Origin of the sequence: Cupriavidus necator, from assembly GCF_016127575.1 — a bacterium.
Taxonomy (GTDB): domain Bacteria; phylum Pseudomonadota; class Gammaproteobacteria; order Burkholderiales; family Burkholderiaceae; genus Cupriavidus; species Cupriavidus necator_D.
Genome location: NZ_CP066019.1, coordinates 2,609,815 through 2,723,886, shown reverse-complemented (window position 1 = coordinate 2,723,886; position 114,072 = coordinate 2,609,815). Strand labels below are relative to the sequence as shown.

The following is a 114,072-nucleotide window of genomic DNA, read 5'->3' as shown; positions in this document are numbered from 1 at the left end:
AGCGTCTTCTCCTGGTGCTCGGCATAGGCCGCGTCCAGGGTGAAGGCGCGGAATGCCTGCGGCAGGGTCATGGCCTCTTCCGGATGCCAGCCGCGGATCGGGCGGCCTTCATGGTCAGTGCGGGTGACCGCGGCGTGCAGGCCGTAGAACGGGTTGGCCGATTCCACCGGGAAGTCCGAGCCGCCCGCGATCACGGTGCCTTGCTTGAGCAGCGTCTGCCAGGCATAGGCGCCCTTGATGCGATCCTTGCCGACACGGTCTTCGGCCATGTTCATGTCGCTGGTGGCGTGCGTGGGCTGCATCGAGGCGATCAGGTCCAGCGTCTTGAAGCGCGGGATGTCCGACAGCGCGATCACCTGCGCGTGCTCGACGCGGTTACGCAACTGGCGCCCGCCCACGTCCTTGTAGGCCGTTTCCATGGCATCCAGCACCTGGTGGTTGGTGGCATCGCCGATGGCGTGGATGTTGACCTGGTAGCCGGCCTTGATCGCGGTCTTGATCGCGGTCTGCATGGCGGCATCGCTCATGAAGAGCAGGCCGCTGTGCACGTGGTCGTCCGAGTACGGTGCCATCAGCGCGGCGCCGCGGCTGCCCAGTGCGCCGTCGCCATACAGCTTGACCGCGCGCAGGTAGTAGCGGTCGTTGCCATAGCCCACCAGCGGCCCCTTGGCCGACAGCGCCTTGAAGTCGTCGCCGGTGTCGCGGATCATGCCGTAGATGCGCGTGGTCAGCTTGCCCTGGTCGGCGAACTCGCGGTAAATCTTGTCCTCGGCAACGGTCACGCCGGCGTCGCCCGCTGCGGTCAGGCCGAGCGCGTTCATGTGCGCCAGCGAGGCGGCCAGCGCGGCGCGGCGGTCATCGTCGCTGTACGGCGGGATCACGCTGTTGACCAGCGCCATGGCCTTGTCGACCAGCACGCCGGTGGGGTTGCCGTTGGCATCGCGCTCGATGCGTCCGCCGGCCGGGTCCTTGGTGTCGCGCGTGATGCCGGCGGCCTGCAGCGCCTTGGTGTTGAGCCACGCGGCGTGGCCGTCCACGCGCACCAGCCGCACCGGGCGGTCCGACACCGCCGCGTCCAGCTCGGCCGCGGTCGGGAAGCGGCCCAGCTTCCAGTTCACCTGGTTCCAGCCATAGCCCAGCAGCCACTTGCGCTGCGGGTTCTTGTCGCCATAGGCGCGGATCATGCCTTGCGCCTCGGCCAGCGTCCTGGTGCCGGACAGCGAGATCTCGGTGGTCTTGAAGCCCAGGCGGAACACGTGGCCGTGGGCGTCGATCAGGCCCGGCAGCAGGGTCTTGCCCTGGCCGTCGATGCGTTTGGCATCGGGGTACTGCGCGCGCAGTGCGGCGGCGTCGCCGGTGGCCAGCACCTTGCCCTGGTCGAACACCAGGCCGGTGAAGCTGGTGATCTTGTCCTGCTTCAGGGTGTAGCCCTGCACCGATTCCACCAGCGTCGGCGCGGCGTGCGCGGACAGGCTCAGTGCCATGCCGGCGCCAAGCGCCAGCATGCTCATGCGGATTGCTCTCTTCAAAGCGATGCTCCTTGTTGTTGTTGTGCTTGTGCTTTCTTGCTCTTGTGTACTGCTGGTTGTGAAGCGCGCGGGAATGGCGCTTATTCACCGATTGCCGGCACGGCGGCGCGCGCCGGGGCGGCATCGCGTCTGGCCGGCAGGGCGGGGAATTGCATCTCGGCATAGGACACGAAGCGCGTCTTGCGCGCAATGCGATAGCCCAGCCAGATCAGGAGGAAGATCGGGATGCCGATATAGGTGGCGGCCACGCTGACCCAGTCGATCTTGCCGCTGGTGAAAGCCTGGTAGTTCTGCCCAAGCGTCACGATCAGGCACAGCGCAAAGGCGAAGATCGGCCCGTAGGGGAAGAACGGCGAGCGGTAAGGCAGCCGGTCCAGGTCCAGCCCTTGCGCGACAAAGCCCTTGCGGAAGCGGTAATGGCTGACCGCAATGCCCAGCCACGCGATAAATCCGGTCATGCCGGACAGGTTCAGCAGCCACAGGTAGACCGACCTGCTTTCGAACAACGAGGTGAGAAAGCACAGCGCGCCCACCGCGGTAGTGGCCAGCAGCGCCATCAGCGGCACGCCGTTGCGCGTGAGCTGCGCAAAGATGCGCGGCGCGCGGCCTTCGGTGGCCAGGTTGTACAGCATGCGGGTGGAGGCATACATGCCAGAATTGCCGGCCGACAGCACCGCGGTCAGGATCACCGCGTTCATCACGCCTGCCGCAAAGGCCAGGCCCGCATGGCGGAACACCAGCGTGAACGGGCTGACGCCCACGGTCTGCACGTCGTTCTTGAGCAGGTTCGGGTCGGTGTAGGGGATCAGGATGCCGATGATCAGGATCGCCAGCACATAGAACAGCAGGATGCGCCAGAACACCTGGCGCACCGCGCGCGGGATGTTCTTGGCCGGATCGGCCGATTCGCCGGCGGCGACGCCGATCAGCTCGGTGCCCTGGAACGAGAAGCCGGCGATCATGGCCACGCCGATCAGCGCCGGCAGGCCGCCGACGAAGGGCGCGTCGCCGGTGGTCAGGTTGGCCAGTCCGTGGGAGGCCGACACGTCGCCGCGCAGGATGCCGAAGATCATCAGCGTGCCGATGCCGATAAAGGCGATCACCGTCACCACCTTGACCAGCGCGCACCAGTACTCGGCCTCGCCGAAGCCGCGCACCGAGATCGCGTTGAGCAGGAACATCAGGCCCAGGAACAGCGCGCTCCACAGCACGCCCGGCGTGTCGGGGAACCAGTACTGCATCACCAGCTGGGCCGCGGCCAGTTCCACCGCGATGGTCACCGCCCAGTTGTACCAATAGTTCCAGCCGAGCGCGAAGCCGAAGCCTTCATCGACATAGCGCGCGCCATAGGTGGCGAACGAGCCCGACACCGGCATATAGGCCGCCAGCTCGCCCAGGCTGGTCATCAGGAAATAGACCATCGCCCCGATCAGGATATAGGCGGCCAGCGCGCCGCCGGGGCCGGCCTGTGCGATGGTGGCACCCGAGGCCACGAACAGCCCCGTGCCGATCGAGCCGCCGATGGCGATCATGGTGAGATGGCGTGCCCGCAGGGTGCGGCGCAGCGTCGGCGCGGGGGCGCCGGAAGAGGTGGGCTGGGAAGGTTGGCTTGACATCAGGATCCGGTCTGGGCGCGCGCCAGGACAAAAGGTCGCGAAGGCGCGCAACTATGCCGGCATCGCCGAGAGGCGGCAAGCTGCGCCGAAGCGCCAGCCGCACGGGTCGCGGCGGCCCGCCGCCAGTGCCTCCTCCCGGTTCTACCGGCCGGTATATTGGGCGGCATCATAAGAGAAATCGTTGTGCAGGGAAAGCCGCTGCGCGAGCCGCGCGCCGCCCGGTGTGCCGCATTGGCCGCGTGACCGCATTGCCTGTGCATGCGATGTAGGACAAACACCCGACGCGGAACAGGAATGGCACCGCTGCCACGGCAGCGGCGCGCGGTATATCGTGCGAGGTAGCAGGCGCTGCATGCCGGCCGGCGCGCGGGGCCAGCCCCATCCCATCCCGCCGCAGGGAGACCTCACGGATGTTCCAGACGCTCTGTCATGTTCCGTTCGATACCCGGCCAAGCCGTGCCGCGAGGCACGCGGGCGCCAGCCGGGGCCTGCGCCGGCTGACGGCGGCGATGCTCGGGTCGGCGCTGGCGGCCGGGTTGCTGGCAGGGTGCGCCAGCCTGCCAGCCTCGGCGCAGCGCACCCCCTCGAGCGCCCCGGTCAGTACCGCCGACACCCCGCTGGGCAAGGTGCTGGCGCCGCGCCTGGCGCAGCACCCAGGCGAGTCGCTGTTCTATCCGCTGCAGTCCGGGCCCGACGCGCTCGCTGCGCGGCTGGCGATGGCGCGTGCGGCGCAACGCAGCCTGGACCTGCAGACCTATATCTTCGAGACCACCGGCACCGGCGCCGCCGTGCTGGGCGACATCATCGACGCGGCCGACCGCGGCGTGCGCGTGCGCATGCTGCTCGACGACCTGCATACCGGTGGCATGGACAAGATCCTGTCGGCCATCGATTCGCATCCCAATATCGAGGTGCGACTGTTCAATCCGTTTGCCAACCGCAGCGTGCGCTGGCTGGAAATGCTGGCCGGCTTCAAGCGGCTGGACCGGCGCATGCACAACAAGTCGATGACGGTGGACAACCAGATGACCCTGCTGGGCGGGCGCAATGTCGGCGATGCCTACTTCTCCGCGCGCGCCGACATGGACTTCAGCGACCTCGATGTGCTGATTGCCGGACCGGCGGTGCCGCAGGTATCGGCGGTGTTCGACGAATACTGGAACGACCAGTCCTCATACCCGGTGGTGGCGCTGATCCCCGCAGGCAAGGAAGCGCCGGTTGAGATGCGCAGCCTGCGCAAGGGCCTGGAAGCACGCGGCGACCAGGCCGTCGCCAGCCCCTACGTGAAGGAATTGCTGGAGTCCGGCCTGGCCAAGGGCATCGAGAGCGGCCGCATGCCTGCCTACAGCGGCAAGGCTGTCGTGGTCTCCGACAAGGCCGCCAAGATTACGCACCAGACCGACGACGACCCCGGGCACGCCACCGCCCGGCTCGAGAAAATGATCAACGGCGCGCAGAAGGAAGTGCTGCTGATCTCGCCGTACTTCGTGCCGGACGACGATGGCGAGGCCTGGCTGATCGCCCTGGCAAAGCGCGGCATCCGCGTGCGCATCCTGACCAACTCGTTTGCCGCCACCGATGTCAGCCCGGTGCATGCCGGCTACGCCCCGCACCGGCTGGCGCTGGTGGCCGCGGGCGTCGAGCTGTACGAGCTCAAGCCCAGCGCCTACGCCGAACTGGCAAGCAGCGGCAAGGCCGCGCGCGGTTCGCGCTCGCGCTCATGGCTGTCGTCCAGCCGCGCCAGCCTGCATGCCAAGAACTACATCGTCGACCGGCACCTGGTATTCATCGGCTCGCTCAACATGGACCCGCGCTCGGCCAAGCTCAATACCGAGATGGGCGTCGTGCTGGACAGCCCGGCGCTGGCCGAGCGCATGATCAAGTCCACCGAGCACGGGCTGCTCGACATGGCCTATCGCGTCGGCATGCAGACCGATGGCGACGGCGGCAACCGGCGCCTGACCTGGACCACGCGCGAGAAGGGGCAGCTCATGGTCTATGACAGCGAACCCGGCATGGGTCCGCTGCAGCATCTGGGCATCGGCGTGCTGCGCGTGCTCCCGATCAAGGAAGAGCTATAAGCCTGGCTGCGGTGCTGCACCGCGCCTTTCCTGAACCCGGGTTTGGGCGTATGGTTTTCCGCTTCGTTGCCTGCCGCAAAGGAGCTTCATGAAGGCCGCTGTCCTGTATCAACCCAAGACCCCGCTGATTATCGAAGACGTTGCCATCGGCAAGCCCGGCCCGCGCGAGGTGCTGGTGCGCACCGCCGCCGTGGGCGTGTGCCACTCGGACCTGCATTTCCTGGACGGTGCCTACCCGTACCCGATGCCGGCAATCCTGGGCCACGAGGCCGCGGGTGTGGTCGAGCAGGTCGGCGCCGAAGTGCGCACGGTCAAGCCCGGTGACCACGTGATCACCTGCCTGTCGGCCTACTGCGGCCATTGCGAACACTGCCTGACCGGCCGCCTGTCGCTGTGCATTGAGCCCGATACCCGCCGCCGCGAAGGCGAAGAGCCGCGCCTGATGGCCCGCCAGGGCGGGCCCATGAACCAGTTCCTGAACCTGTCGGCGTTCGCCGAGCAGATGCTGATCCATGAGCACGCGCTGGTGGCAATACGGCGCGACATGCCGCTGGACCGCGCCGCGCTGATCGGCTGCGCGGTCACCACCGGCATGGGCGCGGTGATCCATACCGCGAAGGTGCAGCCGGGCGAGACCGTTGCCGTGATCGGCTGCGGCGGCATCGGGCTGGCCACGGTCAACAGCGCCGCCATCGCCGGTGCCGGGCGCATCATCGCCATCGACCGCGTGCCGGCCAAGCTGGAGCTGGCGCGCAGGTTCGGCGCGACCGACGTGATCGACGCCGGCAATGCCGATGTGCTGGATGCCGTGCGCACCCTCACCGGCGGCGGCGTGCACCATGCCTTCGAGGCCATCGGCCTGAAGCAGACCACCGAGCAGGCCTTTGCCATGCTGCGCCGGGGCGGCACCGCCACGGTCATCGGCATGATCGCGCCGGGCGTCAAGATTGAACTGAAGGGCAGCGATTTCCTGGGCGAGAAGCGCATCCAGGGCTCGCTGATGGGCTCCAACCGCTTCCCGGTGGACATGCCGCGCATGGTGGACTTCTATATGGCCGGCCGCCTGCACCTGGACGAACTGATCGCGCAGCGCCTGCCGCTGGAGCGCATCAACGATGCCTTCGACCAACTGCGCCGCGGCGAGCTGGCGCGCTCGGTGATCCTGTTCGATTAAGGGCCGCCGCCCACAGCGCCATGGTTCGCGCTGTGGGACAATCGCGGCGCACCGCAATGACGAGGCGCCGCATGAAGACAATCGAATGGAAGGACTGGGAGATTTTTTGCCGCGTGGTGGAAGGCGGCGGCTTCACCCAGGGGGCCGAGCTGGCAGAGGTACCCAAATCTTCCGCCAGCGCCGCGGTGGCACGGCTGGAAGGCCAGCTAGGCATCCGCCTGTTCGAGCGCACCACGCGCCGCGTGCGCGTGACCGAACGCGGCCAGCGCCTGTATGAGCGCGTGGCGCCGCTGTTCGCCGAACTCCATGAAATCAGTGCCGAGGCCACCTCGGACAGCGCCGAAGTCAGCGGCCTGCTGCGCATCTCCACCCCCTATGAAGTCGGCTCCCAGCATCTGTCCGAAAGCCTGACGCGCGTGCTGCGCGCCCACCCCGGCCTGCGCGTGCAGGTCGATGTCAGCTGGGACCAGCCCGACCTGATCCGCCACGGCTACGACCTCGCGTTCGTGATGACCGACACCGCGCTGCACGACACCTCGTTCGCCAGCAAGCGCGTGGTGCTGGTTGAGCGCGCCTTCTATGCCGCGCCGGCACTGATCAAGACGCGCGGGCTGCCGCGCACGCCGCAGGACCTGCAGGGGTGGCCCACGCTGGGCAATGCCGACGACCGCCACTGGGAGTTCCTGCGCGACGGCGTGGAGATTGCACGCCAGGATGTCGAGCCGCGCATCTGCACCCATAACGCCGAGCTGCGGCTCAAGGCGGCGCTCGACGGGCTGGGCGTGACGCGGCTGTCGCCGCGCTTCGTGCAGGATGCGGTCGGTCAGGGGCAACTGGTGCGGGTGCTGCCGGGCTATGCCTCATCGCCGCTGAAGGTCTACGTGCTGATGCCGGCGCGCAAGCTGATGCCGGCCAGCGTGCGGGTGCTGCTGGACATGCTGGAGCAGACGCTGGGGGTGCCGGAGGCGCGGCGCCCGTACGGCAAGCGGAGGGAGAACGCTTAGCTGCCGCGGCCTCCGCTTGCGGGCATCGGTCAATAAGGCTGCTCGGCCGGCCGCACGTCAAAGTGCAGCACTTCGGCAAGATCCAGCATCTCCTCGTCGTCCTCGCTGCGCGTGATCCAGCCGCCGTAGGCGTCGCCGCCGGTATCCCAGTTCCACAGCGTATAGCCGGCCACGCGCAATTGGTTGTGCGCCAGCTCCATCAGTTCCGGCACGCTGGTGGTCTCCAGGAAGGCTTCTTCCTCGGGGTCGTCGCTGCCCCAGTCGATCTCCAGGTCGATCCGTTCGCACAACTGGTTCAGGCAGCCGATAAAGGACTGGGCATCCTTCCAGTCGACAAAGAACCCGGACTGCCAGTCGATGACCTCACGGATCACCCACAGCAGTTCCTGGCCATCGGTGTCATCGTCCTCGGCATCGAGCAGGGCATCTTCAAACATCGACAGCTGCGCCGAGGTCTGCGCGCTGTCGCCAAGGTTGATCAGGGCGAAGAAACGCGCAATCGCGTCCTGCGTGTCGTCGTCCAGGGGTGTGGCCATCTTGTTTTCTCCTGTTGCTTGCTGCGGTCTCCTAGGCCGCGATGCGAATGATCTCGCGTTGGCCCGCCGGTGTCACGCGCAACGCGCGCGAGGTGCGCGTAGGCTCGACCCAGCCGCGCGACAGCAGGCTGCCCAACAGCGCCGCGCCAAGCGCGCCGCCCAGGTGCGGCTTGCGCTCGCTCCAGTCCGGGCAGGTGCAGGCAAACTGGCGCCGCTTGCGCCGCGCCGCCTCCACGTCGACACCCAGCCCCGCCAGCGCCTGCGCGCCGTCGCCGCTCAGGTCTACGCGCTGTCCGTCCAGCATCAGCCAGCCCGAATGCGTCATCCGCTCGAACAGGCCCACGGCCAGCTCGCCCGCCAGGTGGTCATAGCAGGTGCGCGCCTGGCGCAGCGCCGGTGGCGCGGTGCGCGATGCCGGCACGTCGCGCAGCCGCGGCGGCTGGCTGGCCAGCGACGCCGACGCCAGCGCCTCGATCGCCACGCCGATCTCCGGCGCGGCCAGGCGGTAGTAGCGGTTGCGCCCGCGCGTCTCGGCCACCAGCAGCCCGCCTTCGGTCAAGCGGGCCAGGTGGCCGCTGGTGGAGGAGGCCGACAGCCCGGCGATCAGCGCCAGCTCGCCGGCGGGCCGGGCGCTGCCGTCCATCAGCGCCCACAGCATGGCCGCGCGGCCGGGATCGGCGAGCAGGGCGGCGAGGTGGCTGATGCCCGGGGTGTAATCCATGGTTTGGCTCCGGATGAAAGGTGGCATGCGGAGTATAGGCGGCACACGCCAGCGAGTTGGCAATCGGGCGCTGCCACTGCGGGAAAACCCTCTTTTGACAGTAGCTCAACCCCCCGACTATAGTGTCTCGACACTGGTCATACCAGTATGACCAGAACGGCAAAAAATCGTATGTTCAGGGGGATTACAGAGCATGAAACGAGTTCGCAGCAGCTTGGCAGGCCTCTCCATCCTATGGGGATGTTTCTCACCGATTGCCGCGGACGCCAAGCCCGCAGACGGCACGCTTGTCGCAGCGGTCGCGAGAGAAATATTGGTATTGGACAATTTCAACTCCACCTCTCGCGAGAACGAAATCCTCAGTCTCCTGATTGACGATTCTCTCTTCTACATCGACCCGGCGACGCAGCAGCCGACGCCCTTGCTGGCAAAGAGCTACCGATATCTCGAACCGACCGTTCTTGAAGTCACCCTGCGTGAGGACATCCAGTTCCATGACGGCAGCAAAGTGACAGCCGACGACGTCATCTATACATTCCAGTCCATCATCAATCCCAAAAGCACTGCCAAGAAGGGGGATCAGTTCAAGCGATGGCTGGCGAAAGTAGAGAAGGGGGAAGCGCCTGGTACCGTGGTGTTCAGAATGAAGGGCGCGAATCCTCTGGCGCTGCATTTTCTGGCAACGACAGGTCGGGTTGTCAAGAGCGGAACGTACGACAAAGCGGGGACGCCCAGCGGCCTGGATGTCGAGGCGCAGTCGCGAAAAATGGTGGGGACTGGCCCCTATAAAGTCACCTCGTTCCTGCCCGGACGAGAAGTCGTGCTGGAAAAGTTTGCCGGCTATCGCAAGGAATCCCCGAAAGGCACGCCAGAAATCCCGCGCATTCGCATCAAGGTGATTCCAGACTACGCAACTCAGGTAGCGGAGGTTCTTTCCGGCGGCGTTCATTGGACATACAACATTCCAACGGACATTGCCGATGAGGTTGGAAGTACCAAGCAAGCAGTCTTTGTGGCGTCGCCGTCCATGCGCATCGGCTTCATCGTGCTGGACGCGGCCGGGCGCACCGGCAAGGACAATCCTTTTACCAAGCTGAAGGTACGTCAGGCCCTCAACTACGCGGTGGACCGGGAGGCTCTGACAAGGCAGCTCATTCGCGGACGTTCGGCTCCTGCCTATACCCCCTGCTTGCCGATACAGTTCGGCTGCGCCCAGGACGTCACCAAGTACAACTACAACATCGCAAAGGCGAAGCAACTTCTTACTGAGGCGGGTTATCCGAACGGACTTCAGTTTGATCTGTGGGCATCGCGTGAAAAGGAAACGCTGGAAGCTGTCGTCGCGATGTGGCGAAAGGCCGGAATCAACGCCAATCTGCGCGTCGCCAAATCGCCCGCTGTGCTCAAGGCGCGCGATGAAAACCAGATCTCAGCATATTTCGAGAACAACGGCTCCCTGGGCGTCGCGGATGCTGGCGCGCTCTTGCCCAATCTGTTCGGCAAGGGCTCGCCCAGTGACTTCCATCACGACCAGCGACTGTATTTGAGTCTCGAACAGTTCCTGTCCACAACCGACATCCCAGCACGTAAGGAGCTCGGGCGGGAGGCGGTGAGTCGCATTCTTGACCAAGCCTACTGGGTACCTCTGTTTGAATTCACCCAGAACTTCGTCCTGGCGCCGGATCTGAATTTTCCGCAGGCTGCTGACGGCATGCCACGGCTGTATCTAGCCACGTGGAAGGCAAAGAAGTGAACGAACTAGGGAAACGACATCGTGCTTAGATTCGTTACGCAGAAGATCCTGTTGGCAATCGCCGTCGCCTTGACGGCGTCGATTGTCACCTTTGCGCTGCTCAACTTTGCCGTCGACCCGGCCGCGGCTATCGTTGGCGATACCGATGACCCGGCCGTAATCGCGCAAGTCCGCGCAGACCTCGGGTTGGACAGGCCCGCTTCAGAGCGGTACGTGACATGGGTGGGCGGGCTGTTAAAAGGTGACCTGGGCGTCAGCTATGTCATGAAGCAGCCAGTCATGGAAATTATCCTCGAGCATGCACCGGTCACCATCCGACTGGCGCTGAGCGGGATGCTGGTCACCATCCTGATCGGCCTGCCACTTGGTGTCGCTGCCGCACTGCGGCCAGGCAGCTGGATAGACCGCACCGCGCTCTCAGTCGCAGCCGCCATACAGGCCGCCCCGAATTTCTGGGTAGGACTGTTGTTCATCCTGTTTTTCGCCGTTCACCTCGGCTTGCTTCCGGTGTCCGGAGACGACTCGTGGCAGAGCTACATTATGCCGGCGGTGATTCTCGGCAAAGGTGCGGTCCCGAATGTCATGCGGCTGACCAGGTCGGGGCTGATGGAAGTACTTTCGGCGGACTTTATCCGGACCGCCCGGGCAAAAGGGTTCTTCGGCTGGAGCCTTCTGCGTCGCCACGCCTTGCGTAACGCGATTCTTCCGGTGGTGAGCGTGCTCGCCATCGAACTGGGGAACAAGCTGGGAGGATCGGTCGTTACCGAGGTCGTCTTTGCCATGAATGGATTGGGCCGGTTGGCACTGAATTCAGTGCTTACCGGTGACATCCCTACCTTACAGATGCTGGTGCTTGTCTTCGCGGTGATGTTTGTGCTGATGACTTTTGTGTCAGACGTCCTCAACGCCTGGCTTGACCCACGAATTAGGCTTGCATGAGATGACCGATATTGCTCTGACTACGGAAGTAAGCGCCTCATCGAATGCTGAAAGGCGCGACAGTCTGCCAAAACGAATCCTTCGCAACCGAAGCGTGCGCATTGGTGGTGGGGTGGTACTTGCCTACATCATGGTTGCGCTTTTCGGGCCGCTGATTTGGACGACAGACCCATACGCGCAGGATCTGATGATGCGACTGCGCCCGCCGGCTTGGGATGCCAGGGGCGCACTCCAGCATCCGCTCGGCACGGACCAGCTGGGTAGAGACGTTCTTGCGCGCCTGCTCGAGGGCGCGCGAGTATCGCTCACCATTGGCTTCTGCGCCGCGTCTATCGGCGCCGTCATCGGAATAACGTTGGGTTCGATCGCCGGATACTTCGGGCGCCTGGTTGACCACGCTGTCATGTTCGGCCTTACGTGCAAGCTTGCGCTTCCGAGCTTGCTCCTGGCGATGACTCTGATCTATTTCATTCAGCCGTCGCTCACGACCGTCGTCTGCGTTATCGGGCTGATGCACTGGACGCTCTATCTGGTCGTGACGCGCAGCGCAACGCAGCGGATTCGAGAACTGGACTATGTCAAGGCATCGAAATTGGCTGGCGCCAGTGCTCGCCAAATCATCGTCTGGGACATCCTGCCCAACCTGGCTGGGTCGCTATTGGTCGTATTCACTGCGGAAGTGGCGGTTTCTATCCTGGCAGAAGCGTCGCTGTCGTTCCTTGGCGTCGGAGTGCCTTCGCCCATCCCGTCCTGGGGGTTGATGATCTCGGAAGGCAAGGCGGTGATGTTCCTCAATCCATGGATTGTCTTGCTGCCCGGCGCATCTCTCTTTCTTCTCGTGATAGGCGTGAACCTGCTCGGCGATGGGTTGCGCGATGTCATCCAGCCACAGACTCGGGATTGAACGCCATGCTTCTTGAAGTAGAGAATCTCAGCATCAAGCTGCCGCTGGAGAACAGGCGCACATTGCATGCTGTCCGTAACGTCAGCCTCAAAATCGACAAGGGAGAGTGCCTCGGAGTAGTCGGTGAGTCAGGTTCCGGCAAGTCGCTAACTGCGCTTTCGATTCCACGATTGCTGCCACGGCGCGCACAGTGCTCGGCTGACACGCTGCGCGTAAATGGCCTGGACCTGACCAGCATGTCTGAGCGCGACCTGGCGAGCACCGTGCGAGGGACTCAGGTTGGATACATCTTCCAGGAGCCAATGACGGCCTTGAACCCCGTCTACAGCATCGGCAGGCAGTTGACGGAGACAATGCGGCGCCACCAGGCGGTGGCCGGCGACCATGCCCGCAGACGCGCGATTGAGCTGCTGGAGCGGGTGGGTATTGCCTCGCCGGCCAAGCGTATGACATCGTTCCCGCATGAGTTCTCCGGTGGGCAACGCCAGCGCATCATGATTGCCATGGCGCTCATGAATCGCCCGCAGCTGCTCATCGCCGACGAGCCCACTACGGCCCTGGATGTCACGGTCCAAAAGCAGATCCTGGACTTGTTGGATGACCTGCGTCGAGAGCTCGGCATGGGATTGCTGCTGATCTCCCACAATTTGGGGGCCGTAGCATCAGTCGCCGACAACGTTGCCGTCATGTACGCCGGAGAAATCGTAGAAGCCGCACCGACGAGCACACTCTTCGCCGCATCGCGGCATCCCTATACGCAGGGCCTGCTACGGTCGATCCCGGACCTTGGGAAGCATGAGGCCGGCACTCTGCTTCCTACACTACCGGGCACCGTCCAGTCTTTCTATTCCCAGCCAGCCAGCTGCGTCTTCGAGCGTCGGTGCAAGTACGCATTCGCCAGATGCGGTCTCGAAGCGCCGAAGCTTCGTGCCTACGACAAGAAGCACTCTGGTGCATGTCACCTTGCCAGCGCCCCGCAGCCGGAGGAAGTCGAGACACCTATGGCTATGTTGCGGAGGCCGGCGGGAGATGTACTGCTGGAAGCAAAGGACATCTCCATGACGTACCAGGTCCGCGGCGGCCTGTTCAAGCCACGGCTCTCGCTCAAGGCTGTGGTTGACGTGTCCTTGCGTCTTCAGAAGGGCCGGACACTGGCCATCGTGGGTGAGTCGGGATGCGGGAAGTCCACGCTTGCTCGGATGCTTCTCGGGTTGGAGCAGCCAGTTTCAGGAGAAGTGCTGCTCGATGAACGTCCCATTGGAGCGTATGAGCCCGCGCAGCGGGCAGCCCTTGTGCAGACCGTATTTCAGGATCCCTACTCATCGCTCAATCCGAGTCGCAGTGTGAGCGAGATTGTACGGCGGCCGCTTGACCTGTCTGCGGCCATGCCCGCGGCACAACGTGACGCGCACGTGACCAGCTTGCTCGGGAAGGTCGGTCTGCCAACCCGGCTTCACCACGCTTCACCCGGGCAGCTCTCCGGTGGGCAGCGCCAACGCGTTGCAATTGCACGTGCCCTTGCAACCAACCCGGCATTGATTGTCTGCGACGAGCCGACGTCGGCGCTGGATGTCTCGGTTCAAGCTCAGATCCTGAACCTTCTGCTGCAACTTCGGAAGGAGTTTCAGCTGACGCTGGTGTTTATCAGCCATGACCTCGCTGTGGTGGGTCATATGGCAGATGAGATTGCCGTGATGTATCTGGGTGAAGTCGTCGAATATGGACCTGCCGAGCAGGTTCTGGGAAATCCGGCCCATCCCTATACCAAAGCGCTGCTCGCAAGTACGCCGACCTTGGTGCGGCGGGAACAGGATGAAGCGAATCGAATCCTGGCGGGCGTTGCGAACCCAATGCAAAGGCCGGAAGGCTGCTGCTTCTCCCCGCGGTGCCCGTATCGGTCGGACGTGTGCAATGAACGGCCGGCGTTGAGCGAGTATGGGGACGGGCGTGCTGTCCGGTGCCATTACGCGAACTCGCTGGTCGAGGCCGATTCATCTTTGATGCAGGATACTTATTCTCGCAATGACATGGGTGTGGAGTCCATGACTTTGCGAGCATGAGAGTTCTTCGCCAGCCGCGGGTTGCTGCCTATTACCTGATTCATACCTCGGCCCAGATTGGGACATGGGTTCAGCAGGTGGTCGTGGGATGGTACGCATGGGAGCAAACTCATTCTGAACTGCTGCTCGGCATTCTGATCTTCGTCCAGTTTGCACCATCCTTCGTCGTATCCCCGCTCGCGGGGATACTGGTCGACCGAGGCAAGGTCAGGCAAGTCGTCCGCATCGCTGATGCGACCTGTGGTCTGACGTCCTTAGTCCTGGCGGCGCTTGCCGTCACCGGAAACCTGACGATTTTCGCGTTGCTTGCGTGTGCGCTACTCGTCGGGATATGCGGAAGCTTTTCGCAGCCGGCCCGCCAGGTATTGCTCACCAAGCTGGTCGAGAAGACCGAAATCGCCAGTGCTGTGTCGGTGAACTCTGTCTCGATGAATATCGCACGTTCTGTCGGCCCGCTTGGGGCGGCGTACTTGATAACGAACAATCTCTCGTTTTTTGCGTTCGCGTTGAGTGGCGTCACCGCACTGGCAGATGCCATGTTTGTGCGAGTTCTCTCCGGAAATGACGGTGAGACCAAGCCAGTACGGCCGCCCAGGCGGGAATCCTTCCTCGTAACGCTGAAGGGTGCATTCACCGCAGTCCTTGACGACCGATCCATGCGCCTGGTCTTCCTGGTCTACCTTGCGTATGCGATGCTGGGTCGCCCCGTTATCGACATGCTGCCGGCAATCGTCGACAGCATCCTGCGACAGGATGCAAGGGTGCTCGGCAATATCAATGCATTGTTTGGAGTCCTTGCTATTGCGGCTGGCCTCTTGCTTTCGCTTGTCAGTCACATTCGGACGCTGCTGAAGGTCCAGGTGATTTCGCTTGTCTTTCTCGCCTCAGGCACCGCAATGCTTTCGCTATCGTCCTCGGAACTAGGCGGTTATTTCGCCATCGGGATTTTTGCGCTCGGTCAGGCCGCTGTGAACATCTGCTCAAGTGCATTCGCTCAAATGCAAGCCGTTGAGACGCATAAGGGTAGGGTAGTCGCGCTCCACGTCATGACGTTTCGCGCCGGCGCTGCCGTGGGTGGCTTGCTCGTTGGATATGTGGCAGGGCTGATGGGCCTGGCGAACGCCATGATAGCCATCGCTGCGTGCCTATCCATCGTGTTCGCGTGTGCCATCGGAACCGCCATGCGTTTCCGCGGTTGATGTTGTTCAATGGCCTTGGCTTGGCCAGGCCCCTGCATTGCCTATATGCGAATCGGAGAAATTATGGATATCGAGATGAAGGCGGGTCCCTATTCCTTTCTGGCAAGACTTGAGCAAGACCTCTCGCCGGCAGCATGTGACTGGTTGATGGAGAGGTTGCCGGCTCAATGGGAGTTCCTGCAAGGGCGCTGGAGCGGCCATGCGGTTTTCGCTCGCCTGGGAGGAACCGCAAAGCATATCGGCAATGGAGGCATATCGCGGCCAGCCGTGGGCCAGATTCTGCTCTATGGAGGGAATGACGATGTAGGCGGAGAACTCTTGATTCCTTACGGGCCTACGCGCTTTGCCTGCCCCAGCGGCGAACTGTCTGGCCACCACGTGCTTACGGTGACGACAGGGCAAGAGCGGCTCGCCGATCTCGGCGCACTCATTCATGAGCGGGGAGGCCTTTCCATTTCATATCGGCGCTGTTCCAGGCCTTGGAGCTAACGCCGTCAGGTATCGCCGCATGTCAGCTCTGGCTGGGGTGCGGCGGATTCAATCAGTCTGCATTGCGGACAATTTAGGGAGGCAGATGATGGCAGGCGGAAGTAATGACAGGACCATGATTCGGCAGCGTTCGGAACCTTCGGAAGCGTTCCTTCGCAGTGAACGGGCGTACGTGGATCTGGCGGATGAGCGTCTGGGCGCGACAGTCGTAGCGGCGTCCGACGAGTGGTATGCGCCGGCATCGCGCATGCTCAACCCGAAAGCGGCGAACTACTACTATCACGATGACGAAGGGATGCGCTGGGTAGATGGATGGGAGACGTCTCGTCGACGCAAGGCTGGCAACGAATGGTGTGTTATCAAGCTTGGCCGGCCAGGCCAGATCACCGCGATAGGATTCGACACCAGCTTCTACACCGGCAACTATCCTTTGGCCGCGTCAGTGCAAGCCTGCGCCATTTCGGCGGATGACGATATCGCCGATGTCGAATGGACCGCGCTCGTGCCCGCGACCGAGCTTGCCGGGGACAGCCAACGACTGGTTTCAGTCGACGCAAGAGGGGTCTTCACACATGTCCGGCTGAACATTTTTCCGGACGGCGGGATGGCTCGCTTTCGTGTCTTTGGGCTGGTCCAACTGCCGGAGGCGCTCGGTCCGGCTGGCCAGTGCGATCTGGCGGCACTGGAAAACGGTGCCCGCATTGTAGGTTGCAGTGATACGCACTTCGGCGCGGTACGGGCCATGATTGCGCCAGGTCCCTCAGTGGAATGGGGCAAGGGCTGGGAAACCAGGCGTCTGAGGAAGCCGGGGCATGACTGGGCCGTGATTGCCTTGGCGGCACCGGGGACGCTGGAGCGCGTCCTGGTCGATACGACCTACTACACGGGCAACTTTCCTGCCGCCTTTTCGCTGCAAGGCGCATGCCTCGAAAGTGCCACCGACGAGGTGGTTCTGAACCAGGCGATGTACTGGCCGGAACTGGTAGGGCGCAGTAACCTGAAGGGCGGATGCCAGAATGCTGTCGAGCTGAGCGCGGCGCTTCGGGATACGCTCGTCACCCATGTCAGACTGAATATCTACCCCGACGGCGGAGTGACAAGACTCCGGCTCCTGGGAGCGCCTGGACTGATTGCGCGCTGACCGTAGCCATTTGGAAACCCGCTTCGCCAACCTGGCGAAGTGGGCACCGGTCGTCACGTTCGCCGTGGGGGAGGGTGTCCGGCCATCGTGCCATCCTTTACGAGGACTTCATCTTCCCACGGCAGACTGTACCGCCCAGCGACCAGGTCTTGCATGTACGTATACGGGCAGTCGTTCGCGCCGCCGCTGACGGCCACGAAGCCTCTGTGGCCCAGCTGGTAGATATTGTTTTCAGCACCCCAGGTTCGGCGTGCCTCGCGTACCAGGTCCGGTCGGATTTCGGCAGTAATCAATTCATTTTCCTTGTTGCTGCCGTGGCGGATTGGTACTCCATCGAAACCCACGACGATGGCCTCGCCCATTCCACCAAATGGGCCAGAGGCTGAGCATCCGCAAACGCTTGCTGTGTACATCAGGTTGCAAAAGGCATCGGCCTGTGCGGTCAGGTGCCATTGATGACGCAGTGACGAAGAGTAGCCGGCGATGCGAATCATCAACTCGGCGCCCTTGTAGGCGCACTCCCGAGCGACCTCGGGAAACATCCCGTCATGGCAGATGACGACGGCAATCTTGGAACCCTTGGGTCCTTCACACACCGGTATGCCAAGGTTCCCCGGCGCCCACGGCTCTGCAGGAACCCACGGGTGAAGTTTGCGGTAGTGCAAGCAGACTTGGCCTTCATTGTTGACCAGAATCGCTGAGTTGTACGGGTTGCCGCCCGGGTTGAGTTCCATGAAGGAGAAGCATGCCCATACGTTTGCCAGGCGACACGCGTCACGAAGCACGCCAACATGGGGTCCATCCACAGTGCACTGGAGATCAGCGCTCAACGCCTTCGAGGCGCCATTGAGCGAATACTCGGGAAAGACAATGATGTCGACATTTGGGCGCCCCGCCTTTACCTGGTGCACAAACGAGGCGAGCCTCTCGGCAGAGAGGCGCAGGTCCTCCGCCGTTGCGATATCCGCTTTCCGAAGCTGCAGCAGCCCCACGATGACCCCGTTTTCAGTCTGATTTAACCCACCCAAGCCGTTCATCAGCCTCTCCTCGAAAGTGTGCTTGACTCTGCCAACACGTGTGAGTATCGTATCATACTGGTATGACCAGTATGATAATAACAACGGGGAGAGAGATGTGAAACGTATACTGGTGGGCGGAGTCCTATCGGCACTCACGGCCGGCGCCGCAGCGCAGGGTAGCGTGACGCTCTATGGCGTGGCTGACGCTGCGATTGACTATGTAAGCGCCAAGGGCGCGACTGCGGGCCCGGCGGCTGACAAGCCGGGAACTACCCGACTGAGTTCGCAAGGGTCGTACTGGGGTATCCGGGGTTCAGAAGATTTAGGCGGCGGTCTGGACGCCTTCTTCCAGCTGGAAGGCAACTTTTCGATTGATTCTGGTGCGTCCAGCACGCCCTTCTTTAATCGAGATACGTTCGTAGGACTGCGCCATCGGCCGGTGGGGGCTCTCACGCTGGGTGTGAACACTACCAGCGTGCGCGCACTGGGCAACGCCCTTGATCTTACGCCAGGCGCAAATACGGGCATCGGGGCGTTGCAGTCGTTGGTTTCGAGCATGAACGGCATTTCGACCGACCACGATTCACGGTTGCAAAACTCGGTGCGCTACCGTTCGGCGTCCTTCTATGGGATCGAGGTAGGCGCGCAGTATGGATTTGGAGAGGTCCGCGCCGACGGGACCGGCCGCAACGACCACGTCATTGGTGCCGGGCTTGCCTATGCAAGAGGTCCCTTCTACGTCGCTTATGCGTACGAGGACAGACACGACAAGAACAAGGCCGGCCTGGCACAGACCAATGGCCACGACCAAAAACATCGCGTCGGCGTGAAGTACCAGGTGACAGAGCGGTGGCTCATCGGCGGTCTGTATGACCGTTCGGTCAGCGATGGCCAGTTCTCCAATGGTGACGGCCGCTTGCGCCGGGATGCGTGGGCTTTTGTTACCGAATATGACTGGGGAGCCCACGAAATCTACGCCATGTACGGGCGTGCGAATGATGTTCGTTGCCAAGGGGACACGGGAGGCAACGGAGTCAACTGTGGTTCGAGCAGCCAGACCGGCGCACAGTTGTGGACGCTCGGCTACAACTACAACCTGAGTAAGCGAACAATGATTCGCACAACGATATCGAAGATTCTCAATCAGGCGGCGGCCAAGTATGACTTTTCCAACGGCCGCACCGGAGCGGCCGCTGGCGCCGACCCATTCGGCGCTTCTGTCGGATTGCGCCATCGCTTCTAACCTCAAGCACCATGCCATGGTGCTTCCCTCACCTACCCAAGGAGTTCAAAAAAATGACGAAGCGGCAAATTCAGCCCCCCGGTGTGTTCGCTCATCATCGTGCGGCCGTAACGACTCACTATGCGGTGATGCCTCCTGAGGGCATTCTGGAAAGCCGTATTCCGGGGATTGAGAAGACCACCATCAGCGTTCAAGCTACGCCAGGTCTGGGCGCGAAGTTTGCCCAGCTGCTGCTGCAGATCCAGGGTGGCGGCGGAATGACGACCCTGCGAAACGACGGTATGCAGGCCTTCTTTTACGTTGTTTCAGGCAATGTGTCGCTCGAACTGGAGGGCAAGACACACGAGCTCAAGGCAGGGGGCTTCGCATACGCGCCCGCGGGAACTGGCGTACGTGTGTACAACCCGGGCGCCGACGAAGCGCGCGTCGTATGGATCAAGAAACCTTATGAACGCCTCGAAGGCGTGGAAGCCCCGGCAGCCCTGGTTTCACACGAGCAAAATGTCGAGAAGGTGAACAAGCACACCAAGGGCCGAACCTGGCAGCATCTGTTGCCCGATGAAAATCCGGCGTTCGACTTTGCCATCAACATCCTGAGCTTCGAGCCTGGCAATTACTTTCCCATGGTGGAAACGCATGTCATGGAACATGGGCTCTATATGCTGGAAGGGCAGGGGATGTACCTACTGCAAAATGACTGGCACGAGTGCTGGGCGGAGGACTTCATCTACATGGCACCGTTCTGTCCGCAGTTCTTCTATGCCACCGGTTGGTCCAAGGCGACATACCTGCTCTACAAGAACGTGAATCGCGATTTCACCTTCTGACGCATGCTGCGGCCGTTGGCAGGCGACGGTCCCGCCAACGGCATGCAGTTGTGGTGCATCAAGGCAGCTGATGTACGTGCTCAGGCAGCTCTACCTGGACACGCTTTGCGCTGCGCAGGACATGGTTACGCATGGCCATTTGAGCGAGGCCAGGGTTGCGCGTTGCCAAGGCTTCCACGATTTCCTTGTGCTCTTTGACGCGGCTGCTCAGGAATGCCGTGTCGGAAAGGCGCGGGGCGCTCATTTCTTCCTCCGAGAAAATCGGAGCAAGTAGTGCACGAATCAGGCGATTGCCGCAGCAAGAAGCTATCAGCGAGTGAAACTCGAAATCCAGCTGGTTCAGCCGTGTGACATCGTGGTCCTTTACCGTGATTTCCATCTCCCCCAGCAGTTTTCGTAGGGCGGCGATGTCGTCATCGGTGATATGGATGGATGCGAGGGCGGCGGCCCAACCTTCCATCAACAGGCGTGCCTCATAAAGTTCACTCGGTGTATGGTCGATCTGATGAACTTCAGAGTTTCTGCCGACGGCAGCCTGCTGCTCGAGCGATGCTACAAACACGCCTCTGCCGGGCTCTACCCGCACCAGCCCCATTCCCTCCAGCGAGGAAATTGCCTCGCGCAAGGAAGAGCGGCTTACGCCGAGCAGCTCAGCCAACTCACGCTGTGAGGGGATCTGGCTGTCCGCCGCCCATTCGCCGCTGTAGATGGATGTCTGCATGCGCTCCAAGGCGTGCTGCGTGACAGGCGTGCGCAATGCGATAGGTGGCCGACGCCCTGGTGGCGCGGGAGCAGTCAGCGGCGCCTTGGGTGCCAATGCAGCGGAAGTCGCTTTCATAGTCTGTGTAGGTGACACTTCATACTGGTCTGATAATTATCACATATAGCACTTGACCGAGCTTTCTGGCAAGTCTACAGTTATTACTGGTCAGACCAGTATGGCCGGAACCTGACAAAGTCATAAGCATAAAAGGAGACCTATGCGTATCACCCTGAAATTGGAGCCCTTGACCAAGGCGGCCTTTTCGCCGTTCGGCGAGGTCATTGAGGCTTCCCCGGGCGCCTTCCATCACATCAACGAAGGCATGGTTGAGCGCTACCATGACCTCGCCGTGGTTGATGCTCTGGCTCTTGGTGGTAAGGCTGGCATCAGCATCATGCGCGCAAAGCCGTACGTATTGCCGTTGGAGGTGGTGTTCCTCGAACGTCACCCATTGTCGAGCCAAGCCTTCATTCCCATGAAGCCGACCAGTTTTATCGTAGTGGTCGCTCCCCGGGGAGTTTCGGTGGATGCGGCCGAGGTCCGCGCCTTCATCGCCAAACCAGGGCAAGGCATCAATTACGCCCCAGGTGTTTGGCATCACGTGCTGTTGCCCACCGAAGCTTGTGACTTCGTTGTGGTTGACCGGATCGGCGCCGGTCCGAACTGCGACAAGTTTGTGCTTCCAGAGGAGGTGCGGCCGGTGATTCCCGCGTTCAGGCAGGAAATGGAACATGCAATTCTCGGTTGCGGCACCGCAGAGAAGTAAGTAACAGCGAAGAACCCGTCGGAATCAACGATGGCTTCGAAGGCGGATGGTGGAGAAAAATTGTGTTTAAGTATCTGAAGAAGTTACATATCCAGGTCCTCTTGGGCTTTGCAGTTGGCGCGCTTATTGGTTTCGTGTACCCGTCCTTTGGGGTGCAACTGCTGCCACTGGCGGAAGCATTTATCAAGCTCATCAAGATGATGCTTGCGCCCATTGTTTTCTGTTTCGTCGTGACTGGGATCCTGCATGCAGGGGATCTGAAGACGGCGGGGCGTGTAGCGCTCAAGACAATTATCTACTTTGAAATTGTCACGACAATTGCGCTACTGATTGGGGTCTTCGTCACGTACGTCTTGAAGCCTGGCGTAGGCATGAATATCGATGTATCCACGCTGGATCCGAAGTCGATACAAACCTTCGTCGAGAATGCCTCACACGTTTCGGACGTAAAGAGCTTCTTGCTGAACATCATTCCGTCCACTTTCCTTTCGGCTTTCGCGAAGGGCGACATTTTGCAGGTGCTTTTGATTGCAGTCCTGTTCGGCTGCGCGCTTCAAATCGCCGGTGAAAAAGGAAAGATGGTGGGTCAGCTGATGGACAGCCTTTCCGAAGTCCTTTTTCGTGTCATTGGCTTCATTGTTCGTCTGTCGCCGCTCGGCGTTGCAGGGGCGATGGCCTTCACCGTCGGAAAGTTTGGCTTTGCCACCATCCAGCAGCTTGGCCAACTGGTCCTGGCCTACTATGCCGCATGCGCAATCTTCCTGTTCCTTGTGCTGGGTGTGGTGATGCGGCTTTCCGGTCTTAGCCTGTTCAAGTTCATCGGCTACCTGAAGAGCGAGCTGCTCATCGCCCTGGGCTCGAGTTCATCGGATGCCGTGATGCCGCTGGTGATGGCAAAGTTGCGCCACCTTGGTGTGAAAGAGACTACGGTGGGGCTTGTTATTCCGACGGGATACTCGTTCAACCTCGACGGTTTCTCGATTTGGCTGACGTGCGCCGTCATCTTCATTGCACAGGCGACCAACACGCCGTTGGAAGGTGGAACCCTCGCCCTGATTCTCCTGGTCTCTCTCCTGACTTCCAAGGGCGCGCATGGCATCCCCGGGTCGGCGACTGTCGTGCTCGCAGCGACGTTGACTGCCATCCCCGCAATTCCCGTTTTGGGTGTGGCGCTTATCCTGTCGGTGGACAAGCTGATGGGCTTCTTCCGGGTGGCGCTCAACCTGATCGGAAACTGTGTAGGTGCGGTAGCAATCGCAGCGTGGGAAGGTCACCTCGACCTTACGCAAGCTCGCCGGGTACTGCAAGGTGATGACGAATTCGTAAGCGAGGAGAACAAGGAGATGCGAGTCGCGGGAAACATCTCCTGACCGTTGCAGCTGAAAGTCTGGCTCGCTAAATTTCAGGGTATTTCGTGACCGCTAGCGGGTCTTCTGCGCGTTCCGCGAACGAATAGGTTCGCGGGGCCGTGAGCAGTTCTTCCAAATACCCCGGATCACAACGTGGCCGGGGTTTCTCATCAGCGGCACCGGATATGCCTGAATCCTACTTGCCAAGCCAGTCCTTGGTGAACCATGAGCTAACCGTGGTGCGCCAGGATTGCTTTTGCGATTGAGTCGCCGCTTGCACAAGCTCCGGTCAGGAGCGCTTGGGACAGGTAATCCCCGCAGTAGTAGACGGATCGTCTCGCGGCAGACTGCCAGGTGAGAAAGTCGGCCACCTTCCGGCAATAGCCAGGGTAGAAGATCGGCAGCTTGTACGGAATCCACTGGTTGACAATAGTGTGCACTCGACTATCGAAGCGGGGAATGCGCTGCCTGACTTCCGACCGGATAAGGGTGTCGAGCGAATCGGCCAGGCCGAGGCGATCCGCTTCTTCGGCTGCCTCGGGTGTCAGCTGACAGTAGAGTTGCGCGTGCGAACGTCCTGCGATCGGTGCCGCCGGCAACTGTTGCCAGGTCGCAATGCGAGTCGTTGACTGACGGCCTGAGAACTCCAGCTCGGCAGGAATATCCCCTTCCAGCGCGTAGTGAACGACACCCAGCTTGTTATATCGCACTGCTTCGAGCATCGAGCGCTCCGCGTCGAGAGGATCGACGATAAGCTTGCCGGCTTGGGCGCCCTCCGTGGCGCAGACGACAACATTCGCGCGCAGCTCATGTTCTTGTCCGAGGCGCCGATAGCGTACGATGCATTGGCCCTCGGCGTGTCGTTCGATGGCATAGGCCCTTGCGTCGCAAAGAACTGGCACCCGACGGCCCAGTTCCTGAGTCACCTGCCCCATGCCTTCTGCCAGGGTGTAGACGGTGTCCTTGCCGAGCAGATGCGGCATGGTACTGACGTAGAATGCCGCCGAAATATCCTCCGGATTCCAGCTACGCGTTCCGCGGAAGATGGGTTCGATGAGTTGCTTCAGTACGGCGGGTGTGGTGGTTCGGCTGATGTAATCCGCCAGGGTTTCGGTGTCGCCTTCCAGGTATGAGGCCGCAGCGTCTGGATCGGTACGCGAGCGCAGGCGCGCGAGACCTACTCCCGCCGCGACCATGCGTATCCGGCTGCGCCAATCCAGCCCGGGCGTCATGAGGGTGCGCGGGCCAGGCATCAGCTCGACACGGTAACGATCGCCGCCGATTGCGGCGTTTGCGCCGAGCTTGCGTAGCGGTACAAGCGCACGCGTCAGATCCAGTTCGGCGAGCAAGGAGTGAAACGCCTGGCCAAACGGGTAAATCAGGCGCGCACCGGTGTTGTATGAAATGGGACCCTCGCGCCGTTGTGCCATTCGCCCGCCCACGGCCGATTGGCTTTCCAGAACCTGGACGGTGAAGCCGGCAGCCGTGAGCCGGTAAGCTGCGGTGAGTCCGGAAATACCGGCACCAACGACGACGATGGAGATAGGTTGGTTCATTCGGGCTTCGCTACGGTGTCGGGTACGGCAATCTCGATCAGCGCCGGCCCGGTTCCATTCAGTACTCGCTTCAGAGCCGGCAGGAATTCCGCGGTCGTCTGAACGCGTTCCGCGAGGGCGCCGAAGGCTCTTGCATAGGCTACGAAATCCGGGTTTCGCAAGGCGCTGCCGACAGCACGCCCGAACTGCCGGATCTGGGCACTTCGGATGGCGCCATATCCCTGGTTATTGATAACGATAATGATGATGCGCAGATTTTGCTGGACTGCCGTCGCCAGTTCTTCACCATGCATGAGCAGGCAGCCATCGCCGGCCACGGCCACAACCAGCCGATCCGGCCGCGCCATCGCTGCGCCAATGGCGGCCGGCAATCCGTATCCCATGGCACCGCTCTTGGCGCCAAGCATGGTGCCGGGCTGGCGGAATGCAAGATAGCGATGTAGCCAGATCGCGTAGGCACCCGCGCCAGCGGTAAAGACGGTGTTGTCAGGGAGGCGCTCTCGCAGCGTCATAAAGACTTTTCGCAGGTCGACAGCTCCTGGACAGTCACCCTTCCCGACGAACGCCGCGCGCGCGATGCGAAAGCCCTCTGGCCAGTCGGAATCAGGGGAAGACCAAGAAGTCGCAGAAAGGGCTGTTGAAAGCGCCTCAAGAAAGGGCGCTGGAGCAGCTTGGATCGCCACGTCGGCGCGATAAATGCGGTTGAGTTCGTCGGCGCTGGAATGCACATGAACCAGGCGCTGGGCCGGCCGCGGGGCATCGAGCAGACGGAATCCACCGAAGCCACCGGTCCCGAACGTATTGATCTCGCCGAGGCGAAGGTTGATGGCGAGTATCAGGTCGGCTTGCACTATCCGCTCTGCCAGCAGCGGATTGAGACCGATGCCGAGTTCGCCCGCATAGTGTGGGTCGTCGTTGTCGAACAGATCTGCTCGTCGATAGCCAGCGGCGACTGGCCAGTTGTGGGCTTGTGCCAAGGCATGCAGGCGTAGTCGCGCTGCGTCATTCCAGCCACTGCCGCCTACCAGCACTAGTGGGCGACGGGCTTCGCGGAGCAGGCCCGCAACCGCACCGGCTTGCCCTGGCGCCGGACCGGGCTCTGGTATGGAGGGCGCAGGCAGCGGAGCGCAGGTGGCATCCTCGCGCCACACATTTTCGGTGACAACCAGGACCACCGGCCCGGGCCGGCCGCTGCTGGCCTTGCACCATGCGCGCATCATCCCTTCCTGCAGTCTCGTGGCGGTGGTGACAGTGATGACGTCCTTGACGAGCGGGCGTAACGCCTGCTGCAAATCAAATCCTGACATCGGGTCGCGCTCAGCCTCTGCGGCTGCCGGCTGCCCGACGACAAGAATCATCGCCGCACTATCCGTATCGGCGGTATGCAGCGCCAGGGCTGTGTTCAGGGCGCCCGGAGCGCGACCCGCCATGCAGATGGAAGGCCGGTCGCCAAGCCGCGCGTAGGCCTGCGCGGCGTAGGTCATGCCTGCCTCGTGGCGGAAGGTGACGAGGCTGATTTCGGGATGGCGGGTAGCGAGGGCATCCAGTGGCTCGAGGATGCCCTCGCCAGGGATCTGGAAGACATGCCGGTGCCCATACTCTCGGATCAGGTCGGCAAGAACAGCGGCCCCTGAGCGGGCCGGCACGGATTCATGATTCATCACAAGTAGTGCAACAGGTTGGGCGAGGCTGCGGCAAGGCGGGGGCCATCTCCCCGCCGTGCCGCGATGCCTGGGGCCCGGTTAGAAGACGTGGAAAATACCCGCCAGCAACATGAGCTGCCCGCTTGTGCTGGACGCGCCGCTGCTGCCGAACAGCAAGTAGGCGTTCTGTGCGTCCCCCGCTGCGCGTTGGTACGCAACGGCGGCCTGGAGAATGGTTCGCTTGGAGAGGAAATAATTGCTTACCGCATTGACCTGGTGATATTTCGGCGTGAATCCGGTCGGTTGCACCTTCCCGGCTGTGTACGTGTACCCCAGGCCGAGCTGCCAGGCGGGCGCGACGCTGTAGGAGCCATTGACGTCGATATTGTTGAAACGCACATCACCGTTGGTAAGCCCGTCCGCGGCATCGCCCAAGTCCTTGTAGCGGCTCTGGGTAAATGACACGGCGAGCTTGAGTTTGTCGAGATCGTACTGGCCTGCAAGCGCGGCAACCGACATGCTCGACGGGGCGATGCGATTCGGCTGCAGTGGCGACGTGGCTGAAACGGCCGGGAAAAGGATGGTATTCCAGTTGCCCTCCGGAACTGCACTTGCAGGATTATCGATGTGCAAGTAAGCGGCGGCGGCGCGAAAACGGCCGCCGGCGTAGGTAACGCCAAAGCTCATGGTCGAATTGCGGTGGCTGTCGCCTGCAACTTCGCCAAAACCATACATGGCGCCGGCCTGGAAGCCGCCGAAGTTTGGCGTCACGTACTTGACCGCATTGTTGATGCGGAACTGCCAGTTCGTATTGTCATTGTCGCCGACGTGCGCCATATAGCCATTCCACTTGCCAGGTGGGGTGAACGGCGCGATCCACTCCGCTACCAGGTCGTACTGGCGCCCAAGTGTCACGGTACCCGCCGAACGGTCAGAGAGCCCGACATACGCCTGGCGGCCAAACAGCCTGCCACCCTGCCGTGAGTTTCCCGTGCTCATGTCGAAGCCGCTCTCAAGCGTAAACAGGCCGCGCAATCCGGACCCCAGGTCTTCGTGGCCTTTCAGGCCCCATCGCGATGGGCCGGTTGCCAATCCCGTCACGTGATGGCCACCGCTGTTGTTGACATATCGCACCCCGCTATAGAGGAAGCCATAAAGCGTGACGCTGCTCTGGGCGAGCGCGCTTTCCGCGCATCCGCTCAGGATGGTGGCCGCCAACGTGACTTGCCATACCTTACGCACTTTGCTAGTGCTTTTTCCCCGCTTTGACTGCATTGACTCTCCCCTTTTTTGTGCCAGGTCGCGGTCCGGTGCCGGCGCAATGGAGCCGGGCTTGACAACACGGGCAGCACGAGGCTAGCGCAGCCTAGGCCAGGGCAAGAGGGGGGACAAGCGGATCGGACGGCTCAGAGCGGAATTCCTAGCAATCGGTATTCGATTGCCACAATTGGGAGCATTGACAGCGTGCGTGGCCGAGGTTGAGGTCAGCATTTTCCCTTGCTCGGGCCAGTACCCCAGGCGTTCGGTCCAGGAAAATTGAGGCGAAACGACTGAAACATTAAGTTGATCGGAAGTTGTCCGCCGGGGCGGCGGAAACCAGGCGGAATCGGTGCTAAAAAGTTCCTGGTTGGCACGGCGTTGCACGCCTTGTTCATACAGCTCCGATGTCCTTTCCATGCCTTAGGATACCCATGCCCCGTCACAAGAGATTCCTGCTGCATACCTTATCCTGCGTCTCCGTTGTTGGTGCCGTGCTGGGTCTCGTGCCCGCTGTCCATGCGCAAACCGTGATCGGGATTGCCAACCTTGGCCCACACCCATCCATCTCGCAAACTATTGCCGGATTCAAGGAGGAAATGGCGCGCAGCGGCTACGTGGAAGGTAAGAACACCACTTATGTCTACGGGGACGCAAACTTCACGCAAGCCTTGATGCCCCAGATGCTTACGCAGATTGCGTCGAGGAAGCCCGCCGTTATTCTCACGCTGACTACATCGGTCTCGCAGACGGCGCTATCTGCCGTGGCCGACCGAAAACTTCCCATGGTATTCGCCATGGTGACCGACCCGGTTGCCGCAGGATTGGTTGAAGGATGGGACCATGGCAGCAGTCGCTTTGTAGGGGCTTCGGATATCCAGGATTTTGACGCGGTCCTGGTCTTCGCCAAGAAGCTGTTTCCGAACGCCAAGTCATTCGGCACCCTGTACAACCCTGGCGAAGCGAATGACGTGACCACTACCCGCAAGCTCGAGGAGGCATCCAGGCGGGCAGGGCTGACATTCAAGGCGATCAGTGTCGATACTACCGCTGATATCCCTCAGCGAGCAGAGATGCTGCGCGGCACCGATTTTATGTACGCGACTGGCTCAAATCTTGTGCAGTCAGCAATGCCGGCGGTGGCCTCTGTGACGAACCGGCTGAAAGTGCCGATCCTGAGCTCGGAAACAGAGTTTGTGAAGAGCGGCATCGCGGCAGCGAACTATGCCGTTTCGCTCCGCTCCATTGGCGTCAATGCCGCGACCCTGGCAACGCGCGTGCTCAAGGGTACGGCGCCGGCCGCGCTTCCCGTGCTGACGCCCTCGCCCAACGACTACGTTTCCACCATCAATACCACCAAGTTCAAGCAACTCGGGCTGACCATTCCGCCCGCGATGGAGTCATGCCAATGCTTTATCAACTAGCTGCCCGGCGAGCCCGCAACATGCCACAGTCAACTCCAAATTCTGCTTCCACCATGTTGCAAGTCGAATGTTTGCACAAGACCTTCCATGCCGGCACAGCTGACGAACGGGTTGCGATCGACGGCGTTTCCCTCGAACTGAACCAGGGCGATTTCGTGGTGGTGGTAGGAGGGAATGGGGCAGGAAAATCGACGCTGCTCAGCATGCTCGCCGGTGAAGTCCTGCCGGATTCGGGAAGCATCCGCGTCAACGGCGTGAATGTGACCCCGCTCGGCACGCACCTGCGCGCAAAGTACATCGCCAGAGTCTTTCAGGATCCGTCGATCGGTACTGCCGCGGCGCTCAATATCGAAGAGAACCTTGCTGTTGCCGCCTTGCGCGGGCAGCGCAGGACCTTCGGCCGTGGCCTGACCTCGGCGCAGGCTCGCGAGTTTCAGCAGAGGCTCGGCACCTTCGGCCTGGGCCTGGAAAATCGGATGAAGGCACAGGCAGGCCTGCTCTCAGGCGGACAGCGCCAGGCGCTTTCGCTGCTGATGGCGGTCCTCCGTGAGCCTCAGTTGCTGCTGCTGGATGAACATACCGCGGCGCTGGACCCGCGGACCGCCGAAGCCGTGATGCGAGTGACTTCGCAAGTGGTTGACCAGGCCGGGCTGACTACGCTGATGGTCACCCACAACATGCACCATGCATTGCAGTATGGAAACCGGCTAATCATGATGCGGCATGGCGCTGTTGTTGCCGACTTGTCCCTGGAGCAGAAACGGCGCATGACAGTTGAAAAGCTGATTGCCGCTTTCGACGACGAGAACCCCTCCCTTCGCATGGTGAGCGCATGAACCTGTTCGATACATTCCTCAACCTGGTGCCAATGGGCCTGATGCAAGGGCTCATCTACGCCCTGATTGCCATTGCGGTGATGATCCCGTTCCGGATCCTGAATTTCGCAGATATGACAGGTGAAGGGACCCTTGCCTTTGGTGCATGCGTGACGGCGAAATGCCTGAGCGTCGGACTGGAACCCGTGTCGTCGCTACTCATCGGTGCCGCGGCAGGCTTCCTGGGGGGAAGCGCCACTGCGTATATTCATGAGAAGGTGAAGGTGAATACGCTCTTGTGCGGCATCCTGGTGTTGTCCATGCTGTATTCGATTGACATCCGGGTCATGGGCCAGCCGAACACCGCTTTGTTCACGTTCCCAAATCTCTTCCAGTACCTGCCCGGTGACGACGGAACCCTGACAAGCCGAATTGCATTGCTTGCCGTAGTGGATATCGCATTGATCGCATTGATCTTCTGGTTCCTGGGGACACAGCACGGGATGGCCATGCGGTCGCTTGGCTCCAGTGTTGCGATGGCCAAGGCGCAGGGCATCAATATCAAGGTCTATGTGCTGGTAGGGCTCGGGTTGGCAAACCTTATCGCAGCGCTCGGAGGCGGTCTGCTGGCGCAGAACCAGGGTTTCGCCGACGTCAACATGGGCTTCGGCACGCTGATCAACGGGCTGGCATCGCTGCTGCTCGGTGAGGCGATCATCGGGAACCGGACGATCCTGCGGCAGGTGGCGGCGCCGGTGTTGGGCTCGGTTGTGTATTTTCAACTGATCTCGATCGTCTTGGCCTTCGGCTTCCAGCCGTCGGATCTGAAAATGGTAACTGCGGTTTTTGTGCTGATCACACTTCTTATCCTTGCCAAGCGCAAACCAGGAAAGTCACGCAAGGTGGCGCAGGAGCGCCTTGCACGGGCTGCCTGATTCAAAACGGTTTCTTCTTTGGTTCCTTATGCGGTGTCTCCATCCGCGACTTGAAAGCCGTCCCTCGGGACGGCTTCTTTTTATGTTGGATAGCGGAACAGAGCTTCCTTGGAGCGGCATGCCCGGCCGATCGGTCGGGTCATGCCAGAGTGGGTATTGGTGCGCAGGCAGGCGCGTTAGGTTTGGAGAGGTGCCATTTGCCCAGGTTTGCTCTGGTTGTCCTGGCCGGGGTTACGGCCCCATTGGGACAAGGAGAGTCAGGATTTGCCGCTAGACGTGCAGCACGCTGAGGTCATCAGATTGTGCGCGCACCGATCGCACATGTGTCCGCATACCTTCCCAACGTTGGTAGGCGGATTCCGAAGCGAGACCTAACTGGTCCAGTACCCGCCATACGGTATAGCGAATCAGCTCATCGAGCGTCTTGGGCAGGGCATAGAAGGCCGGCACCGGGGGCATGATGACGGCGCCCATCTCAGCTGCTGCAGTCATGTTTCGGAGATGAGCCAGAGTCAGTGGCGTTTCCCGTGCGAGGAGCACCAATGTCCGCCGCTCTTTCAGGGTTACGTCGGCAGCGCGGGTCAGCAGATTGTCGTTGAACCCGTGGGCGACCGCGGCCAATGTTCGCATGGAGCAAGGCGCCACGACCATGCCCTGGTGCCGAAAGGATCCGCTTGCCAGGGCGGCACCAATGTCTCGGATGTCGTAGGCTACATCGGCGAGCGATTGTGCTGCGTGCCTGTCTATGCTGCATTCCTGCCGCAAGGTCAGCCAGCCTGACGCCGACACCACCAGATGGGTTTCGACATCGAGCAGCCGCAAGGCTTCCAGCAGCCGGACACCGTAGATGGCACCGGTGGCACCGCTGATGCCAACGACTATGCGGGTGCGGTCCTTGCTCATGTCAGCGCACCTCCGACGCAAAAGCGGGCAGATACTTGCCAAGTTCAATTTCCACTTCGCCTGGAATGCGCTTTCGTTCAAACTCCGCTTCGCGTCCCCATGGTTTAGTCGCATCAATGGCAAGGCGGCCCCAGTGATCTTTGTGCGGATCGCGGTAGAAGCCCGGGACATTGTTCAGCACCATGGTTCGGGTGTCTGCACGCCCCCGCGTCACGAAAGCCCAGATCACTTCATCCAGGTTGTAGATGTCGACATCTTCGTCAACCACGATGCAAAGCTTGTTGTAGTCAAGATGCGCGCCCATTGCCGCGAGCAGCGCATGCTGTGCGTGCCCCTCGTACTGCTTCCGGAGCTTGATGACGGTGTTCATCACCGTGGGCTTGCAGGACACATCGATGATGCCCGGTACCTGTCCCTTGATGGCGCGATAGATGCGCGCGGCGGTGGCGGCCTCGAGCGGCCGCAGGTCTTCGTCAGAGCCGCAGATCAGGCCCTGGAAGATTGCTCCGGTGCGCCAGGCGACGTGCGTGACTTCGAATACGTGGTTGTCACCCACATCGACGTAATAGCCCATGAATTCGCCGAAAGGACCTTCCGGGCGGCGCACGTTTGGGAGGATCCGGCCTTCAATCACGATGTCGGTCGCGGCGGGAACGGAAAGATCGATGGTCTGGCACCGGCGTGTGCGCAAAGGGCCGCCTCGCATCGCGGAGGCCAGTGCCAGCTCGTTTGCCTGGGGCGGCAGCGAGACGCAGGCCGACATGAAGACTTCGGGAGGGGCGCCGATCAGAATGGCGGCTTCCAGCGCCTTTCCCTGGCGTTCGGCAGCTGCCTGATAGCGGGCGAGATCGTGTGAGCTTCCCAGCCGAATTCGTAGTTCATTATCGGAAATTACCATTGAGCGATGGAACGACAGGTTAGGCACGCCTGTGTCAGGGTCACGTGCGAGAAACACGCCGGACGTAATGTACGGGGCGCCGTCCCGCTCGTGGTAAGTCAGGATCGGCAGGTCGCTGAGCTTCCCGCTCCGGAGGCGCTCGGGCTGAGTATCCTCTTCCGCATAGGTTTGAAGCGTGGCAGCGACTTCAATTTCCTCGTCCAGCCGCTCGCAGAAGGTGCGCGTACCGCAACGAATCATCTCGCGCAGCCGCTCATGGTCGCTATACAGGTTCATGACAACCGGAAGTGCGGAGCCACGCACGTTCTTGAAGAGCACGGCCTGGTTCGAGACACGTTGCAGTTGCCGCGCGACCGCAGCCGCTTCGAAACGGGGATCGACTTCGCGCTCCACAATTGCCAGGTCGCCGCGTGCTTGCAGACGGCTCAAGTAGTGCCTCATGGTTTTCTCGGATAGTTCGGAAGGTAGGCTGACGTTACCTTAACGGGCACCTGTCCAGCCTGTGCGGTAGCGCTGGGAACATAGGAAATCCGAACTCAATTCCTTTTGGCGTGACCAGGGCGGCAGCGGCGGGCATTACGATGAGCCGCGATGCGGCGACATTGCGCCGTCTTGCCGGGGCCGCGGTGGCATCGTTGGCGTTCGCGGCGTTGCCGCGTCCCGGTCAATCGCGCCCGCGCAAGCGCTAGCGGCGCAATCCAGAAATTGCTTGGGGAAGACATGATGGCCAGTCTGAATCTTACGTCGCCGGAGCCGGGAAACGATGGCTTGTTCCGTACGCGCCTGGCTGGCCATCACGCTCGTACCAGCGAGGCATTCAGTGCGCTTCGCGATCAGCTGGGGTTTTTGTCTTCCGCTCCGCACGGAGAGGCCGGCCTGTATGGTGGATCCGTTCCGGTCTCTGACGACCCCGAAGAAGGGAAGTGGGAGCTGATCAGCATCCGGGATGAGATCCTCCTGGTGGTCTCGGATGGCTACCTTACCCGGCAGCATAGTGAGAGCGTGCTGCCCGAGGGCTATATCGAATTCCATTTCATGGTCGCCGGTCCGGTGAGCGTTGAGTTCTCCGAGGCCGGAAGGATCGAAGTCACTTCGCCGAACCTCACTGTGGTGCATCAGGGCGATGACATGCATTACCAGGTGTCGTGCGGCCCGGGCCTCTGGCGCTCCGTTGGCCTCTATATCAGCCGTGAATACTTCCACAGTTTTCTGCGGGCCTCCATGGGTGTTGATGGCCCCCTTTGGCACCAATTGCAGAAGCTGCGAAATGAGCAAGTGTTTTGCCACCAGATGCCGGTCAATCCCGAGGTGCTGACCGCTGTCAAGCAACTGCTGGAGAATCCGTACGAAGGCTATCGGCGGCTGCTCTTCGCTCAGGCCAAGGCATACGAGGTGATGTGCGCATCATTGGATCTGTGGCAGGCCTATCTCGAAAGCCACCATACCGCCGAGGTGTTCTCTTCGCGCGACCTGCGCCTGATTGAGAAGGCGCGAGATCTTCTTGTCGGCGACCTTCGGCACATGATGACGATCCCGGAGCTGGCGCGCGCCGTGGGGACCAACACATCCAAACTCAAGCGCGGCTTCAAGTTTCTCTACGGTATGACAGTGTTTGAATGCGGCCATCGGGCGCGCATGGACAGGGCACTGGAGATGCTGGGGAACCAACGCCTGAGTGTCAACGAGGTGGCGTTCGCAGTGGGCTATCAGCACCAGACGAGTTTCACGGCGTCTTTCCGCGATTACTTCGGCTTCGCTCCCAAGGATGCCAGGCGGATGGCCGACCTGCGCAACGTCCGGGCCCGTTCCTCATCCGCGCCGGGCGTTACCGCAGGAGAAGACCTGTAAGCCCTGCCGCGGCCGGAGATTGGCAATCTGCAGCATTTTCTAGTCGATCGGCATTCGTTGGTCGGGCCCGATACGACCCGCCGTGTTCCTCGCATAGGATCGTCCCCATACCCGACAGCGGGGTGCGATTGACGACGAGGAACGCATGGCAGTGATCAAAGTAAGGAACCCCCGTACCGGCGAACTGGATTACGAATTCATCCCTGCGGATGCAAGTACGGTAAGCCACGCGGTAGCGCGGGCAAGGGACGCGCAACGGGAGTGGTACGAAAAAGGGCTTGAACACCGTATTCAAGCGCTGTCGTCCTGGGCCAGGGCTTTGGAAAGCAAGGCGGACGCCATCACCGGTGCTCTGACAGTTGATACCGCTCGCGCCAGAATCTCCCGGGAAGAACTCGGTGCTGTTATCCATTTCATTCATGGGTATTCCGAAGCTGCACCGGAAGTCCTCGCTCAGCCATTCCGCAAGTTCCGCAATAACAGCGATGTCGTGTTCAAGACGACCCTGGTCCCATATCCGGTTGTCGGCGTCATCAGTCCGTGGAACTTCCCTTTGGTGCTTTCCTTCATCGATGCCATCCCCGCATTGCTCGCCGGTGCCGCGGTAGTCATCAAGCCAAGCGAGGTGACGCCCCGCTTCGTGGAGCCGTTGCGTGCGTCGATTGAAGGCGTGCCTGAGTTGCAGGGCGTGATCACGCTGCTCCAGGGCGCAGCGGAAACGGGTCGGGCCTTGCTTGCGGAAGTCGACGCCATTGTCTTTACCGGAAGCGTGGGGACCGGACGCAAGATCGCGGTTGCCGCCGCGGAGCGGTTCATCCCGGCATTCCTTGAGCTTGGCGGCAAGGACGCGGCAGTGGTGCTGGCCGGCTCAGATCTCGAACGTGCCGCCACCAGCATCCTCCGGAGTGCCATCTATAACACCGGGCAGGTTTGCTACGCAATCGAGCGGGTCTACGTGGACGAGTCCATCCATGAGGCTTTCGTGCAGGAACTGGTCCGACAGGTTCAGACGCTTCGCCGCAGTTCGGCAGCCACGGACGGGGGTCACTACGGGCCCTTCATTCATGCCGCCCAAGCGGAAATTGTCCGGGCACAGTTGCAAGACGCAGTCGTCAGGGGTGCCCGCATCGTTACCGGCGGTGCGGTGGAGAATGTCGGCGGTGCGGTGTGGCTCGACCCGACCATCGTGGTCGATGTGGACCACTCAATGGACCTGATGACGCAGGAAACGTTCGGCCCCGTGGTGCCGGTCATGCGCTTCTCCAGCGAAGATGAGGCAGTGCGCCTTGCGAATGATTCCATCTATGGCCTCAGCGGTGCAGTCTTTGGTCCGGATACGCATACCGCCGGCGATTTCGCGACGAAGATGGAAGCCGGTGGTGTCAGCATCAATGACACGGAACTGCAACGCGGCATGATGTTCGACGGGGAGAAGACGGCCTTCAAGTTCTCTGGCATGGGTGGCTCGCGCTACGGTGCGACGAGCATCCTGCGCTATGTCCGCAAACGTGCGCTCATCGCGAACGAAGGCGGTATCAAGCCACTGGACGAGCTCTCGGAATCCCTCTGAACCCAGGGCAACCTGTACCACGCCTTCCCCGGAGAGAACGATCATGTTGACAAGATTCAAGACGGCGGGCGTCGCCATGGCGGGCCTGGCGCTGGCGGCTGCCACGCTGGCCGCGCCCAGTGGCGCGGCCGAGACGGCCGCGAAAGGCGGCCCCCAAGGCAATACCGTTATCGGCATCGCCAACTTTGGTCCGCATCCCGCGCTGGATCAGAGCGTTTCCGGCTTCAAGGAGGAAATGCGCAAGCATGGCTACGTGGAAGGAAGGAACACAACGTACGTCTACAGCGACGCGAATTTCACGCCCGCGATGATCCCCCAGATCCTCGGGCAGATCGAGGCGAAGAGGCCGGCGGTGATCCTGACAGTCACAACCCCGGTTTCCCAGGCAGCGCTGTCGAGTATCACGGACAAGTCTCTGCCGATGGTGTTCTGTCTGATCAGCGATCCGGTGGCGGCTGGTCTCGTGCCCAACTGGCGCCAGGGTAGCGCGCGCTTCGTCGGATCGGCCAGTGCAATGGACTATGACGCCGTGCTGAGCTTCGCAAAGCGCATGTTCCCCGGCGCCAGGCGGTTCGGCGTGCTGTACTCCCCAGGGGAGGCAAACGATGTGGTGGCAATCAAGGCGATCGAAGCGGCGTCGGCGCGGCAAGGCTTGACCCTGCGTAGTATTAGTGTCGATGCCTCGATGGACGTGCCGCAGCGGACGCAGATGCTGTCGGACGTCGATTTCGTCTATGCCATCGGCTCTAATCTCGTGCAGTCGTCCATGCCGGCCGTGGCCTCCGTTACCGACCGCTACAAGATTCCTATCCTGAGCGCGGAGACAGAACTCATCAAGAAAAGCGGGGTGGTGGCAGTCGCTTACTCCGCCTCGTATGCAGCGCAGGGTGCGCAGGCAGCCCAACTGGCAGCAAAGATCCTGGATGGCAAGCGGCCCTCTGAGCTGGCGCCCGTCAAGCCGGGCCCCGAGGACTACACGACATTAATCAGCCGAAAGAAGCTCACGCAGCTGGGACGGCCGATTCCTGCGAGCATGGAGTCATGCAATTGCTTCGTTGATTGACCATGGATGCCTACGACGCCGGACGGCGGTCACGCACCGTACACGGTGTTTCGATTGGGATCCTGATGCTCGACACGGGGTTCGAGCGGCTGCCCGGCGACGTCGGGCATGCCGCAACCTGGCCATTTCCGGTCCAGTATGCGGTCATGCGCGGCGCCGATGCGGCGGCGGCAGCCCGCGGCGACACCGAGGGGATGCTGGCAGCTCTGGTGGCCGGTGCAAGGGAGCTGGTGGCTACCGGGGTTGATGCGATTGCCACCAGTTGCGGCTTTTTGGCGCCGCTGCAATCCCGACTGGCGGCAAGCTGTGCCGTTCCGGTCGCTACCTCCAGCCTTCTGCAGATCCCGATGGTGCAGCAACTCCTGCCGGCAGGACGCCGCGTCGGGATCCTGGCGGCAACACGAGCGGGGCTCACCGGTGAACTGTTTCGTGCGATCGGCGTGCCGCCCGACCTGCCAGTCGAAGCGCTCGATGAAAGCAGTACATTGCTTCGCGACCATCGCGAGAACCGGCTGCGGGTAGATGGACCGGCTCATCGCCAGGAAGTGGCTGCGGCAGCGCGGCGCCTGCTGCAGCGGCACCCCGATGTGGGCGCTATCGTCTGCGAGTGTGCCAATTTCCCGCGACATTCCAGGGCCCTCCGCGAGGCCACCGGATTGCCGATTTTCGATGCGGTAACACTGGTCCACTGGCTGCACGCGAGCGTGAGCCCTGCCTGCTACGATTGACGCCATGTCCTGACCCCGGCGATGCTGCGGCAGACTGATACTGACAGTCTGCCGCAGAGCCGTTACTGCGGCTGGTATCCGGCCGCTTTCACCAACTGGGCATTGGCCTTCCTGCTGCCTTCCGTAACGCGCGCCATGTCATCCGGAGTGCCAGTGCTGGCGATGATGCCGGATTCGGCAACCCGATCCTGGAAGGCCCTCGATCCGACGACCTTGTTGATGGCTGTGTTGTACTTTGTCACCAGCGCCGGCGCGATGCCGGCCGGCGCGACGATGCCGATTGTCATGGCATCGCTCAGGCCGTTGACCCCGCGCTCGGCGTAGGTGGGGACGTCAAAGCCAGGCAGCCGTTCCGGTCCATCGACAGCCAGAAGCTTGAGCTTGCCGGCGCGGACGTGAGGCAGCGCGGCGGCCATTGCGCAGATCCCCGCGGGAATCTGTCCTGCCAGCAGGTCCTGCACCATCGGCGCATCTCCCTTGTAGGCAACGGCCTTGAGGTCCGCGTCGAAGGCCTTGTTCAGCAGCGAGATGGAGAACTCCGGCGCGCTCGCCGGTGCGGGAACGCCGACGTTGCCCCGGCCGGCCTTTGCTCTTGCCCATTGAGAAAAGGCCTTCAGGCTGTCGACTTCGGGCCCTACCATTTCCGGATTCACGACGAAGAAGTTCGGCATCGTCCCTACCAGGCCAACTGGAACGAAGTCCTTCTGGGGGTCAAATCCCGGATGGAGATTCGTAAAGGGAATCATGGCAGTGGTATGACTGTTGGTCAGGAACAGTGTATTGCCGTCGGGGCGGGCGGATTTGAGGACTTGTGCCGCGATTTGACCGCCGGCTCCTGGACGATTTTCCACAATGACTGGTCTCGCGATTTCTGCCTGCATGCCTTTGGCCAGCAGGCGAGCAACGACGTCGGTCACGCCGCCCGGCGGGAAACCGACGAGGATCCTGACAGGACCCTCCTGCGCCATACCGGTCTGTGCAGCGAGCGCCATGGGTAACACCACAAGACAGCGTGCCAACGAAGCGATGAATGGTTTCATGGGAGTTGATGTGGTTAGGAATTAGTCTCAGGCTGCACTTTGCCTCCAATGGAGGCAAAGTTGATTTGGAACCCGTTTCATGAGGAAACGGGTTCAGATTGCGAAAAGGCGCTTGAAGGACGGGCTGGTCGGGCGCGGCGCTGTTGCCGGCGCAAGCCTTTGCCAGCCGCCTCGGGTGCTTATCACCGCGCCGCTTTTCATGCCACGTACCCCATTTCCGAGTCGCGGTGGCGCGCGTCGCTGTCGCGCGCTTCGGCGCAGCCAAAGCCCGCCCCGCCGGGAACGTCGATGCGCAACACTTCGCCGGAGGGAACCGTCTGCAAGCCTAACGACTTGAGGGTCTCGCCGGTGGTGAGGCCAACCCATCCCGGTGCCCCGTCCATGCCGCCATTGCGGCCTCTCGCGGGGTTGCGCACACGGTCAAAGAGACCGAAGAACTGGAATGAAGTGCCGTCACGGGTGGACACTTCCACGCGCTGACCCAGGCCGCCTCGCCATTTGCCGGCGCCTCCCGATCCGGGCAGCAATTCCTTTTTCCATATGACGATGGGAGCAACGCTTTCGCAGATTTCCACTGGGATGGAACGGATGCCGCTTGGGAAGCAAGTTGCGGAGAGCCCGTCGCTGTTCGGACGCGCACCTGATCCGCCGGAGTTGAAGAACAGGATTTCGAATCCCTGCGGTTGCTCGCTGGTACCCTGCCCACGCAACTGGAGGCCCCAGTTGCATGCCGCACCCTCTGCCGGCACGCGGTCAGGCATCGCAGCGGCAAGCGCGCCCAGAACGACTTCCGGCAGGAACTGCCCGATGATATGTCGTGCGCAGACCGGGGCCGGGCGCTCCACATTGAGAATCGAGCCCACCGGGGCATTGACCTCGACCAGCGCAAGCGAACCGGCATTGTTGGGAACGGAAGGCGCGACCGCCGCCCGGACCCCAAAGGAGGCATAGGCCCGCGTGTAATTCAGAACCAGATTGATGCCACGCTGACTGGCGCCGGAAGTGCCATCGAAGGTCACTGAAACGCCATCCTCGGCAATTGTGACCTGGCACTCGATATGCACTGGAGTATCGTAGCCATCGAGCTCCATGCTGTGGTGAAACGTACCACGCGGCAGTTTCTCTATCGCTGCGCGCATGCCGGCGGCGGAGCGCTCGCAAACAAAGGCGCTTATCCTTTCCAGTCCCGCTTCACCCAGCTCATCCAGCGTTGCCACCAATCGCCTGCCGCTGCTCTCGTTGGCGGTGACGTAGGAAAGGATGTCGCCAATCACTGCCTCGGGTTGACGCACATTGACTCGCACCATCTCCAGAAGGTCTTCATTCAGCTGGCCTTTTCGCGCCAGCTTGAGCATTGGAATCTGAAGGCCTTCTTCATATACCGATTTTGCATCCGGCCCCATGCCAAGGCCGCCGATGTCGACCTGATGGCAGGTGCAGGCAAAGAAGCCGATGGGCCGGCCAGCCTGAAATACCGGAGACAACACAGTAATGTCGTGCAGGTGCCCCGAGGCAAGCCACGGGTCATTGGTAATGAAATGGTCGCCTTCGCTCATCTCCGCGAGCGGGTACTTCTTCAGGAAGTGCACCGTGCATGCGGCAAGGGAGTTCACGTGGCCTGGTGTTCCGGTAACCGCCTGAACGACAAGGCGTCCCTGCAAATCGAAGAGTCCGGCTGCCAGGTCGCCGGCTTCTCGTACGGTCGGCGAGAATGCGGTCCGCATCATGGTGCGTGCCTGCTCTTCAACCAGGGCATTGAGTCGGTCCCACAGGACTTGCAGGCGGATACTGGCAGGCATTGCGGCCGAGGCGACAGTAGTGCCCTGGGCACCCAGATCCTGATTGCGCAGGAGCTGGAGTTCGCCAGTCGACCCCAATGCAAAGGTAAAGCCCAGCGGGACCACGACTGTTGTTTCGTTTGTCGCAAGCAGAGCCGGCGCCGGTAGGGGATCCGTCCGCTCGAGTTCCGCGATGCGATGAACCGCGTAGCTTTCCCAGGTTCTCGCGCCCTGGTCGAAGGCATCGCGGAATCCGGGAGACGCTGCTCCCATCGACCTGGCCGCGGGTGGGTGCCCAGGCATCGGAGCGGGGGTCGCCTGGACCTCCGAGGCTTCAACGCGGATGGTCCAGCCGAGGATCTCGACCTGCCCCGCTTCGACCGTGCGGCCGTAGGATGCGTGGTAGGCCGCCTCAAAGGCCTGCCTCAGGGATTCGCCGTCACCAGCCTGGAACCGCCGGGACGGCAACTGGACACGAATCTCGTGGCCCTGGCCATGGTAGCGCATCCAGGCCATGCGCTGTTCTGTCATGGGTTGCGTCGAGGCAGCTCGGCGAACCAGCTGGCGCAGGTCTGCGATGAGGGCATCGGCGATGGCATTGGCCGAATCGGGATCGAACTGCGCCGTGCAAAGAAGGACGCTGCGGGTGGCTTCGAAAGAGACAGGCGCCCGGAGAAAGCCCAAGGCCGAGCCCACACCTGCCCCGACAGGGACGATCACATGGTCCAGCCCGAGTTTGGCGGCGAGTCGAGCCCCATGGAGCGGGGCCATGCCGCCAATAGCGATCAGCGTTCGGCCATCCAGCCCTTTGCCGACTTCCACCGCGTGTTCGCGCACTGCGCTCGCCATGTTCTCATCGACAATTTCACAGACGCTCCAGGCGGCATCCTGGGCCGACATGCCGAGCGCGTCGCCCAGTCGTTCATACGCACGCTGGGCCGCGCCTCGATCGAGCTTCATCCTGCCGCCGCCGAATTCGTCGGGGTCGATTCTGCCCAGCAGCAGGTGCGCGTCCGTGACCGTGGGTGCTGTGCCGCCTCGGCCATAGCAAGCCGGCCCTGGCACCGAACTGGCACTTTCAGGTCCCACCTGCAGCCGACCGAGCGTGTCCCGGTGTGCAATGGAGCCGCCACCGGCGCCGATTTCAGCCAGTTCGATGACCGGGAAGCGCAGCGGAATGCCGCTTCCGGCCTTGAAACGGGCGATACGCGCGACTTCCATTGCGCGCGCAGTCTGGGGCACGCCATTATCGATAAAGCAGAGCTTCGCTGTCGTCCCGCCAATGTCGACGAGCAGCGCACGATCCAGCTTGAGCGTTCGCGCAACATGGGCGGCGAGAATGGCTCCGCCTGCCGGCCCTGATTCGAGCAAGCGCACCGGAAAGCGTCGCGCTACTTCGGCTTCACACAAGCCGCCATTGGAGAGCATCAGCATCAATGGCGCGGCGATGCCAAGAGTCTCCATTTCGCGCTCAAGGCGCTCCAGGTATCCCGCCATGACGGGCTGGACGTAGGCGTTCGCGCAAACCGTGGCAAAGCGTTCGTACTCGCGGATTTCAGGCGCGACTTCGCAGGAGAGGGAAACGCGTATCCCGGGACGCCATGCGCGCAGCAGTTCCGCGGCCCGACGTTCGTGTTCCGGATTGGCAAAGCTATGCATGAACCCAATCGCGACAGCTTCCACCTTTGCTGCATCAAGCGTCGGCAATAGTTCTCGCAAGCCCTCCTCATCCAGGGGAAGCAGGATCTTGCCATCTGACGCCAGGCGCTCCCGCACCGTCAGCCGCAGGCAACGTGGGACGAGCGGCTCTGGCTTTTCCACATAGAGGTCATAATGGTCGTACCGGCTTTCGTTGCCCATTTCCAGGGTATCGCGGAATCCCTCTGTGGTAAGGAACGCGATGCGTGCGCCACGACGCTCGATGACCGCATTGGTCGCCAATGTGGTGCCGTGCACGAGGGTCTTGACATCAGCCGGCTGAAGGCCCGCTGCAGCCAGTATCTGGCGGGTGCCTTCCACAACTGCAACTTCTGGTGCGTGGGGCGTTGTAAGTACCTTGAGGAAGTGGTGACGCACGGCACCATCGTGAAAAACCTCAAGTGCGAAATCGGTGAACGTACCGCCAATGTCTATACCCAGCCTGGCCATTTCTTGAAATACTCCTCGCAGTGACGTACGGAGGTATTTCTCGATTGAGACGGGAGATATAGCCTCGGCGTACCGTTACTTGATCAATACAATGCATTGCCGATCATTGTATGAACCGAGGTTTGCCGGAGGAGTATTGATTCGGCGGAACATTGAGGATTGCGGAACTAACGTACTGGGAGTGCCGTATCCAGCATGTCTGCCCGGTGGAGCCATATCATGGCTGCTCTGCTCAGGGCCGGGTACCGGCCAGCCATGCCAAAGGCGGAAGTGAGCCCTTGGACGGTCTTTCATCGCTCGCTGCAGAGGGCTGCGCGCAACCAGGTGCCCCTCAGCGCGGCTGGAGCGCGCGAGTTCTTTCGACCGTGCCGGTTTCCCGTGAAGATCTGCTATGGCATGCGTACGGCTTGGCCGATCCTGCTCATTCGACCGTGGCTCCGGACGCCTTTACGATGTCCTTCCACTTCAGATAGTCGCTTTGCACAAGCTGGGAGAATTCTGCTGCGGACATGGACTTCGCTTCCGCGCCCTGTTCGTTGATGTTATGGATGACGGCTGGCTTGGCCATTGCCTTGTTCACTTCCACGCCAATGCGTTCCACAACGTCCTTCGGTGTCTTCGCAGGGGCGAAGAGTCCATACCAGGAACTGACGTCAACCTGCTTGTACCCGCTCTCGGCGACGGTGGGTACTTCGGGCAAGGCGGAACTACGCGTCGCTGAGGTGACGGCCATGGCCCGCACCTTGCCCGACTTGATCTGCGCCAGGGCCGATGGGACTGACGAGATCATGATGTTCACATTCCCGGCCATGGTGTCGACCAGCGCAGCGTTGGAGCCTTTGTAGGGGACATGCAAGAGCTTGATGCCGGCGGCATGGCCAATGATCTCGGCGGCAAGATGGGCTGTGGTGCCGTTGCCCGGCGACGCGTATGTGACCGTGCCAGGTGATTTCCGAGCGGCCGTCACCAGATCCTGGAACGATTTGTAAGGCGAATTCTTAGGCGTGACGATAACCAGGGGGACGTAGGCGACATGAGCGATCGCCACGAGATCCTTGCGCGGGTCGTAGGTCACGGCTTTGTTCACCCATGGCGCGACCACGACATTGTCCTTCTGCCCCATCACGATGTCGTATCCAGTCGGGGCGGCCTTGACCACATCGGATATACCGATTGTCCCGCCGGCACCAGGCTTGTTGTCTGGGACGAACGTCCACTTGGTGGTCTGAGACACCTCGTTTGCGACGATGCGAGACAGGATGTCCGTGCCGCCACCAGGCGGAAAAGGGATAACCAACCGGATTGGCTTGGTTGGCCATGTTGTTTCTGCATGGGCCGCGGAAGTTCCCGCCATCACGCCACACATGAGCAGAAATGCTGCAGTCATTCCCTTCTTCATCCTTGTCTCCTGTTCTCGATATCTCTGAACCAGCCTGAACGTCGCCAGGCTTCTACGGTCACGAATGGATTGCGTCACCATGCTGGGTATCACGTGGCGGCAGGGTCAATCCATATGGGCAGCCGCCGGTTGGGCGAGCCCGGGCCCGCGGTGCTTGGCCACGATGGCATCCACGTCGCTTGCGGCACAACCGGCAGATTCCAGAACCTCACGGGTGTGCTCGCCAATGCGCGCGATTGGCATGCGAGGCTGTAGCCGTGCGCCATCCAGCGAGAACGGCAGCAGGGGAACTTCGGTGGTGCTGCCGTCATCGACCTGAAGCTTCGCCAGCCCGCCACTCTCTTTGAGATGCGGGTCGTCGAAGAGCTCTTCGGGACGGGTGATCTCAGCAAACGGTATGTTGCCTGCTTCAAAAGCAGCCGTCAGCATTTCGGCACGGAAGGCCTTCAGCGTTTCTCCAAGCGTCGGCAACAGCCAATCTCTTGCCAGTACCCTGTCGTTGTTGGAAAGCAGGCGCTGGTCCTCAAGGAGATCGTTCCTGCCGATGATGTGGCAAAGCGTCCGCCACTGGGCGTCTCCCGTGGCGGCAATAAACATCTGGTGACCGTCCGCCAGCTGGAACACATCGTAGACTGCCCAGGCACTGATCCGTGCCGGCATCGGGGCCGCAGGTTGTCCGGTCACGGCGTACTGCTGCATATGCTGCGCAGACAGGAGGACGCAGTTCTCGAACAGGCCGGACTGAACCTCCTTGCCTGCGCCGGTGGCGTTGCGTTCGTACAGGGCAGCCAGGACGCCGATTGCGCCGAACATGCCACCCATAATGTCATTGACTGAACTGCCAGCTCGTAAAGGGCGTCCGACCGGGCCCGTCATGTAGGCTAGCCCCGCCATCATCTGTACAACTTCGTCGAGAGCGAGACGTTTCTCGTATGGTCCGCTAAGAAAGCCTTTGTGCGAGACATAGATCAGCTTCGGGTTGCGCTTGCGAAGCGTTTCATAGTCCAGGCCGAGAGCCTTCATCCGCCCGGGCTTGAAGTTCTCAAGAAAGACGTCGGCGCCGTCAATCAGCTTCAGCAAGGCTTCCATGTCCTTGTTTTCGCTCACCTCGACTGCGATGCTCTTCTTGTTTCGGTTGAATGCCCGAAAGAACCCTGCGCCTGCCCCCAGTAACCGGCGAGTGCTGTCACCCTTGGGCGGTTCGACCTTGATTACCTCCGCCCCTAGATCAGCAAGGATCAGTCCGCATGCCGGACCCATGACCATGTGAGTCATTTCAATGACTCGAATTCCGCTCAGCGGTAGACGTTGCGCTGCCGAAGTGCTTGCGCTACTCATTTATGTGCTCCGAATGCGCCGAGCTTTTGGGGAACTGCTCCCTGCTGCCGCCCGGGGCAAGCTCAAATTCCCACAAACGCTCAGGGGTCAGAGCTTGCCTCCACGGGGGGCCTGCAGCAATCCCATTCCGACGATGGCAGCCATCGTCCTACGCGATGGTCGAACCGGCGGCCCCCGCTTGCCGTAACCTTGCCGGGATTTCCCTAGGGCAGTGTTCGCGTCAAATGCGCAAGAAATCGGTTCGCAGCGGAAGAGAGTTGGTCGGCGTGGCGAACACAAATGACGAATTTTCGTGTCGCCCACGCATCGATCAACTTGATTACGCAGAGATCGTAGAGCGGCTGGTACTTTTCTACGGCTTCTGCAGGCAGCACGGCAAGGCCTAGATTTAGGTGAATCAGCCGACACGCCGCGTCGAACGTAGTGACATTGGCCCGATACCTGATGGTCCGCCTGTTCTCATATGCAACTCTGCGGGTAAGCGCATGCAGGGCGACGTTGGGTGCGAAGCCAATATGCTCGTAGCCGAGCGTGTCCGCAAAAGATACCTCGCTCCGGCTCGCCAGAGGGTGGCTGCGATGCACGACGACACAGAAGTGATCCGCGCGGAATGGCAGCATTTCTACTTCCCGTTCCGCCACAAAGTCACGACAGATGCCAATGTCTGCGCTGCCCTCGGCAATGCCTCTGACGATCTCCGAACTTGCGCGTTCCTCAAGAACTACGTGAATGTTCTCGTGGGTCTGCAGAAAGGACGCGATCTCTTCAGGCAGAAACTCAACGATGGAGGAAATGTTCGCAAGAACCCGGACCAGGCCCCGGACTCCAGAGGAGAACTCGCTCAGGTCGGATTGCATTTGTTCAACACCCTGCATCAGGTGCCTGGCATGCCGAAGAAGGATGTCTCCCGCCGGCGTGGGGTTCACGCCACGTGAGCTGCGGATCAGTAGTTGCGTGCCGAGTGCGCGCTCAATATCGGCCACACGCTTGCTCACTGCTGCCGCAGCCATGCCCTCTCGCTCGCTGGCACGGGCGATGCTGCCTTCCTCACAGACCGCGATGAAGAGCCGAAGAGTGACGGGATCCGGTTGCCACATTATTGAAGAATCCTGAGCGTCAGGTGAATGAGAAAACGGAAGCCTCAGGGATGTGCTTGCCGCTGGCTGTCCAGCGAATCATTGCACATCTTGCGCGGCGGTAGCGTTGGCCCTCCGGTACAACGGACTATCAGAGCGTGTCGGCATGCAGGAAAGATCCTCGCGCAGCTGCGTTCAGGGAAGTGACGGCGTGCGAGGCCGGATGACGCGTCTAACGACGAAACACCCCGGGCCCGCCGCGGCGGCGTCGGACGCTTTCCGTCATCGCCGATGGTTTGGCCGGAGGATCGCCAACTGCTCCCGAATCGCGCGCTCATCAGTGGGGACGAGGCAGTACGCAAGCCCGATCCGACTGATCAGGGCGATGACGCTGTCCAGGGAAGCGACGGAGGGGCCGTGGCACTCGGCATAGCGCTGATACGGCTCTGCCAGCAAGTCGCGCCACATCGGCGCGATGTTCTCGAGGATGTAGGTGAAGACTTCCGACGTTGCGCCCTTCGCCAGATAGGTGTGGTGGAAGCCACCGTTGTGCCGGTCGAGGTAGCGCACGGAGAAGCATACGCATTCCTCGAGGTAGGTCTCGAAGTTATCCTCGAACGCGCCCAGGCTGCGTCGCATCTCTTCGAAGAACGCAGCGTTCTCGGCGCTGATAACCGCAACTGTCGGCTCATGTGCACCCTCGTGAGATTCGAGGCCGGATCTCTTGTCCTGTCCAGGGAAACGGCCCCGTGGTCATTTTCTCATGCCATGGCACAAATATCCAATTTGTGCCATTAGCTGGCGCACATTCAAGATTATGTGTCATAGCATGGCGCGATCGAACCAGATGCCGTTGGCACGAGCATGCGCAGCGAGGAACGGCGCTCCGCTTCGGCGCCGCCAACTCAGGGATGGGCTAGCGCCTCAGTTCAGCACGCCGTACGCACGCGCTTCAAAGATAGCCTGCGTGCGCGTCTTGACCGCCAGCTTCTTATAGATGTTCTTGACGTGCGACTCGATGGTCAGCCGCGACAGTGACAGTGCGTCGGCGATCTCGCGGTTGGTCGACCCCTTGTTGATGAAGACGAGGATCTCGGTCTCGCGTGCGCTGAGCAGCGGCTTTACGCTTCCCGTCGGTGAAAGCCTGGTCTCGGCGGGTGCGGCCTTGGGTACCAATGTCGTGAGTAGCCGCTTGGCAATGGACGGATCGATCGGCGTGCCACCGCGCAGCGCGCCCCGCAGGCACACCGTCAGCTCGATGTCGTCGCGCTCCTTGAGCAGGTAGCCGGTGGCGCCGGCGATCAGCGCGCCGACGATTTCCGTGTCCGTGCCCGGTGATGCAATCACGACGATGGGCAGATCCGGGGCACGCTCGCGCAGGCACCGGATCAGCTCGATGCCACTGCCATCGGGCAGGCTGGTGTCGACCAGCGCCATGTCGAACGGACCCTGATCCACCAGCGCGCAGGCCTGCGCGATGGTGCCCGCGAACGAGAGCGCGCCGGCCGCGTAGTCGAGCACGGTGAGGATCCCGCAAAGGCGCGTCAGCATCGGGCTCTCGTGCCCGACCAGCAGCAGTTGGCCACGCATGACGTTTCGGCGGCTATCGGAGAGCGTCGCGTTCGTTGGCATGGAGAAAGGCATGGGGGCTGGTGCGACCAGGGATGCGAGCTGCATGCCCGGTCGGGTGCAGTTCAGATGATCAGCGGCGCTGATTTCACCATCGGACCCGCAGTGATGCAATACGGCAACTGTCGTATGCGATTGACATGGCTGACCCCTTTCTCGTTCTGGTTTGACCCTTGGTAGCGGCGCATGCCACGGTATTACATGGCATGCAGCTGGGCCTTGGGTAGAAGTAAAGCCCAATCAGGCGGTTTTTCCTATACCTGAAATCAGGCAGAGGCTGCTGCCGCGTTGGGGCAAGCCATCTCCCCCGAATGAGGCTGGGGGCCAGCCAGGCAGGTTTGCGATACCGCGCGGCGCAACCTCGGGCGGTAGCCCTGCTGATCAAAATACCAATTCTCAGGGATTGTGCCCGACCTCACCGTCACCTTAAATTCCGCTTGAATTTGCGCGCCGCAACTAGAAACACAGCAAGGGTCAACGATGGAACGGCGCGCAAAGACAAGGTGCCTTCGTCGTGCCGCAGCACGCCATGCGCGAGCCGGCTGGCGCGGAGCCACCAGCGGGGTCGAGCGCGTGCAGCCTGCTGCCTGCGCACTGCGCCAGGTAGGAACGGGTAACAAAAAGTGGGTTTGCCAGCGAGGGCATCCGTCTTCCGCAGCCGCCATGCCGGCCCTGCGGCGCGATGCGCTTCGACCTTTTTCGGACCGGTTGCGCCGGCCCGGGGGACTGGTTTTGCCTTCAGCACGGGCTGCCGTGCGAAACCGATGATTTGACCGGACACATTCGAGTCCTTCCGGAGAGTTCCATGTCCAATAGTCTGCAGAAGTGGGTAGGGCGAAATCGCCCGCCTCGGGTCCAGATTTCATATGACGTAGAGGTCGGTGACGCGGTCGAGAAGCGCGAGCTGCCCATGGTGGTCGGCCTGCTGGCGGACCTGTCCGGGCAACCGGCAGTGCCGCCGCCCAAGCTCAAGGAACGGCGCTTCATCGAGATCGACCGCGACAACTTCGACGGGATCATGGGCAAGATCGCGCCGCGCCTGGAGTTGTCCGTGCCCGACACCATGAAGGGCGACACCAATCTCAAGGTCGAACTGCGCTTCGACAAGTTCAGCGACTTCCATCCCGAAAGCCTGGTGGCACAGGTGCCGCGCCTGGCCAAGCTGCTGGAAGCACGCCAGCAACTGCGCGACCTGCTCGGCAAGCTCGATGGCAACGACGAACTCGACGTGCTGCTCGAGCGCATCGTCAACAACGCCGATGAGCTCAAGCTGGTGCGCAGCGAAGCCGACTCCGGCGCCGCGGCGGCACAGCCGGAAACCGGAGACGCCACGCCGGCATGACGCGGCGGCGGGCGCGGGCATCGAGGCCCGCAGGACGCAACGAATTCACAAAGGGTGAACCAGATGGCAAAGAACTCCGCAGCGGACAACGCGAGCGCCGAATCAAAGGGGAGCACCACGGCCGCAGCCGAGCGTGAACTGACGCTGCTCGACCGTATCGTGCAGGAAGGCAATATGGCGGTGGAGCCGTCGCAGAGCGGCTATGCCAGGAAGCTGATCGGCCAGCTGGCCTCGCAGATCCTTGACGAGGGCATGCGCACCAGCCCGGACAAGAGCCTGGTGGCAACCATCAACGAGCGCGTGGCCGAGATCGACCGCCTGCTGAGCGACCAGCTCAACGCGATCATGCACGACCCCGCGTTCCAGGCGCTGGAAGGCGCGTGGACCGGCCTGCACGACATGGTCTACGGCACCGAGACCGGCACCAGCCTGAAGCTGCGCCTGCTCAACGTGACCAAGGCCGAGCTGCTGAAGGATCTTGAAACCGCAGTCGACCACGACATGAGCGTGCTGTTCAAGAAGATCTACGAAGAAGAGTACGGCACCTTCGGCGGCCATCCCTACACGCTGCTGATCGGCGACTACAGCTTCGGCCGCCATCCGCAGGACGTGGCGCTGCTTGAGCGGATATCGAAGGTGGCAGCCGCCGCCCATGCACCGTTCATCACCAGCGCGGCGCCGAGCCTGTTCGACCTGCGCGCTTTCACCGAGCTGGGCGTGACGCGCGACCTGGCCAAGATCTTCGAGAGCGCGGAGCTGGCGCAGTGGCGCGGCTTCCGCGAAACCGAGGATTCGCGCTATGTGTCGCTGGTGCTGCCGTCCTACGCGGCGCGCCTGCCTTACGGCGCCAGAACCAATCCGGTCGAGAGCTTCAATTTCGAAGAAGACGTCGACGGCACCGACCACAGCAAGTACCTGTGGGCCAACTCGGCCTACCAGCTGGGCCTGCGCATCACCGACGCGCATGCCAAGTACAACTGGTCGACCGCCATCCGCGGCGTTGAAGGCGGCGGCAAGGTCGACGGCCTGGTTGCGCATACCTACAAGACGGATGAAGGCGACGTCGCGCTCAAGTGCCCGACCGAGGTCACCATCACCGACCGCCGCGAGAAGGAGCTCAACGACCTGGGCTTCATCGCCATCGTCAATGCCAAGGGCTCGAACAGCGCCACCTTCTTTGGCAGCCAGACGGCAAACAAGCCCAAGGTCTACAACAAGGACCAGGCCAACGCCAACGCGCAGTTGTCTGCCCGGCTGCCGTATGTGCTGGCGGCTTCGCGCTTTGCGCACTACCTGAAGGTGATCATGCGCGACAAGGTGGGCAGCTTCCAGACGCGCGGGGACGTGGAGCGCTACCTGAACAACTGGATCGCCGACTACGTGCTGCTCAATCCCTCCGCGACGCCGGAGGCCAAGTCGCGCTTTCCGCTGAGCGCCGCGCGCGTCGACGTGACCGAGGTGCCGGGCAAGCCCGGCGCCTACCGTGCCACGTGTTTCCTGAAGCCGCACTTCCAGATGGAAGAACTGACCGCATCGATCCGCCTGGTTGCAGACCTGCCGGCAGCGGCAGCGTAGACCGGCAGACTCGCATCCCGGCATCCCCGGACATAACGGAACTGAGAGAGCACAGACACCATGGACACCATCATTCTCGACATCCCCGAGATCAAGGGCAGCAACAAGCAGCAGACTGGCCGTGCCGCCGAGCGCATCCAGATCTATTCGTTCTCGCACGGCGTGGCGATGGCCGTGACCAATGACCCGGCCAACTCGAAGCGCACCTCGGGCAAGGCGCAGTTCCAGAGCATGACGATGTCAAAGAAGACCGACCAGGCCACGCCCGGCCTGTACGCCGCGTGCGCCGCCGGCAAGTCGCTCGGCGATGTGAAACTCGAGATCGGACGAACCGAAGACGGTGCGTTCCGCTCGGAGATGACCTACACGCTGAGCGACGCGATCGTCGAGTCCATCCAGACCGCTGGCGGCATGGGCGATTCCTCCGACACGTTCACGCTCGACTTCACCCGCATCACCGCGTTCTTCACGCAACAGAAGGGCGACGCGCAGAAGGAAGGCACGGCGGCGTTCGGCTGGGACCTGGTGGAGAACATGGCCTGCGCAGTGTCCGCGCCGCCGGAGCCGCAGAAGAAGGCGGCGTAAGCGGGGCTGCACATGTCCGTCATCGTCACCGGGTCGCCGATGCCGCTGTTCGAGCGGCTGTCGGCGGGTGCGAACGCCCCCTCGGCGCAGTTGCTCCAGGGCGAGCCACTGCGCCAGTCGGTGGCGCGCGAGCTTGCCCGGCTGCTCAATACGCGCTCGCGGCTGACGGCGGCGCAGTTCCTGGAGTCGGACGGGACCGTGCTCGACTACGGTGTGCCGGACTTCTCCTTCCGCTCGTTCCAGTCGGTGCCGGACTGCGACGCGATTGCGGCGCTGGTTGCGCATGCGATCGCGATGTTCGAGCCGCGCCTGCGCCAGGCGCGCGTACGCTTTGCCGAGCGCGACACCCCGCGCCCGGTCCTGGTGATCGACGGCGAGTTGCCGCTGGGCGCCGCGCCGGTGCGCGTGGCGTTCGAGCTCGCCGCGGCAGGCCAGGCCGCTGACCCGCGCTGGGGCGATCATGGCTGAGGGCATCGCAGACGGTGCCGGCGACGGCGGCATCCTGCCGTACTACAAGCGCGAGCTTGCCTACCTGCGCACGGAAGGCGCCGCGTTTGCCGAGCGCTATCCCAACGTGGCCGCGCGCATTGCGCTGCATGGCACCGAATCGCTCGACCCGCATACCGAGCGCCTGATCGAAGCCACCGCCTATCTGGCGGCGCGCGTGCATCGCGACCTGGACCAGGTGTTCCCGCAAGTTGCCGCGGCGCTGCTGGAGAACGTGTGCCCGTCGCTGGTGCAGCCGGTGCCGTCGATGACGGTGGTGCAGTTCGATCTCGACGCGGCCCAGGGCAAGGTGACCGCCGGCTACGCCGTGCCGCGCCACACCGGCCTGCATGCATGCACCGAGGGCGGCGAGATGTGCCGCTTTCGCACGGCGTGGGACACGACGCTGTGGCCGCTGGCGGTCACGCACGCGCGCATGACCGATGACAACGGCCTGCGGCTGACGCTTGAATGCGCCGACGGCGTCGATTTCTCCGAGCTCGAACTGGGAACGCTGCGCATCCATCTGCACGGCGACTGGATGGTGACCGTGCCGTTGTATGAACTGCTGGTCACCAGCGTGGCCGGCGTCAGCGTCGAGCCGCCAGATGGCCCGCCGGCGTGGCTGCCCGCCAGCGCGTGGCGCGAGGCCGGCTACGGCCCCGGCGAGAACGTGCTGCCGCAGCCGCCGCATGCGCAGCCGGCCTACGGGCTGATGCAGGAGTATTTCGCCTTCGCGCGCAAGTTTCACTTCTTCGACCTGGACCTGCCCGCCGGCCGGCTCGGCAAGGGCCGCAGCTGCGACGTGGTGCTGCGCCTGCAGCGCAGCGCACCCGGGCTGGGCCGGCTGCATGCCGGCATGTTCCGGCTTGGCTGCGTGCCGGCGATCAACCTGTTCTCGCAGACCAGCGAGCCCATCATGATCGACCACCGGCACTATGAGTACCGGCTGGTGGCAGACCAGCGCCGCGAGGCGATGACCGAGATCCATTCGATCCGGTCGGTGGTGCTGTCGGATCCGGCCAGCGACCGCTCGCTGGCGGTGCCGCCGTTCGCGGCGGCCACCGACGACCCGGCCGAAGGCGAGCTGTTCTGGCACGCGCGCCGCGAGCCGACCTTGCGGGCCAACCTGTCCGGCACCGACATGTATCTCAGCTTCATCGATGCGGGCAACGTGCAGCGCCTGCCGGCGGCACCCGTGGCGTACGCCAACGTGCTGTGCACCAATCGCCGGCTCGCGGAGCAGGTGCCGGTGGGTGCGCGCATGGTGCTGGAGGATGTGTCGCAGTACGCGCAGGTGCGCTGCCTCTATGAGCCGACCGTGCAGCGCAATCCGCCCATGGGCAGCGAGACCTTGTGGCCGCTGATCTCGCTGCTGACGCTGCACCACGGCACCCTGGCCGGCGGTGGCACCGGGCGCCATGAGGTGCAGCAGATGCTGCGGCTGTTCGCGGGCGACGGCCACCGCCAGCAGGACCAGGTGCGGGGCATCCGCAGCGTGCGCGCGCGCGGCGCGGCCGCGCACGTGGGCACCGAGGCCTGGCGCGGCTACTGCCGTGGCACCGAGGTCTCGATCGAGTTCGATCCCGATGCCTTTGTCGGCGGCTCGCCGCTGCTGCTGGGAGCGGTGCTGGCGCGCTTCCTTGCGCTGTATGCCTCAGTCAATTCCTTCGTGCGGCTGGTCGTGCGCCGCGGAGACGAGATATGGAAGCAATGGCCCGCGATGACGGGCAGCCAGCAGCTGCTTTGATCGACCGCCTGGCGTCCAACCCGGCCGGCTTCGACCTGTTCCAGGCCATCAGCCTGATCGAACGCGCGGTGCCGGGGGCTCAGCCGGTCGGCCGCGGCAATGGCGCCGGGGAGGCGGTGCGCCTGCGCGGACTGGTCTCGCTGGCCTTCCAGCCGCGCGACATCGGCGCGGTGCACGCGTCCGCTGAAGGCGCTGGCCGGGGCGGGCGCCCGTTCACGCTGACGACGCCCGTGATGTCGCTGGCGGGGGCAGGCGGGCCGCTGCCGCTCGCATACACCGAGATGCTGCTCGAACGCCGCGCCGCGCGCGACCCCGCGATGGGCGACCTGCTCGACAGCTTCAATCACCGCTTCCTGTCCTTCCTGTATCGCGGCCGGCGCAAGCACTCGCCCGCACTGGGCGGCCAGCGCCCGACCGGCGGCACGCTGGCGGCGTGCCTGGATGCGCTCAGCAACCTCGGCTTGCAGCGTGGGCCCTCAACCGCCAATGCACCCGCCGGCGCGGCGCCGTGGCTGCGCCATGCCGGGCTGCTGGGCGCGGCGCCGCGTTCGATGGCGGGGTTGCTGGCCATGCTGGGGGACCGTCTCGGCCTGGGCGTGAGCGGGACGCAGTGTCTCGGCGGCTGGCTGCCGGTTGAAGCCAGCGATGCCGTGCGGCTCGGCGGACGCGGTGCAGCCGGGGGTATCACGCTCGGCGGCGGTGCGGTGCTGGGGCGGCGCACCTGGGACCAGGCCGCCGGCATCCGGCTTGATGTGCAGGTGCCCGGAGCCGAGCGCCTGCGGGCCTTGCTGCCCGGCGGGCGCGACCACGCGCTGGTCGCGGCGCTGGTGCGCGCCTATGTGCCGCAACCGCTCGATGTGCGGCTCGCGCTCCATCTCGGCACGCGCCAGCCCGCGGGGCTGGGGCTCGGTGCGCGCCTGGGCTGGACCGCCTGGCTGGCCGGCGGCGCCCAGGCACGGCCCGCGCCGGTGCAACTGGCGTTGCGAGCGCACGCATCCTGACCGGCACAAACATGGACATCGATATCCGCACGCTGCTCAGCCGCCTCAATCCCGAGTGCCGGCACGCGATGGAGCAGGCCGCCCAGCTTTGCGTCCGGCAGACGCACTACAGCGTCGACGTCGAGCACCTGCTGCTGCAATTGCTGGAAGGCGGCGCCACGGACCTGCAGGCGATCCTCGCGCACTTCGACCTGGCGCCCGCGCAGGTGGTGTCGCAGCTGCAGAAGGCGATCGACGGCTTCAAGCGCGGCAACGGCCGCACGCCGGCGCTGTCGCCTAACTTCTCGCCGCTGTTCCAGGAGGCCTGGCTGCTCAGTTCGATGCTGCTCGGCGAGCAGCAAGTGCGCGCCGGCACGCTGCTGCTGGCACTGCTGGAGGTGGAAAGCCTGCGCGGCATGCTGCTGGAATCGGCGCCGGCGCTGCTGCGGATTCCGCGTGCGGCGCTGCGCGAGGCCCTGCCCGCGCTGCTGGGGGCATCCGCCGTTGGCGGCGGGCCCGGAACCGATGCAATCCCGGCAGCGGCGGCCACGCCAGCGTTCGGCATGCCGCAGCGCGGACCCGGCAGCGGGCAGGCATCGGCGCTGGAGCAGTTCACTGTCGACCTGACGGCGCTGGCGCGAGCCGGAGCGATCGATCCGGTGCGCGGGCGCGACAGTGAAATCCGGCAACTGATCGATGTGCTGCTGCGCCGCCGCCAGAACAACCCGATCCTGACCGGCGAGGCCGGCGTGGGCAAGACCGCGGTGGTCGAAGGCTTTGCCCAGCGCATCGTCTCCGGCGACGTGCCGCCGGCGCTGCGCCAAGTGTCGGTGCGCTCGCTGGACCTGGCGTTGCTGCAGGCCGGCGCCGGCGTCAAGGGCGAGTTCGAGAACCGGCTCAAGTCCGTGATCGCCGAGGTGGCGGCCTCGCCGGTGCCGGTGATCCTGTTTATCGACGAAGCGCACCAGCTGATTGGCGCCGGCGGCAGCGAAGGGCAGGGCGATGCCGCCAACCTGCTCAAGCCCGCGCTGGCGCGCGGCGAGTTGCGCACCATTGCCGCGACCACCTGGGCCGAGTACAAGAAGTACATCGAGCGCGACCCAGCGCTCGCGCGCCGCTTCCAGATCGTCAAGGTGGACGAGCCGGCCGAGGCCGCGGCCGTGGACATGCTGCGCGGCATGGTGCGCAAGCTTGAAGCGCACCACGGCGTGGAGATCCTCGACGACGCCGTGCGCGACGCGGTCAAGCTTTCGCACCGCTATGTCTCGGGCCGGCAGTTGCCCGACAAGGCCATCAGCGTGCTCGACACCGCCTGCGCCCGCGTGGCGGCCGCGCAGAGCGGCGTGCCCGAGGCGATCGAAGCGCTTGGGCGCTCGATCGAAAGCGCCGAGAACCAGCTGCGCATCCTGCGCCATGAGGCGGCCACCGGCACCGGGCGCGCCGACGAAATCGCTGCCGTCACGCGCCAGCGCGACGAAGCCCGGGCGCAGCACGCGCGGCTCAGCGACAAGCTCGCCACCGAGAAGCTGGCCGTCGAGGAAATCCTGGCCTGGCGCCGCCGGATCGCGGCGTTCCTCGAGAAGGAGAGCCAGGCCGAGGCCGGTGCCGACGGTGTGGCGAGGCATGAGGACGACGACAACGCCGACAGCGCGGAGTCGCTTGGCGCCAGTCTCGCGCGCCTGGAAAAAGGCCTGGAGGCGGTGCAGAACGATGAGCCGATGGTGCCGGTATGCGTGGACTCGGCCGCAGTGGCCGAGGTCATTTCGGGATGGACCGGTGTCCCGGTCGGCCGCATGCTGGCCGACGAACTGCACACGGTGCTGTACCTCCAGGACAAGCTCGGCGAGCGCGTGGTGGGCCAGGACGAGGCCCTCGACGCGATCGCGCGCCGCATCCGCACGTTCCGCGCCGATCTCGATGACCCGGGCAAGCCGGTCGGCGTGTTCCTGCTGGTCGGCCCGAGCGGCGTCGGCAAGACCGAGACCGCGCATGCGCTGGCCGACCTGCTCTACGGCGGCGAACGCAACATGATCACGGTCAACATGTCGGAGTTCCAGGAGGCCCACAGCGTGTCGGGCCTGAAGGGCGCGCCGCCGGGCTATGTCGGTTACGGCCGGGGTGGCGTGCTGACCGAGGCGGTGCGCCGCCGCCCGTACAGCGTGGTGCTGCTCGACGAGATGGAGAAGGCGCATCCCGACGTGCTGGAGCTGTTCTTCCAGGTCTTCGACAAGGGCGTGATGGAAGACGGCGAAGGCGTGCCGATCGATTTCCGCAACACGGTGATCCTGCTGACCTCGAACGCGGCGCAGGACGTGATCACCGAGGCCTCGCGCGGCGGCCGGCGCCCGCCGCCGCAGGAACTGGTCGAGAAGCTGCGCCCGGCGCTGCTCAGGCAGTTCAGCCCGGCGTTCCTGGCGCGCCTGGTGCTGGTGCCGTACTACCACCTGGGCGATGCGCAGATCCGCAATATCGTCGACCTCAAGCTGGCGCGGCTGGCGCAGCGCTTTGCGCGCAACCACAACGCGCGCCTGAGCTGGGACGAGGCGCTGGCGCAGGCGATCACGCAGCGCTGCACCGAGGTCGACAGCGGCGCGCGCAATGTCGACCATATCCTGACCCAGTCGGTGCTGCCGGAACTGGCGCGGCGCGTGCTGGAGCAGCTGTCGATCTCGGAGCCGTTCGGCGGCGTGCATCTCTCGCTCGACACCGGCGGCGGGGTGGCGTTCCGCTTCCTGCCGCAAGCGGGGTGCTGACGCATGATCCCGACACAGGCCACCCAGGCCGGCAGCTTCGCGACCCTGGCCACGCCGTTTGGCGGCGACGTGCTGCTGCTCGACGGCTTTGCCGGGCGCGAGGCGCTGTCCGAGCTGTTCCGCTTCAGCCTGCGCATGCGCTCGGCGGACAAGGCGCTCGACGCGGGCCGCATCGTGGGCCAGCGCCTCACCGTCACGCTGCAGCACCCGGGCGGCGCGCCCCGCTACCTGAACGGCATCGTCACGCGCTTTGCCCACGCCGGCGCCGACCACAACCATGGCTTCTACACCGCGGAACTGGCGCCGCGGCTGTGGCTGCTGACCCTCGGGCGCGACCGCGCCATCTACCAGAACCTGTCCGCGCCGCAGATCATCCGCCGCGTGCTGCAGTCCTTCGACGTGGCGTTCGAGGCCCGCATCACGGAAACGCGCTACCCGATGCGCGAGTACTGTGTGCAGTACGACGAAAGCCCGTTCGACTTCATCTCGCGGCTGATGGAGGAGGAAGGCATCTTCTACTTCTTCACGTTCGCGGACGGCGCGCACACCATGGTGCTGGCCGACAGCCCGTCGGCCCACCCGCCCGGCGCGCACTGCGCCGACCTGGCGATGCACGACATGGAGCGCCCGCAGGCCGGCGCGGCACGGATGCTCGCCTTCGGCATGGCGCGCCAGCTTGGCGCCGCGACGCAGGTTCTGGCCGACTACGACTACCTGCAGGCCCGGACCTCGCAGGGCACCGCCCAGGCCGGCGCGGCGCCGGTGGCGCAGCAGTACGTGTTTCCCGGCCGGCACAAGGATGCCGCCGACGCCAGCCGCAAGGCCGCGATCCGGGCCGGCGCGCAGCAGGCCCAGGCGCAGACGGGCATGGGCGAGAGCGCGTGCCACCACCTGGCCGCGGGCATCCGCTTCACGCTGCACGGCCACGTCGATCCCGCGCTCGATATCGCCTACGTGGTGCGCGCGGTGGAGCATGCCTGGAGCGGTGATGCCTATGGCAATACCGTGTCGGTGTTGCCGCTGTCGGTGCCATTCCGCGCGCCGCTCAGCACGCCGCGGCCGCTGGTCGCCGGCACGCACACCGCGACCGTGGCCGGGTCCCAGGGCGAAGAGATCTGGACCGATGCGCATGGCCGTATCAAGCTGAAGTTCCACTGGGACCGTGCGCCCGGCGCCAACCAGGACAGCTCATGCTGGGTCCGCGTGGCGCAGGCCTGGGCCGGCGCCGGCTGGGGCCACCTGTTCCTGCCGCGCATGGGGCAGGAGGTGGTGGTCAGCTATGTCGATGGCGACCCGGACCGGCCGCTGGTGACCGGCAGCGTCTACAACGGCCAGTCCGGCGTACCGGTGCCGCTGCCCGCCATGCAGACGCAGAGCGTGATCCGTTCGCGCGCATCGAAGGGCGGGTCGGCCGGCAATGAGCTGCGCATGGAAGACAAGGCTGGTGCCGAGGAGCTGTTCCTGCGCGCCCAGCGCGCCATGACGGTTTCGGTGGCAGACACCTTGTCCACCATGGTGGAGGCGGGCGGCGAATCGCACCTGGTCAAGGCCGGCGACCTTGCGCTCGAAGTGCGGTCCGGCAATGAAACACACAAGGTGAGCGGCACGCGCCAGGTCAAGGCGGACGGCGACGAGACCCACACCAGCGGCGCGGCGTTTGCGCACGACGTTGGCGGCAACTACAAGCTCACGGTGGCCGGCAACCTGGTGATCGAGGTCGGTGGATCGATCGCGTTCAAGGCGGGAACCTCGCTGCAGTGCGAGGCCGGCACCACGTTGAGCAGCAAGGCCGGTACCACCCTGAGCAACGAAGCCATGATGGTCCGGCAGAAGGCGTCGGCCGCGCAGACGGTGGAAAGCGGCGGCATGCTCGAGCTCAAGGGCGCCCTGGTGAAACTGAACTGAGCCGCGGAACAGAGCCATGACTTTAGCTGCCCCGACGCCGCCCGATCCAGGACCCGCCATGGCCGAAGCTTATGACGGCGATGGCCGCCTGGTGTCGCGCGTGCCGCTGGCCGGCGGGCGCCCCCACGGCAGGTTCGAGTGCTTCCATCCGGATGGCTCGCTGCGCCTGGATGCCGAATACGAACATGGCGAACTGGCGGGGCTGCTGCGTGCCTATGCCGCCGATGGCAGCCTCGAATACGAAGCGCATTATGCCGGCGGCCGCCTGCACGGCACCAGCGCCACCTACCGCAACGGCCGGCTGGAGACGCGCCAGCTGTACGCCGACGGGCAGCTCGCGGGAGAGAGCGTGTGCTACGCGCCGTCCGGCGAGGTGACCGCGCGCTGCGTCTACCGGCAGGGCCGGCTCGAGGACGAGGCCGTCTATGCGCATGAGGGCGCGGTGGTGCGCCGCAGCCGCTACCGCGCCGGCAGGCTCGAGGGCGAGACCCGTGAGTACGGCGCCGGCGGCACGCTGGCGCAGTCGCTGCCGTACCGCAACGACCTGCTGCACGGCATGGCGCGCAGGTTCGACCCGGAAGGCGAGGTCATCGCCGTGCGCAGCTACGCCGACGGCAATCCCCGCGGCGACTGGCAGGCGATCGCACCCGCCGATGGCGAGGAGGGCGCGGCAGTGCCCGCCGGCTTTGCACAGCGTCTCGAACGCTGGCTGAGGGGTTAGCCATGGCCTTGCAGGTCACCATGGGCGCGACCATGCAGTGCAGCTTCGGGCTGGCGCCGTCCAGCCTGGTCGTGCTGCCGCTGGGCCGCGTGCTGGCCGGCACCGGTGCGGCCAGCGTGATGGACCACCTGCCGATGGTGAACATCCCGCCCTTCGGCATGTGCAACTGCCTGGGCAACCCGCAGGTGGCCGCGGCCACCGCCGCGGCGCAGGGCGTGCTGACACCGATGCCCTGCGTGCCGGCGACGTCGGCGCCGTGGCTGCCGGGCGCGCCGACCGTGCAGATCGGCGGCGCGCCGGCGCTGCAGGACAGCTCGAAACTGATGTGCGCATGGGGCGGCGTGATCCAGATCGTCGCGCCGGCGCAGGCCACCGTGATGACCCCCTGATGACCGCCGAGGCAAGCATGACCTACGTATTCTCGATGAGCTCGCGCATGGTGACAATCGCCGTGACCTGCGCGGTGCTGCTGTGTGCGCTGTTGTTCCTGATGGGCGTGGAGATCGGCGCCCGCCTGGGACGGCCTGGCGTACTCCAGCGTGCGGACACCGCACCCATGGCCGTGGCGCCCGCGGCCCCGGCCACTGCCACGCTGCCCGCCGCCACCCAGGCGCCCGCCATTGCCGTTGGCCTTGCCGCGGCTCCAGGCGCGCCCTCGACTCCCTGAAACATGAACCGTTTGACGCCATGTCGCTGACTCCCGTCCCTGATTCCCGCCGCGCGGCAACACGCGCGTGGCGCTGGCTGGCGCGCGCCCTCGCGGGCGCCGCGCTTGCCCTGCCGGCCGCTGGCCATGCGCAGGCCACCTACACGCCGGCACCGGCCCACCCGGCGGCATCGTTTGCCGCGCAGGGCGGGTTGCCGGAAGGCGCCCCTGCGCCAGTCTCCACACCGAACGGACTGGTGTTGATGCCTGACGGACGCCTGATGGCGCCGGAGTTCGCCCGCATCGCCAGCCGCGGCGAACTGGTGGTCGCGGTGCTGAAGGTGGACCAGCCCCCGTTCTTCCAGGAGCGCAACGGCGAGCTGAGCGGGCTCGATATCGACCTCGCGCGCGAGCTTGCGCGCAAGCTCAACGTGCGGGTGCGCTTCAACCGCGACGCCACCACCTTCGACGGGGTGGTCAAGCTGCTGGCGCAGGGACAGGCCGACGTGGCCATCAGCAAGCTGTCGCGCACGCTGCCGCGCATGCAGATCATCAGCTTCAGCACACCTTACCTGCGGCTGAACCGCGCGCTGCTGCTCAATCGCGTCAAGTTCGCTCAGATGGCACGCGGCCGGCCGGTGCCGGAGGTGATCCGCGCCTATGACAGCTCGATTGGCGTGGTCGGAAATTCGTCGTACTCGGAGTATGTGGTGAACAATTTTCCCAAGGCCTACGTCACGGCTTATCCAACCTGGGATGAAGCCCTGAAGGCGCTGAACGACGGCCGCGTCGCCGCGGTGTACCGCGACGAGTTCGAGGTCAAGCGCGTGCTCAAGGCGGATCCGACCGCTGCGCTGCGCCTGCGCGTGGTGACGCTGCAGGATCTTGAGGACACGCTGGGCATCGCCGTCAACGTGTCGGCGCCGGCGCTGCTGGGCTTTGTCAACCAGTTCCTCGCCGAGCGGCCCAAGCGGCTCGAGGTGGCGGACGTGCTGCAGGCGGCCACGCGATGAGCGCGCCCGCCATGAAGCCGGGCGCGGCCCAGGCACAGCGCGCCGCGTCCATGAAGCTGGATGCCGGCAAGCTCTACGCCATTGCCCTCAATCCGTGGGTGGTGATCGGCAGCCTGGCGCTGGGCGGCGCCACCGGGCTGCTCTGGCCCGCGCTGGCCCGGCACCTGGGCGTGGTGGGCGATGTCTACGTGGACCTGCTCAAGATGACCACGCTGCCGTTCATGGTGTCGGCGGTGATCTTCAGCCTGCAGCGGCTGTTCCGCGATGGTGGGGCCTCGCGGCTGATGATCCGCGTGGTGACGGTGTTTGTCGGCGCGTCGCTGTTGGTGGCGCTGGTGTCGGCACTGGTGCTGATCGTGATGCGCCCGGGCAGCAACCTGTCGAGCGCCACCATGGAGACCTTCGGCGCGATGGTGGGCAGCGATGCCACGTCCAGCGATACGGTGATGAACCTCTACGGCGAGGATATCCAGGAGAAGTCGCTGAGCCTGTCCGAAGTCCTGACCAGCCTGATCCCGACCAATATCTTTGCCGCGCTCGCCAACGGCGACGCCCTCAAGGCCCTGGTGTTCGCGCTGATGTTCGGCCTGGCCGTGGGGCGCGTGCCCGAGCGCATTTCCATCGGGCTGAGCCTGTCGCTGGAAACGGTCTACCACGCCTGCCAGAAGCTGATGCACTGGCTCAGCTATCCGCTGCCCGTGATCCTGTTCTGCATGAGCGCGGCGCAGCTGGGCAAGTCCGGACTGGAGCCGCTGCAGGCGATGATGCAGTTCGTGCTGGCGTTCTCTATCGCGTCGGTGCTGCTGCTGGCACTGGCCGTCGGGATCATCTGGAAGCGCTCCAGCCAGAGCCTGGGCGCCACGCTGGACGCGCTGCGCTCACCATTTGCGCTGGCGCTGGCCACGCGCAACAGCGCGGCCTGCATGCCCAGCATGATCGAGTGCCTGGTCGACCGGCTCGGCTTTGCCCGGGTGCGCGTGGAACTGCTGGTGCCGCTGGCGATCTCGCTGCTGCGCGTGGGGCCGATGGTCTATTACGTCTGCGCCACGCTGTTCATCGCGCAGCTGTACGGCCATCCGCTGGGCCTGGTCGATATCGCCACGGTGCTGCTGGCCTCGGTGCTGGCGGGCTTTGCTTCGGCCGGCATGACGGGCCTGGTGATCGTTTCGCTGGTCGGCATGACCTGTGCCTATCTTGGCCTGCCATTCGAGGCCGCATTCATTCTCTTCCTTGCCGTCGACCCGGTCTGCGACATGCTGCGCACGCTGATCCTGGTGGTCGGCAATACCGCGGCGGTGTCGGTGATCTGCCCGCGGCCGCTGAAGCTTTAGGGTCGGCTCATATGAACAACGGAAGTACTGGCATGACCATGATCGGGGTGCTGGGCGGCATGGGGCCGCTGGCGACAGTGGATTTTCTCGATCGCGTGGTTCGGCTTACCGATGCCGTGCGTGACCAGGACCACCTGCCGATGGTGGTGGCGCACCTGCCGCAGACTCCTGACCGCTCGCGCTCGATCCTGGCTGGCGATGCCTTGCCGCTGCCCTACCTGCTGCGCGGCATCGAGCTGCTCAACCGCAACCAGGTGGGGCTGGTGGTGATCCCGTGCAATACCTCGCACCACTGGTATGCGCAACTGAGCGCGCACAGCGCGGCGCCGATCCTGCATATCGCGCGGATCTGCGTGGCGGCCTTGCCTGCCGATACCGGCAGCGTGGCCATCCTGGCCACGCGCGGTGCGCTGGCCTCCGGCATCTACCAGGCAGCGCTCGACGCGCGCGGGATCGCGGCGGTGGTGCCGCCGGAGCCGGTGCAGCTGCAGGTCGATGCCTGCATCCGGGCGGTCAAGGCCGGCGCCCTGGACCAGGCCGGCGAGGCGCTTGGCAGCGCGCTGGCGCGGATCGCGGCGCTCGGCGTCGGCGCCGCGATCATGGGCTGCACGGAAATCCCGGTGGCGGCGCGCGGCCTGGCCGCGCCGCCGCTCATGCTGGTCGACAGCACCAACGAGCTGGCACGGGCGACGGTGGCGTTCGCGCTGGCGCGCGGCTGGAACAAGGCCGCATGAAAGCCCTGAACTGGCTCTCGCACAGCGTGCCCGGGCTGCTCTTGTGCCTGGTGGCGGGCGCGCTCGCCGGCACCGTGGCCGGGCCGCTGGGCCGCTTCGCCTGGCTGGTCGGACAGCTCTACCTGTCGGTGGTGAACATGGCCGCGGTGCCGCTGCTGGTGGTGGCCACCTTCTTCGGCCTGCGCCAGGTGCTGGCGCTGCCGCGCGCCGGGGCGCGTTTCGGCGCCATCTTCGGCACGGCTGCCGGGGTGGTGGGGGTGTGCGCGCTGGCCGGCGCGCTGGCGGGGCTGCTGACCGCGCCGGGCGCGGAACTCCCTGCACAGGCCAGCGAAAAGCTTGGCGCGCTGATCCTCAGCGGCGTGGCCGATGGCGGCGAGGTGCGCGTGGACCTGCATGGCAAGGCAGAGGCCAATACGGACAAGCTGCCGCACGCGCTCGGGAACATCATTCCCGACAACTTCTACCGCGCACTGGCGCATGGCCAGACGCTGGGCGTGCTCACCGGGGCGCTGCTGTTCGGGCTTGCCTTCGCAGCGCTGTCGCGCGAGCAGACCGGCATGCTGAGCAATGTGTTCGAAGGGATCTACCGCACCTTCGAGCAGATCATCGCCCACGCCAACTTGCTGATCCCGGTGCTGGCATTCGGGCTTGCGGCCCATCTGTCGATGCATGCCGACCGCGCCACCATGGGCGCGATGGCCGGGGTGCTGGTCACGTTCCTGATGCTCTGCCTGCTGCTCAGCGGCGTGGCCGCGGCCGCGATTGCCGCCTGCGCGCGGCTGCCGTTCTCGCAGGTGGTGACCGAGCTGAATGGCTCCATGCTGGTCGGCCTGGCCTCAGGCAGCGCCACCGCGCCGATCCCGCACACAATCGAGGCCATGAGCGCGCGGCTGGGTTTTCCGCGCGGGCTGGTGGAGCTGGTGGTGCCCCTGGGCGCGGTGTTCGTGCGCGGGGGCTCGGCGCTGTACTTCGCGCTGGCCACGGTGTTCGTCGCCAACCTGTACGGGCGCCCCGTGGGCGCCGGCGACGTGGCATGGATCGCGATGGCCGCCACCATCGCGGCCTGGCTCTCGGCGGGGCAGGGCGGCCTGGGAACGATCGCCTATGCGGGCGTTGCGCTGTCGGTGCTGCAGTTGCCGGCTGAGGCAGCCGCAGTGCTGCTGCTGGCGATCGACCCGATCTGCGATGGGCCGCGCAATGCCTTGAGCCTGGTCTGCACCTGCGCGGTGATTGCGCTGGTGTCGGTGGGCCTGCCGATGGAACGCGTCGCGGCGCAGCGGATGGAGGGCGCGGATGGGCGCGCGCACGTGCCGGGCCCACGGCTGCCCGCCGCACAGGCCGCGGCGGTGCGGCTGGTGCTGACGCGCGCGCAACTGGCGCTGGCCAGCGCCTGCGCGCTGCTGGCCGGTCTGCTGATCGTGCTGATGGGCATCGGGGTGGGTGCGAAATGATGCCGCATCCGCAACCACGAAGGAGTCTGATGATGACGACGCCCGTGCATCTCTTATCCCTGCGCCGCGCCGGCACGCTGCTGGCGGCGGCTGCGCTCGCTGGCCTGCTCGGGGGCTGCGCGGCCTCTTCATGGCTGGGCTTCAAGGGGGACAAGGTCAAATGGAAGCAAGTCACGCTGACGGCGGCGGCGGATGCCAACGGCAACAGCCCGGTGGCCGTCGACGTGGTGCTGGTCAGCGACGAGGCCCTGCAGGCCCGGCTGGCGGACCTGCCCGCGGCCAAGTGGTTTGCCGGGCGCAGCGACCTGGGCAGCACCTATCCGAGCGGGCTGCGTTATCGCAGCTGGGAACTGGTGCCCGGCCAGCGGCTGGACGTGCCGGCCGAAGACCTGGAGGGGCCGCGCGTCGCCGCGGCCTATGTGTTCGCCAACTACCAGGCGCCGGGCGCGCATCGCGCCCGCGTCGAGCAATTCAACGGCACGCTTGCCGTGCAGCTCGACAGCGCCGCCTTTACCGTGCTTGTGACCAAATGAACCTGGTTTTTCCTGCCACGGCCGCGTACGGCCCGGGAGCCCCCCATGTCTGAGCGCGCGCTGCCGGTCGATCGGGTTGAATGGCATGAGGGCATGCTGCTGGCGCCCCAGCATCTCCAGCTGCTGGCCGGGCGGCTCGATTCGCTGGTGGCGTGGCAGACACTCGCGGCCGCACCGTTTGGCTGGGGCGTGCGCCGGCTGGAGTTCGACGCCGGGCTGCTGCCGGCGGGCGTGGTGCGCGTGCTGCAGCTCGAAGCCATCATGCCGGACGGCACTGCCGTGTCCTACGCGCGCGACGATGCCCGCCAGCCGCCGCTGGAGCTGGCGCTCGAGCCGTTTGCCGACGCGCTTGCCGGCGGCATGCTGGCGCTTTACCTGACCCTGCCGGTGGCGGCCGCAAACCGCAAGGACGGGCAGGTGCGGCGGTTCCGCTCGGTGGCGGGCGCCCCGGTGGAGGATGAGGTGTCCGAAGCGCCGCCCGCCGACATTCCGCGCCTGCTGCCAAGCCTGGCACTCGATGCCGGCGCCAGGCCGTCGCCGCTCCATGTGTCGCTGTGCCTGGGCGCGGTCTACAAGGACAACGAGATCGTGCGGCTCGGCGACCGCCTGCCGCCGTTGCTGGAGGTGGCACGCGGCAGCGCGCTGTGGACGGCGGTGGCGTCGCTGGTGGCCCAGCTGCGCGGCAAGGCCGCGTTCGTGGCCAAGCAGACCGCGATCCCGTCATCCCGGGCGGACGACCGCCTGACCCAGCTGGAACTGAAGGACCGCTTGCGCAGCCTGGTGACCGCGCTGCCGCTGCTGGAGGCGGTGTTGCGCACGCCGCATCTGCACCCGCTTGCACTCTACCTGGCGCTGGCCTCGGTGCTGGGGTCGCTCAGCCTGCTCAAGCCGGGCGGCCTGCCGCCGGTGCCGGACGACTATGAACACGCCGACCCCATGGCCGTGTTCACGCCGCTGCTGCGCGCGCTGCGCGAGACCCTGGCCGAGGTCAGCGAAGAGTACCGCGAGCACAAGTTCGAGTTCCGCCACGGCGCGTTCGACATCGTGCTGCAGCCGGACTGGATCGGCGAGCGCCTGGTGGTGGGCCTGCGCGGGCAGTCAGAGCGCGACCTGCTGGCCTGGATGTCGGGCGCTGTGGTGGGCTCGCAGTCGGTCTACCCGTCGCTGCGCACGCGGCGCGTGCTGGGCGCGGTGCGCCGTGTGGTCGAGCATGCCGAGGACCTTGGGGTGCGTTCCGGCTCGGGTTACCTGTTGTTCGAGATCGAAGCCGATCCCGCGCTGGTCCATGCCAACGAGGCGATGGTGATCGGCAATCCCAATGAAGGCGCCAGCGTGCAGCGGCCGCAGGAAATGCTGCTGTTCGTCAAGGGCTGACGGCAGACTATCAAGGCAAACAGACTATGGCGCGCTACCGACCGGAAACCGAGGAAGACGATCTTGCCACCGGGCAGTTCCGGGCGTTCCTGGATGAACTCGTCAAGCTGCAGGAGCGGTTCTCCGAACAACCCGACCTCAGCGGCGAAGCTGCCGCGCAAGGCATGAACCGCCAGCTGCTGAACCTGCTGGAAGTGCAGACCCTGCAATCGCGGCGCGACAGCTCGCGCTTCGAGATGGAGGACGTGGCCGATGCCCGCTACCTGAAGGCGGTGCTCGCCGATGAAATCCTGCTGAACGCCGATTGGGCCGGCCGCGCCGCGTGGCATGGGCATCTGCTCGAATCGACGCTGTTCCGCACCAACGTGGCAGGCGACCAGGTGTTTCGCCGTATCGAGCAGCTGCTGCTGGACCGCGAGCCGTCGCGCCGCAACCTGGCACGGCTGTACCTGTTCACGCTCGGGCTTGGTTTCCAGGGGCGCTTTCGCGGCGCCGATGCCGAAGCGCGGCTGCGCAGTCTGCGCGAGGAACTGTATGAGTTCATCTACCAACGCCGGCCAGACCTGGGCGGACGCGAGCGCGTGCTCAGCGAATCCGCGTACGCCCACACGCTCTCGCATATCGCGCCGCGCAAGCTGCCCACGCTGACGCGCTGGACCGTGGTGTTCCTGCTGGGCCTGGCCACCCTGCTGGCGCTGTCCGAGGTGACGTGGCTGTGGCAATCCTGGCCGGTGCGCGAAGCGCTGCGGGCCGACACCGTGGCCGGAGGCACGCCATGACGCGCCGGCAGCCCATCCGCGCCCGGGGGGCAGGCGCATGCTGACCAGCAACCTGTTTCTGATTTCGATCGGCGTGCTGACGCTGGTGGCGCTGGCCGTGCTCGGCGCGGTGCTGTATTTCGCTGCGCAGCGGGCCCGCGCCAAGCCGGCGGCCGAGCGCAAGATCGTGCGCCTGCGCACCGATTCGCTGCGCACCGCGTTCCGCCAGGCGATCGAGCTGGTCGAGGGCAATATCGCCTCGCGCGCCGAGCGCTACAACATTCCGTGGATCCTGGTCCTGAATGAGGGCGAGGATGCGCGGCCGCTGCCGATCGCTCAGTCCGGCGTGGCCAGCGTGCTGGGCTCCGACGCTGCCAATGCGGCCGCCACGCAGGGTATTTCATGGCACTTCTTTGACCGCGGCGTGGTCATCGACATCAATGCGGCCTATCTGGGCTCGCCTGACGACGATACCGATGAAAAGCCCTGGGACGAGTTCCTCGGCCTGTGCCGCGGCTATCGCCCGCAACGGCCCTTCGACAGCGTGGTGGTGACGGTGCCGGCGGCGATGCTGCTGGCCGACGACACCGACGCACAGCTTGAGCTGGTGCGCCGGGCCAAGCTGGCCCACCGGCGGCTATGGCTGGCGCAGAACCGCTTTGCGGTGCGTTTCGCGGTCTATGTGGTGGTGACGGGCTGTGAGTCGCTGCCGGGCTTCGCGCACTTTGCGCGCGCGCTGCCAGAGCCGATGCGCGCCGGCATGCTGGGCTGGTCCTCGCCGTACGACCTGTCGGCCACCTACCAGTCGGGCTGGATCGATGCGGCCATGTCGGGCGTGGTGCGCGCGGTGTCGGACGGTGTGGCCGAGCTGCTGGCGATAGGGGCGCAGGAGGTGGATGCCTGCCAGTCGCTGCTGCTGCCGGCGCGCATCGAAGCCATGCGCGGGCAGCTCACGCGCTATGTCGACGAACTGCTGCGGCCCAGCGCCTATCACGAGCCCTTCTATCTGCGCGGCGTCTACCTGACCGGCGACAGCGGCGAGCTGGCGGCGCATGCACCCGCCTTCGCCGCGCCGCGCCTGCGTGCGGCGCAGCCTGACGCACTGGCGCCAGAGGATGCGCACGCGCCGGAGCTGGCGCCGGCAGCCAGCGCCAGCTCGTCCGCCGACCTGCTCAACGAGCTGATGCGGCAACCGGCGTTCCTGCGCGACCTGTTCGAGAAGAAGATCTTCCTGGAGTACGGGCTGACGCGGCCATCGCGCTCGCAGCAGCTGGCGCGGCCGCTGGTGCACCGAGCGCTGCGCTGGGGCGGCATGGCCGTGCTGTGCGCGTGGGCCGGGGGACTGCTGGTCGCGGCATGGCAGATGGGACATCGCCATGCCGAACTGCTGGCCGCGCTTGGCGAACTGCGTGCCGGCGCGCAGCAGCGCGCGCTGGCCGCGCAGCGCGGCCAGGACCTGCCGCCGGACTGGTACCGGCGCCAGGCGCTGGGGCTGATCGCGATGAACCAGCGCCTGAGCGCGCAGTCGGTCTCGTCCTGGTTCATGCCGGGCTCGTGGGCCTTTATCGACGACCTGGACGGGCGCGTGCACGATCGCTTCCAGCGCGCCTTCGGCGAGATCGCGCTCGACACCATCGATCGCGAACTGCTGGCACGCGTCGACACGCTGACAGGCGTGGGGCGCGACCCGAGCACCGGCCAGCTGATCATCGGCGACAGCTGCCTGGCGCCGCCGGGCGCACGGGGCGAGGCCCTGCCGCCACGCAGCCTGGCGCTGGAAGACATGCCGGAGATGCGCGCGCTGCAGCAGTACGTTGCCGCGGTCGACCAGTTCGACGCTGCGCTGCAAGCGCTGCACCGGCTGGAAACGCCGCAGCCTGCCAACGCCGATGCGCTGCGGCTGGTGGTGCGCTATGCGCTGGGGGCGGAGTTGCAGGGCGAGGTCTCGGGCAGCCTGCCGTATTTCCAGCGCGACCCTGGCAAGGGGCGTGGTGCCGCAAGCCTGGCAACCGGCGGCAGGGCACTGACCGCGCTGGTGCCGCCCTTGCGCTGCACCTTCGACAAGGGCGCGCGCCAGCTCGACGAGCGGCTTTTCAACAACAACCCGCTGCTGGTGGCCGAGCGCGCCGTCAGGTCCAGCCTCGATGAACTGGCCGGCGGGGCCAATGCCGGCAGTGGCGTCAACCGGGTCCTGGCCGACTACCGCGGCATTGTCGCGGCGATCGGCACGCAGCAGGAACTGCTGGCGTCCGGCAAGGGCGGCTGGATCAGGCAGCCCCAGTTCGCCGCGGGCACCGTCTACGCGCGCACGCTGGCGCAGGCCGCGCAGAACCGGCTGCTCGGCGAAGACCTGGTGGCAGCCGCGCGCGCACGCGCTGAAAGCGGCTTCCAGGCCTTCACCGGCGAGCTGGCGCAGCGCTTCAGCGGACCCGACAGCGGGATCGCGTGGCAGGACAAGGACGGCCGCTTCGTGGTCACGCCCGAGCGGCTGGCCTTGCGCGACCGGCTCGCCGCCCTGCTGAACCAGCCGTTCATGGCGCCGCCGCGCGACCTGGCGCTGCCGTCGGTGCCGGCCGGGTCGGCGGTGCTGTGGGATCGCCAGCAGCTTGACCAGGCCATCGCCCTGGGCGACATGCGCAAGCGCTTTCTTGACGAGGGGCTGACGGGCCTGCCAGGCCCCTGGCGCGATGCGATTGCGCAAAGCGTGGACCAGCAGTTTGCGCGGCTGGTGACCGACCAGGTCGCGACCGCGGCAATCATGGCGCCGCTGCAGGCCGATGGCGGCAGCGCCGGCTTCGAGGCTGCACTGGGCCGAATCGCGCGCATCAAGACCATGCTGGGCGAGATGCATGCCATGTCGCGCGTGGATGACCTCGATGCGCTGGTTTCGCGCGATGCGCTGGCACGGCTGCGCGCGGTGGACGAGCTGCTGCAGCAGTCCGAGCTGTACGCGATCCGGCAGGGCAGCGCCGGCGACGGGGCCCGTGCGCCGCGCTCGCCGCTGCTGACGGCGTTCGGGCTGAACGACGCGGCGGCGCTGGGGCCGTACCTGGACCAGCAGTCGGCGCGTGCGCAGGCCCTGGGCCGCGAGGCCGCGGTGTATCTTGCCGCGCTCTCGCCCGCCGACGCCGGCTCCGGCCTGGCATTGCGCTGGCAGGCGCTGAACCGCGATCTGGAACGCTATCGGCTCAAGAACCCGAACAGCCGGCTGCTGATGCTGGAGCAGTTCGTGCAGGCCGCGGCGGCCGAGTCCGGCCAGGGCGTGTGCCTGGCGCGCTTTGCGGCGCGGCCTGCCGGCGGGGATGACTACTTTGCCGCGCTGCACGTGCGCCTGTACGACGGCCTGCTCGCGCGCTGTGCGCAAGGCTATTTTGCCGACCTGCAGCGGCAGTGGGACGGGTTCTCGGCCACGTTCAATGAACGGCTGGCCGGGCGCGCGCCGTTTGGCGGCGCCGCCAACGCCGGCGAGGTGCGCACGGCGGACTATGCCGAGCTTGGCCGGGTGCTCAAGCGCTATGAACCGCTCTCGGCGACGTACCGGGCCGCGCGTGGCGACGGGCCGCTCAGGAATATCGCGTCCGGCGTGCCGGTGCACCAGTTCATCGACAGCTTCGACCAGGTCAGGACCCTGCTCGCGCCACTGTATCCGGTCGAGGAGGGCGCGCCCGCGGGCTATGACGTGAGCGCGGAGTTCCGCGTCAACCGCGGCGCGGAACTGGCCGGCAACCAGATCATCGACTGGACCCTGACGATCGGCGCGCAGAGCCTGTCGATGCGCGATGCGCCGCGCTCGCTGCACTGGGACTACGGCAGTCCGGTGACGCTGACGCTGCGCTTTGCCAAGGACTCACCGATGGTCGCGTTGCCTGACGCCGAACAGCGCGCGCTGGCCGCCGACGGCAAGACCATGACCTGGCGCTTTGCCGACCCGTGGTCGCTGCTGTCGTTCATTGCGCGCCATCGCATCGCGGATCCGGGCGGGCGCGCCGACAGCACGGCGCAACTGCTGCGCTTCGACTTTCCGCTGGGCAGCGCCGCGCCGGATTTCACGGCGGCGCCCAGGCCGGTGCGCGGCCGTGTGTTCCTGCGTCTGGTGCTGACGGCCGCGGGCAGGAAGATGCCGCTGCCGTGGCCGCAAAGCTTTCCCACCCGGGCTCCTGAATGGACCAACCTATGACGACGCCAACGCAAGACCGCATCCCGGACGCGCAGGCACTGCTTGCGCCGGTGCCGGGCGACGATCCCGCGGGCGCTTCGCTGCGCTACGACGCGGTCTATCGCGCCATCGCCGAAGCGCGCCAGCACGACGACGAGTCCTTGCCGATGCGGGAATGGGAGCGCCCGCTGGTCAAGGCTGACTGGAAACGCGTGGCCGCGCTCGCCAGCGAGGCGCTGGCCACGCGCAGCAAGGACTTCCAGCTGGCGGCATGGCTGTGCGAGGCGTGGATCCATCTGCACGGCGCGGCCGGCTTTTGCGCCGGGGTGCGCTTGCTGGGGGCGTTGGCGGACGCGTATTGGGAAAGCGCCTGGCCGCGCATGGAAGCCGGCGATGCGGAGGCACGCTGCGCCCCGATCGCATGGCTCAACGAGACCTTGCCAGCGGTGCTGGCGCTGCATGTCCCGCTGTTGTCGCTGGCCGACGAGAAACCCCTGCACATCACGCTGGACCTGTGGGAACGCAGCCTGGCGCCGGTCGATGACTACGACAGCCTGGGCCGCGAGGCGCTGCTGCAGCGCGCGCATCACGCGCCCGACCGGGCCCGATTGGATGCGTTGTGGCGCGACCTGCACGGCGCCAGCGCCGAATGGGCTGGGTTTGACCGGCGCATCGACGCGCTGCTGGGGGCGCAAGCGCCGAGCCTGGCGCGCGTAACCGACACGCTGGCGCGGCTGGTGCGGGCGGTGGCGGCGCTGCGCGGGGACGAAGCAGGCAGCGCTCACCGTGGCGAACCCGCCGCCACGGGGCCGGCCGGTAACAACGATCCCGTGGACGATCCCGAGCCGATGCCGGTCTTGCCCGCCGCGGGGCCGGGGCAGACCGCCATGCTGGCGCACGGCCGCATCGAGGACCGTGCGCATGCCTACCAGCTGATCCGGGATGTGGCCGACTACCTGGCGCGCCATGAGCCGCACAGCCCCACGCCATACCTGCTGCGGCGCGCGGTGCGCTGGGGGCAGATGCCACTGGCGGATCTGATGCAGGACATCCTGCGTGAGGACGGGGATATCGGGCGGTATCTGGCGCTGCTGGACAACTAGCTGGCACGGCATCCGAGCCCGGGCATTTTCTGACATCAAGTGGACAAGGGGAGCTGGAACATGCTGAGGACCCAATACCAGACGTTCATCGCCGCCACCGCCAGGGACTGGAAGTTCCTGGCACGTGGCAGCAATATCCGCGCGGTCGATTGCGCGCTGGAAGACTATTGGCGAGAGATGAACGGCGCACGGGACGCACGGCGGGAGATCGCCAGCCTGAACGCGATCGTGACGGCGTGCATCGGCTGGCTGAAGCTCAAGCGCGGCAAGCCGGAAAGCCGTCAGGGCTTGGTTGGCGGCGCTGAAAAGATCAATGCTCTGTTCGTCACGCGCCGTCGTGCAATCACGAATCTCGGCAGCGAAGCGTTGCAGGAACTCTATGCGCGCCTGACCCAGCTGGGTATTCTCACCCCGGACTTGCGCGGGCGGATGAAATTCGACCGGCGCAAGCTGCTGGTGCTCGGTTCCGGTGTCAACCACGGTGACCGCTCGCCCTACGTGCGCGAACTCAGGCCGATGGGCGCGGACTATCAGAACGAGCGTCTGTCCTATCTCCAGTCGGGCAAGGTCCAGGCGATCTCGGGCAGCGGTGTCCATCTGACGCACAAGAATCTCTCGCAGATGATGCCGGCCAACCCGCAACGGCGCGCAGAGGCCGAGGCGATTGCCAGCAAAGATGTGCACGCACTGACGCTGGAGGATTTTCAGCTGCTCGATGCCATCGGTCGGGAGAACCTTGTCACAGGCGATGTCAACTATCTGACAAAGAGCGAACGCATGCGGTATATGGCGATCGTCGGAGACGACGGACTTCTGTACGACGTAAATAACCAGCGCATCACGACACATGCGGTCAAGGTGACAGCCTATGCGATGGACAAGTACGGCTCCTTGTTCATTAAAGATGCAGATCCGCTGGATGACGCCATGTTCTTCAACCACTCGTCGTTCAACGCGGGCAATGATGTTATTTGCGCAGGTACGCTGACCATCAGGAATGGCTCGCTGCGCGTGATCGACAACAACAGCGGCCACTACAAGCCCACGCGGGAAAACCTGCACAACTGCCTCAGCGTGCTTGCCAGCGAAGGGCTCGCCTGCAGTTGGGCGAGCGTCAACCTGTATGTATTCGTCATGGGCGAAAAGCAGGAGCATCGCTATACCGCGAACGAATTCCTGAGAGACCCCAATGGCCGACCGATGCGTATCGCCGGCGGGCGCTGACGCGCGGTCGGCGGGCAATCCCACGGGATCGGGTAAGGCGCGGGTATCATGGGCCATCCGTCCAGGCAACCGCGCCCCGATCCCCGATGAGTCTCGACCCCGCCGAACTCCAGGCCATACGCCCCTACCTGCTGCGCTTTGCCCGCCTGCAGCTGCGCGACCAGGCACTGGCCGAGGATGCCGTCTCGGAAACACTGCTGGCGGCGCTGGAGCACCCTGAGCGCTTCGCCGGCCAGTCAACGCTGCGCACCTACCTGGTTGGTATCCTCAAGCACAAGATCATCGACACCCTGCGCAGCGGCAAGCGTGAGGTCAGGCTGGCGCTGGCCACCGATGCCGAAGGCCAGCGGCAATCCGACGACGATGCCTTCGACGCGCTGTTCACGCGCAACGGCCACTACCAGGACCCGCCATCCGACTGGGGCAACCCGGAACGCGCCTTTGAGCGCCGCGAGTTCTTCGAGATCCTGCAGCTGTGCGTTGACCGCCTGCCGGAGCGCACCGGCCGGATCTTCATGATGCGCGAGTGGCTGGAGCTGGACACCGAAGAAATCTGTCAGCATTTGCAGATCAGCGCGACCAATGCCTGGGCGATGCTGTACCGCGCCCGCATGCGCCTGCGCGAATGCCTGGAACTGCACTGGTTCGGCCAGCGCGGCCGGCCCGGCAAGGCCGGTTGATCCCGGCCCCCCGCCCATGCAACGGATAAGCCACTGAGCAACATGCCAGATTCCCGCCCTTCCCGCCGCCTGCTGCCGAACTGCGAAGAGATCCACCACCTCACCATGAAGGGCCTGGACCGGCCGCTGTCATGGGGCGAGCGGCTGCGCATGCGCTCCCACCTGGCGATCTGCGACGCCTGCACCAGCTTCAGCGCCCAGATGCGGACCCTGCGCGAGGCCATGCACAGGCTGGGGCGCGACGAATGACAAAAGGCCAGCGGATTCGCTGGCCTTCTTGCTGGCCGGGTGCCGGTATCGCTCAGGCGCGCGCGCCTTCCCCATAGGGATCGAACTTGCCGGCACGGCTACCTTCGGAATAGGTGTCGAAGCTGCGCGCTGGGGCGGCCGACACGCCGCTGCGGTCCAGCCCGGCCAGCGTGCGTGCGCCGTCGACAAACGGATCGGCCTTGCCGACGCGGGCGCCTTCCGTGAACACATCATGGCTGCGGAACTCATAACCATACTTGTCGCCGGGCACGGTGCTGCGGAAGCTGTAGCCGTACTTGTCGCCGGGCACTTGTTCGGCGGCGGTGGCGGCTTGCGCGGCGCCCAGGGCGGCCAGCGACAGGAGCAGGGCGGTAGCGAGGCGGGTGGTCTTGGTCATGATGGTTCTCCTTAAGCTCGTTGAATTTGTCAGAAGGCTTTGCGTTGTGTGCGTGCCGTTCATGTACAGAACTATAGGAGCGCCATCGATACGGAAGCAGGTCAGTTGCCGGACAAGTTATTCAAAAAAATTGAATTAATGGGCGAGGGCGGAAATGACCCGTGGCATGACGCAAATGTAATGACCCCGTCGCCGGAATGCCCGGTGCGGCTCGGTTAAACTTGCGGCTCGCTGCACTTCCCCGGCGCCTGATGCTCGGCGGCCAGGGCAGCTGCCACTTCCCCTATGCAACGGCTCATCCTCATCCTTCTTGCGCTCGTCCTGCCGCTCCAGTTCGCCTGGGCGGGAGCCGCTGCGTATTGCCGGCATGAGGTGGCGGCTTCGGCCAAGGCCCATTTCGGGCACCACGAGCACCAGCACAAGGCCGACAGCGGCAAGCAGGACCAGCCCGCGCAGAGGGCGCAGGACAAGGCCAAGCTCGGCCTGCCCGATCCCGACTGCGGCGTCTGCCATATCGCTTCGCTGCCGTTTGCACGGGCCGACGCGCCCGACGTGCACGCCATGCGCCGGGTGGAACTGGTGCCACCGGCGCCGCAGCCCAGCTTCTCTTCGCACAGTGCGCGGGCGCCCGACCGTCCGCAGTGGCCGCGTCTTGCCTAGCCGGCGAGACGACGCTTCCACGCTTTCCTGATCTCCCTGATTTCCTGACGTCAGGCGTCTCGCCGAATTCTCCCGGTTTCTTTCCTGGTGCAATTCGATGCGAAGACTTTTGCTGCCGCTTGGGCTGGCGGCCGTTCTCTCCAGCCCGATCCATGGCGTCGCGCAGACGCCGCCCCCTGCCATGGCGCAGCCATCGGCATCCTCGCCGGCGCCGGGGCAAGAGCCTGCCGGCACGCTGACGCTCGACGCCGCGCTGGCGCTGGCCGAAGCCGGCAGCTTCACGTTGTCCGCGGCGGGCAAGGAGCTTGACGCCACCGAGGGCGATGTCACGCAGGCGCGCGTGCTGCCCAATCCCGAACTGGCCGTGTCGATGGAAGACACGCGCAAGGCCACGCGCTCCACCACCGGCCAGATCAACCTGCCGATCGAACTCGGCGGCAAGCGCGCCGCGCGCATCGGCGTGGCCGAGCGCGGGCGCGAACTGGCACAGGCCGAGCTGGGCGGCGCTCGCGCCGAGCTGCGCGCCGCGGTGATCGCACGCTTCTTTGGCGTGCTGGTGGCGCAGGAGCGCGTCAAGCTCGCCGAAGGCTCGGTCGGCATCGCCAGCAAGGCGGCCGCGGCGGCCGGGCGGCGCGTGGCCGCCGGCAAGGTCGCGCCGCTGGAAGAAACGCGCGCGAGGGTCGAGCAGGCCAATGCCGAGCTGGAACTGGCCGAGGCCACCGGCGCGCTGCAATCCGCACGGCAGTCGCTGGCCGCGCTGTGGGGCAATGCCGTACCGCACTTTGCGCAGGCGCAGGGTGACCTTGACGCACTGCCCTCGCGCCCCGCGCCGGCAGCGCTGCAAGCGGCGCTGGAAGACTCGCCGCAGCTGGCGGCAAGCCGCCTCGTGGCCGAGCGCAGCCGCGCTGAAGTCGCCGTGGCGCGCAGCCGCCAGTACCCCGACGTGACCGTGAGCCTGGGCGCCAAGCGCGACAACGAGGCCAACCGCGGTATGGCCGTGCTGGGCGTGGCGATCCCGCTGCCGCTGTTTGACCGCAACCAGGGCAACCTCTACGCCGCATTGCGCCGGGCCGACAAGGCTCAGGACACGCACGCGGCCACGCGCATCCGCCTGGCGGGTGAGCTGCAGCAGGCGTCGACGCAGCTGTCGGTATCGCGCGCCGCGGCGCAGACGCTGCAGGCCTCGGTGCTGCCCGCGGCGGAGCAGGCCTATGCCGCCGCCTCGCGCGGGTTCGAGGCCGGCAAATTCAATTTCCTCGATGTGCTGGATGCCCAGCGCACGCTGTTCCGGGCGCGCATTCGCTACCTGGACGTGCTGGCCCGCACCTATGACGCGGCGGCCAGCATCGACCGCATCCTCGGACACTGATACGGAAGCTGCAGACATGGCAATGAGCAAGCAACAACGGGCCGCCGTGGTGGCCATCCTGGTCGCGGGGCTGCTGGGCGGCGCGGCGATCCTGTCCACCGGCAAGGGCGGCAGCGCCACCGGCGAGGCCGGGCACGGGCAAGCCGAGCATGGCGACGAGCACGAACATGGCAACGAAGGAGACAATGCGGCCGCGCACGCTGACGCCAGCGCTCCCGCGGCGAAGCCGGAAGCCGAAGGCAAGCCGCACCTGATCGCGCTGACGCCCGCGCAGATCCAGCAGGCCGGCATCGGCATCGCCACCGCCGCCGCGGCGCCGCTGCGCAGCAGCGTCGATTTCCCCGGCGAGATCCGCTTCAATGAAGACCGCACCGCGCACGTGGTGCCGCGCGTGGCGGGCGTGGCGCAGGCGGTGCCGGCTAACCTTGGCCAGCAGGTGCGCAAGGGCGAAGTGCTGGCGCTGCTCGCCAGCACGACGCTGGCCGAGCAGCGCAGCGAGCTGCTGGCGGCGCAGAAGCGCGAGGGGCTGGCGCGTGCCACCTATGCGCGCGAGAAGACGCTGTGGCAGGAGAAGATCTCCGCCGAGCAGGATTACCAGCAGGCCCGCACGGCGCTTGAGGAAGCGCAGATCGCGGTGCAGAACGCGCGCCAGAAGCTGACCGCGATTGGCGCCACGGAGAACAGCGCGGGCAAGGGCGGCAGCCTGAACCAGTTTGCGCTGCGTGCCCCGTTCGACGGCATCGTGGTCGAGAAGCACCTGGCGCTGGGCGAAGCGGTCCAGGAAGCCACCAGCGTCTTCACGGTCTCCGACCTGAGCTCGGTGTGGGCGGAGTTCGTGGTGTCCGCGCGCGACCTGCACCAGGTGCGTGTGGGCGAAGCGGTCACGGTGCGCTCGAGCGCCTCGGACACGCAGGCCGAGGGCAAGGTGTCCTACGTCGGCGCGCTGCTGGGCGAGCAGACGCGCACGGCCAAGGCGCGCGTGACGCTGGCCAATCCCGGCATGGCGTGGCGCCCGGGGTTGTTCGTCACGGTCAGTGTGCTGGGCGCGCCGGCGCAGGTGCCGGTGACGGTGACGGTGACGGCCGACGCGGTGCAGCAGGTCGACGGCCAGAGCGTGGTGTTCATCACCGTGCCGGGCGGGTTTGCGGTGCAGCCGGTCAAGACCGGGCGCGCTGGCGGCAAGCTGGTGGAGGTGACAGAGGGCCTGCAGGCCGGCGCGGGCTACGCCGCGGCCAACAGCTTCATCCTCAAGTCCGAGCTGGGCAAAGCCAGCGCCGGGCATGAGCACTGAGCGGGAGGCACGCATGTTTGAACGCCTGATCCGCTTTGCCATCGAGCAACGCTGGCTGGTCCTGCTGGCAGTGCTGGGCATGGCCGCGCTGGGCCTGTACAGCTACACCCGGCTGCCGATCGACGCGGTGCCCGATATCACCAACGTGCAGGTGCAGATCAACACCGCCGCGCCGGGCTATTCGCCGCTGGAGACCGAGCAGCGCATCACCTATCCGGTCGAGACCGCGATGGCGGGCCTGCCCGGGCTGGAGCAGACCCGCTCGCTGTCGCGCTACGGGCTGTCGCAGGTGACGGTGATCTTCCGCGACGGCACCGGTATCCACTTTGCGCGCCAGCTGGTCAACCAGCGCATCCAGGAAGCGCGCGACAAGCTGCCCGCCGGCATCACGCCTGCGATGGGGCCGATCTCGACCGGGCTGGGCGAGATCTACCTGTGGACGGTCGAGGCCGACCCCGGTGCGCGCAAGCCGGACGGCACGCCGTATACGCTGTCGGACCTGCGCGAGATCCAGGACTGGGTGATCCGCCCGCAGCTGCGCAACGTGCCCGGCGTGACCGAGGTCAATGCCATCGGCGGCCATGCACGCGCCTATGTGGTCGCGCCCAGCCTGGAGCGCATGGCGTCGTACGGGTTGTCGCTGGCCGACGTGGTGAGCGCGCTGGAGAAGAACAACGACAACGTCGGCGCCGGCTATATCGAGCGCCGCGGCGAGCAGTACCTGGTGCGCGTGCCGGGGCAGGTGCGCTCGCTTGAGGATATCCGCGACGTGATCGTCGGCACCGCGCAGGGCCTGCCGATCCGCGTGCGTGACGTGGCCACCGTGCAGACCGGCGGCGAGCTGCGCACCGGCGCGGCCACCGAGAACGGCCGCGAGGTGGTGCTGGGCACCGTGTTCATGCTGATCGGCGAGAACAGCCGCACGGTCTCGCAGGCGGTGGACCGCAAGATGGCCGAGATCAACCGCACGCTGTCCAAGGGCGTGCAGGCGGTCACGGTGTACGACCGCACCACGCTGGTCGACAAGGCCATTGCCACGGTCAAGAAGAACCTGCTGGAAGGCGCGGTGCTGGTGATCGCCATCCTGTTCCTGTTCCTGGGCAACCTGCGCGCGGCGCTGATCACCGCGCTGGTGATCCCGCTGTCGATGCTGTTCACCTTCACGGGCATGGTGCACTACCGCATCAGCGCCAACCTGATGAGCCTGGGCGCGCTGGACTTCGGCATCATCGTCGACGGCGCGGTGGTGATCGTCGAGAACTGCGTGCGCCGGCTGGCGCATGCGCAGGAGCGCCACGGCCATCCCCTCACGCGCAGCGAACGCCTGCATGAAGTCTTTGCCGCGGCGCGCGAGGCGCGCCGGCCGCTGCTGTACGGCCAGCTGATCATCATGGTGGTGTACCTGCCGATCTTTGCGCTGACCGGGGTTGAGGGCAAGATGTTCCACCCGATGGCCTTCACCGTGGTGCTGGCGTTGCTGGGCGCGATGGTGCTGTCGGTGACCTTCGTGCCGGCCGCGGTGGCGCAGTTTATCGGCAACCGCGTGGCTGAGCGCGAGAACCGGCTGATGGCCTGGGCACGCCGCCGCTACGCGGTGCTGCTGGAGCGCTCGCTGGCCGCGACGCCAGTGGTGCTGACGTTTGCCGGCGTGGCGGTGGCATTGTGCCTGGCCATTGCCACGCGGCTGGGCAGCGAGTTCGTGCCCAGCCTGAATGAAGGCGACCTGGCGATCCAGGCCTTGCGCATCCCCGGCACCAGCCTGACGCAATCCGTGGCGATGCAGCAGCAGGTGGAAACCGCGCTGAAGGCCAGGTTCCCGGAGATCGAGCGCATCTTTGCGCGCACCGGCACCGCGGAGATCGCCTCCGACCCGATGCCGCCGAATATCTCCGACGGCTACATCATGCTCAAGCCCATGTCGCAATGGCCCGAGCCGCGCCGCACGCGCGACCAGCTGATCGCCGCGATCCGCGATGAGGTGGGCAAGCTGCCGGGCAACAACTATGAATTCTCGCAACCGATCCAGCTGCGCTTTAACGAGCTGATCTCGGGCGTGCGCTCCGACGTGGCGGTCAAGGTGTTCGGCGACGACAACGCCGTGCTGGAGCAGACCGCCAATCGCATCGCGGCGGTGCTGCAGGGCATCCCCGGCGCGGCCGAGGTGAGGGTCGAACAGACCACCGGCCTGCCGATGCTGACAGTCCAGATCGACCGCAACAAGGCGGCGCGCTATGGCCTGAACCTGAGCGATATCCAGGATGCGGTGGCGATCGGCATCGGTGGCAAGGTGTCTGGCACCTTCTTCAGCGGCGACCGGCGCTTCGACATCGTGGTGCGCCTGCCCGATGCCGTGCGCGAGGACGTGGAAGCGCTGCGGCGCCTGCCGGTGCCGCTGCCGAAGGAAGCCGCAGCGCGCACCAGCTATATCCCTCTGAGCGAAGTCGCCAGCGTGGATATCGCACCGGGCCCCAACCAGGTCTCGCGCGAGAACGGCAAGCGCCGCATCGTGGTCAGCGCCAATGTGCGCGGGCGCGATATCGGCAGCTTCGTGCCCGAGGCCGAGGCCGCCATCCGCGCGCGCGTGCAGATCCCGGCGGGCTACTGGACCAGCTGGGGCGGCACCTTCGAGCAGCTGCAGTCCGCCACCGCGCGGCTGCGCGTGGTGGTGCCGTTGGCGCTGGGGCTGGTGTTCGTGCTGCTGTTCGCCATGTTCGGCAACGTCAAGGACGGCCTGCTGGTCTTCACCGGCATCCCGTTCGCGCTGACCGGCGGCATCCTGGCGCTATGGCTGCGCGGCATTCCGCTGTCGATCTCGGCGGCGGTGGGCTTTATCGCGCTGTGCGGCGTGGCGGTGCTCAACGGGCTGGTGATGCTGTCGTTTATCCGCTCGCTGCGCGAGGAAGGCCATGGGCTGGATGCGGCGATCCGCGATGGGGCGTTGACGCGGCTGAGGCCGGTGCTGATGACCGCGCTGGTTGCGTCGCTTGGTTTCGTGCCGATGGCCCTGGCCACGGGCACGGGTGCCGAGGTGCAGCGTCCGCTGGCGACGGTCGTCATCGGCGGCATCCTGTCGTCGACGGCGCTGACCTTGCTGGTGTTGCCGGTGCTGTACCGGCTGGCGCACCGGAACGACGAGCCGGCGACGGAAGCGGCGCAAGGGGAAGGGGAGCTGGCGCGAATGGATGCGTGAAGTCCCAGGGTGTGGCGGCGTTGCGTCACTTCATTCGATAGTTCATGTCACCATGAACCTTCGGCCTGCGCCGCGGCGGCATGATGTGACTGTCCGCCCGCCCCCGGGCGCTGGGTTCGCTGCAAGGACTCAGCACTTCCATCCACTGTGCCGCCATGCCCGATACCGATATCGATCCGCTCAGCGCCGTCACCCATCCCGACCCGTACCCGTACTACCGGGAGCTGGCCGCCAGCCAGCCATTCTTCCGCGATGACCGCCTTGGCCTGTGGGTTGCCGCCGGCCCGCAGGAAGTGGCCGACGTGCTTGCCCACTCCGACTGCCGCGTGCGGCCGCCCGCACAGCCGGTGCCGCCCGCGCTGGCCGGCACCGCCGCCGGCGAGCTGTTCGGCCGGTTGGTCCGGATGAACGACGGCGCCGCGCACGCGCCGCTCAAGGCCCTGCTGATGCCGATGCTGGCGGGTATCGACCCGGCCGCCGCGGCGCAGCGCGCAACGGTGCTGGCGGCGGTGCTCGATGCCGGCGAAGCGTCCTGGGCCGCCATGTCCGGCGAGTGCATCAATCGCTGGCTGTTCACGCTGCCGGTCGTCACGGTCGCCGACCTGCTTGGCCTGCCGGTTGCCAACGAAGGCAGCAGCGCGGCCGAAGCCGCACAACGGGTTGCGGCCTTCGCCGGCGCGCAGTCGCCATTGGCCGATGCACCGGCCGTGCGCGCAGGCGCCGAGGCCGCTCAATGGCTGGGGCACTGGCTTGCCGATGCGGCGGACGGCGCAGGGCCGCTGCCGGCGCTGCGGCAGGCAGCCCGTGCCGCCGGCATCGACGCGCAGGCGGTCGCCGCCAACATCATCGGCCTGCTGGTGCAAGCCTGCGAAGCCACCGCGGCGCTGGCCGGGAATACGCTGCTGCGGCTGGGTCGCGACACGACGCAGTCAGGGCTGCCGCTCGATGCCGTGGTGGCGCGGGTCGCCCGGGAGGATCCGCCGGTGCAGAATACGCGGCGCTTCCTGGCCGCCGATGCGCAACTGTGCGGCCACGCCGTCAAGGCCGGCGACGCGGTGCTGGTGCTGCTGGCCGCGGCGTCGTGCAGTGGTGCCGCGGCCAGCGAACGGCCATGGACCTTCGGCCACGGCCGCCATGCCTGTCCCGGCGACCGCCTGGCGCAGGCGCTGGCTGCCGCCACGGTGGCGGCGCTGCGTGCGCGTGGGGCCGACCCGGCCGCGCTGGCGCAGGCATTCCGCTATCGTCCGTCGCTGAACGCACGCATTCCGCATTTCCTTTGATTCCCGCCATTGCCCCCAGGAGACAACATGATCGCAGTCATCTTCGAAGTCGAGCCCGCGCCGGGCCGGCAGGACAACTACCTCGATATCGCCGCGCACCTGCGCCCGCAGCTGGAGGCCATCGACGGCTTTATCTCGGTGGAGCGCTTCCAGAGCCTGACCAACCCCAACAAGCTGCTGTCGCTGTCGTTCTTCCGCGACGAGGCCGCGGTGATCGCCTGGCGCAATACGCTGGCTCATCGCCAGGCGCAGGCGGCCGGTCGCGGCGGCGTGTTTGCCGGCTACCGGCTGCGCGTGGCGCAGGTGCTGCGCGACTACGGGCTGAACGAGCGCGACCAGGCGCCGGCGGACAGCCGCGCGGTGCATGACCACAAGGCGGGCTGAGGGGGAGCAGCGATGACGATGGAAGCAATCGCCACCCAAGCCGCCTTTATCGGCCTGACGTTCTTGCTGGCAGGCTTTGTCAAGGGGGTGGTGGGCCTGGGCTTGCCCACGGTTGCGGTGGGCATGCTGGGGCTGGTGATGCCGCCCGCGCAGGCCGCGGCGCTGCTGGTGGCGCCGTCGATGGTGACCAACGTGGTGCAGCTGTTCGGCGGGCCGCGCTTCGGGCAGCTGATGCTACGGCTGTGGCCGATGCTGGTGGCGATCTGCGCCGGCACCTGGCTGTGCGCGGCATGGGTGCCGGCCGGCATGACGACGCACGCGACCTCGGCCTTGGGTGTGGCGCTGGTGCTGTACGCGGTGGTCGGGCTGGCAGCGGTGAAGCTGGTGGTGCCGGCAGGGGCGGAGCGGTGGCTCGGGCCGTTGATCGGGCTGGTCACGGGTGGCATTACGGCGGTGACCGGTGTGTTCGTGATTCCCGCCGTGCCTTACCTGCAGGGACTCGGGCTGGACAAGGAAAGCCTGGTGCAGGCGCTCGGGCTGTCGTTCACGGTATCGACCATTGCGCTGGCGGTGAGCCTGGCCATGGGCGGGTCGCTGCTGCATATGCCGGTGCTGGGCGCCTCGGCGCTGGCGCTGGTGCCGGCGCTCGGCGGCATGTTCCTGGGCCAGTGGCTGCGCCACCGGATCAGCGCCGAGCGCTTCCGCAAGCTGTTCTTCTGCGGGCTGCTGGTGTTGGGCGGCGAGCTGGCGCTGCGCGGGCTGTCCTGACCCTGCCGCTGGCTTGCTCCCCTCTCCCGCAAGCGGGAGAGGGAGCGCACAGTCGGTCATTGCCGCCCGATTGGTACTTCTATCGGGCGCCGTCCTCTAGTGGCTGACCTGCACCGTGCGGCCGTTGAGCGGCTGCACCGGGCGGGCGTTCATCGGATAAAGCTGACGGAATGCGGCCAACTGCGCCGGCGACACTTCCACCGGGGTCTTCAGCACCTGCCAGCGCACGTCCTCGCTGCACGGCGGCGTGGTCAGCGAGCCGGTGAAGGCCCAGTACGACTGCCGGGCCGGCAGCAACGCCGCCACATCCAGCGGCGCCGTCAGTTCGCGCGACTCTCCGGCCTTGGCCGGCAGGCTCGCGAAGACCGGTTTCAGCGCCGCATTCTCCCGCCCGGACTTGAACAGCACCGCCACCACCGCCAGCTTGCCTTCTGCATTCTGGTGCACCAGGTGCGCGACCAGCGGATAGGCCTTGCCGTTGATCTTCTCTTCGCTGGGCGTATGGAAGTGGAACTGCAGCAGCTTGTAGGGCACGCCGTCGAGTTCGATCTGCCCCGCTGCGGGCAGGTTGACCTGTACGGTGTGGCCGTTGTTGACCACGGTGGCGGGCGCCGCGGCGTAGCCAAAGCCGATCGGCTTCAGGTCCGCAGGCCGGGCCTTGCTGGTGCGGATATCGATGGGCGACTGGTGCTTGCCCAGCGCACAGGTCTTGTAGTCCTGGTCGAGCTCGGCCCAGTGGCTGGTACCGGTCGGTCCGGTGTAGCTCCAGTGCGGGTCATTGCCGGCCCACGCGGCAGGTGCAAGCAAGGCGGTGCAAACCGTGATAATCGGCAGCCTGGTGTTCATTGTCGATGCGTCCTAGTGTTGGTAACCCCTTGGTTTCCGACGTGGTGTTGTCAAGCTGTCCCCGTCTTGAGTGCCGGGTCTTTTGCCCGGGCCGGAAATCATGCAGCAAAACTACCGTCCAGCGAATAAGGCATTGCTGAATTCCGGTCTGCACAGCGTTTAACAAGGGTACGGACTGCATGCACGCATGCGATTGGTGCGTGCCGCGCATGCCGGCATGGAACGGACACGGCGCCGACATCTCACGTGGCACGCTCCACAGGCATCCCCGCTCAGCCGGGGATGCCTGCCTGCCACCGTTTGTCTCGGGATTTCAGCCAGGCCGCGCGCCGGCCTGGTTCGACTCCAGTTGCGCGCGTACCGCGGAGATATGGTCGCCCGCGGCATCGACGGCGTTCTCCAGGTCGCTGGTGCTGCAGCCCAGCTCCCGGCACCAGTACTGCACTTCAAGCGGATCCATCAGGTTGATGCGGCCAGGATCCAAAGGCCTGAACTCGTTTGTCACATCGCTCATGCTTGCCTCCTGTCCATGTCTCGGGGCGACACGGCCCTTGCATTGTAGGCAGTGATCCGGCACGCGTTGCATGCAAGGCGGCCTGAGCTTGCGCATATGATGTACGGGTTACCCCAGCCGACAGGACGCCGCATGCCCCGCTCATCCGGTGCAAAACTCTGGTCCACGCTGAACAAGGCCGCGGCCCGCAATGCGCGCCGCCTGCAGCGCGCCGTCAACCAGAACCTGACCAGGCCGATGACCGAGGCCATCGTGCGCAACGCGGTGAAGCAATCGGCTGCAGTCACGGCCGCCACGCAGCGCGCACTGTCGGGCGTGGTATCGCCGGTGCAGGCGCCGCAGAACCGCGGCAGCGGGCGCTGGGAAGAAGGCGCATGGGGCGCACCAGTGGCGCCGCGCCGCTACCGCATCTTTGTGCCGGCCGGCGTCACGGCGTCGCGGCGCGCCCCGATGCTGGTGCTGCTGCATGGCTGCGGCCAGGATGCCGCCAGCTTTGCCGCGGTCACGCGCGCCGCCGCCGTGGCGCGCGAAGCCGGCTGGGTGGTGTTGCTGCCTGAACAGACCTCGCAGGCCAACGCACAGCGCTGCTGGAACTGGTTCCGGCCCGGCGCGCAGGGTGGTGTCGAGGCCGGTCTGCTGATGGCGCTGATCGACCAGGCTTGCCGCGGCCATCCGGTTGCCGCGGACCGCATCAGCGTGCTGGGGCTGTCCGCGGGCGGCGCGATGGCGCTGATGCTGGGGCTGCGCTATCCGGGACGCTTTGCCGCAGTGGGGTCGCACTCCGGCGCGGTGCCATGGAGCGCCAGCAATGCCGCCCAGGCAGCGCGCGCCATGCGCGGGGGGCACGGGCCCGATGCCAAGGCCATGCAGGCGCTGCGGTTCGGACTGGCAGGGCGCCGCCCGCCGCCGTTGCTATTGCTGCATGGCGATGCCGACCACGTGGTCGACTTCAGCAACGCCACCGCCGCGGCGGGCATGTGGATGCACCTGCAGCCGGAGGATGCGCACGCGTTGTCCGCGGCGCCGGCACGGCGCATCCAGCGCGGCATGCGCCGTGCCATGGATGTGTTCGACTGGGCGGAGGGAAAGTCGCCTTACGTGCGCCTGGTGCGGATCGAGGGCCTGGGTCACGCCTGGAGCGGCGGGGCAGGCGGGCAGGCGTTCTCCGATCCGGCGGGGCCGGATGGGTTGAAGCTGGCGTTGCGATTTTTTCTGGAGGTTGGGGGGTGAGGCAGGCTTGACGCCTCATGGATATCGCGCTGTCATCCGGTTACGAAGGTGATCGCGTTTTCTCCGAGCGAGCGAACGGCGAAGTCTCGTCTCGGCTTCCTGCAAGACCTGACACGGCTGCCCGACCTCGACAAAAGTGTCGAATAGTACCTTCGACTGACCCCTACCCCAAACTTACCGGCTCAATCACCACATCACTGGCCGGACAAGCCACACACGGCAAGATCAGCCCCTCTTCCCTCTCATCCAGACTCAACCCCGGCCATTCGATCCGATAGCGGATCGTCCCTGCATGCAGCCGGCTGGCGCAGGCGCGGCAGGTGCCGTTGCGACAGGAGTTGGGCAGCGACACGCCTTCGAGCAAGGCAGCTTCCAGCAGGCTCAGCTCCGCCGGCGCGGCGAAGCGGGTATTGCCTGGCAGCACGCTTGTGGTGAATTCGGCGCGGTCGTCGGGCGCCACCGGCTCGCGTTCAGCCATGGTCCTCACCCTCCGCTTCCGGGAATTGGGCGCGTCCGTGGGTCGCGTCGCGCAGGGCGTCGCGCGCGGCGTCGAGCTGGGTTGCGGGCATGCGCAGGACCAGCGTGGCCAGCGCGCCATAGGCGGTGTCGGCCAGCGTGCAGCCCGGCTGCGCGTCGTAGTCGAGCCAGCGGCGCACGCGCGGCTCGTCGGCATAGTCGACGGACACCGTCAGGGTGCCGTAGGCGATGCGTTCCACGCGCTCGGCCGTTTTCAGCGCGGCCGCGATGGCATCGGTGTAAGCGCGCACCAACCCGCCCGCCCCCAGTTTGACGCCACCGTAATAGCGCACCACCGCCGCCAGCACGCCGTCCAGGTCATGGTGGCGCAGCACTTCAAGGATGGGCCGGCCGGCAGTGCCGGAGGGCTCGCCATCGTCGGACATGCCCGAGGCGCCGCCAGCCAGCAAGGCCCAGCACACGTGGGTGGCGGTGGGGTGCTCGGCGCGCAGCGCCTGCAGCGCCGCCATGGCGGCGTCACGGTCGGCAACGGGCAGCGCCAGCGCCAGGAAGCGGCTCTTGCGGATTTCGATCTCGGCCCGGACGGGGTTGGCTAGCGTGTAAGTGGGCAAGCGGAAGGGCGGAAGTAGGCAGAAACGGCGGCTGCCGGCATTCAACGGATCCGCGCCTGTGGAGCCGCGGATGCAAAGGGCGAGTGTACCGCAGCGGCATCCTGGCTCAGCCGAAAGCGCCGCTTTTGTGTTGTATCGTCAACTTGGTGTCACAAACAGCGCCTACGATCCGCTCCGGCCATGCGCAATGCCGCCCGCCGCCCGCCTGTGCCAACAGGTGCCCGGCCCCGCCCGCGGGACCGGCGCAAATACGCAGTGAACAACATATCCCTTCCTCTTCCCCGGATCGAGAACATGCTTGAACAACCCAATGCAGGCCGCCGCAAGGCCCTGAAGCTCCTGGCCGGCGCGCCGATGCTGCCGCTTGGCCTTGCCTCCACCAGCCTGCTGGCAGGTTGCGGCGGTGGCGACGACGCTGTCGCCGCGCCGCTTCCGCCGGCCCAGGCGGCCACGTTCACCACGGCCGAATTCGTTGGCATGAGCGCGCCGACGCTGGCAACGCCCGACGCCATGGCGACCACCACGGTGGGCTCCAGCCTCAAGGTGTCGTTCAGCGACGGCAGCAGCCAGACCTACAAGCTGGCCTACCAGCCGTTCTTCATCACCGGCGACACCCTGCCCGACGGCAAGGGCGGCACCATCCTGGCCGGCGGCTACTACGACATCAACAACAAGCCGATCATGGACACCTCAGTGGCCGGCAAGGAGCGCCAGTTTTTCTCCGACGCGCCGGACGGCAGCTCGCTGCTGACCCTGGCCAACCCGACCGTGCCCGGTGTCAAGGGCAAGACGGTGTTTGCGGTGGTGCAGTTCGAGTACACCACGCGCAACCAGGGCAATGTCAGCATGTACGGCCTGCTGCCGTCGCCGATCGCCGTGGTGACGCTGGACCAGGACCCGGCCACCGGCAAGCTGACCCCGGTCAAGTACCACAATGTCGATACCTCGGGCGTCAACGGCCTGTGGATCACCTGCGGCGCCAGCCTGTCGCCGTGGAACACCCACCTGTCGAGCGAGGAGTACGAGACCGACCTGCTGAACGCCAGCGCGGTCACGCAGTTGCAGGGCTACAGCCAGAACCTGTACGGCGACCCGGCCCGCGCCAACGCCTACAACTACGGCCACCTGCCGGAAGTCACGGTCAACCCGGACGGCACCGGCACCATCAAGAAGCACTACTGCCTGGGCCGCATCTCGCATGAGCTGGTACAGGTCATGCCCGACGAACGCACCGTGCTGATGGGCGACGATGCCACCAACGGCGGCCTGTTCCTGTTTATCGCCGACCGCGCCCGCGACCTGTCGTCCGGCACGCTGTACGTGGCCAAGTGGCACCAGACCTCGGGCGTGGGCCCGGGCAGCGCCACGCTGTCGTGGATCAGGCTGGGCAGCGCCACCAGTGCCGAAATCCGCGCGCTGGTCGACGGCGGCATCAGGCTGGCCGACATCATGGATGTCAAGACCACCGATCCCGCTGACGTCAGCTACACCCGCATCATCTACAACGGCAAGCCGAACTGGGTGAAGCTGATGCCGGGCATGGAAAAGGCCGCGGCGTTCCTGGAAACGCACCGCTACGCCGCCCTGGTCGGCGGCAGCCTGGGCTTCACCAAGATGGAAGGCACCACGGTCAACATCAAGGACAAGAAGGCCTACTCGGCCATGTCCCGCATCGAGTCGAGCATGCTCACGGGCAATGCCGCCAACGCCGGTGATATCCAGGTGGAAGGCCCGTACTCCGGCGCGGTCTATGAGCTGAACCTGAAGGGCGGCCAGGCCGACAAGACCGGCACGGCCATCAACAGCGAATGGGTGCCGGTCGACATGGCGGCGGTGCCCGCGCTGGTCAGCGAAGACCTGGGGGGCGGCAAGATGAAGCAGCAGGATGCGCTGGGCAACTTTGCCAACCCGGACAAGGTGGCCACGCCCGACAACCTGAAGTTCTCGGAAAAGCTGCGCACGCTGTTTGTCGGCGAGGACAGCAACACCCACGTCAACAACTTCCTGTGGGCGTACAACGTCGATACCAAGGTGCTCAGCCGCGTGCTGTCGTGCCCGGTCGGCGCCGAATCCACCGGCCTGCACGCGGTGGACGAGATCAACGGCTGGACTTATGTGATGAGCAACTTCCAGCACGTTGGCGACTGGGAATCGCCGCTGCACGACAAGGTGCGGCCGACGCTTGAAGCGAAGGTGATGGCCAACTACAAGGACCGCTTCGGTGCCGCCGTGGGTTACCTGACGGGCGATCCGACTGGCGTCAGGCTGGCCAAGGCCTGACGCGTCGCGCAGTGCCGATGAGGGCGGCGGGCTTCGGCCCGCCGTTTTTTATTGGGGCACGATCGTCTAACATGACAACTCCGGTTCATGCCCAGCCTCCCGCCCGTCATGCCTGACCAGCTTCCGCACATCCACTCCGCGCGCCTCAGCCTGCTGCCCTTTCGTGGCGACGACGCAGCCGAGGCGTTTGCCTGCATCACCCCGACGCTTGCCCGATTCATGGACTGGGATCCGTCGCCCTCGCCGGCGGCTTTCGAGACCGTGTGGCAAGGCTGGCTGGCAGGCATGGCGCGAGGCTCGGAATTCGTGCTCACTATCCGGCGTGCCGACGACGGGCTGTTCCTGGGGCTGGCGGGATTGCACCATGCCGACACGCCCGCGCCGGAACTCGGCATCTGGATCCGCGAGGACTGCCACGGCCATGCCTTCGGCCTGGAAGCGGTCACTGCGCTGGCGCAATGGGCGCAGGACAACCTGTCGCCGGCGCACCTGGTCTATCCCGTGGCCGAACCGAACTGGCCCAGCCGCCGGATCGCAGAGTCGCTTGGCGGCACGGTCGTGGGCCAGGCCACGACGCGCAAGTTTGAGCGCTTGATCTACCGGATTCCGGGGGGCCGTTGACGCACTGCGGCAGCGCGCCCCCCGGCGCGCCGATTCTGCTACGCTAGGCGCTTTCCCCCGCTGAGCATGCCATCATGACCGGCTCCACCCAAGACCCCGATGCACGCCGCATGGCGCCCGCCACCGAGCGCAACCGCGAGCCGATCCTTGCGGTATTGCGCAAAGTGCTGCCCGCCAGCGGCACGGTACTGGAAATTGCCAGCGGCACCGGCCAGCATGCCGTGCACTTCGCGGCAGCGTTGCCGGGACTGACCTGGCAGCCAAGCGATGCGGAAGCCGCCGCGCGCGCGTCGATCGCCGCGTGGACCGCGCATGCGGGCCTGGCCAATGTGCGCGCGCCGCTGGCGCTGGATGTCTGCCGCCAGCCGTGGGGCATCGACGCCGCGGATGCGGTGGTCTGCATCAACATGATCCATATCGCCCCGTGGGCTGCGGCCGAGGCGCTCTTCGCAGGCGCCGGCAAGCTGCTGGGCCCGGGCGGCGTGCTGTTCCTGTACGGCCCCTATCGCCGCGGCGGCGCGCATACGGCGCCCAGCAACGCCGCCTTCGACGCGCAGCTGCGCGCCACCGATGCCGACTGGGGCGTGCGCGACATGGAAGCCGTGATCGCGTTGGGCGAGGCGCAGGGCATGCGCTGCGACGAGCCGGTGCCGATGCCGGCCAACAACTTCAGCCTAACGTTCCATCTCAATAAAATCAAATAGTTAGCTGAATTTTGGGGCAAATTGGGGCACTACTATACTTTCCGTAGGTGACGCAGCGTGCATACAACTGCCTTGGCGGAAGTATGCGTGGTAATTCACATTCATTGTGCCCCTCTTGCCGGGCAACCCTCAGCGACTCGCCTCGGCTTCGGAAGTCACTTTCCGCAAACACGTATCAGCGCAGTCTCTCCCAGCGTACCGGGCGTTACGTCGTCTAGCGCATTCTCGACGTTCTTGATGGAGTTCGTCCCTAGAACCTCACCCGTGCCATCATCCCCCTCATAGATAACCTGCTTGGACACGGCGCTACGACGGCCTGCACAGTCGAAATGGTTCATTGTAAGGACAGATCGATAGTCCTTGAATTTGGTGACGTAATCGCCTTTCTGCGGTGTGGTGTAGCTGTATCTAAGCCAAGCCTTCTTCAGACCTTTGCTACTACTGATGCTCGTCGCGTCGACGTATAAGAGAGTGTTCTCTCCGCCTACGCCTATTGCCTCCCACTTAGCCGCCATGACGTTCGTGGATAGCATAGCAACGGCCACCAACGGGAACAGTTTGACCTTCACTTCTCGCTCCTAAAGCGTTGTTTTATGTGAGTCGTGTCAACCGAGGCGTTTCAGCACGCCGGTTTCTGCGGTACGTTCGACGGGGCAGCTCGGTTGGCTTTCATTTCTAAACGCTCCCGCCTTAGAGGATGCGCCTATAGCAATGAGTCTCTATTTGCCGCTGGCGCCGGAGAATTGTTTTTTCTGTATAGTCTCAGTGCGGCTTCTTCTAGCGTCGAGACAGCTTGCTTTCCACCGCTGCTCGAGAACCTATAGACTGCAAATCGACCGCTTTCCAGAGCCACGGCAATGCCAAAGGCGCCAGTTGCGGACGCAGCAATTTTGTCCATAAGGTCATAGTTGAGGATGGCATAGCGATAATGCAGGCCTGTTGTATTGCGCAGTTGAATTTGTCTGTCGCAGACCAATTCCACAGTCGTCGCACCAAGTGATGAATTTATGAGGGCAGGGGATTTTCCTCCAGATTCGCATCTGGTTTGCGTGCCGAGGTACCAAATACAAGTGCTATCTCCCGAAACGCAAACCTTCATTAACACGCTCTGGCTCTCATTTACAACGGCAGCGTAGAGATTCCCATCGGTGGTCGTTCCCGTAGCCCAGTCTCCGAACGGGGCCGCATTCGCTGTTCCCATTGATGCTATTGATAATGCGAGTAGGGATTTAAATCGGAGTTTCACTGTTATTTCTCCCCAGACTGCCGTTTTTGGCCTCCACCTGTGAAGGCTGCTCTTTCCAGCAACGCCCGACTTCTCATCCATCGCCGTTTGACTACTGACCGGCGGCGGGCCTTGGCCTTGCGCTCCCCAGCGCTCGACCGTTTGTGCCAGGAAGTAGTCTACCCGTTCCAGTTCATAGTCGGCGAGCTAGACGACATCGGGCCGGAGCGACTTCGAGCGGTTGCGGGCGCGGGCCCGGCGCAAGGGTTGGTACAAGCGCGCGGACCTGGTCGCCCACTGCGTATTTGACCTGCTAGTAGGGAAGGGGGAAGACTTGTGCGGGCAGCCTATAGAGCGTCGCAAGTCGGCACTCCGCCGATTGTTGGCCGATTCGCCGGCGGGAATCCTGTACGTGGACAGCATAGAGGATGGCGCATGGCTGTACGGCCACGTTCTCACGCTCGGCCTAGAGGGAGTAGTCGGGAAGCGCGCCGGGTCGCTGTATCGGGATGGCGAGCGCTCGCCCGACTGGATGAAAATTAAGCGGCCGGGGGCAGTACCGTTCAAGAGATTCCGACGTTAGTCCTTGTCCCTTACCACCATGAAGTATGGCAAGACGAAGTCCGTCATATCAGGAATGGGAAATTTCGGAACATCCTTAATCTTGACTCTTTCGCTATATGACCGAGAGCCAGACTTTATGCTATTGACAAAAGCGCCGATTGCAGAGTTGGTGAACTCAGTGACCTGATGACTTAAGCTCAGCACGTCTTCGACAATTGTGTTTAAGCCGACGCCCCAATCTCTATTGGCCTCGAAAATAAAGGCGGCTCCTGCCATGACGTCGGAGGTGCGATACATCGTCGCACCGAAGCTGCCGCCAGCAAAAATCTCAAAACCTTGCTTCCCAAAATTCAATGCATTTATAGCTTCTTTGCAGTTCTCAAACTCCGGGTAATGCATCGCATGCCCATTCCTTGCGGGATTAATCCACTTACATTGTGACATAGCCCTGTTGAGAGCCTTCAATCCGGCGATGTCTGATTCTGGCATATGTGGGTAGCAATATCCTTCTAGGAACTGCTTAACAATTTTCTGGCTAATTATTAACTTTGCCTCGTATAGTTTTCCAGCCAGAATCCGCGTCACGAACATGATATTAAAGACCGCGCCGGCCTGCTCTGCGTCGACACCGCCAGAAACATCTCGCCTCGCCAGGACCGACCACCTGTTTAGGCACATTATCTCGTTGTAAATGTGCCCAAGCAGATATAGCGCATATTGGTTCTCGGCGCCCATTTCCTTGAGCGATTCATAGGGCACGACAATACGTTTTATTTGAAATGCCACCATTGGTCTCCGAACGGTCCATATTCGGCAGCATTCTACTTCGGAGCGTGGCCTACTAACGAGCCGTGGACGCGCTCACGCGGTCGGCGATGGACCCGGCGCGGTGCCGCCGAAGCGGTTTGCGCACTAGTCCACTAGCCTATTGCTGCACAACCTCGCCAGCAGCGGCAGCCTCGCCGGCAGCAGCCACTTCAGCCACTGCCCCAGCGGCAGCCTCAGGAGCAGCGGCCTGAGCAGCTGCCTCAGCAGCAGCCACTGCTGCCTTGATGGCGGCAATTTTGTCGCGCAGAGGTGCATACACAAGCGCTGCAGATGGTGTGCTTGTCAACCGCATCGGGTTGTGCCCCGCCTGTTGAAGAGCTGTTTGCACAAGCGCCATCAGCCTCTTGCCTTTGATGTGTTCGAATTTCAAACCGCCAGCCAGCATGTCTGTTGCGGATGAGGCGTCCTTCATCCTTTTAAGTGTGGTGTCCTTGAGGCTAACTCTCTTCTGCGCAAACTCGGCTGCAAGCAAAGCTTGGTTGGCAGCGATGATTGCTGCCATCATTGCTTCGGAGTCAGCTTCAGGAATACCGTAGACGGCCGAAATGTGAGCAGGCCTGCAGAAGGTATGTTCAATATCAGTGAACGGCGTGATGAAGGCAGTTGTTCGATCAGGCAGCTTCTTTGACTCGTTCTCTAGCCACCAAGTCTTCTCAGCATCTGTCATGCCGTCCCCGTCGCGATGTACTAAGACGTGAGTATTGTCACCTTGCCTCGTAAAGTAATCGGCGATGGGGACCGCTGCCGCCAAATTGTTAACGCCGTGTAGGGGTTGGAGGAAGTAGTCGGCATCATTCAGGCCATTCGCACGCAGGAAGATTTCCAACCTAGCGACCTTTGTGTCTTCCGTGAGGACGACAATTCGTTTTTGGCCGGCGTGTACTAACTCGAAGCTATCCAGTGCGCCGAGATCGAGTAACACGGAAAGGTTATTCCGCTCGGCTCCTTCCTGCTTTCCTCCATCCTTCAGCCAGATAATTTGGGTTGCTTCGTCGCGTGCGAGTGCGTCGAACATGTGGCGACTGTGCGTGGCCAAGATTACCTTGGTGCTGCCGGCCTCGGCTATTTTCTGTAACGTCAATGCCAATAGCTTTTGGTTTGACGGATGCAAATGCGCGTCAGGCTCGTCGAGCAAAAGGAGTGCCGGATCGTAGGCTGTGACATATGCCACCAACTGAATGGCTTGAAGTGCGCCGGTGCCAACCATTTCGAGCGGCACAGTGCGCCCATCCAGATGCACAGAGATATCAATGTACAGGTGAGCTTCGGGGTCGAATGCTGTTGAGATGGTTAGACCTGGGAAGACGGAGGCGATCACTTCGTGGAATCGCATCAGCTTTGCATCGTCTTTGCAGATTCGGTAAAGAACATTCCGAAGATAGATATTTGAATCGCCTTGGGCGATTCCGTTTGCGACGACCGATGGTGTTCTTAATTCTTCCCGAAGAGGCACTCCTGCTAGACCAGGCACGAAGACAGAAAAAGGCTGGCTCCGATTGGCTGCGCGAATAAAGAACGTGCTTTCATCTTCAAACGTGATCGCGATGTTCGCATTCTTTCCCCGACGCAACTTGAGTTGGAACTCCAGATGCTCCGCTGCGCCGGCATCGGTATAGGTGAAGGTGAACTCCGGGCCCGTTTTTGACGTAATCGGAGTGCCATGATTGAGCTGAATAAGGTCGCCCGTTGGCTTGTATATGAACTGATCGAAACCAAGCGTGTTCATTGGCTTCCCCCCATCAGCGGAGAGACGGGCTGACTGGAGAACAGTAACAGCGAAATGAATGGCTTGAAGCAGCGACGACTTGCCTGAATTGTTGCCTCCGACGAGCACTGTCATTGACGGTGTAAGCAGCTCAATTTTCTGCAGGCGTTTGAATCCAAGAACCTCTACGGCTTCGAGTCGCATATTCGGTGAGCCTCCCAGTCAGTGCTCGTTTGTTTTCTGATGGCCCAGAATTGTACTGGTGGTGGAGGCATCCTGCGCCTGAGTCTCGTGTGATAGATTGCACCTATGGAGGGTCCGGGATTTATTGCCTTCCTCTTGGGGTTCCAAATCGTTCATCATGATTGGCTCATGCTACTCTTAAAGTCCCCATTCAAAGACATGAGAGAACAAGATGAGGATAGCGAGTCTGATTGTCGCCATCAGCCTTCTTCCGGCTCCTGCCATAGCTGAGTGCTGGGTTGCTGGCGGCCTAAAAGGCTACAGCGCGCTTTCTGGTGAGCAATACGCCCTCACTAAAGATGGAATCTCCTCCACCGATTTTCAGGTAAGGGTCGAGCCTTCGCGAAGCAGTGTTTCCCCCTCTAATTTGCCCTGCAATTACCTCACGCCAAATTCCATTGTCTGCGGAACCGTTGAGAACGGCAGATCGACTATGGAAGTTTGGGCCGTCGATCCGACGGCAAGAAAAGTTACTTACACGAAGGCAATGTCCGGCTGGGGTCCATTTGACGGGGTTCGCGCATTTGTCGGCGAACTCCGCGATATTTGCCGCTAGACGCTATTAGTGGTTAGGAAAACGCGCTAGTCGAATTCGCGCCGAGCCGATAGACGTCCGACGTTAATCAAAAACAAAAAGTCAAAATGTTCCTACATCTTGCTATGGGTCATCTTCAATCCCGTGTACCTAGGTGAATATGCGAGCCTAGATGCTTGTAACAAGGCGAAGGCAACGGTAGCTAGCATGGCGCGTGAGGGTAACTCTGCCGCAGCGTCAGCGGCAGCGGCATTTGGAGCGAAAACGCCGCCCATCAGCCTGCAGGACTACGACAAGATCATGGCATGCGTTCCAAGGGGGTAGGGCTCGGGTGGACGGAGCAAGAACGTTATGTCCCCTCTTTAGTGGGGTATGGGTTGCCGCCCGGAAAACTGGTAGGTTAAGACGGATCTACTAGGCATGGGAGCCGGACTCCCGAACGCTTAGGTTCAAGAAAGGAAGCGTTATGGAATTGATTATTTTCCTTGGGCTTATAGGGTTAATTGCCGTCCTCATTTATAAGTTAACGAAGGACAGCAGCGATCCAGTTCCTTCAACTTCTTTCAGCACTTCTTCTCGACTGGTAGCTAGCAATCCACTGGCACACCTTCCGGAGCGATTTGTTGTGTTCGATATTGAAACAACTGGACTTGACTCGGAGCGACATGAAATCCTAGAAATAGGTGCAATCCGAGTGAATCGAAACTCAAACAATCACGATACATTTCAGGTTTTGGTAAAGCCATCAAGGAAAGTACCGAAAAAAATTACGGAACTTACCGGTATAACACCTGAAATGATTGAGGCAGAGGGAGTCTCCCTAGAGTCTGCAGTTCAAGACTTTGCCAAATTCGCGGGCAACTTGCGACTCGTATCGTTCAATGCCGAATTTGATATGGCCTTTATTTCCAAGGCCGCCGGAAAGAGTTCGATAACATTTGCAAATCCAGTTTCGTGTGCACTAAAAATGTCACGGCGTGCATGGCCCGACCGGAAAAGCTACCGATTGGCTGAGATTGCAAAAGATGGGAACTTGGACACTTCCGATATGCACCGGGCCTTGGGGGATTGCCAGCGTGCCGCAATTGTTTACTGCGCAGCGGCTTCCAGATTAGGCACAGTGGAATAGACGGTTCGCCTTCAGTGCGTAGGTGAGCCCAGCCCGAAGGCGGCAAGGCGCATGTGAACGGTTGGATCTCACTGAAAGCGATTGGCTGCCACTGCAGCGTCGGACCACGCCACCGACGCAGGCCTCAATGCCGCTGCACACGCTCAGATAACGCCTAGGCCGAAGTGCACAAGATGCGAGAGCGCTCGGAAGTGGCGATTCCGCCCCCCCCGGTGTCAAAATCGCGTCCGTAAAAATCGCAGCTCACGCGCGATCACCGCGCCGCAACATGCAGAGATCGATACCCCCTCCCCACCCGTGCGGGCTAGGCCACGTCGCTTGCAGCTGTGCATGCGCTCTGCGCTCGATCTAGCGGGGGCCAGCACCCGACCGCAAAAGCCGCCGTCGTATAGAGATGGCGAGGACAATTAACCCGTCTTCGTCATCCCGATACACGGGGCTCTTTCCGCTTCGCGCCATTAGGGCCGGGCACGTCCAAACGAGCGTCAACGCAAAATTGCGCCGACGAAAGCCAGCGCTACATTCCATCTTTTTCGCAGCCCGCAGACCGTTGGGCATGCCGGCTTGCCGAAGTGGCGCCGCGACCGGCCGTGAGTCGGTGATCCAGATCCCCGTCGACGATAAGTGGTGATTTCAGTCATAGATCACGCTGCACGAGCCTTGCATCTTCCGCCGCTATAGCCGCGCTCAGCAGTGTCTTGTCCGGCGTGCGCCTTGATCTTCTCCCCGATGAAGGTGGTCGACTCGACAAAGCAGTGCAACGGCGCTAAATTCGAGACTTGGCATGATGTCCTCGCGATATCGGGGCCCAGAGGGGCTAGTCAAAAGTTGCTAATCACACTGATTAGCGGCCGCACGCAATGTGCGCGACGTTCCCTCGAGTCCCGGGTGCCGACTTCGCTCCTTGCGTGCTGCTTTATCTCAACCACAGCGAAAGGAGCATTCGAAATGCCGCATCGAATCACCCGTCAAATCGAAGACGGAAAGCCGGTCTCGTATATTTCTATTCCCTTGGGCTTCTATCGGCAACAGTGCGAAACGATTCGCCTGTTGAAGGAACTGCATCACGGCAAACTCGCTGAATTTCGCGTGGCCGAACTAGTTGGCGGAACAGTTTCTCCAGGTTACGCAGATGCGCACGATGTACTCACGAGAACGGGTAAGACATTGCAGGTCAAGAGCGCGAACCCGACGGATAAGCGTTGGTCGTTCAGCAACGCTCACACCGAGTGTGATTGGCTTGTGCTGACTGCCCAGAAAGATGACCGCTTCTCCGCCCAGTATCTTGACGACTCGCCTTGGGTGTACTGGCTCATCCGTCGATCCGAGGTGCCACAGGTGGTGAGGACCTCCGGCTATATACAGATTTCGACGAATCCCGATGTGTGGTCCAACAGGAGGATGGTTGAATATATGGTTCCGGAGGCACGTATCGTGGAAATAGAGTAAAGCCCAGTGGTTCAGGGCCCGGCGAATGGCCGGGCCGTTACCATATTAAGTGACTAGCAAAGGCAAGTGGCGGTAGATGTCGCGCGCTGAATAAAGCCATCACCAGCGCGCGTTAAAGATAACCGGCGCAATCTCTATCAAAATTCTCAAGGCGGCGGCTCAATACTGGATCGTTTCCAATACACCATTTCTGAAATAGAGGTAATTCCCAGTCCGATAGACCCATTGCTCAGTTATTCCATAGGCGTTTTGGGTCTTATTGACATACTGCGGCTTTCCCCAATGGGTGTCCTCGAGCACTTGCTGACTCGTCATCCCGATCCTGACGCCAGGTTTCGCCGCCTGCTGCTTGGCTGCCGTGATACGGCGACGCTCGGCGTCGCGTTCACGCTTCGCCGCCCGTTGAGTGGCCAACTGCTCAGCCCGTTTCTCAGCATCTTCTCTAGCCTGGATGGCAGCAGGATCCTCCTCGAGGATTTGGGCGTAGCCCCAGTATCCAAAAAAGTCCTCGAATACCCGCCACGGGATGATGCCCGATTTGCCGTCGTCGAACTTGAGCTGGTACCACCCAGCTCCTGCGGGGTCATACCCTACGACCTTGAATCGCGTCACTCTTGTCACATAAACCGCATCATAACTGCCTTCCACGGTTTCATAGATCGGAACCTCTGACTTTCCATCCCGTGTTGGCCGTATCCAAAAGAACTTTCCAACCCTGGAACCTTGCGCCCCTTGTTCAACGGCGGACCTCAGCTCTGGCGCAGACTCGACGGCCATCGCAGAAGCCATCACGAACAGCAACAGCCAAACGAGACGTCGCATTATCGACTCCCTGGATCTCGACTTCCCGGATTATCGAGCCTGCGCCGCCTGCGCATCAAGCCGACCAAATGGCCTAATCCACTACCTCTGCCAGAACACCGAACGATTCTAGGCTGCCCTTCGCAGTCGAAGAGAGCCGTGCTTACCTCCATGGAACACCGAGCCGGCTGACCATGACCTGACGATTTAAGCTGCGACGCTTTAATGATGGAGACGCCGAAGCACCGAGGGACATGCCGCAGCGGTAAAATTACTCGAGCAATCTACGTGAGGAGCGCCATTTATGGAACGAGCAGTCTGCTACGGCTGCGTCAAAGATCTCCACCTAAGCGAGATCATCAAGGCGGAGGGGGAGAAGATTGAATGCTCGGTTTGCGACGAGTTGGAGCGCGAGGCAATCACAATCCGACGCCTTGGCCAAATCATGGAGCCGATCATGCGCGAGCACTTCGGCCTTGGCCAAACGGTGAAGAGGTTCGGGGACAACGATTCGGAGTGGTGGGAACAAGAGGGCGACTCACTTTCGTATTTCGTCCAGGACGTGCTAGGCCAGTACTTTGACTTCGAAGACGAGATTGTCTCTGCAATTGTCGACGCAGATGACTACTGGCCGGGCGATGGTGGAGAGGCCTACTGGGATGAAACAAGTAACTACGTGCCCACACGAATTCGCACTGGTCGCTACTTTGAGGAGTGGAGTTACACACTGAATGAACTGAAGCATGGGCGTCGGTTCTTCAGCCCGTCCGCGCGCGCACTATTCGAGAAGCTGTTTCAAGGAATCGATGAATTGCGCGCCAGAAAAGGCACTCGACTCCACCCTGTCGTTCGCGTCCTGCCAAAGGGGACGAAGATCTTTCGAGCCCGCTTGTGTAGCTCGCGATCGCTTCTCAAAGAAATCTACGCCGATCCGATAAAGCATGTAGGGCCGCCTCCAGCCGAGAACGCTAGAGCTGGCCGCATGAATGCGGAGGGCGTCGTAGTTTTATATGGGGCGAGAGATTCAGAAACATGTCTGGCGGAGATGCGGCCGGCGCTCGGAAGCGAGGTCGCAATCATTACCATGCAGACCACGCATGCGCTACGCGTTCTGGACTTCACCCGTCTGGACGACGCACGCAGCGGGAAGGCACTGAGCTACTTTCAAACGGATTTCACCGACCAGCTTGAACGTCGCGAATTCCTGCGCCGACTCCACAGCCTAATATCTCAGCCAATCGTTCCAGGCCGGGAGTCAGATTACCTCATTACTCAAACGATGGCTGAATACCTTGCCCATGTCCATGAGAAGCCATTCGATGGAATCCTCTTCTCTTCGGTACAGAGAGCCGGCGGAATAAACATCGTTTTGTTCGCCGACAAGGGGCTACTTACCGACAAGCCTGAAGATGCGTTCCGGCTCAAGTATGTGGACGGAAGCATTAGACTGGTATCGACGACCGCGATCCGCTATAGACATCGCGAGCTAAGTGTTAGCGCCTATGACGATGGCGAACTATGGATAAGCAATGCTGATGGGCAGGAGGCCGACCAAGACTGGGACTAGGCCGTCAGTCTTGCTCTAATTGAAGGCACCGCCAATCTTCGATGAAGAAGAGCACATTCGCCCGTGGGCTCAACAGATTAGTGAACCGCAGGAGTACTCTGGAGCGGAGGACCTGTGCGGTTTGTAACAAGCAAGGGGCTGCCCCGAAACCGGAGCAGCCCTTTCCTCTACTTGATCGGCATACGGTGATCAATCAGCGCGCCGTTCATATCCACAAGTTGAGCCATCTCGGATTTAGACGCTTGAGCCGCCTTGTGGCGCTCCCGCAACCAGCCCAACTCCCTAGCCCGTGCACGATCTGCTGCCGTAAGCTTCGGATTGACGTACGACGCGACGGCGAGGCACTTCGGCTTTGCGCAATCGGAGCGCCTCGGGCCAGCCAGTTGAGGCAATGCCGCATGCGCGGACTCGGACACAGACGAGGCAGTAGGGCGCGGTTGCGCCGCCGGCGGCTTTTGCGGCGGGACGTCGCCCGGCTCCGCTACGCCATTGGCCTGGAGCACTTCGACGAACTTCAGTGGCACGCGGCTCGATGCCACAGCGCCGTTCTCATCGAGCCGGGGTGTTGCCAGCGAGAATGCATTGAGCTGCGACTCCAGCTTGTGGCTCCACGCTGTAAGCCGCTCGGACACCTCATTGCGGCTCAGCGGTTCCAAGGTCATGCTCTTCACGTCCTCTAGTGCATCCATAAGTAGCCTCCGGAGCATCGTCACTTGCTCGGCGTTGGACTCGTACCTTGTCATCCGGTCCCCCAGCCAAGAGCCATGGCGAAACGAGGTGATGCGAGTGAGATGCCTTGACTGGCCCAAGGCGCTATCCAGCTCCCGGTAGTAGTCGTCAAGCCGGTCGTCGCGCGAATCGATCAGCGCTTGCCTCAGTTCCTTGGCTTCTGTGGCCTTAATCTCCTCAACCGCGTAGCTAGCAGCACTGGTGAGGCTTTCCTCGGCCCGCGCCGCTGCGAGCTGCACCTCTGCGGCTTCGCGAGCAAGGATCGCTTTCAGATGGGTGGCGCTGGCGGTAGCGATACCTTTGTCGTGCCGTGCGTCCAGGCTGTCGAGGCGCTGACGGAGGGCTTTGCGCATATCGATGGTGGTCTGTTCGACGCGAGCAAGGATTTCCTCGGCCTCAGCCGAATTCAGAATGTCGCGCAGTTTTTTTTCGTCACCCTTAGTGAGATGGGCTCTGTCGAGAAAGCTGAATAGCGTCATGGTGGTTCTCCAATGGTGCCGTTTTACTACTCTGCAAGCGTCCACGCAGAAACGTTGTGCAACCGCAAGCCCGTACGGGAGTCGTACCAGCAGGCGGCCATGGGGCCGGCGGGATGGGTGCCGGTGTAGCCATAGACGTAGCGGGCTTCCCTATAGAGCGGCCCGTTGTCGAAGTGAGCGACGTTCTGGTCGTCGACTTTCACGAGAACATGGTCAACGGCGTTCTCGCTATTCAGGAACGGTGCGAGGCCGGCCACCGCGTCGGTGGGGCTATTCCAGATCGGGGGTTGAATTAACGTTGTCATCTCTTTCACCTCTCATCGAAGGTGCGCCCACGGCGCGGATTTGCCCAACAATTCCAACACCCCTAAAGGGGTGTGTTGGAATCTGTTAGGGAACAGAACCGAACAATTTTGGCGTTTGTTGGAATTTGTTGGTGTTTTTCATGCGTGCCATAACCAGCCTTCCCGGACTTGGTAAATGCCATTGCCGACCATTGCGGTTACCGCGCGCCGCGCGACGTACCGGCGGCTTTCCTCGGCGCATGGCATTCGCGCAGCAACGGCTGCAAATGCGGAGTCGATCTGGATGCAGGGGCGACCGTTCGGCGCGCCGCCTTTGTCGAAGTCCTTTGCATGGCGCAACAACTCCCCGATAGCCTGATAGGCAATCTTCTGGTTCGAGCCTTGCGGTAGCTTCAACCGCTGCACCGTGTCGGCGGCGGTTGCCCCATCTGGCTCGACGATGCAGGATGTAACCGGATCGCCGTCTGGATCACTCCCGAGTTCCACCACCCGCAGTACGAAGGCAGCCCGAGCACCATCCTCGTCGTCTTTGCTCTTGGCGATGGACCACTCACGGCGGCTGTCAGTGCGCGATACTTCGATGGCGACGTCCAGCGCGGCGTATAGGCTGCTATGCCCCCTCAGACCTTTCGTGCCGTCCTTTCCAGTGTGATGAACCAGCAAAACGACGCCGCCAATCCGCCGCTGCAACTCCTTTGCGCCTTCGATGAGGTCACCCATGTCCCTGCTGGAGTTCTCGTCGGCGCCTGGAGCGGCACGGTTCAGCGTATCAAGCACCAACAGGCCATCACCTGCGCTACTAGCAACGACGGCGGCAGCGAGGTCCGCGATGTCGTCCTGGTTACGCAGGTCGATGCCCTGCGTGATAAATCTCAGGCGAGCCGGCAACGGACGATGGTGCCTAATAGTCCATGCATGTATCCGCTTTTGCAGCCCACGCGCACCTTCCAAAGCGCAATACGTGACAGGCGCGCCAGTAACGCGGCGACCGAACCATTCTGGCGCCCCATCTGCGATGGCGGCACACAGGTCCAGGGCAATGAAGGATTTGCCGGAGCCAGAGGGGCCAAACAAGGCGGCGAGGGCATCGGCAGGCAGGACGCCCCGCACTAGCCAGCGCGGCATGGGCACGTCCATCAGATCGGCCCCCGATTGCAACTGGTAGTGCATGGGCGGTGCCTTGGCGGCTTGCAGCAAGCTCTCCAGCGCCTCGGTGCCGTGCTCGAGTTCGTAGTCATTCGCGTCGTAATTCGGCGGCTTGTCGCCGGGCATCGCGACCACCCACGAGCCACAGAGTTCGCGGGCGATGCCTTCGGCCTCGGCTTCCTTGCCACGGTCTGCCACGAATACAAGGCGCGCATCGGGGTAGCGCTCACGCAGAGCTTGTCCGACGACCCGAAACCGGCCCGCACCAAACGTGACGACGGCAGCTGCTTGATAGTCTGCGCGCGCCACAGCCCATGCGTGGCCGATGCCCTCACAGATGTAAATGCGACCATCGGCGCTGACTTCGCCGACGACGAACATGCCGCTACCGAAGGAAGCGCCTGGCGCGTTCAGCTTCTCGCCCGCGCCCGGAGGCGGGATGTATTGGACCGTCCGCAGTTCGCCGTCGAGCGAGCGTACCGGGACGGCTAGGTAACCAGCCACGGACCTCCCCCGGATTGCCAGCGGATTTTCTATGGGGACAATGCGCAAACCGTCCGCCGTGCCGCGCTTGGCGACGATATAGGGATGCTCCGCCGGAGCGGAAGGGTAGGCGTCAAAAGCGGATACAGGATCGATGCGCACCTTCGGAGCGACCTGTGGTTCGGCTTGTTCCTTCGGGCGTTGGATCAATGCGTGGATGGTGCCTACGCCATTCCGAGGCGCCTTATAGAGACCCTGCCAGCCGGCATCACGGGCAGCGCGAAAGAGCGTTGACTCGGTAATCGGGCCATCGTCAAAGGAGTTCCACGCCGTCAGGCAATCGCGTTCGCCTTTGTAGTTCGGCGCGTTCTGACTCCACAAATGGAAGTCCTCGAAGGAAAGGCCGGCCGCCTTCGCGGCCATGCCCAAGCGAATCCATTCGCCACGTGAGCACCCGGCGTCGAGGCAAGACAGCGCGTCGCGGGCGCGGCCTTGCTCAAAATGGCCGTTTTCCATGGTGTGCCTCTCCGATTGAGCGATGGAGCGAGCGCGACAGCAGCAATTGCCGGTAGCCGGCTTTACTGCGTCTCAATACCCAGCAGTTTCATCAGATCGGAGGCGCGCCACAGGAGCCTGCCGCTAGCCTGCTTCAGCGGCTTGATACCGTGGTGATGCCCTTTGGCGGAGAGATTCTTCCTGACGGTTTGAGGTGCGCACCGCAGTGCGGCGGCAAACTCTGCAGTAGTAAGGAGGTCGGGCAAGCCCGCATGAGCGCTCACGGAGCGAAAGATGTTCATGGAAACTCTCCTGTGTTGAGAGGCGTTTCCACTCCAGTACGGGGAAATTTTCCCCGCAAGGGGAAAAAATAAAAAGCCAGCAGACCCTTATGGCTGCTGGCTTCTTGCCTGCTTTCTCAATGATGGGAATTCGGCGGGGAGACGACATCCTCCAATTCCCCCGGCCGTCTAGTCCCTTTGTGGCTTGTTCTTTTTCCACCACTCGCCTTGGAGCGCATTGCGCTTGATGTAGGCCGCAGACAGCGGACGCCTATGGTGCCCATAAATTGCAGCTGAGCGCAGCGCGGTAGCGACGTGATCGGAGACGTCCTGCAGCCCCGGAGCGAGCCCTTTCTCCCTATGGCGCTGGATAAATTCGAGCGCAATCTTCCGTGCTATTGACAGCCAGGTGCTTGCCTCCGCTGCTGTACTGGTATTTGGCTGGCGGATTTCCGTAGGTTGCTTCGCATCTAACGAGATTGCGTGTAACGGCAACGGCGTATTTGCATCGGCGGACAGTATTGCAGCCCTTGCAAGTGCCTCATGTGCATTGGCGAGATTACGCAGGCGAGCTACTTCATATCGACGCAACAAGGCTTCGTTCAAAACGTCAATGTGGGCGCGACAGAGCTCCATGTCACCTGAATTTGCCCAGCATTCGCGCACCCTGTTTAGTCGTGAACGCAAGGCCTCGGCTTCGTGGTCGCACGTCGACTCCAACGTCTCGACGAACCCATCAATCTCCCAAAGGTTGGCGCCCTTATACGTCGCATCAGCTGTGCTGAACAGCGGGACGGCCAAGGCGATGGCGAGGCTTTGGTTTTCTGGGGTGCGATACAAGTAGCCACCATCAGCCGCTTGGCGGCGTTCGGCGGTCCGATGGCCTATCCAGTGAAACACCTCTTTTATGTTCGCGCGTGTCATATGGCTCCCTTATTTGGGCGTTTCCGCCGGAACGGGATAGGGGCTGGCCTTTCCGTCCATCGGCGTGGGAGGGCAAACTGACTTCGGCTACTTTACAGCACTCAAGCCAGCTTGCACTTCGCTGGGCGTAAAGTCGATGCCCGCCTGTTCCAGCATCCACGCTTCAATCTTGTCGTGCCACATCCGAAGCATGTTGTGTGTCGCCGCGTCCGCGTCATCTCATGCGGGTGGCTCAGTCATGCGCTGTTGGATCGCGTGAGCGCGCCGGATTTCGTACAACTCGCGACCGGGGAAACCTTGATGATGTTCCATGATGCCGCCCCTCTATACGAGCTTGCGCGCCATTTCTGTCGCGGTCGGGTTGAAATAGCGATGCAGCATCGCCAGCGACCTATGCCCGGTCACGGCTGCAAGCTCAAGGGTGTTTGTGAGCTTCTTTGCCAACTGCGTCGTTGCTTCGTGCCTACTATCGTGCCAGTGTAGGTTCTGAATGCCGATCTCCGTTTTGGCGCGCCAGAATGCGCTGTCCAGGGTCTTGTATTTGACTGGCGCGACCAATTGAGCGCCCTTGCCTTGCTTAAGGCTTGCCAGCAGTGCGATTGCGCGTGGGCTTAGCGGCACGTCCCGGGCGTAGCCGTTCTTGGTTTCCGGCAAATGGATATATAGCTCGTCGGTGTGTACGTGCTGCCACGTTGCGGCAAGCACTTCACCCTTACGCATTGCTGTTGCTAGGCAGAACTGAAAGACCCATGCAGTCCATTGCTTGCTCGTTTTGGGGACAGTGCCCTCTACATAGTCGAGCTGTGCGCAAATGAGTTTGACCTCGTCGTCACTGACGCGCCGTTTCCTGTGTTCTGTGGACTTTGGCCTATTGTCGATGCCTTGGGCTGGGTTCTCCCTCTTAAAGAACGGCATTTCCCAGCGCCGAATGGCGTAGCTAAACACCGCTGACAGAACCGTCACCTCACGAATTATCGTGCCCGGTGCGACCTTGCGGCCAAACCTGCTTGTCGTGCTGCCGCGCTTCTTGATGTACGCCTCCACATCGTCCTTGCGAAACTCACTTACGCGTTTGCCGAATATCTCCGGAAAGTCGCGGGACATTGCTGTCAGCGTATAGCGCTCAACCTTAGCCCCACGCTTGCCACCAGAAACATCGCGGGCGTACTTCTCTAGGAGATAGGCGACGGAAGGGTCGCTGGTGTCATCGTACTTGCGGATGGTTTCGCCTTCGCTGATGCGCTTTTCAGTCTTCCGCGCCCACTCATGCGCCGCCTTCTCATTGTCGAAAGTAGCGCTGACTCGCTGGCCTTTCATGCGGACTAGGGCACGAACCGTGGTGCCCCTGTGCTCAAAGTTTGCCATTTTAGTGCACCCCTATATGTGTGTTGTTGGGACGGCCATACTACGGCGGAAGTGCCCCAAATCGCCGGCTTGGGGCACCTAAAAACCATCAACACACACGGAATAACACTATATATAAGCGGTTTTCGTATCTGTCACCGGGATGGCGAACCCCTCTGCCTGGTGTTCCGCAAGTAACCCGTTGCGCGCGCTTCAGCCGCGCACCAGCATCACGATCACGGCGGCAGTCGGGCAGCCCGAGCGGCGCCTTGCTCTAAAATCATCCCGTCATTCGATCCTGCGGTGCCAGCGGCTTCCAAGCCTGCGACACCGCGCCCGCCACGGAGAATACGATGAAGGTCCAGAACATCCTGCAGACGATCGGCAATACCCCGCATATCCGCATCAACCGGCTGTTCGGCAACGGCCACGAGGTCTGGATCAAGTCAGAGCGTAGCAACCCCGGCGCCTCGATCAAGGACCGCATCGCGCTGTCGATGGTGGAAGACGCCGAACGCCGTGGCGTGCTCAAGCCCGGCGGCACCATCATCGAGCCGACCTCGGGCAATACCGGCATCGGCCTGGCCATGGTGGCCGCGGTCAAGGGCTACAAGCTGGTGCTGGTGATGCCGGACAGCATGTCGGTGGAGCGCCGCCGCCTGATGCTGGCTTATGGCGCCACCTTTGACCTGACCCCGCGCGAGAAGGGCATGAAGGGCTCGATCGCTCGCGCCGAGGAACTGGTTGCGGCCACGCCGGGCGCATGGATGCCGCAGCAGTTCGAGAATCCCGCCAATGTCGACGTGCACGCGCGCACCACCGCGCAGGAAATCCTGAATGACTTCCCCGAGGGGCTGGATGTGCTGATCACCGGCGTCGGCACCGGCGGCCACCTGACGGGCTGCGCCCGCGTGCTCAAGGACAAGTGGCCGCAGCTCAAGGTTTTTGGCGTGGAGCCGGTGGCCTCGCCGGTGATCTCCGGCGGCGCGCCGGCGCCGCACCCGATCCAGGGCATCGGCGCGGGCTTTATCCCGAAGAACCTCGATACCTCGTTGCTCGACGGCGTGATCCAGGTCGATGCCGAGCCCGCGCGCGAGATGGCACGCCGCTGCGCGCGCGAGGAAGGCATCCTGGTCGGCATCTCGTCCGGCGCCACGCTGGCCGCGATCGCGCAGAAGCTGCCCGGGCTGCCGGCCAACGCGCGCGTGCTGGGCTTCAACTACGACACCGGCGAGCGCTACCTGACCGTCGAAGGGTTCCTGCCCGCCTGAGCTGCCAAGGCCGGCCGATGAAAACGTTCATATCGCGAACGGGAGTCTTTCAGCGCGACGACAGGCCGTGCCGCTTGTGCCAGTCCGCCAGCGATTCCTCCGGCCAGGTGTCGCAGTGCACATGGCCTTTGCCCTTGGGCACGTCGACCCAGGGCGCGACCGATTCCAGCGAGGCCTCCACCACCTCCGGCGGGCGCGGCAGCGGCGTGTCGATAGCCGATGCATGCGGATACACCAGCTCCGGCCAGCGCGGGTCCCAAAGCCACAGCGCGCTGCCGCATTTCACGCAGAAATGCCGCTGCGCCGGCGAGCGCCGCGCGCGCTTGCCGGGTTCGCGCAGCACGGCGTGGTAAATGCCCAGGTGCTTGCGCCCGCGCACGCGCAGCGTGGCCGCGTCGCCGCCGATGTTGATCGCGTAGCCCCCACCGCCGGCCGTCTTGCGGCAGATCGAGCAATGGCAATGCATATACGGACTAGGTGAGTCGGATTCAAGCGAGAAGTGGATCGCGCCGCAATGGCAGGAGCCGTCGAGATGCATGGTGTGGGCCTTTGCACGGTGGCGTTCAGGACAGTCCATTGACTGTAGAAAACCCCCGGCAAAGTGCCAAGGCGGCGGTGATGGCTAAAGCGCCTTGCGGAATGTCAGGTTGATGCGCAGCCGCCCCAGCAGCGGATGGTCGCCGTCGGCCAGCGGCGCCACGCCGTGGAAGGCCAGCCGCGACGGCCCGCCCCACACCACCACGTCGCCATGCGCCAGCCGCACCCGCTGCGGGCGGTCGGCGCGGCGCATGCCGCCGAACAGGAACACCGCGGGCAGTCCCAGCGAGACCGAAACGATGGGCGCGCTGAAATCGCGCTCGTCGCGGTCCTGGTGCAGCGAGAGCCGGGTGCCCGGCTCGTAGCGATTGATGAGGCAGGCATCCGGTTCGAAACCGGCAAAACCCGCTTGCGCCGCAGCAGTGGTGGCGAGCTTCCGGAAGCTCGCCGGCATCTCCGGCCACGGCTTTCCGTTCAGCGGATCGACGGGGTCATAGCGATAGCCACGCGCATCGGAGACCCAGCCGACCGTGCCGCAGTTGACCATCGCCACCGACATTGTCAGCCCGCCGGGGGTGATCATGTGCCGCCAGGGCGCAAGCGCGATGATGGCCTGGACGTCGGCCAGCAGCACTTCGGCATCCGCACGGGCCAGGCCGCGCAGGACTACGGCGCCGTCGGCGAGGGGTTCGATGGCGGGGCTGGCGGGGCCGTTCGGTGGCAGGTCGTCGAACAGGTCGAAAGTCATGGGTGGAGGTTTACGGACGCCCTGGCGCGGTCAGGCAACCGTCAGTTCCAGCCGCTTCCCCAGCGCCCGGAATGCAGCCTCGATCGTATCGATCTTGGTCGCATGGTCCAGGTTGACGATACGTTGCACCTCTTGCTTGCGCGTATTCAGCCGGCGCGCCAGTTCCGCCTGCGTCACGCCCTGCGCGATCATCTCGTTAAGCAGGAGCACCTTCGCCGACACGCTGGCCGGCAGTTCAACCAGATGCTGGCCGCGTTTTGCCTTCGACGGCAGTGGCACCGGGCGGCCATCTTCGAAATAGAATTCCATGGCCGTGGCGAGCGCATCGGCGGCCATTTCGCGGGCCTGCTCGATGGTGTCGCCGCTGGTCAGGGCTTCGGGGATATCGGGAAACGACACAGCAAAGCCACCGTCGTCCGGGACGATGTTGGCAGGGAAACGCAGCATATTGGGACTCCTTTGACGACAAGGGCAAGTTGGGGCGTGAGATGGAAGACTCATGACAGGCCGAGTTGCTTGAGAATCGCCTTGCGCAACCCCTCCCGGATCTCGTGGCTGGGATGCCGTGGCAGCGTGGTCTTCCTGCCATTGAGATACACCCTCACATGCTTCGCGCCTTCACTGAAGGTGGCGCCCTGTCCGGCGAGCCATCGCCGGAATTCACTCCGCTTCACCCGCATTCTCCTAGACCTCAGGGGAAATCAAGGGTAAGCAAAAATGTTTACTGATTCTAGCAGCAATCCGTTAAATCTGGTTGCAGGATTGTGAGCGAAGTACATGAATCGTTGCGCCGCCGACATGACAAAGGCCGCCCGTCGGGCGGCCTTGCTTTCTTCCGTGGCACGCAATCACCACGCGCTACACAGCGCGAACTCAGGCAAACGTATCGATCTCGCCACGCCCAGGCACGCGTGCGGGACGCGCTGTCGTACTGGCTGCTGCCGCCGGCTCAACAGCCGCCAGCGTGCCGGCAGCAAAGCTGGTTTGCCCGCGCCCATTCCGCGGTGCCTGCTGTTGCTGCCCGTTCCCATTGCCCGTCTGGCTGGCAAAGCCGTCTGCGCCCACCGAAGTCTGTCCAAGCTGGATGCCGCTTTCGGACAGCGCGGTGCGCAGGTGCGGCAGCGCCGCTTCCACCGCGGCGCGCACGGCCTGGTGAGGTGAGACGAACTGGGCCTGGGCCTGGTCGTTGACCACGTTGAGCACGACCTTGAGCGGCCCGAGATCGGGCGGGTTCAGCTGCAGTTCGGCGCTTTGCTGGCCTTGCGTGCTCATGCGGATCATCTGCTGGCCGAGGGCCTGCGGCCACTGGCTGTCGTACAGCTGCGGTGTGACCACGGGACGGGCGGCCGCAGCGGCTGCAGTAGCCGACGGGGTAGCCTGGCCGGCCAGCGCGGCGGCCACGGCTGGTGTGTTGTCGGGGCTGGCCGCGGTAGCCTCGCCGGTGCGGGCGGCAGCCTGTGCGGCGGCGAACGGCGTTGCCACGGGCCTGGCATCCGCCGTGCCGGGGTTGGCGGCGAGCGGATCGGCGCGGTGCCGGGCGATGCCGCTTTCCGGGCGATTGCCCGATCCGCCGGCAGACTGGCCGCTGGCGTCCTGCTGCTGGACGGCCAGCACGTCGCCCGGGATGGCCTGCGCCGTGCCGGCCTTGCCGTCGGTACCTGCGCTGGCGCTGGCCTGCATCGCGGCGCGCTGGGATGCGATGGTGGCCAGCGTTTCGGCAACCGAAGGCTGTGCGGGCCGGGCTTCGGTGGTGACGACCTGCAGCGTGTCCGGCAGCGGCGTGGCGGCCGCCGGCATGGCCTCGGCCTGGGCATCTGCCGTGGCCGGCTGCGCGGCATTTGCCAGTGCCGCCTGCAGTGCGGCGGCGCCGGTGTCGGTAACGCCGGCGAGGGCGGAACCCGCCGCGCCGGCCGGCGCGGCAGCGGGGCTGGCCGGGGCTGCGGCGGGAAGCATCAGTGCCAGGGCCGCTGCGGCAGCGGCTGCGGCATCCGTCGGCGTGGCCGCCGCGGTGTCATCCTGGTCCTGGTTTTCATCCTTGTGGCCGGCCGCGGGCTTCTTGCCGGCCGCGGCGGCTGGCTGCGGCTTGCCGGCGTCGGCCTGCGCCGCGGGCTGGCGCGATGCGGGCTGGTCGCGCGCGGCGGTTTCCCCGGCCGGCGGCGCGGGCGCCTTGCTGCTTTCGCGGGCGCGCGACAGCGCGTCGCCGAATCCGCTCGCGGTTGCGTCGGCGGTGGCGCGCCTGGCGCCCTCGACCGCATTGGCGGCGCTGCTGACAATCTGGCTGATATCGATCATGGGTTGGCTACGGGTGTGGCCCGGGTCAGGCTTCGCTCAGGCGGCTGGCCGTGGTGCGGACCAGGCGGGCTGCGTATTCGTCGTTGGCGCGCTGTTCGCGGCGCGCGGCAACCTGGTCTTCCTTCGCTTCGGCGCGCGCGATCAGCGTGTCGAAGGAGTTCAGGCGGCGCTTCTGGTGCTGCCAGTGGTTGCGCCCTGCCAGCAGGTCGGCTTCGGCCTTGGCCAGCGCCGCGCCCTGCTGGCGGATGGCATGGTCGAGCGAATCGAGAAAGCGCGAGAAGTCCTGCCAGCGGCTGGAGGTCATGCCTTCGGCGGCCACCACCTGCATGCGCGCGCGGTACTCATGGCGGTACTCGGTGAGCTGGTTGAGCTGCTGCTCAGCCTGCGTGCGCAGTCCCTGCAGCCTGCCCAGCTCGCGCGCGGCGGCATCGGTATCGTTCTGGGCGAGGTCAGCCAGCGTATTAAGCGGTGAATGCTTGAGCATGTTCACTCCTGTCGAAGAGGCTGTGAAGCTGGGCGATGGCGTCGTCGTAGCCGGCGCGCTCGTGGATGTCTTGCTGCAGGAAGGCTTCCATGCGCGGGTGCAGGCGCATCGCCAGGTCCAGCTCCGGGTCGTTGCCCGGCACATAGGCGCCTACGCTGATCAGGTCGCGGTTGCGCTGGTAGCGCGACATCAGCTGCTTGAAGCGACGCACCGAGCCGAACTGCTCATCCGGGATCAGCGCGGTCATGGCGCGGCTGATTGATGCTTCCACGTCGATGGCCGGGTAGTGGCCGGATTCGGCCAGGCTGCGCGACAGTACGATATGGCCGTCCAGGATGGCGCGCGCGGAATCGGCGATCGGGTCCTGCTGGTCGTC

The 114,072-nt window shown here is 64.0% G+C and carries 101 protein-coding genes (2 of these 101 cut by a window edge); 60 read left to right on the top strand and 41 right to left on the bottom strand.

Annotation, left to right across the window (positions count from 1 at the left end):
- Together I6H87_RS31205 and I6H87_RS31200 are read right to left on the bottom strand one after the other, a co-directional pair.
- A protein-coding gene (locus I6H87_RS31205; protein ID WP_037024735.1) for an amidohydrolase crosses the window boundary here: on the bottom strand, positions 1-1,529 show its 5' portion. It extends 148 nt beyond the left edge of the window; only the first 1,529 of its 1,677 coding nucleotides appear in the window; it begins with the start codon at positions 1,527-1,529; its stop codon lies off the left edge, out of view.
- Between the two features lie 80 nt (positions 1,530-1,609).
- Positions 1,610-3,145, bottom strand: coding sequence for an amino acid permease (locus I6H87_RS31200; RefSeq protein WP_010810746.1), 1,536 nt, complete (start codon positions 3,143-3,145; stop codon positions 1,610-1,612).
- Between the two features lie 410 nt (positions 3,146-3,555).
- On the opposite strand from I6H87_RS31200, the gene I6H87_RS31195 reads away from it, so the two are divergent.
- The 3 genes from I6H87_RS31195 to I6H87_RS31185 all read left to right on the top strand — a co-directional run bounded on the left by I6H87_RS31195 (position 3,556) and on the right by I6H87_RS31185 (position 7,404).
- The gene (locus I6H87_RS31195; protein WP_010810745.1) at positions 3,556-5,226 is read left to right on the top strand and encodes a phospholipase D family protein; all 1,671 of its coding nucleotides are present in this window, start codon (positions 3,556-3,558) and stop codon (positions 5,224-5,226) included.
- A gap of 88 nt (positions 5,227-5,314) precedes the next feature.
- Entirely contained in the window at positions 5,315-6,400 is a 1,086-nt protein-coding gene (locus I6H87_RS31190) for a Zn-dependent alcohol dehydrogenase (RefSeq protein WP_010810744.1), read from the top strand.
- A 71-nt stretch (positions 6,401-6,471) separates the two neighbouring features.
- Positions 6,472-7,404: a LysR family transcriptional regulator gene (locus tag I6H87_RS31185; RefSeq protein WP_011617901.1), complete on the top strand. Its 933-nt coding sequence runs from the start codon at positions 6,472-6,474 to the stop codon at positions 7,402-7,404.
- Between the two features lie 29 nt (positions 7,405-7,433).
- Here the strand turns inward: I6H87_RS31185 and I6H87_RS31180 are convergent, their stop codons facing one another.
- Both I6H87_RS31180 and I6H87_RS31175 read right to left on the bottom strand, forming a co-directional pair.
- Positions 7,434-7,940, bottom strand: a complete 507-nt coding sequence (locus tag I6H87_RS31180; RefSeq protein WP_010810742.1) for a DUF6630 family protein — start codon at positions 7,938-7,940, stop codon at positions 7,434-7,436.
- Positions 7,941-7,971: 31 nt separating this feature from the next.
- On the bottom strand, positions 7,972-8,661 hold the full coding sequence (locus I6H87_RS31175; protein ID WP_011617900.1) for an ArsR/SmtB family transcription factor: 690 nt from the start codon (positions 8,659-8,661) through the stop codon (positions 7,972-7,974).
- A 193-nt stretch (positions 8,662-8,854) separates the two neighbouring features.
- On the opposite strand from I6H87_RS31175, the gene I6H87_RS31170 reads away from it, so the two are divergent.
- The 7 genes from I6H87_RS31170 (at position 8,855) to alc (ending at position 17,146) form a co-directional block, all read left to right on the top strand.
- Entirely contained in the window at positions 8,855-10,414 is a 1,560-nt protein-coding gene (locus tag I6H87_RS31170) for an ABC transporter substrate-binding protein (RefSeq protein ID WP_011617899.1), read from the top strand.
- A gap of 51 nt (positions 10,415-10,465) precedes the next feature.
- Positions 10,466-11,353, top strand: coding sequence for an ABC transporter permease (locus I6H87_RS31165; RefSeq protein WP_197540021.1), 888 nt, complete (start codon positions 10,466-10,468; stop codon positions 11,351-11,353).
- A 1-nt stretch (position 11,354) separates the two neighbouring features.
- The gene (locus I6H87_RS31160) at positions 11,355-12,257 is read left to right on the top strand and encodes an ABC transporter permease (protein ID WP_011617897.1); all 903 of its coding nucleotides are present in this window, start codon (positions 11,355-11,357) and stop codon (positions 12,255-12,257) included.
- 5 nt (positions 12,258-12,262) lie between these two features.
- Complete coding sequence (locus tag I6H87_RS31155; RefSeq protein WP_011617896.1) at positions 12,263-14,317, top strand: dipeptide ABC transporter ATP-binding protein; 2,055 nt, start codon at positions 12,263-12,265, stop codon at positions 14,315-14,317.
- Complete coding sequence (locus tag I6H87_RS31150) at positions 14,314-15,516, top strand: MFS transporter (protein WP_011617895.1); 1,203 nt, start codon at positions 14,314-14,316, stop codon at positions 15,514-15,516. Before I6H87_RS31155 ends, I6H87_RS31150 begins: the two co-directional genes overlap by 4 nt.
- Positions 15,517-15,579: 63 nt before the next feature.
- Positions 15,580-16,005, top strand: coding sequence for a DUF3830 family protein (locus I6H87_RS31145; RefSeq protein WP_011617894.1), 426 nt, complete (start codon positions 15,580-15,582; stop codon positions 16,003-16,005).
- A 115-nt stretch (positions 16,006-16,120) separates the two neighbouring features.
- Positions 16,121-17,146 (top strand): allantoicase, encoded by a 1,026-nt coding sequence (alc, locus tag I6H87_RS31140; protein WP_041688591.1) that lies wholly within the window; start codon positions 16,121-16,123, stop codon positions 17,144-17,146.
- A 53-nt stretch (positions 17,147-17,199) separates the two neighbouring features.
- Here the strand turns inward: alc and I6H87_RS31135 are convergent, their stop codons facing one another.
- Positions 17,200-18,183 carry a formamidase gene (locus tag I6H87_RS31135; RefSeq protein WP_011617892.1) on the bottom strand — a complete coding sequence of 328 codons (984 nt, stop codon included), beginning with the start codon at positions 18,181-18,183 and terminating at the stop codon, positions 17,200-17,202.
- A 97-nt stretch (positions 18,184-18,280) separates the two neighbouring features.
- Between I6H87_RS31135 and I6H87_RS31130 the strand changes: the two genes are divergently transcribed.
- Entirely contained in the window at positions 18,281-19,408 is a 1,128-nt protein-coding gene (locus I6H87_RS31130) for a porin (protein WP_011617891.1), read from the top strand.
- A gap of 53 nt (positions 19,409-19,461) precedes the next feature.
- Complete coding sequence (gene allE, locus I6H87_RS31125; protein WP_011617890.1) at positions 19,462-20,235, top strand: (S)-ureidoglycine aminohydrolase; 774 nt, start codon at positions 19,462-19,464, stop codon at positions 20,233-20,235.
- 58 nt (positions 20,236-20,293) lie between these two features.
- Here allE and I6H87_RS31120 read toward each other — a convergent pair whose 3' ends face one another.
- On the bottom strand, positions 20,294-20,956 hold the full coding sequence (locus I6H87_RS31120) for a FadR/GntR family transcriptional regulator (RefSeq protein WP_041688247.1): 663 nt from the start codon (positions 20,954-20,956) through the stop codon (positions 20,294-20,296).
- 259 nt (positions 20,957-21,215) lie between these two features.
- On the opposite strand from I6H87_RS31120, the gene I6H87_RS31115 reads away from it, so the two are divergent.
- Positions 21,216-21,764: an ureidoglycolate lyase gene (locus tag I6H87_RS31115; RefSeq protein WP_011617888.1), complete on the top strand. Its 549-nt coding sequence runs from the start codon at positions 21,216-21,218 to the stop codon at positions 21,762-21,764.
- Positions 21,765-21,826: 62 nt separating this feature from the next.
- Positions 21,827-23,134, top strand: coding sequence for a C4-dicarboxylate transporter DctA (gene dctA / locus I6H87_RS31110; protein ID WP_011617887.1), 1,308 nt, complete (start codon positions 21,827-21,829; stop codon positions 23,132-23,134).
- 209 nt (positions 23,135-23,343) lie between these two features.
- On the opposite strand, the gene I6H87_RS31105 is transcribed toward dctA, so the two are convergent.
- From I6H87_RS31105 to I6H87_RS31095, 3 genes are all read right to left on the bottom strand, one after another.
- Complete coding sequence (locus I6H87_RS31105) at positions 23,344-24,669, bottom strand: protoporphyrinogen/coproporphyrinogen oxidase (RefSeq protein ID WP_011617886.1); 1,326 nt, start codon at positions 24,667-24,669, stop codon at positions 23,344-23,346.
- A complete protein-coding gene (locus I6H87_RS31100) occupies positions 24,666-26,330 on the bottom strand; it encodes a thiamine pyrophosphate-dependent enzyme (RefSeq protein WP_041688245.1) in 1,665 nt (554 codons plus the stop codon). Before I6H87_RS31100 ends, I6H87_RS31105 begins: the two co-directional genes overlap by 4 nt.
- Positions 26,331-26,411: 81 nt before the next feature.
- Complete coding sequence (locus I6H87_RS31095) at positions 26,412-27,530, bottom strand: porin (protein ID WP_157886312.1); 1,119 nt, start codon at positions 27,528-27,530, stop codon at positions 26,412-26,414.
- A 473-nt stretch (positions 27,531-28,003) separates the two neighbouring features.
- On the opposite strand from I6H87_RS31095, the gene I6H87_RS31090 reads away from it, so the two are divergent.
- Genes I6H87_RS31090 through I6H87_RS31080 form a run of 3 tightly spaced genes read left to right on the top strand, consistent with a single transcriptional unit; the run spans position 28,004 to position 30,743 of the window.
- Positions 28,004-28,993, top strand: coding sequence for an ABC transporter substrate-binding protein (locus I6H87_RS31090; RefSeq protein WP_041688242.1), 990 nt, complete (start codon positions 28,004-28,006; stop codon positions 28,991-28,993).
- A gap of 53 nt (positions 28,994-29,046) precedes the next feature.
- Positions 29,047-29,829, top strand: a complete 783-nt coding sequence (locus I6H87_RS31085; protein WP_041688240.1) for an ABC transporter ATP-binding protein — start codon at positions 29,047-29,049, stop codon at positions 29,827-29,829.
- The gene (locus I6H87_RS31080) at positions 29,826-30,743 is read left to right on the top strand and encodes an ABC transporter permease (protein WP_011617881.1); all 918 of its coding nucleotides are present in this window, start codon (positions 29,826-29,828) and stop codon (positions 30,741-30,743) included. The genes I6H87_RS31085 and I6H87_RS31080 overlap by 4 nt, the downstream gene beginning before the upstream one ends.
- A gap of 270 nt (positions 30,744-31,013) precedes the next feature.
- Here the strand turns inward: I6H87_RS31080 and I6H87_RS31075 are convergent, their stop codons facing one another.
- Both I6H87_RS31075 and I6H87_RS31070 read right to left on the bottom strand, forming a co-directional pair.
- The gene (locus tag I6H87_RS31075; RefSeq protein WP_011617880.1) at positions 31,014-31,646 is read right to left on the bottom strand and encodes a UbiX family flavin prenyltransferase; all 633 of its coding nucleotides are present in this window, start codon (positions 31,644-31,646) and stop codon (positions 31,014-31,016) included.
- A 1-nt stretch (position 31,647) separates the two neighbouring features.
- Positions 31,648-32,973 carry a UbiD family decarboxylase gene (locus tag I6H87_RS31070; RefSeq protein WP_231881470.1) on the bottom strand — a complete coding sequence of 442 codons (1,326 nt, stop codon included), beginning with the start codon at positions 32,971-32,973 and terminating at the stop codon, positions 31,648-31,650.
- A gap of 291 nt (positions 32,974-33,264) precedes the next feature.
- Between I6H87_RS31070 and I6H87_RS31065 the strand changes: the two genes are divergently transcribed.
- The 4 genes from I6H87_RS31065 (at position 33,265) to I6H87_RS31050 (ending at position 37,753) form a co-directional block, all read left to right on the top strand.
- Positions 33,265-34,392: a helix-turn-helix domain-containing protein gene (locus tag I6H87_RS31065; protein ID WP_011617878.1), complete on the top strand. Its 1,128-nt coding sequence runs from the start codon at positions 33,265-33,267 to the stop codon at positions 34,390-34,392.
- A 145-nt stretch (positions 34,393-34,537) separates the two neighbouring features.
- Positions 34,538-35,962 (top strand): aldehyde dehydrogenase family protein, encoded by a 1,425-nt coding sequence (locus tag I6H87_RS31060; RefSeq protein WP_011617877.1) that lies wholly within the window; start codon positions 34,538-34,540, stop codon positions 35,960-35,962.
- Between the two features lie 43 nt (positions 35,963-36,005).
- The gene (locus tag I6H87_RS31055; protein WP_011617876.1) at positions 36,006-37,025 is read left to right on the top strand and encodes an ABC transporter substrate-binding protein; all 1,020 of its coding nucleotides are present in this window, start codon (positions 36,006-36,008) and stop codon (positions 37,023-37,025) included.
- A gap of 2 nt (positions 37,026-37,027) precedes the next feature.
- Positions 37,028-37,753, top strand: coding sequence for an aspartate/glutamate racemase family protein (locus tag I6H87_RS31050; protein WP_041688238.1), 726 nt, complete (start codon positions 37,028-37,030; stop codon positions 37,751-37,753).
- Between the two features lie 62 nt (positions 37,754-37,815).
- Here the strand turns inward: I6H87_RS31050 and I6H87_RS31045 are convergent, their stop codons facing one another.
- The 7 genes from I6H87_RS31045 to I6H87_RS31015 all read right to left on the bottom strand — a co-directional run bounded on the left by I6H87_RS31045 (position 37,816) and on the right by I6H87_RS31015 (position 48,122).
- Complete coding sequence (locus I6H87_RS31045) at positions 37,816-38,793, bottom strand: Bug family tripartite tricarboxylate transporter substrate binding protein (RefSeq protein WP_136227889.1); 978 nt, start codon at positions 38,791-38,793, stop codon at positions 37,816-37,818.
- A 197-nt stretch (positions 38,794-38,990) separates the two neighbouring features.
- Positions 38,991-42,719, bottom strand: a complete 3,729-nt coding sequence (locus I6H87_RS31040) for a hydantoinase B/oxoprolinase family protein (protein WP_011617873.1) — start codon at positions 42,717-42,719, stop codon at positions 38,991-38,993.
- 421 nt (positions 42,720-43,140) lie between these two features.
- A complete protein-coding gene (locus tag I6H87_RS31035; RefSeq protein WP_011617872.1) occupies positions 43,141-44,118 on the bottom strand; it encodes a Bug family tripartite tricarboxylate transporter substrate binding protein in 978 nt (325 codons plus the stop codon).
- 105 nt (positions 44,119-44,223) lie between these two features.
- The gene (locus I6H87_RS31030; RefSeq protein WP_011617871.1) at positions 44,224-45,456 is read right to left on the bottom strand and encodes a CaiB/BaiF CoA transferase family protein; all 1,233 of its coding nucleotides are present in this window, start codon (positions 45,454-45,456) and stop codon (positions 44,224-44,226) included.
- Positions 45,457-45,659: 203 nt separating this feature from the next.
- Complete coding sequence (locus tag I6H87_RS31025) at positions 45,660-46,553, bottom strand: LysR family transcriptional regulator (protein ID WP_011617870.1); 894 nt, start codon at positions 46,551-46,553, stop codon at positions 45,660-45,662.
- A gap of 261 nt (positions 46,554-46,814) precedes the next feature.
- On the bottom strand, positions 46,815-47,171 hold the full coding sequence (locus tag I6H87_RS31020) for a hypothetical protein (RefSeq protein ID WP_011617869.1): 357 nt from the start codon (positions 47,169-47,171) through the stop codon (positions 46,815-46,817).
- A 285-nt stretch (positions 47,172-47,456) separates the two neighbouring features.
- Positions 47,457-48,122: a LuxR C-terminal-related transcriptional regulator gene (locus I6H87_RS31015; RefSeq protein WP_231881469.1), complete on the bottom strand. Its 666-nt coding sequence runs from the start codon at positions 48,120-48,122 to the stop codon at positions 47,457-47,459.
- 844 nt (positions 48,123-48,966) lie between these two features.
- Between I6H87_RS31015 and tssB the strand changes: the two genes are divergently transcribed.
- The 23 genes from tssB (at position 48,967) to I6H87_RS30900 (ending at position 75,510) form a co-directional block, all read left to right on the top strand.
- On the top strand, positions 48,967-49,503 hold the full coding sequence (gene tssB, locus I6H87_RS31010; RefSeq protein WP_011617867.1) for a type VI secretion system contractile sheath small subunit: 537 nt from the start codon (positions 48,967-48,969) through the stop codon (positions 49,501-49,503).
- A 63-nt stretch (positions 49,504-49,566) separates the two neighbouring features.
- The gene (gene tssC / locus I6H87_RS31005) at positions 49,567-51,078 is read left to right on the top strand and encodes a type VI secretion system contractile sheath large subunit (protein WP_010810735.1); all 1,512 of its coding nucleotides are present in this window, start codon (positions 49,567-49,569) and stop codon (positions 51,076-51,078) included.
- Positions 51,079-51,138: 60 nt separating this feature from the next.
- Complete coding sequence (locus I6H87_RS31000) at positions 51,139-51,663, top strand: Hcp family type VI secretion system effector (protein ID WP_010810734.1); 525 nt, start codon at positions 51,139-51,141, stop codon at positions 51,661-51,663.
- 12 nt (positions 51,664-51,675) lie between these two features.
- The gene (tssE, locus tag I6H87_RS30995) at positions 51,676-52,131 is read left to right on the top strand and encodes a type VI secretion system baseplate subunit TssE (RefSeq protein ID WP_011617866.1); all 456 of its coding nucleotides are present in this window, start codon (positions 51,676-51,678) and stop codon (positions 52,129-52,131) included.
- Complete coding sequence (gene tssF / locus I6H87_RS30990; RefSeq protein ID WP_011617865.1) at positions 52,124-53,899, top strand: type VI secretion system baseplate subunit TssF; 1,776 nt, start codon at positions 52,124-52,126, stop codon at positions 53,897-53,899. Before tssE ends, tssF begins: the two co-directional genes overlap by 8 nt.
- Positions 53,854-54,900: a type VI secretion system baseplate subunit TssG gene (gene tssG, locus I6H87_RS30985; protein ID WP_010810731.1), complete on the top strand. Its 1,047-nt coding sequence runs from the start codon at positions 53,854-53,856 to the stop codon at positions 54,898-54,900. Before tssF ends, tssG begins: the two co-directional genes overlap by 46 nt.
- An 11-nt stretch (positions 54,901-54,911) precedes the next feature.
- The gene (tssH, locus tag I6H87_RS30980) at positions 54,912-57,632 is read left to right on the top strand and encodes a type VI secretion system ATPase TssH (protein ID WP_011617864.1); all 2,721 of its coding nucleotides are present in this window, start codon (positions 54,912-54,914) and stop codon (positions 57,630-57,632) included.
- A 3-nt stretch (positions 57,633-57,635) separates the two neighbouring features.
- Positions 57,636-59,537: a type VI secretion system tip protein TssI/VgrG gene (tssI, locus tag I6H87_RS30975; RefSeq protein WP_011617863.1), complete on the top strand. Its 1,902-nt coding sequence runs from the start codon at positions 57,636-57,638 to the stop codon at positions 59,535-59,537.
- 58 nt (positions 59,538-59,595) lie between these two features.
- On the top strand, positions 59,596-60,258 hold the full coding sequence (locus I6H87_RS30970) for a toxin-antitoxin system YwqK family antitoxin (RefSeq protein ID WP_011617862.1): 663 nt from the start codon (positions 59,596-59,598) through the stop codon (positions 60,256-60,258).
- 2 nt (positions 60,259-60,260) lie between these two features.
- A complete protein-coding gene (locus I6H87_RS30965) occupies positions 60,261-60,647 on the top strand; it encodes a DUF4280 domain-containing protein (protein ID WP_011617861.1) in 387 nt (128 codons plus the stop codon).
- A 17-nt stretch (positions 60,648-60,664) separates the two neighbouring features.
- On the top strand, positions 60,665-60,925 hold the full coding sequence (locus I6H87_RS30960; RefSeq protein ID WP_011617860.1) for a hypothetical protein: 261 nt from the start codon (positions 60,665-60,667) through the stop codon (positions 60,923-60,925).
- 20 nt (positions 60,926-60,945) lie between these two features.
- Positions 60,946-61,917: a substrate-binding periplasmic protein gene (locus I6H87_RS30955; RefSeq protein WP_010810725.1), complete on the top strand. Its 972-nt coding sequence runs from the start codon at positions 60,946-60,948 to the stop codon at positions 61,915-61,917.
- Positions 61,918-61,967: 50 nt separating this feature from the next.
- Complete coding sequence (locus I6H87_RS30950) at positions 61,968-63,248, top strand: dicarboxylate/amino acid:cation symporter (RefSeq protein ID WP_371258367.1); 1,281 nt, start codon at positions 61,968-61,970, stop codon at positions 63,246-63,248.
- 32 nt (positions 63,249-63,280) lie between these two features.
- Positions 63,281-63,982, top strand: coding sequence for a cysteate racemase (gene cuyB, locus I6H87_RS30945; protein ID WP_010810723.1), 702 nt, complete (start codon positions 63,281-63,283; stop codon positions 63,980-63,982).
- Complete coding sequence (locus I6H87_RS30940; protein ID WP_010810722.1) at positions 63,979-65,433, top strand: dicarboxylate/amino acid:cation symporter; 1,455 nt, start codon at positions 63,979-63,981, stop codon at positions 65,431-65,433. Before cuyB ends, I6H87_RS30940 begins: the two co-directional genes overlap by 4 nt.
- Positions 65,434-65,462: 29 nt before the next feature.
- Positions 65,463-65,966: a hypothetical protein gene (locus I6H87_RS30935; RefSeq protein ID WP_011617857.1), complete on the top strand. Its 504-nt coding sequence runs from the start codon at positions 65,463-65,465 to the stop codon at positions 65,964-65,966.
- A 45-nt stretch (positions 65,967-66,011) separates the two neighbouring features.
- Positions 66,012-67,340 (top strand): type VI secretion system baseplate subunit TssK, encoded by a 1,329-nt coding sequence (gene tssK, locus I6H87_RS30930; protein WP_010810720.1) that lies wholly within the window; start codon positions 66,012-66,014, stop codon positions 67,338-67,340.
- Between the two features lie 26 nt (positions 67,341-67,366).
- Entirely contained in the window at positions 67,367-68,119 is a 753-nt protein-coding gene (locus I6H87_RS30925) for a DotU family type IV/VI secretion system protein (RefSeq protein WP_010810719.1), read from the top strand.
- A 37-nt stretch (positions 68,120-68,156) separates the two neighbouring features.
- A complete protein-coding gene (locus I6H87_RS30920) occupies positions 68,157-72,275 on the top strand; it encodes a type VI secretion system protein (RefSeq protein WP_011617856.1) in 4,119 nt (1,372 codons plus the stop codon).
- Positions 72,272-73,357, top strand: a complete 1,086-nt coding sequence (gene tssA / locus I6H87_RS30915) for a type VI secretion system protein TssA (protein ID WP_011617855.1) — start codon at positions 72,272-72,274, stop codon at positions 73,355-73,357. The genes I6H87_RS30920 and tssA overlap by 4 nt, the downstream gene beginning before the upstream one ends.
- A gap of 60 nt (positions 73,358-73,417) precedes the next feature.
- Positions 73,418-74,581, top strand: coding sequence for a hypothetical protein (locus tag I6H87_RS30910; protein WP_011617854.1), 1,164 nt, complete (start codon positions 73,418-73,420; stop codon positions 74,579-74,581).
- 86 nt (positions 74,582-74,667) lie between these two features.
- Positions 74,668-75,261, top strand: coding sequence for a sigma-70 family RNA polymerase sigma factor (locus I6H87_RS30905; RefSeq protein WP_011617853.1), 594 nt, complete (start codon positions 74,668-74,670; stop codon positions 75,259-75,261).
- A gap of 42 nt (positions 75,262-75,303) precedes the next feature.
- Complete coding sequence (locus I6H87_RS30900; RefSeq protein ID WP_010810714.1) at positions 75,304-75,510, top strand: zf-HC2 domain-containing protein; 207 nt, start codon at positions 75,304-75,306, stop codon at positions 75,508-75,510.
- Between the two features lie 52 nt (positions 75,511-75,562).
- Here I6H87_RS30900 and I6H87_RS30895 read toward each other — a convergent pair whose 3' ends face one another.
- Positions 75,563-75,907, bottom strand: a complete 345-nt coding sequence (locus I6H87_RS30895) for a hypothetical protein (RefSeq protein WP_010810713.1) — start codon at positions 75,905-75,907, stop codon at positions 75,563-75,565.
- A gap of 285 nt (positions 75,908-76,192) precedes the next feature.
- On the opposite strand from I6H87_RS30895, the gene czcI reads away from it, so the two are divergent.
- The 7 genes from czcI (at position 76,193) to I6H87_RS30860 (ending at position 84,849) form a co-directional block, all read left to right on the top strand.
- Positions 76,193-76,567, top strand: coding sequence for a cation efflux protein, CzcI family (gene czcI, locus I6H87_RS30890; protein WP_011617852.1), 375 nt, complete (start codon positions 76,193-76,195; stop codon positions 76,565-76,567).
- Between the two features lie 97 nt (positions 76,568-76,664).
- On the top strand, positions 76,665-77,936 hold the full coding sequence (locus I6H87_RS30885; protein WP_011617851.1) for a TolC family protein: 1,272 nt from the start codon (positions 76,665-76,667) through the stop codon (positions 77,934-77,936).
- A 16-nt stretch (positions 77,937-77,952) separates the two neighbouring features.
- A complete protein-coding gene (locus I6H87_RS30880; protein WP_011617850.1) occupies positions 77,953-79,227 on the top strand; it encodes an efflux RND transporter periplasmic adaptor subunit in 1,275 nt (424 codons plus the stop codon).
- A gap of 13 nt (positions 79,228-79,240) precedes the next feature.
- Positions 79,241-82,417, top strand: a complete 3,177-nt coding sequence (locus I6H87_RS30875; protein WP_011617849.1) for a CusA/CzcA family heavy metal efflux RND transporter — start codon at positions 79,241-79,243, stop codon at positions 82,415-82,417.
- A 155-nt stretch (positions 82,418-82,572) separates the two neighbouring features.
- Complete coding sequence (locus tag I6H87_RS30870) at positions 82,573-83,697, top strand: cytochrome P450 family protein (protein ID WP_011617848.1); 1,125 nt, start codon at positions 82,573-82,575, stop codon at positions 83,695-83,697.
- Between the two features lie 27 nt (positions 83,698-83,724).
- Positions 83,725-84,081, top strand: a complete 357-nt coding sequence (locus tag I6H87_RS30865) for an antibiotic biosynthesis monooxygenase family protein (protein WP_010810707.1) — start codon at positions 83,725-83,727, stop codon at positions 84,079-84,081.
- A gap of 12 nt (positions 84,082-84,093) precedes the next feature.
- Positions 84,094-84,849 (top strand): sulfite exporter TauE/SafE family protein, encoded by a 756-nt coding sequence (locus tag I6H87_RS30860; RefSeq protein WP_011617847.1) that lies wholly within the window; start codon positions 84,094-84,096, stop codon positions 84,847-84,849.
- Between the two features lie 96 nt (positions 84,850-84,945).
- On the opposite strand, the gene I6H87_RS30855 is transcribed toward I6H87_RS30860, so the two are convergent.
- Positions 84,946-85,695, bottom strand: a complete 750-nt coding sequence (locus I6H87_RS30855) for a carbonic anhydrase (RefSeq protein WP_010810705.1) — start codon at positions 85,693-85,695, stop codon at positions 84,946-84,948.
- Between the two features lie 313 nt (positions 85,696-86,008).
- Positions 86,009-86,209: a DUF3606 domain-containing protein gene (locus I6H87_RS30850; protein WP_010810704.1), complete on the bottom strand. Its 201-nt coding sequence runs from the start codon at positions 86,207-86,209 to the stop codon at positions 86,009-86,011.
- Positions 86,210-86,341: 132 nt separating this feature from the next.
- On the opposite strand from I6H87_RS30850, the gene I6H87_RS30845 reads away from it, so the two are divergent.
- Complete coding sequence (locus tag I6H87_RS30845) at positions 86,342-87,439, top strand: extracellular catalytic domain type 1 short-chain-length polyhydroxyalkanoate depolymerase (protein ID WP_011617846.1); 1,098 nt, start codon at positions 86,342-86,344, stop codon at positions 87,437-87,439.
- A gap of 163 nt (positions 87,440-87,602) precedes the next feature.
- Here the strand turns inward: I6H87_RS30845 and I6H87_RS30840 are convergent, their stop codons facing one another.
- Together I6H87_RS30840 and I6H87_RS30835 are read right to left on the bottom strand one after the other, a co-directional pair.
- Positions 87,603-87,917 carry a 2Fe-2S iron-sulfur cluster-binding protein gene (locus I6H87_RS30840; protein ID WP_010810702.1) on the bottom strand — a complete coding sequence of 105 codons (315 nt, stop codon included), beginning with the start codon at positions 87,915-87,917 and terminating at the stop codon, positions 87,603-87,605.
- Entirely contained in the window at positions 87,910-88,527 is a 618-nt protein-coding gene (locus tag I6H87_RS30835; RefSeq protein WP_041688572.1) for an IMPACT family protein, read from the bottom strand. The genes I6H87_RS30840 and I6H87_RS30835 overlap by 8 nt, the downstream gene beginning before the upstream one ends.
- Before the next feature lie 294 nt (positions 88,528-88,821).
- On the opposite strand from I6H87_RS30835, the gene I6H87_RS30830 reads away from it, so the two are divergent.
- From I6H87_RS30830 to I6H87_RS30820, 3 genes are all read left to right on the top strand, one after another.
- Complete coding sequence (locus I6H87_RS30830) at positions 88,822-90,807, top strand: PhoX family protein (RefSeq protein ID WP_011617844.1); 1,986 nt, start codon at positions 88,822-88,824, stop codon at positions 90,805-90,807.
- A 108-nt stretch (positions 90,808-90,915) separates the two neighbouring features.
- Positions 90,916-91,428 carry a GNAT family N-acetyltransferase gene (locus I6H87_RS30825; RefSeq protein ID WP_011617843.1) on the top strand — a complete coding sequence of 171 codons (513 nt, stop codon included), beginning with the start codon at positions 90,916-90,918 and terminating at the stop codon, positions 91,426-91,428.
- Positions 91,429-91,502: 74 nt separating this feature from the next.
- Positions 91,503-92,132 (top strand): DUF938 domain-containing protein, encoded by a 630-nt coding sequence (locus tag I6H87_RS30820; RefSeq protein WP_011617842.1) that lies wholly within the window; start codon positions 91,503-91,505, stop codon positions 92,130-92,132.
- Positions 92,133-92,287: 155 nt separating this feature from the next.
- Here I6H87_RS30820 and I6H87_RS30815 read toward each other — a convergent pair whose 3' ends face one another.
- Positions 92,288-92,701 (bottom strand): surface-adhesin E family protein, encoded by a 414-nt coding sequence (locus tag I6H87_RS30815; protein ID WP_011617841.1) that lies wholly within the window; start codon positions 92,699-92,701, stop codon positions 92,288-92,290.
- Positions 92,702-92,835: 134 nt separating this feature from the next.
- A complete protein-coding gene (locus tag I6H87_RS30810; protein ID WP_136227888.1) occupies positions 92,836-93,378 on the bottom strand; it encodes a hypothetical protein in 543 nt (180 codons plus the stop codon).
- A gap of 220 nt (positions 93,379-93,598) precedes the next feature.
- Here I6H87_RS30810 and I6H87_RS30805 point away from each other — a divergent pair, with 220 nt between their 5' ends.
- Positions 93,599-93,940 (top strand): ATP-dependent DNA ligase, encoded by a 342-nt coding sequence (locus I6H87_RS30805; protein WP_011617839.1) that lies wholly within the window; start codon positions 93,599-93,601, stop codon positions 93,938-93,940.
- Here the strand turns inward: I6H87_RS30805 and I6H87_RS30800 are convergent.
- Positions 93,937-94,710 (bottom strand): hypothetical protein, encoded by a 774-nt coding sequence (locus tag I6H87_RS30800; RefSeq protein WP_041688232.1) that lies wholly within the window; start codon positions 94,708-94,710, stop codon positions 93,937-93,939. The genes I6H87_RS30805 and I6H87_RS30800 overlap by 4 nt on opposite strands.
- A gap of 136 nt (positions 94,711-94,846) precedes the next feature.
- Positions 94,847-96,658 (bottom strand): AAA family ATPase, encoded by a 1,812-nt coding sequence (locus tag I6H87_RS30795; RefSeq protein WP_081225749.1) that lies wholly within the window; start codon positions 96,656-96,658, stop codon positions 94,847-94,849.
- A 1,040-nt stretch (positions 96,659-97,698) separates the two neighbouring features.
- Between I6H87_RS30795 and I6H87_RS30790 the strand changes: the two genes are divergently transcribed.
- On the top strand, positions 97,699-98,361 hold the full coding sequence (locus I6H87_RS30790; RefSeq protein ID WP_011617835.1) for a 3'-5' exonuclease: 663 nt from the start codon (positions 97,699-97,701) through the stop codon (positions 98,359-98,361).
- Between the two features lie 948 nt (positions 98,362-99,309).
- Positions 99,310-99,810, top strand: a complete 501-nt coding sequence (locus I6H87_RS30785) for a hypothetical protein (protein WP_011617833.1) — start codon at positions 99,310-99,312, stop codon at positions 99,808-99,810.
- A gap of 159 nt (positions 99,811-99,969) precedes the next feature.
- On the opposite strand, the gene I6H87_RS30780 is transcribed toward I6H87_RS30785, so the two are convergent.
- Positions 99,970-100,632, bottom strand: a complete 663-nt coding sequence (locus tag I6H87_RS30780) for a hypothetical protein (RefSeq protein ID WP_011617832.1) — start codon at positions 100,630-100,632, stop codon at positions 99,970-99,972.
- A gap of 283 nt (positions 100,633-100,915) precedes the next feature.
- Here I6H87_RS30780 and I6H87_RS30775 point away from each other — a divergent pair, with 283 nt between their 5' ends.
- A complete protein-coding gene (locus I6H87_RS30775) occupies positions 100,916-102,178 on the top strand; it encodes an RES family NAD+ phosphorylase (RefSeq protein ID WP_011617831.1) in 1,263 nt (420 codons plus the stop codon).
- Positions 102,179-102,345: 167 nt separating this feature from the next.
- On the opposite strand, the gene I6H87_RS30770 is transcribed toward I6H87_RS30775, so the two are convergent.
- The 6 genes from I6H87_RS30770 to I6H87_RS30745 all read right to left on the bottom strand — a co-directional run bounded on the left by I6H87_RS30770 (position 102,346) and on the right by I6H87_RS30745 (position 108,337).
- Entirely contained in the window at positions 102,346-103,386 is a 1,041-nt protein-coding gene (locus tag I6H87_RS30770) for a hypothetical protein (protein ID WP_011617830.1), read from the bottom strand.
- 26 nt (positions 103,387-103,412) lie between these two features.
- Positions 103,413-103,691, bottom strand: a complete 279-nt coding sequence (locus I6H87_RS30765; RefSeq protein ID WP_011617829.1) for a hypothetical protein — start codon at positions 103,689-103,691, stop codon at positions 103,413-103,415.
- 138 nt (positions 103,692-103,829) lie between these two features.
- On the bottom strand, positions 103,830-105,836 hold the full coding sequence (locus I6H87_RS30760; protein WP_011617828.1) for an AAA family ATPase: 2,007 nt from the start codon (positions 105,834-105,836) through the stop codon (positions 103,830-103,832).
- Between the two features lie 62 nt (positions 105,837-105,898).
- A complete protein-coding gene (locus tag I6H87_RS30755) occupies positions 105,899-106,117 on the bottom strand; it encodes a hypothetical protein (protein ID WP_011617827.1) in 219 nt (72 codons plus the stop codon).
- A 168-nt stretch (positions 106,118-106,285) separates the two neighbouring features.
- The gene (locus tag I6H87_RS30750) at positions 106,286-107,020 is read right to left on the bottom strand and encodes a hypothetical protein (protein WP_041688227.1); all 735 of its coding nucleotides are present in this window, start codon (positions 107,018-107,020) and stop codon (positions 106,286-106,288) included.
- Positions 107,021-107,344: 324 nt separating this feature from the next.
- The gene (locus tag I6H87_RS30745; protein ID WP_051398583.1) at positions 107,345-108,337 is read right to left on the bottom strand and encodes a site-specific integrase; all 993 of its coding nucleotides are present in this window, start codon (positions 108,335-108,337) and stop codon (positions 107,345-107,347) included.
- A gap of 380 nt (positions 108,338-108,717) precedes the next feature.
- On the opposite strand from I6H87_RS30745, the gene cysK reads away from it, so the two are divergent.
- Positions 108,718-109,635 (top strand): cysteine synthase A, encoded by a 918-nt coding sequence (gene cysK / locus I6H87_RS30740; protein ID WP_010810697.1) that lies wholly within the window; start codon positions 108,718-108,720, stop codon positions 109,633-109,635.
- A 49-nt stretch (positions 109,636-109,684) separates the two neighbouring features.
- Here the strand turns inward: cysK and I6H87_RS30735 are convergent, their stop codons facing one another.
- From I6H87_RS30735 to fliI, 7 genes are all read right to left on the bottom strand, one after another.
- A complete protein-coding gene (locus I6H87_RS30735; RefSeq protein WP_041688226.1) occupies positions 109,685-110,173 on the bottom strand; it encodes a GFA family protein in 489 nt (162 codons plus the stop codon).
- An 84-nt stretch (positions 110,174-110,257) separates the two neighbouring features.
- A complete protein-coding gene (gene alkB, locus I6H87_RS30730; protein WP_011617823.1) occupies positions 110,258-110,920 on the bottom strand; it encodes a DNA oxidative demethylase AlkB in 663 nt (220 codons plus the stop codon).
- A gap of 30 nt (positions 110,921-110,950) precedes the next feature.
- Positions 110,951-111,367 carry a type II toxin-antitoxin system HicB family antitoxin gene (locus I6H87_RS30725; protein ID WP_010810694.1) on the bottom strand — a complete coding sequence of 139 codons (417 nt, stop codon included), beginning with the start codon at positions 111,365-111,367 and terminating at the stop codon, positions 110,951-110,953.
- 50 nt (positions 111,368-111,417) lie between these two features.
- Positions 111,418-111,600: a type II toxin-antitoxin system HicA family toxin gene (locus tag I6H87_RS30720; RefSeq protein ID WP_011617822.1), complete on the bottom strand. Its 183-nt coding sequence runs from the start codon at positions 111,598-111,600 to the stop codon at positions 111,418-111,420.
- Between the two features lie 193 nt (positions 111,601-111,793).
- The gene (locus I6H87_RS30715; RefSeq protein WP_011617821.1) at positions 111,794-113,212 is read right to left on the bottom strand and encodes a flagellar hook-length control protein FliK; all 1,419 of its coding nucleotides are present in this window, start codon (positions 113,210-113,212) and stop codon (positions 111,794-111,796) included.
- Positions 113,213-113,237: 25 nt separating this feature from the next.
- Positions 113,238-113,696 (bottom strand): flagellar export protein FliJ, encoded by a 459-nt coding sequence (fliJ, locus tag I6H87_RS30710; RefSeq protein ID WP_011617820.1) that lies wholly within the window; start codon positions 113,694-113,696, stop codon positions 113,238-113,240.
- Positions 113,674-114,072 carry the 3' end of a flagellar protein export ATPase FliI gene (gene fliI, locus I6H87_RS30705; protein ID WP_010810690.1) on the bottom strand. 1,077 nt of this gene lie beyond the right edge of the window, so 399 of the gene's 1,476 nt are visible here — the last part of the coding sequence; the start codon falls outside the window, past its right edge — the gene reads right to left on this strand; its stop codon occupies positions 113,674-113,676. Before fliI ends, fliJ begins: the two co-directional genes overlap by 23 nt.

What these genes read in the sequence shown, in the direction of transcription:
- fliJ (WP_011617820.1), bottom strand. Translation starts at nt 113,696, where the DNA reads ATGCTCAAGCATTCACCGCTTAATACGCTGGCTGACCTCGCCCAGAAC.
- I6H87_RS31190 (WP_010810744.1), top strand. Translation starts at nt 5,315, where the DNA reads ATGAAGGCCGCTGTCCTGTATCAACCCAAGACCCCGCTGATTATCGAA.
- I6H87_RS30785 (WP_011617833.1), top strand. Translation starts at nt 99,310, where the DNA reads ATGCCGCATCGAATCACCCGTCAAATCGAAGACGGAAAGCCGGTCTCG.
- I6H87_RS30910 (WP_011617854.1), top strand. Translation starts at nt 73,418, where the DNA reads ATGCTGAGGACCCAATACCAGACGTTCATCGCCGCCACCGCCAGGGAC.
- I6H87_RS31020 (WP_011617869.1), bottom strand. Translation starts at nt 47,171, where the DNA reads ATGCGACGCAGCCTGGGCGCGTTCGAGGATAACTTCGAGACCTACCTC.
- I6H87_RS30850 (WP_010810704.1), bottom strand. Translation starts at nt 86,209, where the DNA reads ATGAGCGATGTGACAAACGAGTTCAGGCCTTTGGATCCTGGCCGCATC.
- I6H87_RS30830 (WP_011617844.1), top strand. Translation starts at nt 88,822, where the DNA reads ATGCTTGAACAACCCAATGCAGGCCGCCGCAAGGCCCTGAAGCTCCTG.
- I6H87_RS30745 (WP_051398583.1), bottom strand. Translation starts at nt 108,337, where the DNA reads ATGAAAGGCCAGCGAGTCAGCGCTACTTTCGACAATGAGAAGGCGGCG.
- I6H87_RS31185 (WP_011617901.1), top strand. Translation starts at nt 6,472, where the DNA reads ATGAAGACAATCGAATGGAAGGACTGGGAGATTTTTTGCCGCGTGGTG.
- I6H87_RS30775 (WP_011617831.1), top strand. Translation starts at nt 100,916, where the DNA reads ATGGAACGAGCAGTCTGCTACGGCTGCGTCAAAGATCTCCACCTAAGC.
- tssH (WP_011617864.1), top strand. Translation starts at nt 54,912, where the DNA reads ATGGACATCGATATCCGCACGCTGCTCAGCCGCCTCAATCCCGAGTGC.
- I6H87_RS30725 (WP_010810694.1), bottom strand. Translation starts at nt 111,367, where the DNA reads ATGCTGCGTTTCCCTGCCAACATCGTCCCGGACGACGGTGGCTTTGCT.
- I6H87_RS31120 (WP_041688247.1), bottom strand. Translation starts at nt 20,956, where the DNA reads ATGCAGACATCCATCTACAGCGGCGAATGGGCGGCGGACAGCCAGATC.
- I6H87_RS30940 (WP_010810722.1), top strand. Translation starts at nt 63,979, where the DNA reads ATGAAAGCCCTGAACTGGCTCTCGCACAGCGTGCCCGGGCTGCTCTTG.
- tssC (WP_010810735.1), top strand. Translation starts at nt 49,567, where the DNA reads ATGGCAAAGAACTCCGCAGCGGACAACGCGAGCGCCGAATCAAAGGGG.
- tssF (WP_011617865.1), top strand. Translation starts at nt 52,124, where the DNA reads ATGGCTGAGGGCATCGCAGACGGTGCCGGCGACGGCGGCATCCTGCCG.
- I6H87_RS30845 (WP_011617846.1), top strand. Translation starts at nt 86,342, where the DNA reads ATGCCCCGCTCATCCGGTGCAAAACTCTGGTCCACGCTGAACAAGGCC.
- I6H87_RS30960 (WP_011617860.1), top strand. Translation starts at nt 60,665, where the DNA reads ATGACCTACGTATTCTCGATGAGCTCGCGCATGGTGACAATCGCCGTG.
- I6H87_RS31050 (WP_041688238.1), top strand. Translation starts at nt 37,028, where the DNA reads ATGGATGCCTACGACGCCGGACGGCGGTCACGCACCGTACACGGTGTT.
- I6H87_RS30965 (WP_011617861.1), top strand. Translation starts at nt 60,261, where the DNA reads ATGGCCTTGCAGGTCACCATGGGCGCGACCATGCAGTGCAGCTTCGGG.
- I6H87_RS30780 (WP_011617832.1), bottom strand. Translation starts at nt 100,632, where the DNA reads ATGCGACGTCTCGTTTGGCTGTTGCTGTTCGTGATGGCTTCTGCGATG.
- I6H87_RS30770 (WP_011617830.1), bottom strand. Translation starts at nt 103,386, where the DNA reads ATGACGCTATTCAGCTTTCTCGACAGAGCCCATCTCACTAAGGGTGAC.
- tssB (WP_011617867.1), top strand. Translation starts at nt 48,967, where the DNA reads ATGTCCAATAGTCTGCAGAAGTGGGTAGGGCGAAATCGCCCGCCTCGG.
- I6H87_RS30825 (WP_011617843.1), top strand. Translation starts at nt 90,916, where the DNA reads ATGCCTGACCAGCTTCCGCACATCCACTCCGCGCGCCTCAGCCTGCTG.
- I6H87_RS30715 (WP_011617821.1), bottom strand. Translation starts at nt 113,212, where the DNA reads ATGATCGATATCAGCCAGATTGTCAGCAGCGCCGCCAATGCGGTCGAG.
- tssA (WP_011617855.1), top strand. Translation starts at nt 72,272, where the DNA reads ATGACGACGCCAACGCAAGACCGCATCCCGGACGCGCAGGCACTGCTT.
- I6H87_RS31035 (WP_011617872.1), bottom strand. Translation starts at nt 44,118, where the DNA reads ATGAAGAAGGGAATGACTGCAGCATTTCTGCTCATGTGTGGCGTGATG.
- I6H87_RS30790 (WP_011617835.1), top strand. Translation starts at nt 97,699, where the DNA reads ATGGAATTGATTATTTTCCTTGGGCTTATAGGGTTAATTGCCGTCCTC.
- I6H87_RS31015 (WP_231881469.1), bottom strand. Translation starts at nt 48,122, where the DNA reads ATGCGTGGCCAACTGCTGCTGGTCGGGCACGAGAGCCCGATGCTGACG.
- I6H87_RS30855 (WP_010810705.1), bottom strand. Translation starts at nt 85,695, where the DNA reads ATGAACACCAGGCTGCCGATTATCACGGTTTGCACCGCCTTGCTTGCA.
- tssI (WP_011617863.1), top strand. Translation starts at nt 57,636, where the DNA reads ATGATCCCGACACAGGCCACCCAGGCCGGCAGCTTCGCGACCCTGGCC.
- I6H87_RS30800 (WP_041688232.1), bottom strand. Translation starts at nt 94,710, where the DNA reads ATGGTGGCATTTCAAATAAAACGTATTGTCGTGCCCTATGAATCGCTC.
- I6H87_RS30860 (WP_011617847.1), top strand. Translation starts at nt 84,094, where the DNA reads ATGACGATGGAAGCAATCGCCACCCAAGCCGCCTTTATCGGCCTGACG.
- allE (WP_011617890.1), top strand. Translation starts at nt 19,462, where the DNA reads ATGACGAAGCGGCAAATTCAGCCCCCCGGTGTGTTCGCTCATCATCGT.
- I6H87_RS31055 (WP_011617876.1), top strand. Translation starts at nt 36,006, where the DNA reads ATGTTGACAAGATTCAAGACGGCGGGCGTCGCCATGGCGGGCCTGGCG.
- I6H87_RS30905 (WP_011617853.1), top strand. Translation starts at nt 74,668, where the DNA reads ATGAGTCTCGACCCCGCCGAACTCCAGGCCATACGCCCCTACCTGCTG.
- I6H87_RS30870 (WP_011617848.1), top strand. Translation starts at nt 82,573, where the DNA reads ATGCCCGATACCGATATCGATCCGCTCAGCGCCGTCACCCATCCCGAC.
- I6H87_RS30865 (WP_010810707.1), top strand. Translation starts at nt 83,725, where the DNA reads ATGATCGCAGTCATCTTCGAAGTCGAGCCCGCGCCGGGCCGGCAGGAC.
- I6H87_RS31090 (WP_041688242.1), top strand. Translation starts at nt 28,004, where the DNA reads ATGCCCCGTCACAAGAGATTCCTGCTGCATACCTTATCCTGCGTCTCC.
- tssK (WP_010810720.1), top strand. Translation starts at nt 66,012, where the DNA reads ATGTCTGAGCGCGCGCTGCCGGTCGATCGGGTTGAATGGCATGAGGGC.
- I6H87_RS30875 (WP_011617849.1), top strand. Translation starts at nt 79,241, where the DNA reads ATGTTTGAACGCCTGATCCGCTTTGCCATCGAGCAACGCTGGCTGGTC.
- alc (WP_041688591.1), top strand. Translation starts at nt 16,121, where the DNA reads ATGATTCGGCAGCGTTCGGAACCTTCGGAAGCGTTCCTTCGCAGTGAA.
- czcI (WP_011617852.1), top strand. Translation starts at nt 76,193, where the DNA reads ATGCAACGGCTCATCCTCATCCTTCTTGCGCTCGTCCTGCCGCTCCAG.
- I6H87_RS31160 (WP_011617897.1), top strand. Translation starts at nt 11,355, where the DNA reads ATGACCGATATTGCTCTGACTACGGAAGTAAGCGCCTCATCGAATGCT.
- I6H87_RS31065 (WP_011617878.1), top strand. Translation starts at nt 33,265, where the DNA reads ATGATGGCCAGTCTGAATCTTACGTCGCCGGAGCCGGGAAACGATGGC.
- I6H87_RS31150 (WP_011617895.1), top strand. Translation starts at nt 14,314, where the DNA reads ATGAGAGTTCTTCGCCAGCCGCGGGTTGCTGCCTATTACCTGATTCAT.
- I6H87_RS31060 (WP_011617877.1), top strand. Translation starts at nt 34,538, where the DNA reads ATGGCAGTGATCAAAGTAAGGAACCCCCGTACCGGCGAACTGGATTAC.
- I6H87_RS30840 (WP_010810702.1), bottom strand. Translation starts at nt 87,917, where the DNA reads ATGGCTGAACGCGAGCCGGTGGCGCCCGACGACCGCGCCGAATTCACC.
- I6H87_RS30760 (WP_011617828.1), bottom strand. Translation starts at nt 105,836, where the DNA reads ATGGAAAACGGCCATTTTGAGCAAGGCCGCGCCCGCGACGCGCTGTCT.
- I6H87_RS31180 (WP_010810742.1), bottom strand. Translation starts at nt 7,940, where the DNA reads ATGGCCACACCCCTGGACGACGACACGCAGGACGCGATTGCGCGTTTC.
- I6H87_RS31115 (WP_011617888.1), top strand. Translation starts at nt 21,216, where the DNA reads ATGCGTATCACCCTGAAATTGGAGCCCTTGACCAAGGCGGCCTTTTCG.
- I6H87_RS30925 (WP_010810719.1), top strand. Translation starts at nt 67,367, where the DNA reads ATGGCGCGCTACCGACCGGAAACCGAGGAAGACGATCTTGCCACCGGG.
- I6H87_RS30935 (WP_011617857.1), top strand. Translation starts at nt 65,463, where the DNA reads ATGATGACGACGCCCGTGCATCTCTTATCCCTGCGCCGCGCCGGCACG.
- I6H87_RS31030 (WP_011617871.1), bottom strand. Translation starts at nt 45,456, where the DNA reads ATGAGTAGCGCAAGCACTTCGGCAGCGCAACGTCTACCGCTGAGCGGA.
- I6H87_RS31100 (WP_041688245.1), bottom strand. Translation starts at nt 26,330, where the DNA reads ATGAATCATGAATCCGTGCCGGCCCGCTCAGGGGCCGCTGTTCTTGCC.
- I6H87_RS31170 (WP_011617899.1), top strand. Translation starts at nt 8,855, where the DNA reads ATGAAACGAGTTCGCAGCAGCTTGGCAGGCCTCTCCATCCTATGGGGA.
- I6H87_RS30920 (WP_011617856.1), top strand. Translation starts at nt 68,157, where the DNA reads ATGCTGACCAGCAACCTGTTTCTGATTTCGATCGGCGTGCTGACGCTG.
- I6H87_RS31135 (WP_011617892.1), bottom strand. Translation starts at nt 18,183, where the DNA reads ATGAACGGCTTGGGTGGGTTAAATCAGACTGAAAACGGGGTCATCGTG.
- I6H87_RS30950 (WP_371258367.1), top strand. Translation starts at nt 61,968, where the DNA reads ATGAAGCTGGATGCCGGCAAGCTCTACGCCATTGCCCTCAATCCGTGG.
- I6H87_RS30900 (WP_010810714.1), top strand. Translation starts at nt 75,304, where the DNA reads ATGCCAGATTCCCGCCCTTCCCGCCGCCTGCTGCCGAACTGCGAAGAG.
- I6H87_RS30755 (WP_011617827.1), bottom strand. Translation starts at nt 106,117, where the DNA reads ATGAACATCTTTCGCTCCGTGAGCGCTCATGCGGGCTTGCCCGACCTC.
- I6H87_RS31155 (WP_011617896.1), top strand. Translation starts at nt 12,263, where the DNA reads ATGCTTCTTGAAGTAGAGAATCTCAGCATCAAGCTGCCGCTGGAGAAC.
- I6H87_RS30735 (WP_041688226.1), bottom strand. Translation starts at nt 110,173, where the DNA reads ATGCATCTCGACGGCTCCTGCCATTGCGGCGCGATCCACTTCTCGCTT.
- I6H87_RS31045 (WP_136227889.1), bottom strand. Translation starts at nt 38,793, where the DNA reads ATGAAACCATTCATCGCTTCGTTGGCACGCTGTCTTGTGGTGTTACCC.
- I6H87_RS30885 (WP_011617851.1), top strand. Translation starts at nt 76,665, where the DNA reads ATGCGAAGACTTTTGCTGCCGCTTGGGCTGGCGGCCGTTCTCTCCAGC.
- I6H87_RS31025 (WP_011617870.1), bottom strand. Translation starts at nt 46,553, where the DNA reads ATGTGGCAACCGGATCCCGTCACTCTTCGGCTCTTCATCGCGGTCTGT.
- I6H87_RS31105 (WP_011617886.1), bottom strand. Translation starts at nt 24,669, where the DNA reads ATGAACCAACCTATCTCCATCGTCGTCGTTGGTGCCGGTATTTCCGGA.
- I6H87_RS30720 (WP_011617822.1), bottom strand. Translation starts at nt 111,600, where the DNA reads ATGCGGGTGAAGCGGAGTGAATTCCGGCGATGGCTCGCCGGACAGGGC.
- I6H87_RS31085 (WP_041688240.1), top strand. Translation starts at nt 29,047, where the DNA reads ATGTTGCAAGTCGAATGTTTGCACAAGACCTTCCATGCCGGCACAGCT.
- I6H87_RS30880 (WP_011617850.1), top strand. Translation starts at nt 77,953, where the DNA reads ATGGCAATGAGCAAGCAACAACGGGCCGCCGTGGTGGCCATCCTGGTC.
- I6H87_RS30895 (WP_010810713.1), bottom strand. Translation starts at nt 75,907, where the DNA reads ATGACCAAGACCACCCGCCTCGCTACCGCCCTGCTCCTGTCGCTGGCC.
- I6H87_RS30820 (WP_011617842.1), top strand. Translation starts at nt 91,503, where the DNA reads ATGACCGGCTCCACCCAAGACCCCGATGCACGCCGCATGGCGCCCGCC.
- I6H87_RS31080 (WP_011617881.1), top strand. Translation starts at nt 29,826, where the DNA reads ATGAACCTGTTCGATACATTCCTCAACCTGGTGCCAATGGGCCTGATG.
- I6H87_RS31000 (WP_010810734.1), top strand. Translation starts at nt 51,139, where the DNA reads ATGGACACCATCATTCTCGACATCCCCGAGATCAAGGGCAGCAACAAG.
- alkB (WP_011617823.1), bottom strand. Translation starts at nt 110,920, where the DNA reads ATGACTTTCGACCTGTTCGACGACCTGCCACCGAACGGCCCCGCCAGC.
- I6H87_RS30955 (WP_010810725.1), top strand. Translation starts at nt 60,946, where the DNA reads ATGTCGCTGACTCCCGTCCCTGATTCCCGCCGCGCGGCAACACGCGCG.
- I6H87_RS30970 (WP_011617862.1), top strand. Translation starts at nt 59,596, where the DNA reads ATGGCCGAAGCTTATGACGGCGATGGCCGCCTGGTGTCGCGCGTGCCG.
- I6H87_RS30795 (WP_081225749.1), bottom strand. Translation starts at nt 96,658, where the DNA reads ATGCGACTCGAAGCCGTAGAGGTTCTTGGATTCAAACGCCTGCAGAAA.
- I6H87_RS30765 (WP_011617829.1), bottom strand. Translation starts at nt 103,691, where the DNA reads ATGACAACGTTAATTCAACCCCCGATCTGGAATAGCCCCACCGACGCG.
- I6H87_RS31145 (WP_011617894.1), top strand. Translation starts at nt 15,580, where the DNA reads ATGGATATCGAGATGAAGGCGGGTCCCTATTCCTTTCTGGCAAGACTT.
- I6H87_RS30750 (WP_041688227.1), bottom strand. Translation starts at nt 107,020, where the DNA reads ATGACACGCGCGAACATAAAAGAGGTGTTTCACTGGATAGGCCATCGG.
- I6H87_RS31075 (WP_011617880.1), bottom strand. Translation starts at nt 31,646, where the DNA reads ATGAGCAAGGACCGCACCCGCATAGTCGTTGGCATCAGCGGTGCCACC.
- cysK (WP_010810697.1), top strand. Translation starts at nt 108,718, where the DNA reads ATGAAGGTCCAGAACATCCTGCAGACGATCGGCAATACCCCGCATATC.
- I6H87_RS31040 (WP_011617873.1), bottom strand. Translation starts at nt 42,719, where the DNA reads ATGGCCAGGCTGGGTATAGACATTGGCGGTACGTTCACCGATTTCGCA.
- tssG (WP_010810731.1), top strand. Translation starts at nt 53,854, where the DNA reads ATGGAAGCAATGGCCCGCGATGACGGGCAGCCAGCAGCTGCTTTGATC.
- I6H87_RS31175 (WP_011617900.1), bottom strand. Translation starts at nt 8,661, where the DNA reads ATGGATTACACCCCGGGCATCAGCCACCTCGCCGCCCTGCTCGCCGAT.
- cuyB (WP_010810723.1), top strand. Translation starts at nt 63,281, where the DNA reads ATGACCATGATCGGGGTGCTGGGCGGCATGGGGCCGCTGGCGACAGTG.
- I6H87_RS31200 (WP_010810746.1), bottom strand. Translation starts at nt 3,145, where the DNA reads ATGTCAAGCCAACCTTCCCAGCCCACCTCTTCCGGCGCCCCCGCGCCG.
- I6H87_RS31195 (WP_010810745.1), top strand. Translation starts at nt 3,556, where the DNA reads ATGTTCCAGACGCTCTGTCATGTTCCGTTCGATACCCGGCCAAGCCGT.
- tssE (WP_011617866.1), top strand. Translation starts at nt 51,676, where the DNA reads ATGTCCGTCATCGTCACCGGGTCGCCGATGCCGCTGTTCGAGCGGCTG.